Origin of the sequence: Aeromonas sobria, from assembly GCF_000820145.1 — a bacterium.
GTDB classification, from domain to species: Bacteria; Pseudomonadota; Gammaproteobacteria; order Enterobacterales; family Aeromonadaceae; genus Aeromonas; species Aeromonas sobria.
Genome location: NZ_CDBW01000048.1, coordinates 1 through 111547 on the forward strand (window position 1 = coordinate 1; position 111547 = coordinate 111547).

General features: G+C 59.5%; 112 protein-coding genes and 2 riboswitches (1 of these 114 cut by a window edge). Of the genes, 46 read left to right on the forward strand and 66 right to left on the reverse strand.

The window, feature by feature from the left end:
• Nucleotides 1–363: 363 nt before the first annotated feature.
• Nucleotides 364–1812: a catalase gene (locus BN1135_RS20540; RefSeq protein WP_042024475.1), complete on the reverse strand. Its 1449-nt coding sequence runs from the start codon at nucleotides 1810–1812 to the stop codon at nucleotides 364–366.
• Between the two features lie 161 nt (nucleotides 1813–1973).
• Between BN1135_RS20540 and BN1135_RS20545 the strand changes: the two genes are divergently transcribed.
• Nucleotides 1974–2471, forward strand: coding sequence for a GNAT family N-acetyltransferase (locus BN1135_RS20545; RefSeq protein ID WP_042024477.1), 498 nt, complete (start codon nucleotides 1974–1976; stop codon nucleotides 2469–2471).
• Nucleotides 2472–2475: 4 nt separating this feature from the next.
• Complete coding sequence (locus BN1135_RS20550) at nucleotides 2476–3330, forward strand: AraC family transcriptional regulator (RefSeq protein ID WP_042024480.1); 855 nt, start codon at nucleotides 2476–2478, stop codon at nucleotides 3328–3330.
• A 97-nt stretch (nucleotides 3331–3427) separates the two neighbouring features.
• Here the strand turns inward: BN1135_RS20550 and BN1135_RS20555 are convergent, their stop codons facing one another.
• Nucleotides 3428–4015: a superinfection exclusion B family protein gene (locus BN1135_RS20555; protein ID WP_042024483.1), complete on the reverse strand. Its 588-nt coding sequence runs from the start codon at nucleotides 4013–4015 to the stop codon at nucleotides 3428–3430.
• 170 nt (nucleotides 4016–4185) lie between these two features.
• A riboswitch (yybP-ykoY riboswitch) is annotated at nucleotides 4186–4293 on the forward strand.
• Nucleotides 4294–4380: 87 nt separating this feature from the next.
• Here BN1135_RS20555 and BN1135_RS20560 point away from each other — a divergent pair.
• Nucleotides 4381–5367 carry a sodium:calcium antiporter gene (locus BN1135_RS20560; RefSeq protein ID WP_042024484.1) on the forward strand — a complete coding sequence of 329 codons (987 nt, stop codon included), beginning with the start codon at nucleotides 4381–4383 and terminating at the stop codon, nucleotides 5365–5367.
• Between the two features lie 145 nt (nucleotides 5368–5512).
• On the opposite strand, the gene BN1135_RS20565 is transcribed toward BN1135_RS20560, so the two are convergent.
• Nucleotides 5513–6829 carry an MFS transporter gene (locus BN1135_RS20565; RefSeq protein WP_042024487.1) on the reverse strand — a complete coding sequence of 439 codons (1317 nt, stop codon included), beginning with the start codon at nucleotides 6827–6829 and terminating at the stop codon, nucleotides 5513–5515.
• A gap of 166 nt (nucleotides 6830–6995) precedes the next feature.
• Between BN1135_RS20565 and BN1135_RS20570 the strand changes: the two genes are divergently transcribed.
• Nucleotides 6996–7676, forward strand: coding sequence for a Dph6-related ATP pyrophosphatase (locus tag BN1135_RS20570; protein WP_042024488.1), 681 nt, complete (start codon nucleotides 6996–6998; stop codon nucleotides 7674–7676).
• Here BN1135_RS20570 and BN1135_RS20575 read toward each other — a convergent pair.
• Genes BN1135_RS20575 through BN1135_RS20595 form a run of 5 tightly spaced genes read right to left on the reverse strand, consistent with a single transcriptional unit; the run spans nucleotide 7673 to nucleotide 14159 of the window.
• Nucleotides 7673–8875 carry a response regulator gene (locus tag BN1135_RS20575; RefSeq protein WP_139245160.1) on the reverse strand — a complete coding sequence of 401 codons (1203 nt, stop codon included), beginning with the start codon at nucleotides 8873–8875 and terminating at the stop codon, nucleotides 7673–7675. The two genes, BN1135_RS20570 and BN1135_RS20575, sit on opposite strands and share 4 nt — an antisense overlap.
• The gene (locus BN1135_RS20580; RefSeq protein ID WP_042024492.1) at nucleotides 8814–11480 is read right to left on the reverse strand and encodes a response regulator; all 2667 of its coding nucleotides are present in this window, start codon (nucleotides 11478–11480) and stop codon (nucleotides 8814–8816) included. The genes BN1135_RS20575 and BN1135_RS20580 overlap by 62 nt, the downstream gene beginning before the upstream one ends.
• On the reverse strand, nucleotides 11481–12545 hold the full coding sequence (locus BN1135_RS20585; protein ID WP_042024495.1) for an ATP-binding SpoIIE family protein phosphatase: 1065 nt from the start codon (nucleotides 12543–12545) through the stop codon (nucleotides 11481–11483).
• Between the two features lie 6 nt (nucleotides 12546–12551).
• The gene (locus tag BN1135_RS20590) at nucleotides 12552–12923 is read right to left on the reverse strand and encodes an STAS domain-containing protein (RefSeq protein WP_088814402.1); all 372 of its coding nucleotides are present in this window, start codon (nucleotides 12921–12923) and stop codon (nucleotides 12552–12554) included.
• 15 nt (nucleotides 12924–12938) lie between these two features.
• Nucleotides 12939–14159, reverse strand: coding sequence for a PAS domain-containing protein (locus BN1135_RS20595; protein WP_042024498.1), 1221 nt, complete (start codon nucleotides 14157–14159; stop codon nucleotides 12939–12941).
• A 259-nt stretch (nucleotides 14160–14418) separates the two neighbouring features.
• On the opposite strand from BN1135_RS20595, the gene aphA reads away from it, so the two are divergent.
• Complete coding sequence (gene aphA, locus BN1135_RS20600) at nucleotides 14419–15129, forward strand: acid phosphatase AphA (protein ID WP_042024499.1); 711 nt, start codon at nucleotides 14419–14421, stop codon at nucleotides 15127–15129.
• 100 nt (nucleotides 15130–15229) lie between these two features.
• Here aphA and BN1135_RS20605 read toward each other — a convergent pair whose 3' ends face one another.
• From BN1135_RS20605 to BN1135_RS20615, 3 genes are all read right to left on the reverse strand, one after another.
• Nucleotides 15230–15493, reverse strand: coding sequence for a hypothetical protein (locus BN1135_RS20605; protein ID WP_042024501.1), 264 nt, complete (start codon nucleotides 15491–15493; stop codon nucleotides 15230–15232).
• Nucleotides 15494–15589: 96 nt separating this feature from the next.
• On the reverse strand, nucleotides 15590–15988 hold the full coding sequence (locus BN1135_RS20610; protein WP_042024503.1) for an STY0301 family protein: 399 nt from the start codon (nucleotides 15986–15988) through the stop codon (nucleotides 15590–15592).
• A 46-nt stretch (nucleotides 15989–16034) separates the two neighbouring features.
• Complete coding sequence (locus tag BN1135_RS20615) at nucleotides 16035–17561, reverse strand: mechanosensitive ion channel family protein (RefSeq protein ID WP_042024504.1); 1527 nt, start codon at nucleotides 17559–17561, stop codon at nucleotides 16035–16037.
• A 144-nt stretch (nucleotides 17562–17705) separates the two neighbouring features.
• Between BN1135_RS20615 and BN1135_RS20620 the strand changes: the two genes are divergently transcribed.
• A complete protein-coding gene (locus tag BN1135_RS20620; protein ID WP_042024506.1) occupies nucleotides 17706–18089 on the forward strand; it encodes a hypothetical protein in 384 nt (127 codons plus the stop codon).
• A gap of 11 nt (nucleotides 18090–18100) precedes the next feature.
• Here BN1135_RS20620 and BN1135_RS20625 read toward each other — a convergent pair whose 3' ends face one another.
• Nucleotides 18101–18883: a gamma-glutamyl-gamma-aminobutyrate hydrolase family protein gene (locus BN1135_RS20625; protein ID WP_042024507.1), complete on the reverse strand. Its 783-nt coding sequence runs from the start codon at nucleotides 18881–18883 to the stop codon at nucleotides 18101–18103.
• 389 nt (nucleotides 18884–19272) lie between these two features.
• Nucleotides 19273–19797: a ribosome biogenesis factor YjgA gene (gene yjgA, locus BN1135_RS20630; protein ID WP_042024509.1), complete on the reverse strand. Its 525-nt coding sequence runs from the start codon at nucleotides 19795–19797 to the stop codon at nucleotides 19273–19275.
• Between the two features lie 114 nt (nucleotides 19798–19911).
• On the opposite strand from yjgA, the gene pmbA reads away from it, so the two are divergent.
• A complete protein-coding gene (gene pmbA / locus BN1135_RS20635; protein ID WP_042024512.1) occupies nucleotides 19912–21255 on the forward strand; it encodes a metalloprotease PmbA in 1344 nt (447 codons plus the stop codon).
• A gap of 110 nt (nucleotides 21256–21365) precedes the next feature.
• On the opposite strand, the gene murA is transcribed toward pmbA, so the two are convergent.
• From murA to mlaF, 7 genes are read right to left on the reverse strand one after another with little or no spacing between them, the layout of a single operon-like run.
• On the reverse strand, nucleotides 21366–22622 hold the full coding sequence (gene murA / locus BN1135_RS20640; protein WP_042024513.1) for a UDP-N-acetylglucosamine 1-carboxyvinyltransferase: 1257 nt from the start codon (nucleotides 22620–22622) through the stop codon (nucleotides 21366–21368).
• 18 nt (nucleotides 22623–22640) lie between these two features.
• Nucleotides 22641–22898 (reverse strand): BolA family iron metabolism protein IbaG, encoded by a 258-nt coding sequence (ibaG, locus tag BN1135_RS20645; protein WP_005306001.1) that lies wholly within the window; start codon nucleotides 22896–22898, stop codon nucleotides 22641–22643.
• On the reverse strand, nucleotides 22898–23170 hold the full coding sequence (locus tag BN1135_RS20650) for an STAS domain-containing protein (RefSeq protein WP_042024514.1): 273 nt from the start codon (nucleotides 23168–23170) through the stop codon (nucleotides 22898–22900). The genes ibaG and BN1135_RS20650 overlap by 1 nt, the downstream gene beginning before the upstream one ends.
• Nucleotides 23167–23802: a phospholipid-binding protein MlaC gene (mlaC, locus tag BN1135_RS20655; RefSeq protein WP_042024515.1), complete on the reverse strand. Its 636-nt coding sequence runs from the start codon at nucleotides 23800–23802 to the stop codon at nucleotides 23167–23169. Before mlaC ends, BN1135_RS20650 begins: the two co-directional genes overlap by 4 nt.
• Nucleotides 23803–23804: 2 nt before the next feature.
• Nucleotides 23805–24302, reverse strand: a complete 498-nt coding sequence (mlaD, locus tag BN1135_RS20660) for an outer membrane lipid asymmetry maintenance protein MlaD (RefSeq protein WP_042024516.1) — start codon at nucleotides 24300–24302, stop codon at nucleotides 23805–23807.
• Nucleotides 24303–24309: 7 nt separating this feature from the next.
• On the reverse strand, nucleotides 24310–25089 hold the full coding sequence (gene mlaE / locus BN1135_RS20665) for a lipid asymmetry maintenance ABC transporter permease subunit MlaE (protein ID WP_042024517.1): 780 nt from the start codon (nucleotides 25087–25089) through the stop codon (nucleotides 24310–24312).
• Nucleotides 25089–25889 (reverse strand): phospholipid ABC transporter ATP-binding protein MlaF, encoded by an 801-nt coding sequence (gene mlaF / locus BN1135_RS20670; RefSeq protein ID WP_042024519.1) that lies wholly within the window; start codon nucleotides 25887–25889, stop codon nucleotides 25089–25091. Before mlaF ends, mlaE begins: the two co-directional genes overlap by 1 nt.
• Nucleotides 25890–26096: 207 nt before the next feature.
• Between mlaF and BN1135_RS20675 the strand changes: the two genes are divergently transcribed.
• The 10 genes from BN1135_RS20675 (at nucleotide 26097) to npr (ending at nucleotide 32915) form a co-directional block, all read left to right on the forward strand.
• Nucleotides 26097–27092, forward strand: a complete 996-nt coding sequence (locus tag BN1135_RS20675; RefSeq protein WP_042024520.1) for a KpsF/GutQ family sugar-phosphate isomerase — start codon at nucleotides 26097–26099, stop codon at nucleotides 27090–27092.
• Entirely contained in the window at nucleotides 27092–27646 is a 555-nt protein-coding gene (kdsC, locus tag BN1135_RS20680) for a 3-deoxy-manno-octulosonate-8-phosphatase KdsC (protein WP_042024521.1), read from the forward strand. Before BN1135_RS20675 ends, kdsC begins: the two co-directional genes overlap by 1 nt.
• The gene (lptC, locus tag BN1135_RS20685; RefSeq protein WP_042024522.1) at nucleotides 27643–28203 is read left to right on the forward strand and encodes an LPS export ABC transporter periplasmic protein LptC; all 561 of its coding nucleotides are present in this window, start codon (nucleotides 27643–27645) and stop codon (nucleotides 28201–28203) included. Before kdsC ends, lptC begins: the two co-directional genes overlap by 4 nt.
• Complete coding sequence (gene lptA / locus BN1135_RS20690) at nucleotides 28190–28717, forward strand: lipopolysaccharide transport periplasmic protein LptA (RefSeq protein WP_042024523.1); 528 nt, start codon at nucleotides 28190–28192, stop codon at nucleotides 28715–28717. The genes lptC and lptA overlap by 14 nt, the downstream gene beginning before the upstream one ends.
• Before the next feature lie 3 nt (nucleotides 28718–28720).
• Nucleotides 28721–29446: an LPS export ABC transporter ATP-binding protein gene (gene lptB / locus BN1135_RS20695; RefSeq protein ID WP_005336333.1), complete on the forward strand. Its 726-nt coding sequence runs from the start codon at nucleotides 28721–28723 to the stop codon at nucleotides 29444–29446.
• A gap of 65 nt (nucleotides 29447–29511) precedes the next feature.
• Nucleotides 29512–30951: an RNA polymerase factor sigma-54 gene (locus BN1135_RS20700; protein ID WP_042024524.1), complete on the forward strand. Its 1440-nt coding sequence runs from the start codon at nucleotides 29512–29514 to the stop codon at nucleotides 30949–30951.
• A 21-nt stretch (nucleotides 30952–30972) separates the two neighbouring features.
• Nucleotides 30973–31260, forward strand: coding sequence for a ribosome hibernation promoting factor (gene hpf / locus BN1135_RS20705; protein WP_042024526.1), 288 nt, complete (start codon nucleotides 30973–30975; stop codon nucleotides 31258–31260).
• A gap of 2 nt (nucleotides 31261–31262) precedes the next feature.
• Complete coding sequence (gene ptsN, locus BN1135_RS20710; protein ID WP_042024527.1) at nucleotides 31263–31709, forward strand: PTS IIA-like nitrogen regulatory protein PtsN; 447 nt, start codon at nucleotides 31263–31265, stop codon at nucleotides 31707–31709.
• A gap of 46 nt (nucleotides 31710–31755) precedes the next feature.
• Nucleotides 31756–32622, forward strand: a complete 867-nt coding sequence (gene rapZ, locus BN1135_RS20715; RefSeq protein ID WP_042024529.1) for an RNase adapter RapZ — start codon at nucleotides 31756–31758, stop codon at nucleotides 32620–32622.
• Between the two features lie 20 nt (nucleotides 32623–32642).
• Entirely contained in the window at nucleotides 32643–32915 is a 273-nt protein-coding gene (gene npr / locus BN1135_RS20720) for a PTS phosphocarrier protein NPr (protein ID WP_042024530.1), read from the forward strand.
• A gap of 17 nt (nucleotides 32916–32932) precedes the next feature.
• On the opposite strand, the gene BN1135_RS20725 is transcribed toward npr, so the two are convergent.
• The 16 genes from BN1135_RS20725 to BN1135_RS20800 form a co-directional block, all read right to left on the reverse strand.
• Nucleotides 32933–34837 carry a BglG family transcription antiterminator gene (locus BN1135_RS20725; protein ID WP_042024532.1) on the reverse strand — a complete coding sequence of 635 codons (1905 nt, stop codon included), beginning with the start codon at nucleotides 34835–34837 and terminating at the stop codon, nucleotides 32933–32935.
• Between the two features lie 120 nt (nucleotides 34838–34957).
• The gene (gene dagF / locus BN1135_RS20730) at nucleotides 34958–35701 is read right to left on the reverse strand and encodes a 2-dehydro-3-deoxy-phosphogluconate aldolase (protein ID WP_042024534.1); all 744 of its coding nucleotides are present in this window, start codon (nucleotides 35699–35701) and stop codon (nucleotides 34958–34960) included.
• Entirely contained in the window at nucleotides 35701–36816 is a 1116-nt protein-coding gene (locus BN1135_RS20735) for a DgaE family pyridoxal phosphate-dependent ammonia lyase (RefSeq protein ID WP_042024535.1), read from the reverse strand. The genes dagF and BN1135_RS20735 overlap by 1 nt, the downstream gene beginning before the upstream one ends.
• Entirely contained in the window at nucleotides 36800–37939 is a 1140-nt protein-coding gene (locus BN1135_RS20740) for an amidohydrolase/deacetylase family metallohydrolase (protein ID WP_042024537.1), read from the reverse strand. The genes BN1135_RS20735 and BN1135_RS20740 overlap by 17 nt, the downstream gene beginning before the upstream one ends.
• Before the next feature lie 42 nt (nucleotides 37940–37981).
• A complete protein-coding gene (locus tag BN1135_RS20745; protein ID WP_042024540.1) occupies nucleotides 37982–38632 on the reverse strand; it encodes a DUF4310 family protein in 651 nt (216 codons plus the stop codon).
• A gap of 11 nt (nucleotides 38633–38643) precedes the next feature.
• Nucleotides 38644–39420, reverse strand: coding sequence for a DUF4311 domain-containing protein (locus BN1135_RS20750; protein WP_042024543.1), 777 nt, complete (start codon nucleotides 39418–39420; stop codon nucleotides 38644–38646).
• A gap of 39 nt (nucleotides 39421–39459) precedes the next feature.
• Entirely contained in the window at nucleotides 39460–39756 is a 297-nt protein-coding gene (locus BN1135_RS20755) for a DUF4312 family protein (protein ID WP_042024544.1), read from the reverse strand.
• Complete coding sequence (locus BN1135_RS20760) at nucleotides 39756–40121, reverse strand: glycine-rich SFCGS family protein (RefSeq protein ID WP_042024545.1); 366 nt, start codon at nucleotides 40119–40121, stop codon at nucleotides 39756–39758. The genes BN1135_RS20755 and BN1135_RS20760 overlap by 1 nt, the downstream gene beginning before the upstream one ends.
• A gap of 17 nt (nucleotides 40122–40138) precedes the next feature.
• Nucleotides 40139–40498 carry a transcriptional regulator gene (locus tag BN1135_RS20765; protein ID WP_042024546.1) on the reverse strand — a complete coding sequence of 120 codons (360 nt, stop codon included), beginning with the start codon at nucleotides 40496–40498 and terminating at the stop codon, nucleotides 40139–40141.
• A gap of 390 nt (nucleotides 40499–40888) precedes the next feature.
• Nucleotides 40889–42931, reverse strand: a complete 2043-nt coding sequence (locus tag BN1135_RS20770) for a TonB-dependent receptor (RefSeq protein ID WP_042024547.1) — start codon at nucleotides 42929–42931, stop codon at nucleotides 40889–40891.
• A 294-nt stretch (nucleotides 42932–43225) separates the two neighbouring features.
• Nucleotides 43226–44263 carry an acyltransferase gene (locus BN1135_RS20775; protein ID WP_042024548.1) on the reverse strand — a complete coding sequence of 346 codons (1038 nt, stop codon included), beginning with the start codon at nucleotides 44261–44263 and terminating at the stop codon, nucleotides 43226–43228.
• Between the two features lie 245 nt (nucleotides 44264–44508).
• A complete protein-coding gene (pbpG, locus tag BN1135_RS20780; RefSeq protein ID WP_042024550.1) occupies nucleotides 44509–45396 on the reverse strand; it encodes a D-alanyl-D-alanine endopeptidase in 888 nt (295 codons plus the stop codon).
• Nucleotides 45397–45655: 259 nt separating this feature from the next.
• On the reverse strand, nucleotides 45656–47122 hold the full coding sequence (yjeM, locus tag BN1135_RS20785; protein ID WP_042024552.1) for a glutamate/gamma-aminobutyrate family transporter YjeM: 1467 nt from the start codon (nucleotides 47120–47122) through the stop codon (nucleotides 45656–45658).
• Nucleotides 47123–47541: 419 nt separating this feature from the next.
• The gene (locus BN1135_RS20790) at nucleotides 47542–48417 is read right to left on the reverse strand and encodes a DMT family transporter (RefSeq protein ID WP_082186857.1); all 876 of its coding nucleotides are present in this window, start codon (nucleotides 48415–48417) and stop codon (nucleotides 47542–47544) included.
• Nucleotides 48418–48450: 33 nt separating this feature from the next.
• Nucleotides 48451–49335, reverse strand: a complete 885-nt coding sequence (locus BN1135_RS20795; RefSeq protein ID WP_042024556.1) for an ABC transporter substrate-binding protein — start codon at nucleotides 49333–49335, stop codon at nucleotides 48451–48453.
• 120 nt (nucleotides 49336–49455) lie between these two features.
• On the reverse strand, nucleotides 49456–50517 hold the full coding sequence (locus BN1135_RS20800; RefSeq protein ID WP_042024558.1) for a porin: 1062 nt from the start codon (nucleotides 50515–50517) through the stop codon (nucleotides 49456–49458).
• Between the two features lie 218 nt (nucleotides 50518–50735).
• Between BN1135_RS20800 and glpX the strand changes: the two genes are divergently transcribed.
• Both glpX and BN1135_RS20810 read left to right on the forward strand, forming a co-directional pair.
• Complete coding sequence (gene glpX, locus BN1135_RS20805) at nucleotides 50736–51746, forward strand: class II fructose-bisphosphatase (protein WP_042024560.1); 1011 nt, start codon at nucleotides 50736–50738, stop codon at nucleotides 51744–51746.
• A gap of 135 nt (nucleotides 51747–51881) precedes the next feature.
• On the forward strand, nucleotides 51882–52133 hold the full coding sequence (locus BN1135_RS20810) for a YkgJ family cysteine cluster protein (protein ID WP_042024562.1): 252 nt from the start codon (nucleotides 51882–51884) through the stop codon (nucleotides 52131–52133).
• A gap of 88 nt (nucleotides 52134–52221) precedes the next feature.
• Here BN1135_RS20810 and BN1135_RS20815 read toward each other — a convergent pair whose 3' ends face one another.
• Genes BN1135_RS20815 through hemC form a run of 4 tightly spaced genes read right to left on the reverse strand, consistent with a single transcriptional unit; the run spans nucleotide 52222 to nucleotide 56102 of the window.
• The gene (locus tag BN1135_RS20815; RefSeq protein ID WP_042024564.1) at nucleotides 52222–53385 is read right to left on the reverse strand and encodes a heme biosynthesis HemY N-terminal domain-containing protein; all 1164 of its coding nucleotides are present in this window, start codon (nucleotides 53383–53385) and stop codon (nucleotides 52222–52224) included.
• Nucleotides 53386–53395: 10 nt separating this feature from the next.
• Nucleotides 53396–54445: a uroporphyrinogen-III C-methyltransferase gene (locus BN1135_RS20820; protein ID WP_042024566.1), complete on the reverse strand. Its 1050-nt coding sequence runs from the start codon at nucleotides 54443–54445 to the stop codon at nucleotides 53396–53398.
• Nucleotides 54442–55176, reverse strand: a complete 735-nt coding sequence (locus BN1135_RS20825) for a uroporphyrinogen-III synthase (protein ID WP_042024568.1) — start codon at nucleotides 55174–55176, stop codon at nucleotides 54442–54444. Before BN1135_RS20825 ends, BN1135_RS20820 begins: the two co-directional genes overlap by 4 nt.
• Nucleotides 55173–56102 carry a hydroxymethylbilane synthase gene (gene hemC, locus BN1135_RS20830; RefSeq protein ID WP_042024653.1) on the reverse strand — a complete coding sequence of 310 codons (930 nt, stop codon included), beginning with the start codon at nucleotides 56100–56102 and terminating at the stop codon, nucleotides 55173–55175. Before hemC ends, BN1135_RS20825 begins: the two co-directional genes overlap by 4 nt.
• 323 nt (nucleotides 56103–56425) lie before the next feature.
• Between hemC and BN1135_RS20835 the strand changes: the two genes are divergently transcribed.
• Nucleotides 56426–58945, forward strand: a complete 2520-nt coding sequence (locus BN1135_RS20835; RefSeq protein WP_042024570.1) for a class I adenylate cyclase — start codon at nucleotides 56426–56428, stop codon at nucleotides 58943–58945.
• Between the two features lie 64 nt (nucleotides 58946–59009).
• On the opposite strand, the gene BN1135_RS20840 is transcribed toward BN1135_RS20835, so the two are convergent.
• Entirely contained in the window at nucleotides 59010–59663 is a 654-nt protein-coding gene (locus tag BN1135_RS20840) for an alpha/beta hydrolase (protein ID WP_042024572.1), read from the reverse strand.
• Nucleotides 59660–59974: an iron donor protein CyaY gene (gene cyaY, locus BN1135_RS20845; RefSeq protein ID WP_042024573.1), complete on the reverse strand. Its 315-nt coding sequence runs from the start codon at nucleotides 59972–59974 to the stop codon at nucleotides 59660–59662. Before cyaY ends, BN1135_RS20840 begins: the two co-directional genes overlap by 4 nt.
• 73 nt (nucleotides 59975–60047) lie before the next feature.
• Between cyaY and lptM the strand changes: the two genes are divergently transcribed.
• From lptM to BN1135_RS20880, 8 genes are all read left to right on the forward strand, one after another.
• Nucleotides 60048–60224: an LPS translocon maturation chaperone LptM gene (gene lptM, locus BN1135_RS22300; RefSeq protein WP_139245159.1), complete on the forward strand. Its 177-nt coding sequence runs from the start codon at nucleotides 60048–60050 to the stop codon at nucleotides 60222–60224.
• A gap of 32 nt (nucleotides 60225–60256) precedes the next feature.
• Complete coding sequence (gene lysA / locus BN1135_RS20850) at nucleotides 60257–61507, forward strand: diaminopimelate decarboxylase (RefSeq protein ID WP_042024574.1); 1251 nt, start codon at nucleotides 60257–60259, stop codon at nucleotides 61505–61507.
• 173 nt (nucleotides 61508–61680) lie between these two features.
• Nucleotides 61681–62511, forward strand: coding sequence for a diaminopimelate epimerase (gene dapF / locus BN1135_RS20855; protein ID WP_042024577.1), 831 nt, complete (start codon nucleotides 61681–61683; stop codon nucleotides 62509–62511).
• A 76-nt stretch (nucleotides 62512–62587) separates the two neighbouring features.
• Nucleotides 62588–63268 carry a DUF484 family protein gene (locus BN1135_RS20860; RefSeq protein WP_042024580.1) on the forward strand — a complete coding sequence of 227 codons (681 nt, stop codon included), beginning with the start codon at nucleotides 62588–62590 and terminating at the stop codon, nucleotides 63266–63268.
• Nucleotides 63261–64226 carry a tyrosine recombinase XerC gene (gene xerC / locus BN1135_RS20865; RefSeq protein ID WP_042024582.1) on the forward strand — a complete coding sequence of 322 codons (966 nt, stop codon included), beginning with the start codon at nucleotides 63261–63263 and terminating at the stop codon, nucleotides 64224–64226. The genes BN1135_RS20860 and xerC overlap by 8 nt, the downstream gene beginning before the upstream one ends.
• A gap of 33 nt (nucleotides 64227–64259) precedes the next feature.
• Nucleotides 64260–64970, forward strand: coding sequence for an HAD-IA family hydrolase (locus BN1135_RS20870; RefSeq protein ID WP_042024584.1), 711 nt, complete (start codon nucleotides 64260–64262; stop codon nucleotides 64968–64970).
• 109 nt (nucleotides 64971–65079) lie between these two features.
• Nucleotides 65080–65901 (forward strand): HDOD domain-containing protein, encoded by an 822-nt coding sequence (locus tag BN1135_RS20875; RefSeq protein ID WP_042024587.1) that lies wholly within the window; start codon nucleotides 65080–65082, stop codon nucleotides 65899–65901.
• Nucleotides 65902–66029: 128 nt separating this feature from the next.
• Entirely contained in the window at nucleotides 66030–66527 is a 498-nt protein-coding gene (locus BN1135_RS20880) for a GNAT family N-acetyltransferase (protein ID WP_042024588.1), read from the forward strand.
• Nucleotides 66528–66687: 160 nt separating this feature from the next.
• Here the strand turns inward: BN1135_RS20880 and BN1135_RS22305 are convergent, their stop codons facing one another.
• On the reverse strand, nucleotides 66688–66864 hold the full coding sequence (locus BN1135_RS22305) for a hypothetical protein (protein ID WP_098980954.1): 177 nt from the start codon (nucleotides 66862–66864) through the stop codon (nucleotides 66688–66690).
• A gap of 488 nt (nucleotides 66865–67352) precedes the next feature.
• The gene (locus BN1135_RS20885) at nucleotides 67353–68630 is read right to left on the reverse strand and encodes a cation:proton antiporter (RefSeq protein ID WP_042024589.1); all 1278 of its coding nucleotides are present in this window, start codon (nucleotides 68628–68630) and stop codon (nucleotides 67353–67355) included.
• Nucleotides 68631–68812: 182 nt separating this feature from the next.
• Here BN1135_RS20885 and metH point away from each other — a divergent pair, with 182 nt between their 5' ends.
• Together metH and rimK are read left to right on the forward strand one after the other, a co-directional pair.
• Complete coding sequence (gene metH / locus BN1135_RS20890; protein WP_042024590.1) at nucleotides 68813–72529, forward strand: methionine synthase; 3717 nt, start codon at nucleotides 68813–68815, stop codon at nucleotides 72527–72529.
• A gap of 239 nt (nucleotides 72530–72768) precedes the next feature.
• Complete coding sequence (gene rimK, locus BN1135_RS20895) at nucleotides 72769–73665, forward strand: 30S ribosomal protein S6--L-glutamate ligase (RefSeq protein ID WP_042024591.1); 897 nt, start codon at nucleotides 72769–72771, stop codon at nucleotides 73663–73665.
• A 95-nt stretch (nucleotides 73666–73760) separates the two neighbouring features.
• Here rimK and BN1135_RS20900 read toward each other — a convergent pair whose 3' ends face one another.
• Nucleotides 73761–75005, reverse strand: a complete 1245-nt coding sequence (locus BN1135_RS20900) for a sensor histidine kinase (protein ID WP_042024592.1) — start codon at nucleotides 75003–75005, stop codon at nucleotides 73761–73763.
• Nucleotides 75002–75670 (reverse strand): response regulator transcription factor, encoded by a 669-nt coding sequence (locus BN1135_RS20905; protein WP_042024594.1) that lies wholly within the window; start codon nucleotides 75668–75670, stop codon nucleotides 75002–75004. Before BN1135_RS20905 ends, BN1135_RS20900 begins: the two co-directional genes overlap by 4 nt.
• An 88-nt stretch (nucleotides 75671–75758) precedes the next feature.
• Here BN1135_RS20905 and BN1135_RS20910 point away from each other — a divergent pair, with 88 nt between their 5' ends.
• The 3 genes from BN1135_RS20910 (at nucleotide 75759) to aerA (ending at nucleotide 78476) form a co-directional block, all read left to right on the forward strand.
• On the forward strand, nucleotides 75759–76181 hold the full coding sequence (locus tag BN1135_RS20910) for a hypothetical protein (protein ID WP_042024596.1): 423 nt from the start codon (nucleotides 75759–75761) through the stop codon (nucleotides 76179–76181).
• Nucleotides 76182–76268: 87 nt separating this feature from the next.
• Complete coding sequence (locus tag BN1135_RS20915) at nucleotides 76269–76754, forward strand: hypothetical protein (protein ID WP_042024598.1); 486 nt, start codon at nucleotides 76269–76271, stop codon at nucleotides 76752–76754.
• 261 nt (nucleotides 76755–77015) lie between these two features.
• Entirely contained in the window at nucleotides 77016–78476 is a 1461-nt protein-coding gene (gene aerA / locus BN1135_RS20920) for an aerolysin AerA (protein WP_175479106.1), read from the forward strand.
• A 293-nt stretch (nucleotides 78477–78769) separates the two neighbouring features.
• Nucleotides 78770–78883: riboswitch (TPP riboswitch) on the forward strand.
• A gap of 71 nt (nucleotides 78884–78954) precedes the next feature.
• Here aerA and BN1135_RS22310 read toward each other — a convergent pair.
• Nucleotides 78955–79110, reverse strand: a complete 156-nt coding sequence (locus tag BN1135_RS22310; RefSeq protein WP_189987104.1) for a hypothetical protein — start codon at nucleotides 79108–79110, stop codon at nucleotides 78955–78957.
• Between the two features lie 63 nt (nucleotides 79111–79173).
• On the opposite strand from BN1135_RS22310, the gene thiC reads away from it, so the two are divergent.
• The 6 genes from thiC (at nucleotide 79174) to thiH (ending at nucleotide 85895) form a co-directional block, all read left to right on the forward strand.
• Nucleotides 79174–81189, forward strand: a complete 2016-nt coding sequence (gene thiC / locus BN1135_RS20925; protein ID WP_042024602.1) for a phosphomethylpyrimidine synthase ThiC — start codon at nucleotides 79174–79176, stop codon at nucleotides 81187–81189.
• Nucleotides 81186–82793 (forward strand): thiamine phosphate synthase, encoded by a 1608-nt coding sequence (thiE, locus tag BN1135_RS20930; RefSeq protein WP_042024604.1) that lies wholly within the window; start codon nucleotides 81186–81188, stop codon nucleotides 82791–82793. Before thiC ends, thiE begins: the two co-directional genes overlap by 4 nt.
• Nucleotides 82783–83577, forward strand: a complete 795-nt coding sequence (locus BN1135_RS20935) for a HesA/MoeB/ThiF family protein (RefSeq protein WP_042024606.1) — start codon at nucleotides 82783–82785, stop codon at nucleotides 83575–83577. Before thiE ends, BN1135_RS20935 begins: the two co-directional genes overlap by 11 nt.
• Nucleotides 83574–83780, forward strand: coding sequence for a sulfur carrier protein ThiS (gene thiS, locus BN1135_RS20940; RefSeq protein ID WP_042024608.1), 207 nt, complete (start codon nucleotides 83574–83576; stop codon nucleotides 83778–83780). The genes BN1135_RS20935 and thiS overlap by 4 nt, the downstream gene beginning before the upstream one ends.
• Before the next feature lie 85 nt (nucleotides 83781–83865).
• Nucleotides 83866–84633 (forward strand): thiazole synthase, encoded by a 768-nt coding sequence (locus BN1135_RS20945; protein WP_042024610.1) that lies wholly within the window; start codon nucleotides 83866–83868, stop codon nucleotides 84631–84633.
• 32 nt (nucleotides 84634–84665) lie between these two features.
• On the forward strand, nucleotides 84666–85895 hold the full coding sequence (gene thiH / locus BN1135_RS20950) for a 2-iminoacetate synthase ThiH (protein WP_042024612.1): 1230 nt from the start codon (nucleotides 84666–84668) through the stop codon (nucleotides 85893–85895).
• 532 nt (nucleotides 85896–86427) lie between these two features.
• On the opposite strand, the gene BN1135_RS22315 is transcribed toward thiH, so the two are convergent.
• The 4 genes from BN1135_RS22315 to BN1135_RS20965 all read right to left on the reverse strand — a co-directional run bounded on the left by BN1135_RS22315 (nucleotide 86428) and on the right by BN1135_RS20965 (nucleotide 88879).
• A complete protein-coding gene (locus BN1135_RS22315) occupies nucleotides 86428–87159 on the reverse strand; it encodes a DUF5677 domain-containing protein (RefSeq protein WP_175479102.1) in 732 nt (243 codons plus the stop codon).
• A 301-nt stretch (nucleotides 87160–87460) separates the two neighbouring features.
• The gene (locus BN1135_RS20955) at nucleotides 87461–87874 is read right to left on the reverse strand and encodes a GNAT family N-acetyltransferase (RefSeq protein WP_042024615.1); all 414 of its coding nucleotides are present in this window, start codon (nucleotides 87872–87874) and stop codon (nucleotides 87461–87463) included.
• 28 nt (nucleotides 87875–87902) lie between these two features.
• Complete coding sequence (locus BN1135_RS20960) at nucleotides 87903–88538, reverse strand: Vat family streptogramin A O-acetyltransferase (RefSeq protein ID WP_042024618.1); 636 nt, start codon at nucleotides 88536–88538, stop codon at nucleotides 87903–87905.
• A gap of 23 nt (nucleotides 88539–88561) precedes the next feature.
• On the reverse strand, nucleotides 88562–88879 hold the full coding sequence (locus BN1135_RS20965; protein ID WP_042024620.1) for a DUF6968 family protein: 318 nt from the start codon (nucleotides 88877–88879) through the stop codon (nucleotides 88562–88564).
• Nucleotides 88880–89228: 349 nt separating this feature from the next.
• Between BN1135_RS20965 and BN1135_RS20970 the strand changes: the two genes are divergently transcribed.
• The 3 genes from BN1135_RS20970 to BN1135_RS20975 all read left to right on the forward strand — a co-directional run bounded on the left by BN1135_RS20970 (nucleotide 89229) and on the right by BN1135_RS20975 (nucleotide 91865).
• On the forward strand, nucleotides 89229–90119 hold the full coding sequence (locus tag BN1135_RS20970; protein WP_042024621.1) for a sensor domain-containing diguanylate cyclase: 891 nt from the start codon (nucleotides 89229–89231) through the stop codon (nucleotides 90117–90119).
• An 85-nt stretch (nucleotides 90120–90204) separates the two neighbouring features.
• Nucleotides 90205–90594, forward strand: coding sequence for a hypothetical protein (locus tag BN1135_RS22320; RefSeq protein ID WP_139245158.1), 390 nt, complete (start codon nucleotides 90205–90207; stop codon nucleotides 90592–90594).
• Nucleotides 90591–91865 carry an amino acid permease gene (locus BN1135_RS20975; RefSeq protein ID WP_042024625.1) on the forward strand — a complete coding sequence of 425 codons (1275 nt, stop codon included), beginning with the start codon at nucleotides 90591–90593 and terminating at the stop codon, nucleotides 91863–91865. Before BN1135_RS22320 ends, BN1135_RS20975 begins: the two co-directional genes overlap by 4 nt.
• 66 nt (nucleotides 91866–91931) lie before the next feature.
• Here BN1135_RS20975 and BN1135_RS20980 read toward each other — a convergent pair whose 3' ends face one another.
• A complete protein-coding gene (locus BN1135_RS20980) occupies nucleotides 91932–92570 on the reverse strand; it encodes an exopolysaccharide biosynthesis protein (protein WP_042024626.1) in 639 nt (212 codons plus the stop codon).
• 252 nt (nucleotides 92571–92822) lie between these two features.
• Here BN1135_RS20980 and BN1135_RS20985 point away from each other — a divergent pair, with 252 nt between their 5' ends.
• Nucleotides 92823–93446: an outer membrane beta-barrel protein gene (locus tag BN1135_RS20985; RefSeq protein WP_042024654.1), complete on the forward strand. Its 624-nt coding sequence runs from the start codon at nucleotides 92823–92825 to the stop codon at nucleotides 93444–93446.
• A gap of 91 nt (nucleotides 93447–93537) precedes the next feature.
• On the opposite strand, the gene BN1135_RS20990 is transcribed toward BN1135_RS20985, so the two are convergent.
• Nucleotides 93538–94461, reverse strand: coding sequence for a GGDEF domain-containing protein (locus tag BN1135_RS20990; protein ID WP_042024627.1), 924 nt, complete (start codon nucleotides 94459–94461; stop codon nucleotides 93538–93540).
• Between the two features lie 505 nt (nucleotides 94462–94966).
• On the opposite strand from BN1135_RS20990, the gene amt reads away from it, so the two are divergent.
• Complete coding sequence (gene amt, locus BN1135_RS20995) at nucleotides 94967–96394, forward strand: ammonium transporter (RefSeq protein WP_042024628.1); 1428 nt, start codon at nucleotides 94967–94969, stop codon at nucleotides 96392–96394.
• A 70-nt stretch (nucleotides 96395–96464) separates the two neighbouring features.
• Here amt and BN1135_RS21000 read toward each other — a convergent pair whose 3' ends face one another.
• From BN1135_RS21000 to BN1135_RS21040, 9 genes are all read right to left on the reverse strand, one after another.
• Nucleotides 96465–96932 (reverse strand): outer membrane lipoprotein, encoded by a 468-nt coding sequence (locus BN1135_RS21000; RefSeq protein WP_042024629.1) that lies wholly within the window; start codon nucleotides 96930–96932, stop codon nucleotides 96465–96467.
• 110 nt (nucleotides 96933–97042) lie between these two features.
• Entirely contained in the window at nucleotides 97043–97528 is a 486-nt protein-coding gene (locus BN1135_RS21005) for a GNAT family N-acetyltransferase (protein ID WP_042024630.1), read from the reverse strand.
• A 113-nt stretch (nucleotides 97529–97641) separates the two neighbouring features.
• A complete protein-coding gene (locus BN1135_RS21010) occupies nucleotides 97642–98052 on the reverse strand; it encodes a nitrous oxide-stimulated promoter family protein (RefSeq protein ID WP_042024655.1) in 411 nt (136 codons plus the stop codon).
• 87 nt (nucleotides 98053–98139) lie between these two features.
• On the reverse strand, nucleotides 98140–99942 hold the full coding sequence (locus tag BN1135_RS21015) for an aminopeptidase P family protein (protein WP_042024631.1): 1803 nt from the start codon (nucleotides 99940–99942) through the stop codon (nucleotides 98140–98142).
• Between the two features lie 33 nt (nucleotides 99943–99975).
• Nucleotides 99976–100641, reverse strand: a complete 666-nt coding sequence (locus tag BN1135_RS21020) for a GntR family transcriptional regulator (RefSeq protein WP_042024632.1) — start codon at nucleotides 100639–100641, stop codon at nucleotides 99976–99978.
• Nucleotides 100642–100845: 204 nt separating this feature from the next.
• Nucleotides 100846–102471, reverse strand: coding sequence for a phosphoenolpyruvate carboxykinase (ATP) (gene pckA, locus BN1135_RS21025; protein WP_042024633.1), 1626 nt, complete (start codon nucleotides 102469–102471; stop codon nucleotides 100846–100848).
• Nucleotides 102472–102620: 149 nt separating this feature from the next.
• Nucleotides 102621–103505: an Hsp33 family molecular chaperone HslO gene (gene hslO / locus BN1135_RS21030; RefSeq protein ID WP_042024634.1), complete on the reverse strand. Its 885-nt coding sequence runs from the start codon at nucleotides 103503–103505 to the stop codon at nucleotides 102621–102623.
• 91 nt (nucleotides 103506–103596) lie between these two features.
• The gene (gene hslR / locus BN1135_RS21035; RefSeq protein WP_042024636.1) at nucleotides 103597–103995 is read right to left on the reverse strand and encodes a ribosome-associated heat shock protein Hsp15; all 399 of its coding nucleotides are present in this window, start codon (nucleotides 103993–103995) and stop codon (nucleotides 103597–103599) included.
• Between the two features lie 259 nt (nucleotides 103996–104254).
• Complete coding sequence (locus BN1135_RS21040) at nucleotides 104255–104635, reverse strand: hypothetical protein (RefSeq protein ID WP_042024637.1); 381 nt, start codon at nucleotides 104633–104635, stop codon at nucleotides 104255–104257.
• 185 nt (nucleotides 104636–104820) lie between these two features.
• On the opposite strand from BN1135_RS21040, the gene BN1135_RS21045 reads away from it, so the two are divergent.
• Together BN1135_RS21045 and ydiK are read left to right on the forward strand one after the other, a co-directional pair.
• Nucleotides 104821–106245, forward strand: coding sequence for a bifunctional NUDIX hydrolase/phosphatase PAP2 family protein (locus BN1135_RS21045; protein WP_042024639.1), 1425 nt, complete (start codon nucleotides 104821–104823; stop codon nucleotides 106243–106245).
• Complete coding sequence (gene ydiK, locus BN1135_RS21050) at nucleotides 106242–107327, forward strand: AI-2E family transporter YdiK (RefSeq protein ID WP_042024640.1); 1086 nt, start codon at nucleotides 106242–106244, stop codon at nucleotides 107325–107327. Before BN1135_RS21045 ends, ydiK begins: the two co-directional genes overlap by 4 nt.
• Before the next feature lie 357 nt (nucleotides 107328–107684).
• Here ydiK and BN1135_RS21055 read toward each other — a convergent pair whose 3' ends face one another.
• From BN1135_RS21055 to BN1135_RS21065, 4 genes are all read right to left on the reverse strand, one after another.
• The gene (locus tag BN1135_RS21055) at nucleotides 107685–108152 is read right to left on the reverse strand and encodes a GNAT family N-acetyltransferase (protein WP_042024642.1); all 468 of its coding nucleotides are present in this window, start codon (nucleotides 108150–108152) and stop codon (nucleotides 107685–107687) included.
• Nucleotides 108153–108478: 326 nt separating this feature from the next.
• Nucleotides 108479–109342 carry an HNH endonuclease gene (locus BN1135_RS21890; protein ID WP_082186858.1) on the reverse strand — a complete coding sequence of 288 codons (864 nt, stop codon included), beginning with the start codon at nucleotides 109340–109342 and terminating at the stop codon, nucleotides 108479–108481.
• Between the two features lie 410 nt (nucleotides 109343–109752).
• On the reverse strand, nucleotides 109753–110889 hold the full coding sequence (locus BN1135_RS21060; protein ID WP_042024656.1) for an agmatine deiminase family protein: 1137 nt from the start codon (nucleotides 110887–110889) through the stop codon (nucleotides 109753–109755).
• A 17-nt stretch (nucleotides 110890–110906) separates the two neighbouring features.
• Nucleotides 110907–111547: the 3' portion of an extracellular solute-binding protein gene (locus BN1135_RS21065; protein WP_223290174.1), read on the reverse strand. The gene runs 478 nt beyond the window's last position; only the last 641 of its 1119 coding nucleotides appear in the window; the start codon falls outside the window, past its right edge — the gene reads right to left on this strand; the stop codon is at nucleotides 110907–110909.

Genomic DNA, 111547 nt, shown 5'->3' on the forward strand with positions numbered 1-111547 from the left:
TGGCGTAACGGGTGGTACAAACGCTTGTTGGCAAGGGAGCGGGGAAGAGCGCGAATCACGTTCCGTCAGGGATTGATACTGCATTGAAAAACGGAGCCTCGTGCTCCGTTTTTGTATTTATCACCGCAGATGGAACTCGGCGGTGCTCTTCCAATGCACAGCTTGGTTGCCGTAACGGGTGGTACAAACGCTTGTTGGCAAGGGAGCGGGAAGAGCGCGAATCGCGTTCCGTCAGGGATTGATGCTGCATTGAAAAACGGAGCCTCGCGCTCCGTTTTTGCGTTTATTACCCTTAGCTGCATAACAACGGGGGCCGAAAGGCCCCCGTTTTGTTTTGCTGTCTTTTACCTGTCAGATCATGGCCTAGCGTTGCAGCGCGGCCAGTGCCAGTTCGATCCGCTTGGCGTACTCGGGGTCTGCCTGCTCGAAGTGCTTGAGCTGGGCCGCGACAATGGCGTCATCCTCCACATTGATGAGGGATCGCGCCAGGTTGGCGGCGAGCCGTGAACGCTGCCCCTCGTCCATGATGCGGAACAGGTTGCCGGGCTGGCTGTAGTAGTCGCTGTCGTAGTCACGGAAGTCGTAGTGCAGGGCGGCCCCTTCCAGACTCAACGCCGGTTCGTGCTGCTCGCTCGGTTGCTGGGTACCAAAGCGGTTCGGCTGATAGTTGGGGCTGGCGCCGCCATTGCTATCCGCTCGCATGGCACCGTCACGATGGGCGCCGTGATGGAACGGGCAGCGAGGGGCGTTGACCGGCAGCAGGCCGTGGTTGACCCCGAGGCGATAGCGCTGGGTGTCGCCGTAGGAGAAGAGTCTCCCTTGCAGCATGCGATCCGGCGAGAAGCCGATACCGGGCACCACGTTGGCCGGGGTGAAGGCGGCCTGCTCCACATGGGCGAAGTAGTTGTCCGGGTTCTGGTTGAGCTCCAGCACGCCGACCGGGATCAGCGGGTAGTCGCTGTGCGGCCACACCTTGGTGAGGTCGAACGGGTGGATCTGGTAAGTCTGGGCATCGGCCTCCGGCATCACCTGCACATAGACCTTCCAGCGCGGGAAGTCGCCCTGCTCGATGGCATTGAACAGATCGGCCTGGCTGGTCTCCCGATCCTGTCCAACGACATTGGCCGCCTCTTCATCGGTGTAGAAGCTGTGGCCCTGCTCGGTCTTGAAGTGGAACTTGACCCAGAAGCGCTCGTTGGCGTCGTTGATAAAGCTGAAGGTGTGGCTGCCGTAGCCGTTCATCTCCCGCAGGCTCTTGGGAATGCCACGATCGCTGAACAGTATGGTGACCTGATGCAGGGATTCCGGATGGCGGGACCAGAAGTCCCAGGCGGCGGTGGCGCTGCGCAGGTTGGTGCGCGGATCCCGCTTCTGGGTGTGGATGAAGTCGGGGAATTTCAGCGGATCGCGGATGAAGAAGATCGGGGTGTTGTTGCCCACCAGATCCCAGTTGCCCTGCTCGGTATAGAACTTGAGGGCGAAGCCACGCACGTCGCGTTCGGCATCGGCGGCGCCCTTCTCACCGGCCACGGTGGAGAAGCGCAGGAAGACCGGGGTCTGCTTGCCGATGGCGTTGAACAGGTCGGCCTTGCTGAACTGGCTGATGTCGTGGGTCACGGTAAAGGTGCCGTAGGCGCCGGAGCCCTTAGCGTGAACCACCCGCTCGGGAATGCGCTCGCGGTCGAAGTGGGCGAGTTTCTCCATCAACCAGATATCTTGCATCAGGACGGGGCCGCGCGGGCCGGCGGTGAGGCTGTTGTTGTTGTCGACGACGGGGGCGCCGTTGGCGCTGTGCAGGGTCTTGTCAGTCATGGCTTCTCTCCTTGTTGATATGGGGCCAGCCTACGGATCTGCGCAATGATGGGCCAATGGGCCTTTCCTCGCCCTTTGATAGGCAAGACAAATGGGTGCGGGTGGGGGATGTGTAACCGCGCCGGATATTGCATGATGGGGGTTTCGAGAAGGAGCCTCATATGCAGATTACTATCCGTCATGCCGAACCCGCCGATGCTCCCGCCTTGCGGGATCTCTACGCCCTGCCCAATGCCCAGGCGGGCACTCTGCACCTGCCTATGCCTCCCCTTAGCCAGTGGCAGAAGCGGTTGGAGAGCGGTGATGTGGTCGCCTTGGTGGCGGAGGCAGATGGGCTGCTGGTGGGCCAGATCTCATTGCATGTGGAGCCCAATCCGAGACGCAAGCATGTGGCAGGTATTGGCATGGGAGTGCGGGATGACTGGGCTGGCAAGGGGGTGGGCTCTGCCCTGATGGCCGCGGCGCTGGACCTGGCAGATAACTGGCTCAACCTGCACCGGATTGAACTGACGGTTTTCGTCGATAACGAAGCGGCGCAGGCGCTCTATCGCAAGTTCGGCTTTGTGGAAGAGGGGCGGGCCCGTGACTATGCCTTCCGCCAGGGGCGCTATGTGGATGTGTTCTACATGGCCAGAGTCGCGGGGGGCGCCAGTCGCTAACAGCATGGTCGACTATCAGGCCAGATTGCGCCCGGTGATCCGGGCGCTGGAGCAGAACCCTGAGCTCTGCCTCAGTGAGGCGGCCAGTCTCGCGTCGCTCTCCAGCTATCACTTTCATCGGATCTTTACCGCCGTCACCGGCGAAACTCCGGCCGAGATGCAGCGCCGCCTGCGGCTGGAGCGGGCGGCCCGATCCCTCTGTTACAGCCGGGATCCGGTGACCGAGATCGCCTTCTCGGCCGGTTTTTCCAGCTCGCAGGCCTTTGCCAAGGCGTTTCGCAAGCAGTTTGCCATGACGCCGGGGGCGCTGCGCCAGCAACCCTCGCTGCTGCAACTGAGCAAGAATGGACACGCCGCCCCCTGTGAGGCTGGTTATGCTGAAAGCCGTTCCCATGAAAGGAGGCAACCGATGAAAACCGAACAGATGGCCCCGCTCACCCTGGCTTATATCCGGGTGACCGGCCCTTACGGCACTGGCTATGAGCCGGTATGTGACCAGCTCTACCAGTGGTCTGCCGAGCAGGGGCAGACCGAGGGGGAGTGGATCTTCATCTACCACGACAACCCCGAGATCACTGCGCCCCAGCAGTGCCGCACCGATATCTGCGTCACCGTTGCGGCGGGTACCAAAGGCAGCGGTAATGTGGAGATCCAACAGCTGGCGGGCGGCCGTTATGGCCAGTCACGTTTCACCGTGACCGACCCGGCCCAGTATCCTGCGCTCTGGCAACAGCATATCGGTGAGGTGGTGGCGGCCGGTTTCGAATTTGATGATCGACCCTGTTTCGAGCTCTATCACAGCTTCGATCCGGTGACCAAGGTCGCGGATGTGAGCTTCTGCTCCAGCCTCAAGGGCTAGGGCACAACAAGACGGAAGGGGCGTTGCAGAACGCCGTGCAGCAACGAGAGAGCCGGACACTGTCCGGCTCTTGTGTATCTGGCGATTGGGGCGGCGTTTAGCGCTGGAACCCCTTCTGGGCGAACTTGGGGCGCGCGTTCATGATCTGCTCCACCTGCTCGTCGCTCATCTTGCCACGCGACAGCCCCAGCACCTTGTAGGTGAGCAGCGGTCGGGCAGGCAGGGCGATCATCAGGGCACGGATCTGGTTCTCGTCATCCTTCTCTCGCACCGGCTTGCCGTAGGCGTAGGTAAGGACGCCGGCATCCATCAGGTTTTTGACGGCGGGCTCGGTGATCGGCAAGTTTATGACGCTTTTGCGCTGCAGCACGAACTCGCGCAACACAGCCTTCTCATTGAAGTCGAGGAAGCCGATCATCTGGGTCAGCTGGTCCTGCTGACGACGCGCCTGCCACTCCTCACAGGCCCACTCCCAGGCGATCAAAAAGCCCTGACTGCAGAAGTAGGAGATGGCGATCAGCATGCCGACTCCCAGCCAGGCCGCGTGTTCCATCGCCCACAGGCTGACAGCCCCTTTCATCAGCCCAGCCGGAAACAGCAAGATGATGCTGCAGCAGAGCAACAACCAGACCATCAGCCAGTTGAGGCGGTTCAGTTGATAGAAATGTTGGATCCACCGTTTCATCGTTCATCCTTCCCAAACTGTTGTGGATAGTGAACTACCTACAGCAAGCTGTGTGCCAAGAGTGCAATTTTGGGGGGAGTGCGGCGGGTCGGGTTACATTCCCTTACAACTCAGTCAGTGAGTGATGAATTGTTTGTCTTGTGAACGGGCTGCCGCGTTGCTAAAAAGCCCCCTCAGTCATTGGGGAGTAGCAACCCGCCCGCATTCCGGGCCGGGCCCATGTCAACACTCTTGGATCCTCGCATCCATGGCATGGGCGGCGATAGGCACTATCGCTCTGCAAGACCTTTGGCCTCGATATGCACGCCAGCCGGGCGAGCCATGTCGGGTCCATTGGTTATTCTGCTCGCCTGGCGGTATCTATTATGTCGATTACCCTGCTGTTATTTCTCGCCTCTGCGGTCACCATCTACCTTGCCTGCGAATACTTCGTCAACGGCATCGAGTGGACCGGCCACCACTTCAAACTATCCCAAAGTGCCACAGGCTCGCTGTTGGCGGCGCTCGGTACGGCGCTGCCCGAGTGCATCGTCACCCTCACCGCCTTGCTGATGGGCAACACGGCCGCCCAGCAGGAGATCGGCATTGGCGCCGCCCTCGGCGGGCCGCTGGTGCTGGCGACCATCGGCTATGCTGCGGTCGGTCTCACCCTGCTGCTTTGCATGGGGCGTACCGAACGGGCCATCAATAGTGAGGTGCAGCGGGAGATTGGTCGGGATCAGCGCTGGTTTATCGGTATCTTTCTGGTGGCGACCGCGCTGGGTCTGGTCGCCTTTAGCGGCAAGAGCTGGCTGGCCCCGCTCTTTGTGCTGGTCTACCTCGTCTATGTGCGGCGTGAGCTGAAACAGAGCGATAGCCACGAGGTCGAGCTGCCGGAGCCCCTCAAACTGGCACCCGATGCCGGGATTCCGCCCCTTGGCAAGGTGCTGCTGCAGACGCTGGGTGCGCTGGTGGTGGTGGCGCTGGCGGCCCAGCTGTTTGTTCATCAGCTGGAGAGCATGGGCGAGCTGTTTGGCCTCTCGCCGGTGCTGGCGGCCCTGCTGCTGAGTCCGGTGGCGACCGAGATGCCGGAGCTGATGAACGTGCTGATCTGGGTGCGACAGGGCAAGACCAGGCTGGCCTTGGCCAATATCTCCGGGGCCATGATGATCCAGGGCACCATCCCCAAGGCGTTCTGTCTGCTGTTTACCCCCTGGTTGCTGAGTGGTGCCATGCTGGCCTCTGCGATCGTGACAGTATTGGCGATGGTGTTGCTCTGGTGGGGGTTTCGCCGGGGGGCGATGACGGCTGGCCGTCTGGCACTGATTGGTCTGCTCTATCTGTGCTTCTGCGGTTGGCTGTTAGTGATGTGAGCATTCAGGGGGGGGCGGATCGGTCGGGGCATCAAGGCGATCGCTATTGAGCGCCCCTAAAGTAGCAACGACACAGCCCGGCAAGACACTCCTGCCGGGCTGTGTGTGGGTCAGGCGGCCCCGCGCCTTAAGTTCCAAGCCGGTTTCAGGTGGGCTGGGGCAGCTGTTGTTGCGAGGTGCGTTGCTGGAACCAGAGCCAGAGGCCGATGGCAAAACCCAGCACTGAAAGACTGACCACATAGTGGGAGGGGGCCAGCATGTCGTTCTTCATCCACAGGGTCACCGCCATCGGGGTGAGGCCGCCGAAGATGGCGTAGGCCACGTTGTAGGAGAACGACAGACCGGAGAAGCGCACCACCGGCGGGAAGGCGTTGACCATCACGTAAGGCACGGCACCGACAATCCCGACCGCAAAGCCCGCCAGCATGTAGAGCGGCACCAGCTGGCTCGTGCCTGCCGCCAGACCGTGATAGAAGGCGTAGCTGGAGCCTGCCAGCAGCAGGGAACCGAGCATGAAGGTGATACCGCTGCCCAGCAGGTCGATCAGTCGGCCATATACGATGCAGCCGAGGGTCAGGGCCACGATGGCCAGCGAGTTGGCGGTCAGGGCGTCCGCCGGGCTGATGCCATAGACCTTCTGCAGATAGGTCGGGGTCATCAGGATCACCACCACGATACCGGCGGAGAGCAGCCAGGTGAGCAGCATGGAGACCACCACGCTGCTCTTGTGGTTGCGCAGCACCGTCTTGAGGGGCAGCTCGTCGGCCAGGGTCTTGTTGGCTTTCATCTCGGCGAAGACCGGGGTCTCGTGCAACCAGCGACGCAGGTACATGGCGACGATGCCGAAGATACCGCCCAGCAGGAAGGGCACCCGCCAGCCCCACTCGCTCACTTCGGCCGGGGTCAGGCTCTTGTTGACCGCAGTGGCGATGAGGGAGCCGAGCAGGATGCCGGCCGTCAATCCAGCCGTGAGCGTGCCGCAGGCGACCCCGACCCGACGGGCAGGAACGTGCTCGGCGACAAACACCCAGGCGCCCGGCACTTCACCGCCGATGGCAGCGCCTTGCAGGATACGCAGTCCCAGCAGGGCGATGGGGGCACCGATGCCGAGCACCGCATAGGTGGGCAGCAGACCGATCAACAGGGTCGGCAGCGCCATCATGATGATGCTGAGGGTGAACATCCGCTTGCGGCCGATGAGATCGCCAAAGTGGGCCATGATGATGCCGCCGAGCGGGCGGGCCAGATAACCGGCGGCGAAGATGCCGAAGGTCTGGAACTGGCGCAGCCACTCGGGAATGTCGGCCGGGAAGAACAGCTCGCCGATGACCACGGCGAAGAAGACGAAGATGATGAAATCGTAAAACTCCAGCGCCCCGCCGAGGGCGGCCAGACTCAGGGTCTTGTAATCTTGTCGATTGAGGGGGCGGGCGTGATCGTGTTGTTGTGCGGTTGTGCTCATATCCGTATGTTTCCCATCGGTTTTTTTAGTTATTGTCAGCCCGCGCAAGGGGCATATACAGGTGTTCGAGAGTATGCTGCCTGCCTCTTGTGTGTAAATCGCGCAATTCGCAACACTGTCTTGCATCTTTTTGGGGCAATCCGAATGCCCCGCTGGCGGAGGAATGATGGAAAAGAAACGGGTACTGCTCTCCTGGAGCAGCGGCAAGGATTGCGCATGGGCACTGCATCAGTTGCGGCAAGATCCCGCTATCGAGGTGGTGGGGCTGTTTACCACCCTGAATCAGGCGTTCGAGCGGGTGGCGATGCACGGGGTACGCAAGCAGTTGCTGACCGAGCAGGCCGCCTGTGTCGGGCTGCCCCTCATCACCATCGATCTGCCCTGGCCCTGCAGCAACGAGGATTACGCCCGCATCATGACCGGCTTTATCGCCGATGTGGTGGCACAGGGGATCCGCCATATGGCCTTTGGCGACCTGTTCCTTGAGGATGTGCGCGCCTACCGTGAAAAACAGCTGGCAGGCACCGGCATCGAGCCACTGTTCCCGCTGTGGGGCAGCAATACCGGTGAACTGGCGCCGCAGATGATGGCCGCTGGCTTGAAGGCGCGGATCAGTGCCCTCGACCCGAACAAGCTGGATGCCAGCCTGGGTGGTCACGATTTCGATCCTGCCCTGCTGGCGGCCTTGCCGCAGGGGGTGGATCCGTGCGGCGAGAACGGCGAGTTTCACACCCTGGCCTATGATGGTCCCATGTTTCTGCGCCCGTTGGCGATGTACGTGGGAGAGACGGTGGAGCGGGACGGCTTCATCTTCACTGACTTGTTGCCTGCTGACTCCGCCGCCTAGTCGAGGTTGGCCTCCTGTTCGCCCTTGTCATCGTTGTAGCGCAGTGCAATTTCGTGAAACAGCAAGTGGATGCGGGCGAAGGCATCCGTGATGTCGGGATCGAAGTGACTGCTGCGCCCCGCCAATATGATGGGGACCACCTCCGTATGGGACATGGCCGCCTTGTAACACCGCTTGCTGATGAGGGCATCGTACACATCTGCCAGTGCCATCAGTCGGGCCGACAGGGGGATGTCATCCCCCATCAGACCGTAGGGGTAGCCGGTGCCATCCCATTTCTCGTGGTGGTAGCAGGCGATCTCCTTGGCCAGCCGCAGAAACTCGACCTCCACTCCTAACGCTTCCTCGGCGTGGACTATGGCCTCCTTGCCCAGGATGGAGTGGTGTTTCATCTGGGTGAACTCATCCGCATCCAGCTTGCCGGGTTTGAGCAGGATCCGGTCCGGTACGCCGACCTTGCCGATATCGTGCAGGGGGGCAGACTTGAACAGCAGATCTATGGTCTTGGGAGTCAGTTCTGCACGAAAGCGAGGGTGATCGCACAGGGTTTCCGCCAATAGCTTCACATAGTGCTGGGTGCGCAGTATGTGGTTGCCGGTCTCGTTGTCCCGGGTCTCGGCCAGAGAGGCGAGGGAGTGGATGGTGATGTTCTGGATCAGCTCGTTTTCACGGGTGCGCCGTTCCACCTCCTGTTCCAGATAGGCATTTTGGTCATGCAGCAGATCCCGTGCAGCTTTCAGCTCAAGGTGGTTTCTGACGCGGGCCAGTACGATGGCGGGAGAGATAGGCTTGTGGATATAGTCCACGGCGCCGAGTGCCAGTCCGTGCGCTTCTGCGCTCTCCTCTACCTTGGCGGTCAGGAAAATCACCGGAATATGCCGTGCCTGCGGCATCTCCTGCAGTGCCTGCATCACCTGATAGCCATCCATCTGGGGCATCACCACATCGAGCAGGATCAGATCCACCCGGGTGCCTGATGACAGTATCTCCAGCGCCCGCTGGCCACTGATGGCCACCTTGATCCGATAGTGCGGGCCCAGCAGGGCGCTGAGCAGGGAGAGGTTTTCAGGAGTGTCATCGACCACCAGCAGTGTGGGTTTGGTGTCGGGATCCAGCAAGTTGAGCATAGTGGTGCCCTCACTCTTGGTTGAACAGATCGGGCCTGAGGGCCCGGACTTGTTGCAGGTGTGCCAGTGCATCCGTAAAACGGAAGCGGGTCATGGCGTCTGCCATCGTCGATGCTGTTTCTCCCAGCTGTCCAGTCAGCTGTTTCTGATGTTGCTGAAACAGGGTCAGTGCCTCTGCATCATCTTCCACCAGCAGTTGGGTCAGCTGCGCCAGCAGGGGCGCTATGTCTGTTGGCTCTTGCTCCGGCAGGTCGGGGGAGGGCTGGGTGGGCAGCAGGGCCAGCACGCCATCGCTCAGTTGCTGTTGCATCTGCAGCCCCTGTTCGGCCAGCGGTAACAGGCTGGTGGTGTCGTCTCCGTGGGAGAGCGCACTCTCCAGCCTGGCCGAGATATCTCGCAGTGGATCGGCGCCCAGAGTGGCGGCAATCCCTTTGAGGGTATGGGCTTGCCGATGGGCTTCCTCCCTGTCGTCTGTCTGCAGGGCGGTGATCAGGCTCTGCATGGGTTGGGTTCCCTGTTGGGCGAACCGTTGCAGCAGGTCCTGATACCACTCCCAGTTGTGCATCAGCCGTTGCAGAGCTGCCTCGGCATTGAGCCCGAGGGCCCTTAACTGCGGCAGTAAAGGCATGTCCTGTGGTGAGGGTGAAGTCTTGCGTGTTGCATCGGTTTCACGGCTGAAGGCGGGCACCCAGCGCTGCAGGGCGGCATAGAGCTTGTCGGGGTCGATGGGCTTGGCGATATGGTCATCCATACCCGCTGCCAGGCAGCGCTCTCGGTCACCGGCCATGACATTGGCCGTCATGGCAAGGATTGGGATCTGGTGCCCATCGCTCTCTTGCTGGCGCAGTTGACGGGTGGCGGCCAGTCCATCCATCACCGGCATCTGCATGTCCATCAGGATCAGGTCGTATGGCTGTTGCGCTGCCATTTGCAGGGCAATGGCGCCATTGCCGGCGATGCTGACGTCGGCTCCCACCGCTCGCAGCAGCTCCATCGCCACCTGCTGGTTCAGCTCGTTGTCTTCTGCCAGCAGTATGCGGAGCCCGTCGAAGCGATAGTTGTGGCTGGGCTGGGGGGTCTTCAAGGTGATCGCCGTGGTTTGATGGCCAAACAGCCCTATGATGGTATCGAACAGTACTGAGGCACACACCGGCTTGACCAGCACCCGGTCAAAGCCGGCAGCCTGGGCTTCACGAAAGACCTCTTCCCGCCCATAACCCGTCACCATGACCCGATAGAGCCGCTTGCCAAGGCCGCGGGCAATGAGGCGGCGCCCCGTCTCTATGCCATCCAGCCCCGGCATGTGCCAATCCAGCAGCACCACCTCATAGGCGTTACCTTCCTGTTCGGCGCTGGCGATCATCTGCAACGCCTGCTGACCCGATTCGGCGGTGTCCACCACAAAGCTCATGCTGCGCAGCAGGGCAGCCAGTATGGTGCGGGCGCTGGCACTGTCGTCGGCCACCAGCATGCGGCGCCCACGCAGGTCCAGACTCGGCAAATAGCGTGATCTGTATCTGCCACGGCCGAGTCGGGCGGTAAACCAGAAGGTGCTTCCCTTGCCCGGTTCGCTCTGCACGCCAACCTCCCCCCCCATCAATGTCGCCAGTTCGCGGGAGATGGCGAGCCCGAGGCCGGTGCCGCCGTATTTGCGGGTGGTGGAGCTGTCGGCCTGCTGGAAAGACTGGAACAGCCGCTGCTGCTGCTCCTGGCTCATGCCGATCCCCGTGTCCTGCACCGAACAGTGCAACAGCACCTCCTTCGGCAGTTTTTCCAGGCAAGTGACCTTGACCAGTATCTCCCCCTGTTCGGTGAATTTGACCGCATTGTTGGCGTAGTTGATCAGGATCTGGCCGAGCCGGAGGGGATCGCCATAGAGCAGGGTGTCGAGCTGGTGGTCGACTTCGAACAGCAGCTCTATGCCCTTGGCTTCGGCCTTCTCGCCCACCAGGGTCGCCAGATTTTCCAGCACATGGTCGAGATCGAACTCGATCTGCTCCAGATCCAGCTTGCCCGCCTCTATCTTGGAGAAGTCGAGGATATCGTTGATGATGCCGAGCAGGTGCTGGGCCGAGCGCTGGATCTTGCCCACATAGTCGGCTTGCTGCGGATCGAGCCGGGTTTGCAGGGCGAGGTGGGCCATGCCCAGAATGGCGTTCATGGGGGTGCGGATCTCGTGGCTCATGTTGGCGAGAAAATCGCTCTTGGCCCGGGTCGCGCTTTCTGCCAGCTCATAGGCCTGCTCCAGCTCCTGATTCTTGGTCTGCATCACGGCGAACAGCTCATCCCGGGTCGGTTCGGCGAACTGCTGCTGCATCTGCAACAGCAGAGCGTCATCGGGCCAGTGAGGCAGGTGGCACACCAGGGCGATGTCAGTGTCAGAGTGAGGAACCAGCCGGATGTTGCCATGGGCCGCGCCGGACGGGCTGTGCTGCAGTGGCTCGTCTGCCGAGAGGGAGACCCACAGCTCCTGCGTATGGCTTTCCAGCCACAGCTGGAGTTGCAGCGAGTCGATGGTCGCCGTCAGCTGGCGCACCAGCTCCGAGGTGGTACCCGCCAGCGGCGCCACGAAGGTGGGGTTCTTGTCGATGCAGGTGAGCACCTGGATCACCTTGCGTCTGGCGGTGAGGGCTGCCGCCGGGCCAGAGAGCCTGATATCACCGATCCGCTGCCGCATCTAGCGCTCCTTCTCCGGTTGTACCCGCAACACGATACAACTCGCATCATCCGTGCTGCGGCCGCTGTGGTCTATGACTTGACGGGCCAGGATGGCGGGATCCGCCCCCAGATCCAGTGCGCCGTCACGCAGGTTGAGCGACTCGCTGATGCCATCCGAATAGAGCATCAGCACATCCCCCGGCTCCATGGGCTGGCGTTGCAGCAAGGGGGTGGGGAAGCGCTCCCCCAGTACTCCATCGCGGGAGATGCCGCGCCAGAGGTCATGGCCGCGCAGACAGATGCGGGTGTTGCCGATACCGGCGTAGCTCAGTTCCCCCCGTTCACAGTTGACCAGGGCTATGCCAGCTGCCGCTCCCCGGGTACCGATGCAGTGTTGATGCAACAGTTGCAGCAGAGGTGCCGGCTCCTGCTCAGGGGTGTTTTGCAGCTTATCTTCCAGTGTCAGTGCCAGCTTGTTGGCCGAGGTACCGTGGCCGCTGACATCGATCAGCACCAGCAAGACGCCGTCGGAGGTGGGCCGGATAAAGACCAGATCGCCGGAGACCTTTTCCGGATAGCAGGGCCTGTTTTCGCTGGCCCATGCCAGTTTCAAACCAGACTGACCCCATGGCTGGGTTGGCATTGTGAGGCGTATCGTCGAGGGTGCCGCGCCCAGCCACTTGCGAGCCTGCACCAGGGTGCCCCCTTCCGGCGGTGTGCTGATGGTGAGCTCTGACATCATGCGCCGCACGCCGGGCAGCCCCAGCCCCAGAGTGCCAGAGGTGCTGTAGTGATCCTGCAGGGCCTGATGCACATCCGGTATGCCGGGCCCTTTGTCACGGGCGATGATGTCGATGCAGGCTCGTCCCTTGGGGTGATGGAGGGTCAGGGTGATCTCCCCCTGCCCGGCGTATTTCAGGATATTGCTGCCAAGCTCGGAAACCACGGTGGAGAGCATGGCACGATCCACGTCAGACAGGCTGGCGATAAAGGGGAGCCGACGCACCGCCATCACAGTCAGGTGCAGATCGATATCGTGGCGTAGCGGATAGTTGGCCTCCTGAGTCGCATGCTCTTGCATCATGGCGCTTTACTCCTCGCCCTTGAGATGGCGGACGTGGGCGAAGGCGTCGTCCATGTCGATGAAGCAGCGCAGCGGCCCGGGCTGCGCTTCGGCCAGCGCCAGAAACGCGGCGATCCCGGCATTGAGCCCCACCAGCAGGCAGATGGCGCCTAACAGGCGGCATACCTCGGCCAGCTTGCGTACCTGTCTGAATTCATGGTGATCCAGCAGCATGACGCCGGAGAAGTCGAGCAACACGGCATGGTGACGCCCGTGTACCAGTCGCTGGGAGAGGGCCTGCATCAGCATCTGCATGCCATCGTCACCGAGATCGGGACGCATGCTGACCACTATGCAGTCGGCCACATCGGCGATGCCAAGATCGTTGTTGAGCTGCATGGTCATGGCCGCATCCTAGAGGGTGGAACCGACCCGTTTGAGCGCTATTTCGAAGGCATCTCTCAGGGTTGCCGTGGTGCGGACGTCACCGACCGACACCCCCAGCTCCACCATGGTGCGGGCAATGGCGGGAGAGACTCCCGAGATGATGGCCTCACAGCCCATGAACTGGGTCGCCTTGGTGATCTTGATCAGCTGGTTGGCGACGCCGGTATCCACGGTAGCGACACCGGCAATATCCAGCACGAAGACCCGGGCCCGGGTTTCGGCGATCTTGGTGAGCGACTTGTTCATCACGTCGGCGGTGCGCATTGAGTCGATGATCCCCACCAATGGAAGCAGCAGGATCCCGTCCCAGATAGGGGTGACAGGGGTCGACATCTCTTGCAGCGACTTGTGCAGCTCCTCGCGCACTCTGGCGGCCTCTTCCGCTTCCACCATGGCACGCTTGAGCTGACGGTGCTGCTCCACCTGCGCCGTGATGTCGGTGGCAAATTTGACGATTTTGCTGGGCTTGCCGTTCAGATCCAGCACGGGGTTGTAGGATCCCTGGATCCAGACCTCCTGTCCCTGCTTGCCGAGCCGGCAGAATTCGCCTGCGAGAAACTCGCCCCGTCGCAGTGTTTCCCAGAAGGTGCGGTAATCCGCCGACTGGGCGTAGTCCGGGTCAACCAGCAGCCTGTGGTGCTGGCCCTTCAGCTCCTCCAGCCGGTAGCCCACTATGTCGAGAAAGCGTGGATTGGCATCCAGTATGGTGCCGTCCAGCGAGAACTCCACCTTGCCCATGACCCGGCTCAGGGCATTGAGCTGGCCCTCGAAGCTGGCAGTGAGCTGCTTCTGCCCGGTCAGATCCATGGCGTAGACGATGATGCGGGTCAGCTGCCCCTCGGTATCCAGAACCGGGCTGCAGGCACCCCGGATCCAGATATCCCGCCCCTGTTTATCCAGCAGGTGGAACTCGCTTTCCTGTGACGTGCCGCTGCGCAGCGTCTCCCATAAAGTGTCATAAGTGGCAGATTGAGCCTCATCCGGGGAGAGCAGCATGCCGTGGTGCTTGCCCTTTAGCTCATCCAGCGGGTAGCCCATGATGGTGAGAAAATGAGGGTTGGCATCCAGGATTTGCCCCTCTGGCGAGAGTTCGAGCCGAGCCAGCACCTGATCGATGGCGTCCATCCCGGCCTGATGAGGGGAAGGGGCCGAGCCGGTGGTCTTGGAAGAGGAAGTGTGCGCGTCCATGGCATCTCCAGTGAGAGGGAGTCGTTGATTTTGATGTCAATAAAGGGTGCTAAGCAGTTATAGCCCACTCCGGCTCTTCCGGCTGGAATAAAGGGTCAAAAGAGGCTTGTCATCTTCCGGTTGCTGGAAGTTTATTCCGAGGGGACAAAACAGGGCGGGAGCTATCCACCGAGCCCTGTTTTGTGGCGAGTTTCACGGTTTGCATCGGCAGCATGGGGCAGGATTGGCACCCTGTTTCATTCACGTCATGAGTTGTGCCATGCCCGCTTTTTCCCGTCTTACCCTGATAGCATCCCTGTTTGCAGCCACCTTCAGCCTGCCCGCCCTGGCCGATCAGATCGTGACCAGCCCGGCTGGTGTCACGACAGTGACCCTGGCCCAGCAGGCTCCTGTTCACTGGGTCTCGGTAGAGCAGATTGCCAAGAGTCTGGATGGTCTACCCCCGATGGCGGTAGGTTTTGATATCGACGATACCCTGCTCTTCTCCAGCCCGGGTTTCTATCGCGGCAAGCAGGAGTTCTCGCCCAACGACGAGAGCTATCTGAAGAACCCAGCCTTCTGGGAGAAAATGAACAACGGCTGGGATGCGTTCAGCATGCCGAAAGAGGTGGGCAAGGCGCTGATCGCCATGCACCTCAAACGCGGCGATCACATCTATTTCGTCACTGGCCGTTCGGCCACCAAAACGGAAACCGTGAGCCAGACCCTGCAGCAGACCATGGGGATCCCCGCCGATCGACTCAATCCGGTGATCTTCGCCGGCGATCAGCCGGGCCAGAACACCAAGGTGCAGTGGCTCAAGGACAAGCAGATGAAGGTCTTCTACGGCGATGCGGACGGGGATATCAAGGCGGCGCAGGAGGTCGGCATTCGCGGCATTCGGCTGCTGCGGGCGGCAAACTCCAGTTATCGCCCACTGCCGCTGGCAGGGGCGCTGGGGGAAGAGGTGATCATCAACTCCCAGTTCTGATCCGGAGAGGATCCATGCGACAAGGGCGGGGCCATCGGCACCCGCCCTTTTGCTTTTAAGGAGTCATGCAAAGGCGTTGCGCCTTAGTCAGCTCACGGTATCAGTCAGCCCACGGCATCTCGGGCAGGCTGTCGAGGAACTCGCCGTAGCGGGTCAGATTGAAGGGGCCCTGATCGGCCTCCATCGCCATCAGCTCGGCCCCGAGGGCGCAGGCGATATACTGCAGCGCCTCTGCCCGCGGGGTGCCCTTCATCACCAGCCGCATCAGGGTCGCCTTCACATGGGGCGGGTGACCATCGTTGAGCTGGTTCTCCACCATCTCCAGCAGCGTCTCTTCGTCAAAAAATTCCTGAGTGTCGTTCATGGGGTATCCACAACAGTAAATGTGGCGGCCAGTATAGCCCTAACCGCCTCCACTCCCTGCACAATCAGGCAATAAACTGCCCGCTGCTCGTGACGGTTAGGTACGGCAAATCAGCCCGAACAGGGTGTAGCGATCGCGCTGGTTGACGCGGCAGTAACTGATGCCAGCGGGCAGTGCCTGCTGCAGGGTGATGGCGCTGTGCTGATAGTGGCAGACCAGATAGAGGGGGCGTTGGCTACCATCAAGCTGGCTCCAGTAGTGGGTCTCATCGTTGTCGCCGTTATCCGGTTTGAGTTGGGCTAGCTCGGCAGGATCTCCGTCGAACAGGGCCAAATTATCGAGCCGGTGGCTGAGGGTTTCGTCCTGTTTGCCATCGTCATTGCGGGTGAACGCCTGCCAGCCCTGCTGCGGGGTCAGCAGTTGCTGGCTAACCTCGATGGCGGGCGGGCAATCAAATTGCAGGCTGGCGGCAAGGGCCAGGGTGGTCAGTAACATGATCTCGGATCTCTCTTCATTCCATCAATCCCGTCCCCATGCTATGTCATCTGCTACTGAACAGCTTCATCATTTTGTCCAGCAGATCAAGCTGTTGTGGTGGCTGTCTCATGGACTCAGCCTCCCGTTCCAGCAACGCCTGCTGCTCCTGCTGGCGGTCGCTCAGTACCCGATAGAGGGGCTCGACCAGCGACTCGCGCTGCATCACCAGTTCCTGAAACATCCCCTGATTAATGCGATAGGTTTCCACGGTAGCAAGCGCCCGTACCGTGAAGGAACTGGGCTCGCCAGTCAGCAGGCTCAGCTCGCCAAAGAAATCACCAGCCCCCAACGAGCCCAGTTTCAGCTCTCGCCCTTCCACGTTGACCAGCATCTCCGCCTCTCCCTTGACCAGTACGAACAACCAACCGGAGATCTCCCCCTGCTCCAGCATGATGTCGCCGCTGACAAAGGGGGCGAACTTCACCTGATCGGCCAGCTGGAGCAACTCGTTCTCCTGCAACATGGCAAACAGCGGCAGCTTGCGCAGGGTGTCGGTACGCTCGGCGGTGTGGCGTTTGTGGCGGGCATCCAGGTGCTGCTTCTCCTTGGCCATAAAGACGTTGAAGATCGGCGGGGTGAGGCGACGATCGTTGCGGCGCAGGGCGGCATCGATCAGGCTGCGCACCATGGAGTCGGTCGGATCGTCGCGAGCCAGATCGGTCAGCCAGTAGCGCACCGCATAGCGGGCGATGCCCCCTTCGACGTTCATCAGCAGGCAGTCCGGTTGTGGATGCTTGGCGACGCAGGGGAGCTTGGTCTCCCGCAGGGATTTCTCGATCAGCGCGATGATCTGGGTCGGCAGGGTATCCAGGGTCAGATCGAACCAGACCCAGCGCCGCCACTGCAAGGGTTCGCCACGGCGGCGCCCGAGCACGGTGAAGCGCTGTTTGAGCAGGTGGCTGTTGGGGATGACGACTGTCTCCCAGTTGCGGGTCTCGATGGTGGTTGCACGCCAGTTGATCTCCACCACCCGGCCCTGGGTGGTGTCGACTTGCAGCCAGTCACCGATGGCGATGGAGTTGTCGAGCTGAATGGAGACCCCGGCCAGCAGGTTGCCCAGGGTGTCCTGCATGGCGAAGGCGATGACCGCAGTGATCACCGCCGAGGTAGTGACAATCTCCCCGAGCGCCATGCCGGAGGCGTAGAGGCGAAACAGACCCCAGCCGATATAGCCGATGGTGATGACGATATCGGCGATGATCCGCGGGATCCGCACATGGCAGAGGGGGAGCAGGAATTCGAACAGCAGGATCCCCCATATCTTGACCAGTATCAGGCCGGCCAAGAGGGTGGAGATCTCGATCAGCAATTGATGGGGCAGCGGCAGTTTGAACCAGCCCCCTTCCAGCTGGATCAGCAGGATCACCACCGCGCTAATCATCACGAAACTGAGCTCGGAGAGCAGCTCCCGTCGCTGTCCCGGACGACGCCAGAGGTGGATCAGCATCAGTGACAGGGTGAACAGAGTCCAGAATGGGTGTTCCATGATCCAGATGATGGCAGGTAGTACCGTGAGGTTATCGCCAGACATAGCAGCCCCTTCTTGTGGTTTACCACCAGCATAGTTGCTGTAGCGAGGGGAAATGGTGCGTTGGTACAGCAATTTATTTATGCTGTGCAGAACCAGGCAAAGGAGTGCTATCTAGTGTCAATTTCAAAGAAAATCATCTGCTTGATGGCCCTGTTACCACTGGCCGGTTGCGATCTGCTGGTGGATAAATATCGGGTCGAGTTCAGGGATGGATCCTGGCGCGAGATAGCCATCACCCCCTTCTCCAGTGAGGCGCGCTGGCGCGAGGGGTGTGCCACCGGCGAAGTGCTGAGCGATATGAAAGTGCCGATCAAGCGCGGTGACAAGGTCAATGGCCGGGAGCAGTTGCTGATCGGCGGCGAGAAGTTCGAGCTGGATGACAACAACCTCTACCGCAGCAATGGCATGGTGTTTGGCCAGTCCCCGGATCATATCCAGCGCGGGCTCAAGGGAATGGATATATGCCGAACTATGCGCCCCGAGCGGGGTGGCTTGCCCAAGCTCAAGGCGCGCGGTTTCGGCGACTGACCTGCTCCGGCTTAACCTTTGGCTGTCAGCCCACAGCGCTGGCGGCAGGCATCGCCAAAGGCTTGAAAGATCTTGATGGAGTGGGGGTTTTCATTGGCTTTCCACTCCGGATGCCACTGCACTGCCAGCAGAAAGGGGGAGAGTGCGGGAGCATGCAGTGCCTCGATCAGCCCATCTTCGGCGTGAGCCAGCGGCTCCAGTCCGCTCCCCAGTCGATCAATCCCCTGTCCATGGAGGGAGTTCACCGCAATCCGCTCAGCCCCCATCAGCTCGGCAAACCAGCTGTCCGGTAGCAGCTCAATCTGATGGCTCGGCCCATACTGCTCGTCAACCGGATCGTCGGCATCCTCCCGGTGATCGTCATAGCCCGGCTCGTTGTAGACCTTCTGATGAATATCTCCCCCCAGTGCCACGTTGATCTCTTGCATGCCACGACAAATTCCGAGGATCGGCAACCCCTGCGCAATCGCGGCATTGATCAGTGACAAATCAAACAGGTCGCGATCCCGATCCTGCTGTTTTTCCGGGGTGAGGTTCTCTTGCCCATAGAGGATCGGGTCTATGTTGGAACCGGCACCACTCAGATAGACGCCATCGGCCAGATCCAGATATTGCTGCAGATCGGCGGTGCTGCAGCAGGTGGGCACCAGCAACGGGACGCAGTCACTGATCTCCACCAGCGGCATGATGTATTTGTGGGTCATCACCTGATAGGCGTGGCCGTTGCGGGGTTGGGCCCCCATGGTCATCAGCACCACAGGTTTACGGTTGGCGGGGGGGAGGGGATTTGGCATAGGGCACCTTGATTATCCTTGGCGTTGAAGTCTCATCCTGCGCCTTGGGCAGGCCCTTGCATACGCAGTGGGCAAGGGCATGCCTCAAGGCATGGTCATGGGATCCCGGGTCGGGCAGGGTGGCAGAATCGTCGGTCAGCCTGGGCAGTGACAGCCTGGATCCTCTGTTCAGTCTGCCAAGGCCGTTCAATATGTCAAACAAAATGATGCTAAATTGTTAACGGATTTTTTTGGTCTGCTCTGAAACAGCGATTTAACGGGGCGGAGCAGATGGGTATTCATGGCCGGGTCGCCAGAATGGTGGATATATTAAACGCGCAGGGGCTGCGGGGGATGGGGAAGGGCGTCAATAGAAGCACGCCTCCGCAAGGGGAGGCGTGTTTCGGGGATCACAGCAGGTCTTCGATCTCGCCGCGCAGATATTGGTACATCTCGCGATAAGCGATCGGCGGCGTGTTGAGGGTCCGCTCTTTGTTAGCTGTGCGGATCAGTTGGCGCAGCTTCTGGCGATCCAGCTCGTGGAACTGCGACAGCAGTTCGTTGAGGGCGCTGTCACCTTCGGTGATCAGGCGCTCGCGCCACTGCTCCAGACGATGCAGGCGTGCATTCACGGTAGAGTGACGGTTTCTGAAGATCGACAGGGCTTCGACGATCGGCTCGATATCACGGCTGCGCATCAGGCGGCCGATAAACTGCAAGTGACGGCGGAATGACTCGTCTTTGTTCGGCTTGAGCTTGCGGCCCAGCTCGACGGCATCGGCAAGCTCTTCATCCAAAGGAATTTTTTCCAATTCACTGTGGCTTAAGGAGACAATCTCTGCACCCAGTTTTTGCAACGCTTCTGCATCGCGCTTGAGCTGGCTCTTGCTGGGGCCCCAGTCTTCTAACTCGTTGTCGTCTTGATATTGACTCATCGGTCTCTTGATTCCTGTCTTTCACGTTTGGTGGATATGTTACCAGCTTCTCCCGCTGGGCGCAGGGGTCTGATATGCTTAGTCCCCTTTCCTTCCTTCATACAGATGTGAGTTATGGATCAGCAAGACCAAATCCGCCAGGATCAAGCCCATCTCGAGGCCGTGGTTGCCGAAGCCCTGGAGATAGCCAAAGGACTGGGCGCCTCGCTGGCCGAAGTCTCCATCAGCAAGCAGACCGGGTTGTCGGTGAACACCCGGGGTTGTGAACTGGAAAGCATTGAATTCAATAAGGATGGGGCGCTCGGCATCGCGGTTTACCGCAATGGCTGCAAGGGGTCATCATCGACCACCGATCTGGGCAAACCGGCCATCCGCGCCGCTGTCGAAGCCGCTATCGAGATCGCCCGCCACACCTCTGCCGACGATTGCGCCGGGCTGGCACCCGCCGAGCTGCTGGCCTGGGATGCCCCTGACTTGCAACTGTGTCACCAGATTGAACTGGATCCCCAGCGGGGGATCGAGTTGGCTATCGAGTGTGAGCGGCTGGCACTGGGCCGCGATGCCCGCATCAAGCACTCCGACGGTGCCGGTTTCTCCAGCCATCTCGGCATCAAGGTGTATGGCAACAGCCATGGCTTTGTGAAGGGCTATGCCGCCTCGCGCAACTCCCTGAGCTGCGTGCTGATCGGCGAGCAGGATGGCGAGATGCAGCGGGATTACGGTTACTCATCCAGTCGCGATCTGGCTGGGCTCTGGAGCCCGCAGCGCATCGCTGATGAGGCGGTCGAGCGTACCGTCTCGCGCCTCGGTGCCCGCAAGATCTCTACCCGCCATGCGCCGGTGCTGTTTCACCCCGATACCGCGTCTGGCCTGTGGGGTCATTTGGTGATGGCCATCAGTGGGGGTAACCTCTATCGCAAGTCGAGCTTCCTGCTGGACAAGCTGGGCAAGCAGGTCTTGCCCCAGTGGCTCACCATTGAGGAGTTCCCCCATCTACTGGGCGGGTTGGCCAGTAGCCCGTTCGATGGGGAAGGGGTGCGCACCCGCGACATGGATATCATCCGTAACGGCGAGCTGATGAGCTGGCTGCTTACCTCCTACTCTGCCCGCAAGCTGGGGTTGACCACCACAGGTCATGCCGGTGGCATTCACAACTGGCAGGTTTCCAACTCCGGCCAGGACTTTCAGGGCATGCTGAAAGAGATGGGCACCGGCCTGCTGGTGACCGAGCTGATGGGGCAGGGGGTCAATATCGTCAACGGTGACTACTCCCGCGGCGCCGCCGGTTTCTGGGTCGAGAATGGCGAAATAGCCTACCCGGTCGAGGAGATCACCATAGCTGGCAATCTGGCGGAGATGTTCAGCCATATCGTGGCGGTGGGCTGTGACGAGGATGAACGTTCCAGCCTCAAGACCGGTTCGGTACTGGTCGAGAACATGAAGCTGGCGGGTCATTGATCCGGTAGTTATCCTGCCTGACGGGATGAAATGAGAAAGGCCCCCTCGCCAACGCGAGGGGGCCTTTTTATCAGCTGGCGATCAGTGATCTGCTGGCAATCAAAGGGCTATCAGCCCTTGATGCGCTCGATGCGGCCACCCAGACCCTGCAGCTTCTGCTCGATGTCTTCGTAGCCACGGTCGATGTGGTAGATACGGTCGACGATGGTAGTGCCTTCGGCTACAAAACCGGCCAGCACCAGACTGGCGGAGGCGCGCAGATCGGTCGCCATCACCTGAGCACCCTTGAGTTGCTCGGTGTCGCGGCAGATGGCCACATTGCCCTGCAGTTCGATGTCAGCGCCCATCCGTACCAGCTCGGGAACGTGCATGAAGCGGTTCTCGAAGATGTTCTCGGTGACCATGGCGGTGCCCTTGGCGACCGCGTTCAGCACGGTGAACTGTGCTTGCATGTCGGTCGGGAAGGCCGGGTAGGGGGCGGTCTTGATGGTGACCGGTTTGAGGGTGCGGCCAGTCATGTCGAGGGTGATCCAGTCAGCCCCTTTCTCGATCAAGGCACCTGCCTCTTCCAGCTTGACCAGTACCGCTTCCAGCAAGGTCGGGTCGGTGTTGCGGCAGGTGACCTTGCCACCGGTAACCGCTGCACCCACCAGGAAGGTACCGGTTTCGATACGGTCAGGCTGCACGCTGTAGTCGCCACCGTGCAGGCGTTCGACGCCATCGATGGTCAGGGTGTCAGTGCCTGCGCCCTGGATCTTGGCACCCAGGGTGGTGAGGAAGTTGGCCAGATCGACCACTTCCGGCTCACGGGCGGCGTTTTCGATCACGGTGCGGCCTTCTGCCAGGGTGGCGGCCATCATCAGGTTCTCGGTACCGGTGACCGAAACCATGTCCATCAGGATATGGGCGCCTTTGAGGCGACCATCGACACGGGCCTTGATGTAGCCATCTTCGATGGTGATCTTGGCACCCATCAGCTCCAGACCGTGGACGTGCAGGTTGACCGGACGGGCACCGATGGCGCAACCGCCGGGCAGGGAGACGTCAGCAGCCCCGAAACGGGCGGCCAGCGGGCCCAGCGCCAGAATGGAGGCGCGCATGGTCTTCACCAGCTCATAGGGGGCGACGTGGTTGTTGACCGCACCGGTCAGCACGGTGACGTTGCCGTTGACCTTGGTGGTTGCGCCCAGCATCTCCAGCAGCTTGATGGTGGTGCCCACATCTTTCAGACGCGGCACGTTGGAGAGGTGCACCTCTTCATCACACAGCAGGGTGGCGAACAGGATCGGCAGGGCAGCGTTTTTGGCGCCAGAGATGGTCACTTCGCCGTTGAGAGTACAACGACCATCGATTTTGAATTTGTCCATTTTTACTTCGTTACCAAATCAGGAGGGCAATAGGAATTTACGTTCGCGTTTCCACTCGGCGTCGGTGAACGCCTTGATGGAGAGGGCGTGAATGGCGTTACTGGCGATCTTGTCCATCAGCGGGGCATAGATAGCCTGCTGTTTCTTGACCCGGCTCATGCCGTCAAACATGTCACCGACGGCGATCACTTGATAGTGACTACCGTCCCCTTTGACATGGACTTCGGACAATGGCAGAGCCTCGAGGAGTATCGCTTCAATTTCAGAGACTTGCATTATGCGTCCTCAGTTGTGAGCGGGGTTGACTGAAACAGCCCGGCCACCCCGTAGAGGTTGGCCAGGGTATAGAAATCACTGGAGGCGCCCACCAGTTGCGGTGTGGCGCCTCGCGCTAATACGTTTTTGGCCCATTTGACCAGCAGCGCCAGCCCGGCGGAGTCGAGGGTGGTGACGCCGCCGAGTTCGAGCCGGTCATTCTGCCACCACTGGGCGCGGGATTGCCACAGCTCATTGACCTGTGGCGCCTGCAGATCACCGCTCAGGATCATGGCTTGAGCACTAGCGGTTTGGCGTTGTGTTCGCGCAACTGGGCGATCACCGCATCGATGCCGTTCTGGCGAATGAGGCCGCCCAGCTCGCTCTGTTTGGCGGAGAGCAGGCTGATCCCCTCGGCGACCATGTCGAAGGCTTTCCACTCGCCGGTCTTGTTGTTTTTGCGCAGCTTGAACTCGAGGAAGATATCCGGCTTGCCGGGCTCTTTTACGCTGACGCTGACGGCGGTGATGTTGCTATCACCGGCCGCTTTGCCCGGTTCGACCTTGACGGTCTGCTTGTCAAAGTGGGCCAGCGCGTCGGCGTAGGAGCTCACCATGTATTCGGTAAAGACCTCGACAAAGGCATTGCGCTGCGCCTCGGTGGTCTCTTTAATCTGGTTGCCGAGCACCTTGTAGGCGGCAAAGCGGTTATCCACGTAGGGCAACAGCTCTTCACGGATGATTACCCGCAGGTGATCCGGATTGCTTTTTACTTGGGCATGATCGGCTTTCAGGCGGGCAAAGGTCTGCTTGGCCGCTTGATCCACCAGTGCATTGGGGTCGGTTGCATCGACTGCGGCTTGGGTCGACAGGGAAAAGAGCATGCTGGTCATCAGGCCGAGCAGCAGGGCGATTTTCTTGAACATGGTTACTCCTTCTTGCTGTCAGGTTTGCTGTCGGAGGATTGGCTGTAGAGGAATTTGCCAATCAAATCTTCCAGCACGATGGCGGATTTGGTGTCTTCAATCAGATCACCATTTTTGAGCATACCGGTTCCCATCTCCTCATCGCTGAAGCCGGGGGCCAGACCAATGTACTGCTCGCCCAGCAGACCCGAGGTCAGGATGGAGAGCGAGCTGGTATCGGAAAACTCGCCAGCACTCTTTTGCATCAGCAAGGTGACTTCGGGCACCTGGGTTTTTGGGTCCAGCGCAATATCGCTGACCCGACCCACCACCACACCGCCGACCTTGATCGGCGAGCGGACTTTCAGGCCGCCGATATTATCGAAATGCGCGCGCAGGGTATAGGTTTCTCCTTCCGGTTTGAAGCTCAAACCGGCCACTTGCAGTGCCAACGCCAGAATGGCGCCGAGGCCAGCCAGCATGAAGGTGCCAACCAGGAATTCTACTTTGCTGAACTTCATCGTTACCTTATCCAAACATGACTGCGGTGAGTATAAAATCCAGGCCGAGTACGGCGAGGGAGGAGTGGACCACGGTACGGGTCGTGGCCTGACTGATCCCGGCCGAGGTCGGCTTGGCATCATAGCCGTTAAAGAGCGCAATCCAGGTGATCACCAGGGCGAAGATCAGGCTCTTGATGGCCCCCTGCATGATGTCATCCTGCCAGTCGACGGAGGCCTGCATGGCTGACCAGAAGCTCCCTTCATCAACCCCCAGCAAATCCACTCCAACCAGTTTGCCGCCAAAGATACCGATCAGGCTAAACATAAAGGCCAATAGTGGCATGCTGATGACCCCGGCCCAGAAGCGCGGCGCGACGACGCGGCGCAGCGGATCGACCGCCATCATCTCGAGGCTGGAGAGTTGTTCGGTGGCCTTCATCAGGCCGATCTCGGCGGTCAGGGCAGACCCGGCGCGACCGGCAAATAACAGGCCGGTCACCACAGGCCCCAGTTCCCGCAGCAGGGAGAGAGAGACCAACGGCCCGAGGCTCTGCTCGGCGCCGAAATCCTTCAATACGTTGTAACCCTGCAGCGAGAGCACCATGCCGATAAACAGGCCGGAGACCAGAATGATGGCCACCGACTGCACGCCCACTACGTAGAGCTGTTGCACCAGCAAGGGAAAGTGCTTGCGTGGTTCGGGTTTGCCCGCCAGTGCATGAAACAGCATGATGGAGGCGCGGCCGACGGAGCTGATAACACGCACCCCGATCCGACCCAGCTTGCTTATTTGACTTATCAACATCAGAGATCCTGTAGCAGATCGCCTGCCGGAAAATGAAACGGAACAGGACCGTCGGGCAACCCTTTGAGGAACTGCTCGACTTCGGGATTGTGCTCCTCGCGCAATTGAGCCGGGGTGCCGTGTGCCACCACCTTGCGATTGGCGATGATGTAGGCGTAATCGGCGATGCTGAGCACCTCTTTCACATCGTGGGTAACGATGACGGAGGTGATGCCAAGGGCATCGTTCAGCTCCTTGATTAGTTTGACCAGCACCGCCATGGTGATGGGGTCCTGCCCGACGAAGGGCTCGTCATACATGATGAGATCGGGGTCAAGGGCGATGGCTCGGGCCAGTGCCGCCCGGCGCGCCATGCCGCCGGAGAGCTCGGACGGCATCAATTGTGCCGCGCCGCGCAAGCCCACCGCTTGCAGCTTCATCATGACGATGGTGTGGATCAGCTCCTCCGGCAGGCCGGAGTGCTCCCGCAGCGGGAAGGCCACATTGTCGTAGACCGTCATGCCGGTAAACAGGGCGCCACTCTGGAACAGCATGCTCATCCGTTTGCGCACCTCGTAGAGACGGCTGCGGGAGAGGGTGGGGATATCTTCCCCGTCGAACAGGATGTGACCGGACTCAGGTTTGATTTGGCCACCGATTAAGCGCAGCAGGGTGGTTTTGCCGATACCGCTCGGGCCCATAACGGCGGTGACCTTGCCACGGGGAATGGTCAGGCTGATCCCGTCATACAGCAGCCTATTGCCGTGGCTGAAACTCAGGTCGGAGATGGTGATCAGATCATTGTTCAAACAATTGTCCATCCGGTGTAAATGAGGTGCGAATTTTATGGGGTAGTCTAGGTGTAAGCAACAGCAAGGAACAACTATTGAACAGGTTGCCAGCCTATTTGCACGACAGTTTTCTGTAACAAAGAGCGTCATTCATCGTGGGGTTCACCATCCGATTCGCTTATCCGGGCAGACTTTTTTATAATCCCGCAGCTAATTTCGGCCCGGAGCTGTGTCTTTATGTCTGTAAAGCCTGAGAAAGTGTCTGAACTGTTCGATTTTCGTCGCAGTGCCCGCGCGGTGCTGGACATTGAAAAACAAGCGATAGATGGACTCTATCAGTACCTGAACGATACCTTCGACAGGGCCTGCGAGATGGTGTTGCGCTGCGGCGGCAAGATAGTGGTCACCGGCATGGGCAAGTCGGGCCATATTGGCAGCAAGATTGCTGCGACCCTCGCCAGCACCGGCACGCCAGCCTTTTTCCTCCATCCGGGGGAAGCGAGTCACGGTGACCTGGGGATGGTATCCAGTGGCGATCTCATCATCGCCATCTCCAACTCCGGCGAGAGCGACGAGATCCTGGCCCTGCTGCCGGTGCTCAAACGCCGCGGCATTCCGCTGATCTGCATGACCGGCAATCCGGCCTCCACCATGGCCAAAGAGGCTAACGTGCACCTGTGCATCAAGGTGGATAAAGAGGCCTGCCCATTGGGGCTGGCGCCCACCTCCAGTACCACGGCGACGCTTGTGATGGGCGATGCACTGGCGGTGGCCCTGCTGGAAGCGCGCGGCTTTACTGCCGATGATTTTGCCCTTTCTCACCCGGGTGGGTCGCTCGGCAAGCGCTTGCTGCTGCGGGTCGGTGACTTGATGCATCGTGGTGAGCTGTTGCCCCGGGTTGGCATCGATGCCACCATCAGCGAGGCACTGCTGGAAGTGAGCCGCAAAGGTCTGGGGATGACGGCGATCATCAATGTCGATGGCGTGTTGGCGGGGTTGTTTACCGATGGTGACCTGCGCCGCATTCTCGACCAGCAGATCGATATCCATCACACCCCCATCAGCCGTGTGATGACCACCAACTGTGTTACCGTAGGGCCAGAGATGATGGCGGCTGAAGCCGTCAAACTGATGGAAACCCGCAAGATTAACGGATTGCTGGTGGTGGATGAAGAGAAGCGCCCGCTCGGTGCCTTCAACATGCACGACCTGCTGAAAGCCGGAGTAATTTGATGCAAAACGTACCGACCCTCTATGGTCCGGTGACGCGCAGCCAGTACGACAAGGCGGCGCAAATCCGCCTGCTGGTGTGCGATGTGGATGGGGTGCTCTCCAACGGCCTCATCTACATGGGAAACAACGGCGAAGAGCTGAAAACCTTCTGCACCCGCGATGGTGCGGGCATGCGGGCGTTGCTCAATGCCGGGATCGAGATCGCCATCATTACCGGGCGCAACTCTCGTATTGTCAGCGATCGGATGAAAAGCCTGGGTGTGGCTCACGTGGTGCAGGGAGCTGATAAAAAGCTGCCTCACTTCGAAGCGCTGCTGGCCAAGCTGGGGCTTAGCCCGGAACAGGCTGCCTATATGGGAGATGACACCATAGATCTGCCGGTGATGGCCGCCTGTGGCCTTGGCATCGCGGTGGCGGATGCTCATCCGCTGGTGCTGAGCCGTGCTGATATGGTGACTCGCCTTGGCGGTGGCATGGGCGCGGTGCGCGAGGTGTGCGACCTGATCCTGCAAGCGCAGGGGTTGGCCGATGACCTGCCCGAGGCGTCGGTATGAGCAGACAGACCTTGTTGTTTGCCTTATTGCTGCTGGTGGCGCTGGTCGCCTGGCAGTTGGGCAAGGTGGAGCTGGTGCCGGAGAGCGCCGTCAAAATCGAAAATTATCAGCCGGATTTTGTCGCTAAAGATCTGGTGACCACCCGTTTTGACGTGAATGGTAAACGTACCGAGCGATTGGAGTCTGACTACGCCGAGTATTACCAGCTGCTCGAGCAGGCGACCTTCGACCAGCCGGTAGTCTATATGTATGACGAGCAGGGGAGTGCCGAGTGGAAGATCACTGCCGAAACCGGCGTGCTCAACACCGGTGACAACGTGATCCTGCGGGATAAGGTGCATCTGGATGGGCTACTGCCAACTAGCTTCATCTCCACGCTCGATACGCCCTATCTGGAGCTGGATCTGGTGACGCAGGATGTGCGCAGCAACCGGGAAGTAAATATTCTGGGTCGGGATTTCCAGACCCAAGGGGTTGGCCTCAAGGGCCATCTGGACCGCAAATATTTTGAGTTACTGGATCAAGGTCATGCCATCTATTTCAATGAAAAACGCTAATCTGGCTCTCGCAGCCCTGTTGTTGTGTGGTGCTGTGACTGCCAAAGAGTCCGACTTTGCCGAGAAGGTCTATGTCGATGCCGTCAAACAGGTGGCCGAGATGCAGGATAATCGCATCACCTTTGAACAGAATGTCATCATCACTCAGGGCACCATCAAGATCCATGCCGACAAGGTGGTGGTGACCCGTTCCGGTGAGAAAGGGGCCGAGGTGATGACTGCCTACGGCAAGCCAGCGACCTTCTTCCAGATCATGGATAATGGCAAGCCGGTCAATGCTCATGGCAATAGCATTCGTTACGAGCTGAAAAACCGGCTGGTCACCATTACCGGCAACGGTCAGCTCAAGCAGGAAGATAGTCTGGTCACTGGCGACCTGATCCGTTATGACATCGACAAACAAAAAATGACTGCCGAGAGCAAGAACCCGACCCAGCGGGTCAGGACCGAGTTCCTGCCGGATCAAGTAGAGAACTTCGACAAACCCGCCGACCAGAAGAAGCAGGGAAAATAAGCCATGGCAGTGTTAAAAGCAGTTGGGCTGCAAAAAAGCTACAAACGTCGCATGGTGGTCAGCGACGTTAGTCTGGAAGTGGGCACCGGCCAGATTGTCGGCCTGCTGGGCCCCAATGGGGCGGGCAAGACCACCTCCTTCTACATGATCGTGGGACTGGTGCAGCGGGATGCCGGTCTTATTACTATCGACGATCAGGATATCAGCCTGCAGCCGATGCATGTGCGGGCTCGCAATGGCATCGGCTATCTGCCGCAGGAGGCCTCTATTTTCCGCCGCCTGTCGGTGTTCGACAACCTGATGGGGGTGATGCAGACCCGCAAGGGGTTGAGCCGCGAGGAGCGGGAAGACAAGGTTCAGCAACTGCTGGAAGAGTTCAACATCACCCACATTCGCGACAACCTGGGTCAGAGCCTCTCCGGCGGTGAGCGCCGTCGGGTCGAGATCGCCCGCGCGCTGGCGGCCGAGCCGCGTTTTATTCTGCTGGATGAACCCTTTGCCGGGGTTGACCCGATTTCTGTGATAGACATCAAGAAGATCATTCAGCATCTGAAAGATAGAGGCCTTGGCGTCTTGATTACCGACCACAACGTCAGAGAGACTCTGGACGTATGTGAGAAGGCCTATATCGTCAGCCACGGCAAGATGATTGCCGAAGGTGCACCGGCGGACATCCTCGCCGATGAACAGGTCAAGCGCGTCTATTTGGGCGATCAATTCAGTCTATAGTAAGGGGGCATGCCTTCATTCTCTTTGACGAATGCCTCGCTGAACATAAGGATATCCCGACGTAGATGAAGCCGACATTACAGTTGCGTCTCGGTCAATCCCTGACCATGACGCCGCAATTACAACAAGCTATTCGTCTGCTCCAGCTCTCCACTTTGGAACTTCAGCAGGAAATTCAGCAAGCGCTCGAGAATAACCCCCTGCTGGAGCAGGAAGAGAGTGAAGTACAAGAGACCAGTCCGGAAGAGCCTGTTGACGCTAGCCAGCTGGATTCCAGCGATGCCATGGCGCAGGAGCAGATGCCGGACGAGCTGCCGGTAGATACCACTTGGGATGAAGTCTACTCTGCCGGGACCGCCCAGAGCGCTGGACCTATTCACGATGGGGAAGATAGCGTTTATCAGGGCGAGACCACCGAAAACCTGCAGGATTATCTGTTGTGGCAAATGCGGCTGACCCCGTTCAGCGATGTGGATGCCGCCATCGCCCTCGCTATCATTGATGCTATCGACGAGTCCGGCTATTTAACCGTTGAGCTGGAGGATATCCTGCAAGCGGTCAGTAGCGATGCGCTGGAGGTCGAGCTTGATGAGGTCGAAGCTGTGCTCAAGCGGGTGCAGCATTTCGATCCGGTCGGCATCGCTGCCCGTTCGGTGCAGGAGTGTTTGTTGATCCAGCTGGGGCAGTATGACCCGCAGACTCCCTGGCTCAATGAGGCCAAGGAGGTGATCCTCGAACATATGGACCTGCTCGGTAATCGTGACTACCGAACTCTGGCGCGCAAGACCAAACTCAAAGAGAGCGACCTCAAGTCGGTGCTGGATCTGATCCAGCTGCTGGAGCCGCGCCCCGGCAATGGCATCATCCAGAGTGACTCCCAGTATGTGATCCCCGATGTCTCTGTGGTCAAGAAGGGTAGCAAGTGGGTCGTTGAGCTTAATCCTGATTCTTCCCCGCGCATCCGGGTCAACGAGACCTATGCTGCCATGGCCCGCAATGCGCGCAGTGGCACGGATACCCAATTTATTCGCTCCCATCTGCAAGAAGCCAAATGGTTCATCAAGAGCCTCGAGAGTCGCAATGATACCCTGCTGAAAGTAGCCTGTTGTATTGTCGAGCAACAACAGGGCTTTTTCGAGTATGGTGAAGAGGCGATGAAGCCGATGGTGCTCAACGACATCGCCGAAGCGGTGGAGATGCATGAATCGACCATTTCCCGGGTGACAACCCAGAAATACATGCATACCCCAAGGGGCATATTTGAACTGAAGTTTTTTTTCTCCAGCCATGTGAACACCGAAGGAGGAGGAGAGTGCTCATCGACCGCAATTCGCGCGCTCATCAAGAAGCTGGTCACGGCAGAGAATCCTGCCAAGCCGTTAAGTGATAGCAAGATCGCGGATTTGCTGGCCGAACAGGGTATTATGGTGGCGAGACGCACGATCGCTAAGTATCGCGAATCCTTGTTTATCGCACCTTCCAATCAGCGTAAACGCCTGGTTTAGGCAAAACAAAAGGATGATGTTATGCAAATTAACCTGACCGGACACCATGTCGAGATCACCGAAGCTCTGCGTGAATACGTGAGTAACAAATTTGCCAAACTCGAGCGTCACTTTGACCACATTAATAACGTGCATGTGGTGCTTAGTGTGGAAAAACTGAACCAGATAGCGGAAGCTAAATTGCATGTCAGTGGCGGCGAAGTGTTTGCTACCTCTGAGCATGCTGATATGTATGCTGCGATAGACACCTTGCTCGACAAGCTGGACAGGCAGATCATCAAGCACAAAGATAAGTTAAATAAAAAATAACTATGCAACTTGAACATATATTGAGTCGGGACTGCACCAAAAGTGCAGTCCCTTGTACCAGCAAGAAACGCGCCCTCGAAATCATCAGCGAGTTGGCCGCCGAACGCCTTGGCACCTCCCGTCAGGCGCTGTTCGAATGCTTGTTGGCCCGCGAAAAAATGGGCAGTACCGGGATCGGTGCCGGTATTGCGATTCCCCACGGTCGTATTGATGATGCATTCCCGCCAACCGCGATTCTGATGACCTTTGCGGACCCCATCCCTTTTGATGCCATCGACAACCAACCGGTAGATCTGTTGTTTGCGTTGCTGGTACCGGAAAGCGAGTGCAAGCAGCATCTCAAGACCCTTTCCCTGATGGCCTCCAAGCTTGGTGACAAGGCGGTCTGTCGCCAATTGCGTCAGGCAACCAGCGATGAAGAGCTCTATCAGATCATGACCTCGGCCTGATACCCAGGCTTGGAATGACCCACCTGTTTTGGCGTGAGGGAACAAGATGCAGTTAATCGTGGTAAGTGGACGTTCGGGCTCCGGTAAAACGGTAGCCCTGCGTGTGCTGGAAGATCTGGGTTACTACTGTGTGGATAACCTGCCGGTTAACTTGCTGCCACAGCTGATTGTCTCGGTCGAAAGCCAGTATGACAAGCTGGCGGTCAGCATCGATGTGCGCAATCTGCCGAGCGATCCGGATAAGCTGGAAAACCTGTTGGCGCAGGTGCGCAATGAAGGGCGAGTCACGTTCTCCAGCTTCTTCTTTGATGCCGACAACGGTACCTTGCTCAAGCGTTATGGCGAGAGCCGCCGCTTGCACCCCTTGTCGCGTAACAAGCTGTCGCTGGATGAGGCGATCCGTGAAGAGACCAATTTGCTGGCGCCCATCTCCTCGACAGCGGATCTGCGCATCGATACCACCACCCTCAGCATTCATGACCTGAGCGAGCTCATCAAGACCCGGGTGCTCGGCAAGAAAGAGAACGAGCTGGTGCTGGTGTTCGAGTCGTTCGGTTTCAAGTACGGCATTCCCAAGGACGCTGATTTCGTGTTCGATGCCCGTTTTTTGCCCAATCCGCACTGGGTCCCCGAGCTCAAGCCGTTTACCGGCAAGGATGAGCCGGTCGCCAACTACCTCTCGGCGCAGGCCGACGTGATGCTGTTCACCCAGCAGATCGAGCATATGCTGGTGACCTGGTTGCCCCATCTGGAGCGTAACAATCGCAGCTACCTCACAGTTGGTATCGGCTGTACCGGTGGTCAGCACCGTTCAGTCTTTATCGCAGAACGGCTGGCCAGCGCCTTCCGTTTGCTCGGCAAAAACGTGCAGATCCGGCACCGTACTCTCGACAAGAGTGCGCCCCAATCCTGATGGACCTATAGGACGACCCGATGACTGTTTCCGCCTCGGTTGAAGTGAAAAACAAGCTGGGCATTCATGCCAGACCAGCCATGATGCTGTTCGAGCTGGTGCAGGGTTTCGATGCCCACGTGCTGCTGCGCAATGAAGATGGTGTCGAAGCCGATGCTGACAGCATCATCGGTCTGCTGATGCTGGATTCTGCCCAGGGGCGACAGGTGGAAGTACAGGTTGAGGGCCCCGAAGAGGAGGAAGCCCTGGCAGCGGTGGTGGAGTTGTTTACCTCCGGCTTTAACGAGGAGTAATCACCTCCCGTTCCATATTATGAGCCAGTACGAGCCAGCGCTTTGAAGCTGGCAAAGTCCCGACAAGCCAGCAGATTTTTGCTGGCTTTTTCGTTCATGAAGGCCAGAAACAGGTCGTAGAGACCCATAGCTTCTTCGTAGTCGGCCTTGCTGATGGCCAGCACGAAAATAAGCGTCGCGATTTCACCATTGCTCCAGTCGATACCCTGCGGCGCCAGCACGGTGTAAACCAGAGTACGGCGTGCCAGCAGACCGAGGGAGTGGGGCAGTGCGATACCCTCTCCCAGCATGGTGGAGACGATACTCTCCCGCTCCTGTAGCGAAGCGCGGAAATCTTGCTCGACCAGCCCTTCATGTTCCAGCTGATCGCAAATCCGGGCAAAAAGCTGGCGTTGGCTGAGTGGTTCATTCACCACCATGAAGTGGTCGGCATCAAAATATTTGTCGAGCATGTAGGGGCGGGTGCGGTCGATCAGCACCAGTTTGCCGAGTTGCTCCAGTTGGTATTGGGTCGGGAAGGGATCGACCTGTACCACGGGTGCACTCTTCTCATTTACCTTGATGGTGCTGATGACAAAGTCTTGCTCTATCTGCGCCAACCCTTCGTAATCCCGTACCGACTCCAGCATGGTCAGTTGCAGCTGGGGATACTCTCGCCTGATGCGTGCCTCCAGTACCCGGAACGTAGCATTGCCGGCATCGCACAGCAAAAGAGCCTGTGGACGGCGGGTATAACCGATGTCGTAGTGGCGCTCCAGACCGACCCCGATGTGGATCACCAGATAGCCGATCTCGTGGTGGGTCAGCCGGTAAGGGGTCTGCTTTATCCACGCCGAAATGGCGGCCAGCGTGATGTCATAGGCTAGGGGATAGTACTGCTTGATGTGATCAGCCAGCGGGTTGTGGTTGCCAATCTGGTATTTGACCCGCAGCAGCATGGCGCTGATATGGCTCTGCAAATCGGCCCGCAGTTGCTGGTCGCCGCGCAGGTCATACGGGTAGTGCTGATGGATGTAGCAGAGCAGATGCTCGACCAGTTGTTCGCTCTCCGCCGCCATGGCCGGGCTCAGACTCGGACTGTCGGTAATCAGACGTGCCTGGATCTGGATGGCGAGGCCAGCGATCTCGTCATCTGCTGGCGGCGTCAGGGTTGGCAGTTCCGCATAAATATCGCGGGCTACCGCCAGCAGCGGTGTGGTCAGATCTTCGCTGGCGAAGTGGTGCAGCTCGTGACCCGAAGCTTGCCGCAGCAGGGCGACGGCACAGTAGATGGCGAGCTGCTGCAGGCTCTCATCGGCGAGGCGTAACTGATGGCGAGCGAGCTGGGCGTGGATGTGATTGCCCACCACCTCCATCGTCTTGCTGGGGCAGAGGTTGGGCAGCAGGCTCTGCAATTGGGTGTTGTGCAGCAACTCCTGATAGAGCAGCTGGGTCAGACAGGCACGGATCGCGGTCTCGTCTCCCTGAATGCGCATCCCTAGCCGGGGTTTGCTCTCGACCCCGAGTCTGAAGTGGCCGAGTTGCTCGCGCACCTCCGCCATGTCCCCTTGCAGCGCCGTCCGGCTCAGATACCAGGTATCGGCCAAATCATCGAGTTTGATCCCCTGCTCCGCCGTCAGCAACAGGATCTGCAGATGCAGCACCCGCTCGCGACTGGTGCGGGGCAGCGCGCTCTCCTGCTCCTGTGCGGCCAGCAACCCATCAAACAGTTCCTGATTGTAGATCTTCAACTGGTAACCGCTGCCGCGCTGATGGATCAGGTGGGCACCGTGGGTGGCAATCAGCTCGTTGAGGGTCGCCACATCGGTGCGCACCGTGCGGGTGGAGACATTGAGCCGACGTGCCAGCTCCTCCTGGGGCAGTGGTTCGGCATGGAGTTGGGTCAGCAGTTGATGGAGTCTGGGGTGGGGCAGCTTGATCATCGGCGGGGCAAGACTCCTGTCGGGAAATTAGGGTTCAATGTTAACTACTTGATTATTAACAAACCAGGCACTGACAGATCGACCAGTCAGTGCCTGCTTGCGTAATAAGCCTTTACCTACTTAGTCGGCTAACAGTTGCTTCACTATAGCCAAAAGGGTTCGAACATCCTCTGGCCGAGTCTGGCCGTTGGTACTATCGATGATGGAGCTGTAGACGTGGGGGATCACCTTCTCAACCCCGGCGTCCAGTGCGATCCGCACTATCTCCTCGAAGTTCTCCAGATCGATACCGCCAGTGGGCTCCAGCCAGAAGCCGTGGCGGGCGCAGGCTTCGGCCACCGCCTGATACTCGTCGCGGCAGGCCAGCCCGCCCATGGGGAAGAACTTGACCGAGCTGCCGCCCATGTCCTTGAGCAGGGCGATGGCGGTATCGATGGGGACAATGCCATCCGGCTGCCGGGCACTGAGGGGGCCGGTGGAGATCTTCACCATACCCGGCGTGCCGGTGGGGGAGATCAGCCCATTCACCAACGTGTGTGACTGGCCGAGCAGCGCCCGGCTGGCGCCGACCCCGGTGAACACCTGGTTGACGTGCTGAGGCTGCAGCTGGCGAGCCAGCTCGGCCACCATGGCGGACTGGCGCGGATCGCCGGCTCCCAGCCCGATGGAGAGGGCGTTGTCGATAAGGGCCGCATACTCCTTCATATCGGTGACCGCAGAGGGGATGTCCGGATAGTTTTTGGAGAGCACGCCGACCAGCACATGACCTTCAGCTGCGTCGTACACAGCAACGGCATTCTCTTTGGAACCTGCCAGTACGTTGAGGCAGACGCGATCACGGTAGTAGTTGGGAATAAGGGACATCAGCGATTCTCCTGTACGAGGTTGGCAATGGCGGCATGGATCTGGCCGAGCTGGGGGATGGTGACGCTGCGCACATCGATCTCGATGTGCCCCTCGTTGGCCTTGTAGCCACGGCAGTAGATGGCAGGGTTGCCCTGCTGCAGGCGGCTGACGAGCTGCACCGTGGTCATGCCGATCTGCTGGTGGTCAAATGCGATATCGGTGCGGGCAATATCACGCCCTGCACAGTCCCACACTACCTTGGCGGTGACGCCGGGCAGCTGGTTGAGGCGCTCGATAAAGGGGCTCATCTTGGCAACCATGGCGGCACCGCTCTCCTTCTCTTTGGCCAGATAGCGCTCGATGGCGTGAGTCAGGCCGAGGATCCCCTCTTTACCCACCTTCATGGCGCGGCCGATGCCGTTGGCCTGCTGTTTGACCCACTCCACATACTGGCGCTTACCGAGCACCAGCCCGCTGGTGGGCCCTTCAATGGCCTTGGCGCCGCTGTAGATGACCAGATCCGCCCCCTGGTTGTAATAGAGCCGCAGATCCTCTTCGGCGGCCGCATCAACGATCAGCGGCAACTGATGAGCCTTAGCCACCTCGGCGGCCTCGGCCACCGACAGAATGCTCTTCTGCACGCAGTGGTGGGACTTGATGTAGAGGATGGCCGCAGTATTGGTATTGATGGCGGCGGCCAGTTGGGCGGGGGAGCACTCGTTGGCATAACCCGCTTCCACCACCTTGCCGCCACCCAGATTGACCATGGTGCCGACGGGGGCGCCAAAGTTGACGTTGTGCCCCTTGGGCAGCACGATTTCGCTCGGCACGTCATGGGGGTGGCCATGCAGTTGCTCCAGCCGGTAGGGGTCGCCACGCACTATCATGGCGGCGACTGACTGGGCGATGCCGGCGCTGGCGCAGGAGACCACCACAGCATCTTCCACATCCAGCAAGCCAGCCAGATAGGCGCCGGTCTTGTTGACCAGATCCTTGACCTCAAAGTAGTGGCCGAGGCCGAAGTTGACCGCATCGACCACCTCCTGCTCGGGGGTGGAGACGCCGAGAATGGTCATGCGCCCGGAGGCGTTGATCACCGGTTTGAGCTGATATTTCTCATAAACAGAAGGCATGGTGTGATTTCCCATTGTGAGTCAGAACCAGTTCGCCCCCCACCAGGGCGGCGAGAGGCAGCAGTTGTTGGTCACCGCTGCGGGACTGGGCTTCGGTGTCCATAAACAGGGTCGGGCCGCTGGCGACCTCGAACAGGGTCAGATCGGCATCGGCGCCCACCTCGAGTCGCCCCTTGCCAGTCAGCCGCATGGCATCGGCCGCATGACAGGTGACACAGGCCAGTACCTGTTCCAGCGTCATGCCGATGGCGAGAAACTTCGACATCACGTGGGCCAGACTGTAGACCGGCCCCTTGATGCGGTTCTTGCAGTAGATGTCGGAGCTGATGGTGTGGGGCAGGATCCCCTGAGCAATGGCCAGCTCCGCCACTTCAAAGCTGAAGCTGGCGCCGCCGTGGCCAATGTCGAGCAACAGGCCCCGCTGCATCGCCTCGCGCACCGCGACCCGCAGCTCGCCAGCCGGAGTCAGGATGCGGTTCGGTTTGCCGTTGAAGCAGTGGGTCAGCAGGTCGCCATCCCCCAGCAGGGTCACAATCTCGTCCAGCTCCGGCGGTGTGTTGCCCACGTGTACCATCAGCGGCAGCTGGCCGTGGGTCTGTTGCAGCACTTTGGCCATGCGCAGCGGTTGCAGGCCGTTTTCCCCCACCACGCTACCGCTCATACGTGCCTTGATGCCGACGATAAACTCGGGATGGCGACGAATGGCTGCCGAGGCAAGATCCATATCCAGATCCCGGCTATCAGCCAGTTCGTTCTGGCGCAGCAGGCCGATACGGGAGAGATTGAGCAGGGCGTGCACCCGGGTCTTGCAGCCAGCGGCAATCCGCTGGAAGTCGTCCACGTCGTCGGCCCCTGTGCTGCCCGCGTCGATGACGGTGGTGACGCCAGACTCCACGCCGACCTTGTCCGGTTCATCGTGATAGATGGGGGAAGCGGGGTAGCAGTGGGTGTGGCCGTCAATCCAGCCGGCGCTCACATGAATACGACCGGCTAGCTCGAGGGTCTCTCTGGCAACCGCACTTTTCGGCAGTTGGCCAATGGCGGCCAGCTTGCCCTCCTTGATGGCGATATCGACGAGCTGGCCATCTCCCTGGCGCCCGGCTCTGATGATCATGTCGTACATGGTGATGGCCTCTAGAGTGCTGCCCCGCAGGGCAGCAGGTGCTTACACAAGGGCGACCGGGAAGAAGGTGCCGAGCAGCATGGCCCCCAGAATGGCACCGCCGGTGATGGGCTTGCCCCACACGTAGAACAGCAGTGCACCGAGCAGGGAACCCAAGCCGATAGGGATGGAGGCGCCCATGGCGGAGAGGATGATCAGGGGGCCAAGGAAGCGGCCTGAGCTGTTGCCAGCCCCCATCATCACATCAGCGCCGTAGGTGGAGTTGCTCTGGTTGATGGTGAACTTGCGCGCCAGAATGATCACGTAGCCGATAGCCAGACCAATCACCATGCCGGTCACCAGCGAGGCGCCGAAGTTCTCTACCGGATAGACGATTCCGGCACCCAACAACAGGGCGGGCACGCCTAGGCCGACCCCGGTCTGGATGGCGCCGCCGATATCGAGGATCCCCACCAGCGAGCCCTCGATGATGCGGGCGAACAGGAAGCTGGCACCAAAGGCCGCCACCGCACCGTAGGCGCCGGTGTCCATTCCCGCTTTCAGCATGGCGACGAAGGCTACTTCGTTGAAGGCGCCGACTCCGTACAGATAGAACATGTGGGTACCGGCAAACACCCCGGCTGACAGCAGGCCGACAAAGATGGGGAATGACCAGTCGGCGTACCAGAAGTTGTTTCTCAGTTTCTCATCCATGGTGTGATCCCTTATTTGCTGCCAAGCAGGTGATGGACGTTCTCCAGCCACAGGGGAATGCCCATATGGAAGGATTCAATCAGTTTCATATCGAAGCCGCGGAAGAAGCCGCTCAGCACGAACAGCAGCACGATGGCGGCCATCATCACCTTGGTGACATGGTTCCAGCCGCTCTCTTCAACCCCTTTGCCGATCAGGATGCCAAGCACCAGACCCGGTACCGCGTTGCCCATGATGAGCTGTGCCAGACCGCCGAAAATGGTGGCCCAGAAACCGGATTTTTTGCCCGCTTCGATGGCGGCGAGCCAGAAGATCACCGGCATGACGGTGTTGACCAGCAGGTTGGCTGCCGGCACCAGCACCTTGACGGCGGTGACTTGCAGGGCTTCCGGTACTGCGGCGGCGGTGCTGTTGAGGAAAGCAACCACGATGGCGCCTATGATGCCGCTGGCGATCGCCATCTTTTTCGGGTCATGCAGGGTGGTGGCGAGATCCCGGTTCTTGACCAGCAGGGTAGCCGTGGCCCAGTGCGGGATGATGCGGTGATCCACATCCTGGGTGAAGGCACCCGCTGCCACGGTCGAGGCCCAGGCGTTGAAGAAGAAGCCAAGGCCGAACGAGAAGTGGGAGGCGGGATCCCCTTCACAGGAGTTAAGTTCGCCCAGAGTACGGAAGGCGCCCATGCCCTGGACGGTCGGGGCGTGGAACATCCGCGCCGCGCCGGCCCCCACCCCGACGCCAACCAGGCCGCCAATGATGAGAGACTTGATAAAAATGATTAGAAACATCCAACGTATCCTTCTTGTGGGGTTGTGCCTGCGCAGGCATCACACCTGAGTGAACGTCACCTTGGCGACATCCAGACTGGTGACCTGAACCTTGATCTCCAGCTCAACGCGGTATTCGCGGCGCTGGCGCGGCAGGAAGAAGAACAGAAACTTCTCCACCCGGACCGACTCTTCTGCCTTGAGCACCTGCACCTCGAGCGGCTCAATCCGCAGCATCACTAGCGGGTTGTCCTTGAGCAGGCTCGACTGTACCTGGCTGAGCGCGGCGGCAAACGCCTGTTGGCGGGTCGCCCCCTTGCCGTTGACGATGACCTGGGTGGTGAAGTTCTCTTTCATCAGGCGCGTCCGTGCTTCTTGGCGAAGGCTTCGACCAGCTTCTGGCCCAGCTCTTCCTTGTCCATGAAACCGAAGCCCAGCACCACGCACCCTTCGTTGATGGCGGTGACGCCCTCTTCAACGGAGCGCATGCCGTAGCGGCACTTGTAGCCGTATTTGGTCTGGGCTGTGATGGCGCCGGCGCCGCCGCTGCCACAGAAGGAGATGCCAAGATCCGCCTGCTCCTTGTTCATCACGTCACCGAGCTTCATGTCGGCGGCCATGCCGGGAATGACGGTTACTGTGGCGCCAGCGGTTTCTGCGCCAGTCCCGACTTTTTGACCCTTGCCGAGACGATCTCCAATCACGAGTTTGATGGCTGTCATATTGATTTCTCCTGTTGTTACGGGTGCAGCACTGAGCTGAGTTCGTTTTCTTTGGCAACTTCGAAATGGACGGACAAGAGGTGCGCCTCTTCGTAGGCGAGTCTTTCCAGCCAGCTGACCACCTGTTCGGCAAGACGCAGCGAGAGGGGGGAGATCTCGTCAAACAGGCTGAGGTCGACCTCCGGCAGGGGCTCGCCACTGTAGGAGCGCCACACCATGGCCTTGACGTGGGAGGCCAGCATCTGCCGTTGCACCTCGTTGGGGATGATGCACTGTTCGGCCAGCAGGGGATGGATGCGTGCCAGCATATGGTCGGTCTGGCGCAACAACTCCGGGCTGTTCGGGGTCAGGGTCTGGTCGTGAGTCTCTGTTTGCAATGTCTGCTCTCCAAGGCTGGCAGAAGGTATGGGCTTACCCTAAGCCCACGCGGCGATGCAGAGGAGGCAGCGTTTTTCCGATTCAAAGCGGAAATTCCTGAATAAATTGCCGAAAACGGGCCTTTTGGCAGAGGGAAAGGCAATAAGAGGATGTATTGAAACCCATTTAATGTGACCGATGGCTCACTTCGCCGGGGGCCACTGCGGGGACAGCATTGTGCGAAATTGTGATATTTATCGCAGAATTTAACGAAATGAAGTGACCACGGGCGCTGGTGGCCAAGGTGCGACAACATGGCGTGGAGGTGACGGTTCCCCTTGGTATGAAGAGGGGGCTTCATAAAAAACTGGCCAGCAAGGGCTGGCCAGTCGGGGTGGTTGTCACTGGGATCAGAAGCGGTAGGTGCCAGTCAGACTCAGCTGACGGGGTGTGCCCGGCATGATCTGGGTGGCACTGGTGGCGCTGACGAAGTACTCGTGATCGGTCAGGTTCTCGGCGCTCAACTGGGCTTCCCACTGCTGCCAGCGATAACCGGCGCGCGCATCGAAGCGGGCGTAACCGGGCAGTGTGGTGGTGTTGGCGTTGTCGGCGAAGCGATCGCCCACCGCCGTCACGCCGGTTTCACCGAACCAGCCCTGCTCGCCACTCTTGTAGCCGAGATAGAGCTGGCCATTCTGGCGGGAGACGTTCATCGGGCGCTTGCCCTGCAGATCCGCATCCGCCTTGACCTGTTCCGCATCCTGAATGGCGAAGCCGCCACGCAGGTAGAGCTCGTCGGTCAGCTCGGCGCGGGCGCTCAGCTCGACACCTTCGGTGCGCTGCAGGCCGGTGAGGATCACCTTGGTGGGATCCAGCGGATCCTTGGTGCGCTTGTTGTACATCTCCAGTCGATAGAGGGAGAGGGTGGTCGCCAGCTTGCCGTTCAGCCAGTCACTCTTCACGCCACCTTCGTAGAGGCGGGTGTGCTGGGGTTCCAGCCCGTTGTTCTTGTCACCCGGGGTGATGCCGATCAGCTCGCCGCCCACCGGGGTGAAGGTCTTGCTGTAGGAGGTGTAGAAGGCGTGATCCTCGAGGGGATTCCACACCAGACCGAGGCGCGGGCTCAGGCTGTTGACCGAGACGCTCTCCTCCTTGTTGAGGTCGTAGCGGCGACTGGTGACGGTGAAGTCGTCACGGCGCAGCCCGCCCACCAGATGCCAGTCACCCAGACTGAGCTGATCCTGCAGATAGAGGCCATTGCCGCGCACCTTGTGTTTGGCGTCGCTGGAGAGCTTCATGGCGCCATTGTAGGTGGGCAGTGAGCCCGGGTCGTAGAGGTTGCCAGACGGGATGGCGGTGGCGTTCTGGTAGAGCTTGGGTGTGCGCTCCTGCCAGTTCTGCTCGAAGCCGACCAGCAGGCGATGTTCCACCGGGCCGGTCTGGAACAGACCTTCGGCCTCGGTGTTGCTGATCAGGTTCTTCGCTTTCAGATCCTGCTGCCAGCGGGAGCGGGTCACCTGATCCCCCTTGACGCTGGTGACATAGGTGTTGTCGAACTGGCTGTCGAGGGTGGAGTAACCGAGCTGCTGGCGCAGTTGCCACTGGTCGTTGATGTCCCAGGAGAGGCGGGAGCGGGTGGATTGCGCCACGTCATCGATGAAGTCGCGGCTGGTATCGCTGTAGACATACTCTCGCGGCACATCGGCCGGACGGCTATTGACACCTGGAATGCCGCGATCCGGGGTGCGGTCATGTTCGTTGCGCTCGTACTGCACCAGCCAGTTGAGGTTGTCGCTGATCTCCCAGTTGGCGGAGGGGGCCAGCAGGGTGCGCTTGCTCTTCACGCCGTTGCGGAAGCTATCTTTGTCCTCTTGTGCCATGTTGAGGCGCAGTTGCACCTGCTCACTCGCCTCGCCATTGAGGTCGGCGGCCAGCCGCTGGCTGTCAAAGCTGCCGACTCGGGCGGTGACGCTGGACTCCTGTCCTTTTTGCGGCTTCTTGCTGACCCGGTTGACTATGCCCCCTGTGCTGCCACGTCCGTAGAGCACGGCAGCCGGGCCCTTGAGCACTTCCATCCGCTCGATGTTGCCGAGATCCCGGGTGTACTGCATGTCGTCGCGGAATCCGTCGAGATAGAAGTCATTGCTGGCGCTGAAGCCGCGGATATTGACCCCGTCGAAGCGGGTATCACCGCTGGCGTTGACCCCGGGAATGCCGCTCAGGGCTTCACTCAGCGTCGGTTGGCCGAAGGCGGTCAGCTCGCTGACCTTGACGCTGTCGATGGTCTGGGGAACCAGCTTGGCTGGCGTATTGGTACGGGTTGCGGTGGCAACTTCCTGATGCTGGGATCGTTTGCCAACCACAGTCATGGTTTCATCGGCGGCCTGGGCAGTGAAGCCGGTGCCCAGCAGTGCCAGCGAGACCAGCGTTCTGCGAAAGTGAGGGTGCTGCATATTCAATATTGACTCTTTAGATGTCGACCTGACGGCTCGAACATATTGATTTAATTATAATTAGCCTGACCCGCCAAAGCGGGATGCCAATGATATTGATTTTCATTTGTGTAGCAAGGTGAAAATGGAGGTATCTGTGGGGGTGGTTTGTTGCGGTTGGGGGAGCGCTGCTGAAATGAAGCTCCCCTGCCATAAACAGCAAGAATAAAGCGAGAGGAAAAAGGGCGAAGCGGAAGAGAAAGGGACGAAAGGTGAAGAGATATCCGGCCCGATGTGTCGGGCCGGATGCAGGGCTCAGTGGGTGCGCAGCAGTCGGCGGGTGAGGGAGATGGCCGTCAGCAGGCGATAGGCCAGCAGAGAAGATCCCAGCAGCAGCGGCACCTTGGTGATCTCCCACAGGATGGATGCGCCCTGCGGGCCGAACACGAAGAGCCAGACCACCAGCATCATGTGCAGGCAGTAGAGCCCGAGCACTTTGGGGGCTTGGCGCTCCAGCCAGCTGCCCTTGCCCCACTCGGGGTTGGCCAGCAGCAGGCCAAACAGACCGAGGGCCCAGGGAACGGAGCCGAGCAGGAAGTCGTGGCGGGTGAGAGGTACCCCGGCGAAGTGCTGCAGCGCCCAGGCTTCACAGCCATAGAGCGCCACGCCCGCCAGCAGCAGTTGCCCGCCGGTGCGGGCATCCGGCTGCCACTGACGCTGGCGCAGCAGGGCTCCGAGCGCCACAAACAGCAGGGAGAAGAAGGGGCCGTTACGGGTGAGTAGTGGCCACTCGGCGCCCAGCAGCGGCTTGGCATAGGAGCCCCCCAGCAGCGCCAGCATGTAAAGGCCAAGACCCAGCCAGAGGGCGAGCGCTGGTCTGCCAAGCCGGTAGCAGAGTGCCAGCAGGGTCACCGCCATGATCAGGGCAGGCAGGAACCAGAGGTGGATCATGCCGCCCACCAGCCAGCCGTTGAGGGGGTCAGCGAGCTGGAATTGCCACTGTCCGCGCAAGGAGGCCAGATAGCCTTGCTGCACGGCATCCAGCGGATTGAACGGCACCAGCAGGTAGACCAGGCTCCACACCAGCCAGAGCAGCAGCAAGGGGCGGCAGTAGCGCCAGGCAACGGTCAGCGGCGCCTCGCGACTCAGCCTTGGCTGCAGAAAGTAACCGGCACAGAGGAAAAACAGCGGCACGGCAAAGCGGCATAGCTGGTTGATAGTGCCGCTTAGCCAGAGCCAGGATTCGCCTCCCCACAGGGCGGGGTTGAACGGGTTGGCGAAGGGGGAGACGTGAATGGTCATCACGGCCAGAATGGCCAGTACCCGCCCGCACTCGATACTGGAAATACGCATGGTGGCTCGTCGTTACAGGGGTTGTTACGGCACGCTAAAACCCTTGCTGACAACTTACAACCAATTGATTTTATTAGTGTGAATCACACTGTTGAGTAGTTACGTTTTGTAACGGGATGGCGGGAGGTGTTACCTGTAACGGGAGCTGGCTCCCGTTTTTTTTTGGCGCGGTCACGGAAATAAAAAAGCGAGGCGGGCGCCTCGCTGCTTTTTGGTGGGGGATATGGCGGAGTCAGTATGAGCGGTTAGTTTGCTGCCAGGGTGGTGCTGCCCGAGCTCTCCAGCCAGGTTTTGATCCGCTTGGCATCGGCGACCCGATCGTTGGTGGTCTCGGCATTGAGCAGCACCATGATCACCGGCTCGCGATTGACCTTGGTGCCCAGCACCAGACAGCGGCCCGCTTCGCGGATATAGCCGGTCTTGGAGAGGGTGAACTCCCATTGCCCTTCGCGGATCAGCCGGTTGGAGTTGAGGTAGTGCAACTGGCGCTTGTTGGTGCGCACATAGCTCTGTTCGTCGGTGGAGTACTGGCGGATTAGCGGATAGGAGGCAGCTGCGGCGGCGAGCTTGGCCAGATCCTGAGCGGTGGAGACATTGCGCGGGTTGAGTCCGGTACTGTCGGCGTAGCGGGTATTCCACATCCCCAGCATGCGGGCTTTGGCGTTCATCGCCTCGACGAAGGCACGCTGGCCGCCGGGATAGTGGCGGGCCAGCGCCGAGGCGGCACGGTTTTCAGAGGACATCAGGGCGATATGGAGCATTTCGGCGCGGCTGAGCCTGGAGCCGATAGCCAGGCGCGAGCCGGTTCCCTTGATGCGGTCGATGTCGGCATTGGTCACGGTGAGCATTTCGTTGAGGCGCAGGTTGGCATCCAGCACCACCAGCGCCGTCATCAGCTTGGTGAGTGAGGCGATGGGCATCACCCGGTTGCCGTTGCGCTCGGAGATCACCTCGCCGGTTCTGTGGTTGGCCACCACGAAAGCGGCCGAGCTCAGGTTGGGCACATCCCGTCGCTCGAGAAAGCCGCTGCTGCTCTTGCTGCTGGCGGAAAAGGGGTTGGCATAGGCACTTTCTATCGTGGCTGGCAGCATCACTGCACCAAGCAACAGGGGAAGGAAGAAACGCATCATGATGATCTGCTCTATCGGGCGAAATACAGGGATATCTGGCTAAGTTATATGTCGTGAACTGGCGCTTCACAATCATTCTCACCTTGATATTGATAATTTACGGTGTTCAGCGCCTTTTGGTGGCCCAGAATCGGTAAGAAAGGTCTCTTTAGGGTCTTCTTCATGACTGGCAGGGCGGCTAGATGGTGGTGATGCACGCGATGGCCGGCTAAAAAAATCGGGACCTGAAAGGTCCCGATTTACATGACAAAAACAACACCGTTTAGTGGATATCGTCCTGCTTGATCTTGAAGCGCATGGCGATCACCACGAACAGCAGCGGGCCTATGATGGTCCAGATACCGGTGGAGATATCCCCGGAGATAAAGGGGGCGACCACGGTGAAGACGTTACCGAAGGCGACCAGAACCAGGCTGATGATGGTTGCCAGCAGCACCGAGCCCGCGCTCTTGAAGAAGATCAGATCCTTGCCCAGTGCCGGGTTGTTGCGATAGCGGTACCAGGCGTAGATGAGGAACATATAGGGCAGGGTCATACTGACGTTGGTCATGGTGATGATCAGTTCATAGAGGGCTGCGGCCCCTTCCGGATTGATCAGGGTGAAGATGGATTTGGCAGCGATAAAAGCACAGACCACCCAGGCTTGCACCTTGAGCGCCTCAATCCTTACCCCATTCTTGTTTTCGCTCTGGAAACGCTCCGGCCAGAAGTAGCTAGGGGTGCCGGTGATGAACTGACGCAGCGGCGCATAAGATAGCGCGATAAAGGCACCCAGATAGCTCAGGAACATGCCAAGACCGGCAAAGCGCATGAAAATCTGGCCCAGCCACTCACCACCGAGATGGCGACCCAGCTCCAGCATGATGATGAAGAGGGCGGAAAGGGAGGTGATCCCTTCGGCCGGGAAGTCGCTCCAGCGCATGATGGAGCCGACCGCCAGAAAGCCGATGATGTAGCAGATCACGATGAAGCCACCAGAGAGGAAGATGCCACGCTTGAGGTCGCGCTCCGGATCTTCCAGCTCGTCCGCTACGCCGGCCATTGCCTCAACCCCGCCGTAGGCGAAGATAGCGAACACCATGAAGCCGAGGAAAGGAATGATGTCGTTGAAGGCGGCGTTCGGTGACGCGGTCAATGATGCTCCAGTAAGGGGCTCCTGCAGGGTCATACCGCTTACCGCGAAGGTGAAGACGCCACCCACCAGCAGCAGCACGTTGAGGGCCACAACGGAGAGGCCGCCGATGGCAGCTACCTTGGCGAAGCGGGCGCTGCCGAAGGTGATGAGTTTGGTGACAGTCGCGACCAGTGCGATGGCGACCACTCCCAGCATGAAGGGGCCGAAGTCGATGCTGGTGCCGAACGTGACCGGGATGACGGTGATGTCGCGGCCAAATAGCATGAAGGAGAGGGGCACCCACATGGAGAGCGCCTTGCCAAACATCCAGATGACGTACGAGGCAAACCACATGGTCAGGCCGATAAAGGCAAAGCGGGTTGATACTGAATGGCGCATCCAGGTAAAGATGCCGCCCGCCTCTTTGCGAAAGCCAGTGCCAAATTCAATCATCATCAAAATAAAAGGGATGAAGAAAAAAAGACCACCGACCACAAACATCGGAATAGCGGCATACCCCATGCGGTAAAAACCGATCCCGATATTAGTGACGCCAAATACCGATGTTAATATCATCAATATAAAGGCACCCAACTTCAGCTTTTTTGCTGACATAATTGACACTCCCTTATTGTGCTGGATTTAAAACAACCAAAAATTAAACAAAAAATCTTGATTTGATTAATAACTCTGGGGCGGCGACCTCATCCATCGCTGGTAGAGCAGGGTCTGGCAGAGGGTGAGAGGATCGGTAAATCCGCCCAGTGATTAATCAATATTTGGACGGCATTGATTATGGCGATGACTGCGAGCGATATTAGGTAAGATGCACCAGTAACCAGATGTGAATAATTTTATCACTAGTTGTGCTGACTTGGTAAGTTCACTCGTGTGAGGCCGCTCAAGAAAAAAAGCAATGCCAGTAATTTGATACGTTACGGATGTAAATATTTACGGTGTTGATGGCATTATCCTCACCATGAGAGCGCAGCGCCTCGCGGCTGGATAAATAAACGGCAAGAGTACCACTTTGATTATCCCAGGCGGGTTAACAAAACCCCGACCGTAATAATGGCCGCCGCGGTGAGCCGTACTCGCCCAAGTGGCTCTTTCAGTAGCAAAACCGAGAGCAGCATGGCGAACAGCACACTGCTTTCACGCAGGGCCGCCACTACCCCGATGGGCGCCTTGGTCATGGCCCAGATGACGATGCCATAGGCAAGCAGCGACATGGCCCCTCCCATGATACCGATCAGCGCGTATTGGCGGATCTGATACCAGGCGTTGCGCCGCTGATGGATCAGCAGCACCCCCAGCATCACCAGCCCGTTGCAGGCAAACAGCCAGAGGGTGTAGCGGATCGGCTCACCACCAACCCGAGCCCCGGCACCGTCCGAGAGGGTGTAGCCAGCGGTAAACATGGCAGTGATCAGTGCCGCCTTGATCGCTTTGCTGCCAAGTCGTTCTCGTCCACCCCTCCAGGCCATCAACAAGACCCCCAGGATCAATACAACCGCCCCCAGTACGCCGTGAATACCCGGATAGTCAGCCAGAATTGCGGCACCCAGGATCATTGCCAACAAGGGTGCGCAGCCACGGGCCAGCGGATAGATCTGGCCAAACTCTCCGTGGTTGTAAGCGCGGCTGAGAAACAGGCAGTAACCGGTATGGAGCAGGATCGAGAGGCCGAGCCAGGGTAATTCGGCAGCAGAGGGGAGCCCCATTGGCAACAGTGCCACGGCAGCGATAAGCCCGGAGAAGAGCGCTACCAGCGACACGCCAACCAGCCGCTCCTCGCCAATTTTGACCAGCGCATTCCAGCTGGCGTGAAGCAGGGCAGCCAGCAGAACGGCAAAAAAGACGGTGGTAGTCATTGGAAGGGGCTCTCGGGCGACAGGGGCCAATAGCATACTCGCCCTAACGGGTGTGGGTTGGGATCTCCATCAAGGCTTCAGCTGCCCCAGCACTAGCTTGGGATGGGGATCGGTCTGCAGCGGAATATCTTGCAGCTGTGTGCCCTGCTGGTGGAGATGGATGATCCCGGCGGCCATCTTGCCCAGCCCCTCGTAGCTGCTGATGGTGCCGATGGTGCAGCCGTGTTCAACGAACAGTTCGGCGCTGCAGATGGTGGGGATGGACGCCTCGTTGAGTGCATTGAGCAGACGGGGGGCGATGGAGAGCAGATAGCTGTCGGCGGCCAGAAAGACGATGTCGTTTTTGGCATCCTGTTGCAGCCGCTTCAGTTCGTTGTCCAGCCGCCGCGGGTCAGGGGCCATTCGCCAGGTGACCATCTGCCACTGATAGCTCTTCGCCTCGTTGAGCAGCATATCGGCCACCAGCAGGGTGTTCTGCTCCCGTGGGTTGAAGGGCAGCAACAGCCGTTTTCCGGTGGGGAGATGTTTACTGGCGTTGGCCAGTTGCAGCTCCATCGGCACCATGTTGCTCACCCCGGCGACCATGCTGTTCTGGTCTTTGTCTTCCGAGAGAAAACCTGCCCCGACCGGATCGGAGACCACATTGAAGATAAGGGGCTTGCGGTTAGCCACCAGACTCTTGGTCATGGCGGTGGCCGTGGTGCCGAAGGTGTAGATGTAGTCGTACTCCGCCAGTTTCGGCAGCATCTGCTGGCGCAACATGGTCGCCAGCGCCGTGCGATCCTGATCGGCATTGTAGGTGGTGATGGTGGCCTGATAGCCAAGGCGGGTCAGCTCTGCCCGAAAGCCCGCTTCGGCTGCGGTTTCGCCGCGCCACAGCACCATGGCAATAGAGAGAGCGTGAGCTGGTAGGGAGATCAACAACAGCAGTGTGACAAGCAGTTGAACCCTCATTTCTCTTCTCCCGCGTAGACCCTTGTCTGATGAGCTTAGGCTACTTCCTCCGGTGGTAAACGACGCCCAGCAAAAAGCGCGATGGCAAGCCATCGCGCTTTGGGGTCTGCAGGCGTTTGCTTAGAAGTCGTAGCGGGCGGCCAGCTGGAAGTCATCCTCGTTGGCGGTCGCTTTACCGGCAACGCTGTCCAGATTGTTGATGCGATACTCGCCGATGACCCGCAAGTTTTTGTTGAATTTGTACTGGGCACCCAGGGTGTAGTAATCCACGTTGTCTTTCTTGGTGCCCGCTTTGTCCTGCTCCTGTTTGTTCCACAGGGCCATCAGGCCAAAGCCGTTCTCGAAGTTGTAACCCAGCGCCGCTTCCCAACCGGTGTGATCGGTGCCAGTTGCCAGGAAGTCACTGCCATCGGCATAACTCAGGGCCGCGTAGGCCGCCTTGTTGTCGAACTTGGCGGAGATTAGCCACAGCTTGGCATCTTCTTCACCGCTCTTGTCGCGCAGGCCGACGTTATAGGCGGTACCCAATGACAGGTTGAACGGGAAGGTGTAGGCCACGGCAGCACCGTAGGCGGCATCGCTGTCTTTGCTGGTGGTCTCTTCAGTGTCACCGCCATCGAACTTGTAGCTGGTGTCGAGCTGGAAGCCATTAAACAGGCCGGAGTATTTCAGCACGGAACCGGCACGGTTGGTGGCGAAGGTGTCAGTCTTGGCACCGAGAGCCTCATTGCCGTAGCCGTCGGAGAGGGAGACATCAGTCCAGTCGGCCAGGAAACCCGGGGCCCCTTTCTGGCGACCGAAGGTCACGGTGCCCCAGTCAGCGCCCACGCCAGCAAAGGCCAGACGGGTACGCAGGTTGTCGGAGCTCTCGCTGATGGTCTTCTCGCTGTCGTTGATATACATCTGCACTTCGTACTGGGCCAGCGCCTTCAGACCGCTCTGGATCTGGGTTTCGGCCTTGGCGCCGAAGCGGACAAACTGGTTGGCTCCCTGCTTGGCGCTGTAATCCTTGGTGCCATTCGGGTTGGCGGTATCGACGTTTTCTTTCTTGTCGCCGAAGAATTGACCGGCGTAGATACGGCCATACAGATCCAGCATGGCGGTGTCATTTTTATAAACTTCAACGGCTTGAGCCTGGAATGCGGCGGTCAGAGCCAGTGCCACTACAGTCAGCTTTTTCATCTTAATCCCTTGTGTTGCAAGCTTTTGTTTTGAAGACGGGGCCATGCTAGGCAGTGGGGATGACAGCGGGGTGACAGCGGGATGAAGAGTTAGTTGCAGTTAGGTTGCAATTAGATGAATTGGCTACAATCTTGTCCGCAACGGCTACTTTTGTGCGCAAAGGTTTGCCCTTGTGGTAGAATGCCGCCCGTTTTCGGGCCCCATAGGTTGGATATGCGATGAGACGTGAACTGGCAATCGAGTTTTCCCGAGTGACGGAAGCGGCTGCACTGGCTGGCTACAAGTGGCTCGGGCGTGGAGACAAGAATATCGCTGATGGGGCGGCCGTAGCGGCCATGCGCCACATTCTCAACCAGATCGACATCGATGGTGAGATTGTGATCGGCGAAGGTGAAATTGATGAAGCACCGATGCTCTATATCGGTGAAAAAGTGGGTACCGGACACGGTGATTCGGTCGATATCGCCGTTGATCCGATAGAAGGCACCCGCATGACCGCCATGGGTCAGTCTAATGCGCTGGCGGTGCTGGCGGTGGGCGACAAGGGCTCGTTCCTGAAAGCGCCTGACATGTACATGGAGAAGATCATTGTCGGTCCCAAGGCCAAAGGGTCGATCGACCTGAATCAGGCCCTCGAGCTGAACCTCAAGTCGGTGGCCAAAGCGCTGGGCAAACCGCTCTCCCGCCTGACCGTCATTACCTTGGCCAAGCCGCGTCATGACAAGGCGATCAAGGAGATGCAGGGGCTGGGCGTGCGGGTGTTTGCCATCCCTGATGGTGATGTTGCCGCCTCCATTCTTACCTGTCTGCCGGACAGCGAAGTCGACATGCTTTACGGCATCGGCGGCGCACCGGAAGGGGTGATTTCGGCCGCGGTGATCCGCGCGCTGGATGGCGACATGCAGGCTCGTCTGGTGCCGCGTCACCGGGTCAAGGGCGACAGCCCGGAAGTGCGTGCACTGGGCGAACAGGAAATTGCCCGCTGCGAAGCACTCGGTATCGATATCAGCAAGGTGCTCAAGCTGGAAGATATGGCGAAGAATGACAATGTCATCTTCTCCGCCACCGGCATCACCAAGGGGGATCTGCTGGACGGCATCACCAGCGATGGCGTGATGGCGACCACCGAGACTCTATTGATCCGTGGTAAGTCGCGCACCATCCGCCGCATCAAGTCGATCCACTACCTTGAGCGCAAAGACAGCGTGGTACGCGATATCATCATGTGATGATGTTTCGCTGAACCGGCTGTTTTGCCTCAAAGCCCGATCGCCTGTGCGGTCGGGCTTTTTATTACGCGCCAGCTACGTTTGTGTCACCGCTTCGGCTATGGTGGCTCAGATCGTCCCAAAGGAGTGGAGTGTATGGAGTGTCGTAGCGGCTGCGCTGCCTGTTGCATCGCCCCCAGTATCAGCAGTGCCATTCCCGGTATGCCAGATGGCAAGCCGGCGGGTATCCCCTGTGTCCAGCTTGATGGCGTGCTTGGCTGCAAGATCTTCGGTTTGCCTGAGCGGCCTGCGGTATGTGGTGGCTTTCGCCCCATGATGGATGTGTGTGGCAGCCACCGTGCCGAGGCCATTTGGCTGATCGGCGAGCTGGAGCGGCTGACCGGTTGACCGGTTGACGCGACCTGAAAAGATCACTGGATCGAGCATAAAAAAAGAGGCCGCATCATGCGGCCTCTCGCGTCTCTGTGCGTCGGGATCAAATCCCTGCCAGCTCCAGTGCCTGACGATAGTACTCGTTGGCCTTGTTGGTGAGGCGACGTTTGTCCATCAGCTGGCCAAGGGCATGGTAGGCGGCGGCGCTGGGGGCGCTGACGACTTCCTGCTCCAGCAGCTTCTGGGCATCGTCCAGCTGGCCAGCCAGTAGATAGAGTTGGGCCAGCGCCGTATCGACATTCGGTTGCCCCTGCTGCTTTTGCAGCAGTGCCAGTAGCGGCTGGTAGTTGTCGAGTTTCAGCTTGGGCAGGCGCGCCAGCAGCTGTGGCACCGGCTGCTTGCGCAGCGCCTCTTGCCACAAGGTGGCGGCCTCGTTGTCGGCACCCAGCTGGCGCAGCAAGTCGCCATAGCAGGCCAGCAGATCCGGCTCGAGGCGCAGCTTGCGCGGCAGATCCTGCCACACTGCCTTGAGGGTTTCGAGGCTGCTTGCTGCCTGTTGCAGACGACCACTCCATGCCTGTTGCAGCAGATCTTCTTCCTGTTTCGGGGTCAGCTTGCCCACCTTGTGCAGCGCAGGGATCAGGTCGCACAGGGCGCTCCAGTCCTGACGGGCCAGATGTACCTGACGCAGCTGATCCAGCACCATGGGGTGGCGCGGGTTGAGGGCGTAGACCGACTCCAGCATCGCCAGCGCGATGTCGTACTGGCCCTGCTCGATCTGCAGCTGGGTCTGGGTGAGGGTGAGCGCCAGCTCGGCCTTGGGGTTCTCCTCCTGCGCTTTTTGCAGGTATTGATCCCGGCGGGCGTCGTCACCACGGGCCTGAGCCGCCTTGGCGGCGCTCAGGTAGTTGAGCAGCGGGGTGTCGCTGTTGCTGGCCCCCTTGATCATCAGCTTTTCAGCCTGACTGTAGTGCCCTTCAGCCATCGCCAGAGTGGCGGCAACGGTCTGCTGATTGGCCTTGCGGCGGCGGCGTGAGCCATACCAGCCTTGTGTCTTGCGACGCAGGCCGAATACCCGGCCTAGCAGCCACTCGATGAGCAGCAGGGCACCGTAGAACAGCACGGCCAGGATCACCGCGCTGGTGACGGAGGATTCGATGGTGTAATTGCCAAGGGCAATCAGTACATAGCCCTTGTTACCGGACGCTTGTGGGCCAAAGATCAGCCCTGCGACCATCACGGCAACCAGAATGATTATACGGATCATGGTGCCCTCCTCAGTTGCTGGCCAGAATGCGTTGCAGGCGTTCGGTCAGTACCTGTTCCAGCATGGCTTGAGTCTTGAACTGTTCCGGATAATCGATCTGGATCTGCTCGCCCTTGAGCTTGTCGATCTCCCCCTGCATATAGCGGGTAGCACTGTTTTCGGTGTCGAAGTATTGGGTCAGCCAGCGCTGGGCCTTGTCCAGGCTGTCTTCATAGAGCGTTTGCTGCTCGCGGTAAACCGAGATTTGTGCCTGCAGCAACTTGGTCTTGAGGTTTTCACGCAGGAAGATCTCTTGTTGCGGCGAGAGCAGGGCCTCTACAGCGCCATCGCGGCGACGGATAGTGACGAAGTTTTCGGTGAACTTGACCCAGTTCTTCTTCAGGTTGCTCTCCCACTCGTCGGGATTGGCGGTGACCGCCTGATCCGCCTCAAGCTTGGCTTCCGGCATGCTGACGGTAGAGAGGGGCAGCAGCTCGATCTGATCTTCGAGGGCGGCCAGTTTGAGGGTCAGCCCCTCACGGTCAATACGCGGCATCCCCTTGAGCTTGGTGATGTCTTCCGCCAATGCCTTGCGGATTGGCATCAGGCTGGGGTCGTTCAGGGCTCGGATCCGCTCGTCGGCATTACCCAGCAGGGTGATGGCGGAAATCAGATCATGCTCCAGCCACAGCTTGCGGCCTGCCATCCGCACCAGATACTCGGATTCGGCCAGCATCCAGTCGTTGGGGCGTTTGTCGTTCAGATCCAGTACCCGGTTTTGTAGCCCCTGAATCTCGCCCTGCAGTCGTTGCTGGGTCTGATCCAGTGTGGCCAACTGCTCGGCATCCTTGCTGCTGGTCTGGTCGATCTTGCTCAGGGCGCTCGCCAGCTGTTGCTTGAGCTGGGCCAGTTCGGCCTGCTGGGCAACGGCATTCTGGTGACCGTGCAGATAGAGACCACCGGTCAGGCCAAGGGCCAGCAGAATGGCGACGCCACCCAGTACGGTACCGGAGCGGCTCTTGCTGTTATTGACCACAGCGGTGGGCTGGGGTTTGACCTGGGATTCTTGTTGTTCTGTCATTCCATCTTCCTCAGTTCCAGTGCGGCCATCAGGGCCTGGTTGGATGCACCTTGGGCAATCGTGATATGGATAAAGCCCGCTGCGCTGGCCATCTCGGCCACGCGGGGGCTGGGGACCACCAGCAGGCGGTCAAAAAGCCAGGGCCGCTGGTGGTCGGGCACCAGTGCCAGCAGCTGTTGCAGCAGTTCACCACTGGTAATGAGCAGGCTATCCAGCCCGGCTGCTTGCCAGTGGTGGGTTAATTGTTCCCCGTCGAACTCGGGGTAGTGGCGCTCATAGGCCGCACAATAGTGCACCAGAGCACCGCGTGAGGCCAGCGTGTCGGCGATCAGCTCCCGTCCGCCATTACCACGGAGGATCAGTACCCGTTTGCCAACCAGCTGTTGCAGGGCGGGCAGTGCCAACAGCCCCTCACTGCGCGGGTCATCCGGGCAGATTGCCGCAATACCGATGGCGGCAAACCCATCTGCGCTGGCTTGACCTACGGCAAAGTACTCAATATGTGGCCAGGTCTGACCAGTTTGCAACAGAAAATCGTGTGCAAAATGAATGGCATGGATGCTGACGGCGATAACCATGTCGGCACTGTGCAGCAGGTCAGGCAGGTAAGGGAGTTCACTGCCCGCCACGGTTTCCAGCAGCGGGCAGCAGAGTGGTGCATGACCGTGCTGGCGCAGCAACTGCACCAGCTCGGCGGCCTGAGCGGCCGGACGCACCACCAGCGGGATCATCCGCGGTAGACCTCGGCCAGAATCACGTCGGCACCAGCGGCCAGCAGGCGCTGGGCCAGTTGCTCGCCGAGGGCCTCACCATCGGCCAGCGGTCCGCGGATCTCGTCACGGATCACTTGAGTGCCATCCGGGCTGCCCACCAGACCGCGCAGCCAGATCTGGTCGCCCTCGACCAGTGCGTAGGCACCGATAGGGACCTGACATCCCCCTTGCAGGGCGCGGTTCATGGCCCGCTCGGTCAGCACCCGGGTGCGGGTCTCGGCGTGTTCCAGCGGCGCCAGCAGGGCGTGCAGCTCAACATCGTCGAGGCGACACTCGATGCCGACGGCCCCCTGGCCGTTGGCGGGCAGGCTCTGTTCCGGTTCGATAAAGGCCGCAATGCGGTGTGCCATCTCCAGTCGTTTCAGACCGGCGGCGGCGAGAATGATGGCATCGTACTCACCGCCATCCAGCTTGGCCAGGCGGGTGTTGACGTTACCGCGCAGGTCGCGGATCACCAGATCCGGGCGGGTGGCGCGCAGCTGGCACTGGCGACGCAGGCTGGAGGTGCCGACCACGGCCCCTTGCGGCAGTTCGGCAATGGCCTTGAAACGGTTAGAAACGAAGGCATCGCGGGGATCTTCCCGCTCGCAGATAGTGTGCAGGCCGAGCCCCTCGGGGAACTCCACCGGCACATCTTTCATGGAGTGAACGGCGATATCGGCTCGCCCTTCCAGCATGGCGGTCTCCAGCTCCTTGACGAACAACCCCTTGCCACCGACCTTGGCCAGCGGGGTATCGAGGATCTTGTCACCCTGAGTGCTCATGGGCACCAGTTCGACCTGCAGCTGCGGGTGCAGGGCTTCGAGCCGGTCTTTGACAAAGTTGGCCTGCCACAGGGCCAGCGGGCTCTTGCGAGTGGCAATTTTCAGGGTTCGGGCTGCCATATCAATCAGTTGTTTCATTTTTAGGAGGAAATCGATATTACCACCCTTTGCCCGGGCTTTCATGGCGCAGCCGGCAAAAGCGCGGACAGGCTCAAAAATGCAGGTTGAAAATGATTTTCATTAAGAGTTTATGGAAGGCTAAGATATTGAAAATATTTAAATTTAAAGATATCCCTTGATACTTAATGTGGTCATACCAGAAATAATGAGGTGATTCGCGGTGGGCTTGTTTACCACTGCTGCTGGCATTGTTAACATGATCACACTTTTTTGACGTATCCCCCTTTTGGTGCGTCATTTTTACCTTGGTGATAGGCAGGGCATTGCAGGAACACATAGATACGCTGGTTGCGCGTTATGACGACATTACCCGTCTCAAGACGCAACGGGCGTTAGGCCTCATGAGTCGCTACGGACAGCAGGTATTTCAACTGCTGCCTGTCATGCTGCACTTCAATCACCCCCTGCTACCAGGCTATGTTTCTGGCGATGTCCCTCATGGTATCTGGAGCTTCAGCGCCACTGCCGAACAGCAAGCCTTTATCGATGACCTCTGTCGCAACGCCAACTGCCTGAATGGTCTGGCAACCCAGGATCGCGCGATTCAGGGGCTCTACTCCATGGGCAGTACCTCCTCCATCGGCCAATGCTGTCACTCCGATCTCGATATCTGGGTCTGCCACGTGGCCGGTTTGTCGCAGGAGCGGCTTGAACTGCTGGATCAGAAGTGTCAGCAACTCTCCAAGTGGGCCGAGCAGCGCGGGGTCGATCTCAACTTTTTCCTGATCCCGGAAGACAAGTTCCGCCAGACCAACGATGCCCAGATGCAGGGGGAGAGCTGCGGCAGTGCCCAGCACCTGTTGTTGCTCGACGAGTTCTATCGTAGTGCCATGCATATCGCGGGCAAACGCTTGATCTGGTATCTGGTGCCCATCGCGTGTGATGACCACTACGACGCCTATGTGAACGAACTGTTCGAGAGCGGCAAGCTCAAGCAGGACGACTGGCTCGATCTCGGCAGTTTTGACCGCATTCCGGCCGAAGAGTATTTCGGTTCCGCCTTGTGGCAGCTCTACAAGGGGATCGACTCCCCTTACAAGGCGGTGCTCAAGTCGGTGCTGATGGAGGCCTACTCCCACGAGTACCCCGATACCCGTCTGCTGTCGATGATTGGTCGCGACTGGTTCCAGCATAACGAGGGGATGCACTACCGGCTCGACAACTACTCTCTGATGCTGGACAAGGTGACCAACTACCTCAAGTCCATCGGCGATATGGCGCGGCTCGATCTGGTGCGCCGTTGCTTCTACCTCAAGGTGTGTGACGGCCTCAGCCATCCCAAGGATGATCACTCCCCCGAGTGGCGCCGTGGGCAAATGAGCCAGCTGGTCTCCTACTGGGGGTGGAGTCAGCAGAAGCTGTATCAGCTCGATCACCGCCACGAGTGGAAGATCGAAGAGGTGAAGATCGCCCACGCCGAGTTGCTGGAGGCCCTGATGCAGAGCTACCGCAATCTGATCCAGTTCGCCCGCCGCAACAACATCAGTGAGTCGATCAACCCGGAAGATATCGGCATTCTGTCGCGCAAACTCTATGCAGCCTTCGAAAGCTTGCCGGGCAAGGTACAGCGCATCAACCTCAAGATCGCGCCGGATCTTAGCGAGCCGGATCTCAGCTTGGTACAGGTGCCCCACGGTCGCCTCAACCGCGCCGGCTGGTATCTCTACAAGCATTCACTGGAGCCGGTGGACATCATTGGCCGCGCGCCGCTCGAGTTCAACGGCTACATCAGCAAGCTGGTCTCCTGGGCCTATTTCAACGATCTGCTGACCCCCCAGTCGCGGGTACACCTGTTCAATCAGGGCTCGGATCTGCACATCGACAATCTGCACCAGTTCTGCCGCGATCTCTCCGGTTGTTTCCCCGAGAAGTACCCGCTGGCCACCAACCTGGCCCTCAGCCGCCCGTGCGAGATCCGTCAGCTCTCCATCTTCCTCAATCTGGAGATGGACCCGACCAGCCACTGGGTCGGTCAGGTAATCGAATTTGATGCCAACACCGTGGATGTCTTCTCGTTTGGCCGCAATCAGGAGTGTCTGGTGGGCTCGGTAGATCTGGTCTATCGCAACTCCTGGAGCGAGATCCGAACCCTGCACTTCCAGGGGGATGAAGCTGTGGTCGATGCCCTCACCACTATCCTCGGCAAGATGCATCAGGATGCTGCCGCCCCCGAGATGATCGAGGTGTTTTGTTACAGCCAGCACTTCCGCTCATTGCTGCGCTCCCGCTTCGAAACCCTGGTGGCTGAGTGTATCGATCTGCGCCTCGCCCGCGACAAGCAGCAGTTGGTCAAGACCATGGCGCTCGGCAAGGAGAAGTACGGCATCTTCTTTGAGCGGCGCGGGGTGTCGGTCAAGAAGCTGGAAAACGCCATCGATTTTTACCGCCACATCTCCCACAACAAGCTGGATCACCTGCCGCTGCGGCTCGACAAGACCCACAGCCAGCATCTGCCGAGCATCGTCGATGCCTACGCCAGTGAAGGTTTGGTGCAGTTCTTCTTCGATACCCGGGATGCAGGGACCAACATCTACATCCTCGATGAGGCGAACCGGGTGGAGATTTACCAGCATTTTGCCGGCAACAAGGATGAGCTGGTGGCGGGGGTCAACCGCTTCTACACCTCCAGTCACGAGCGCTTCAGCGATGACGGTCAGTTCATCAACTTCAACTTGCCCCAGTATTACGAGATAGTGCAGCAGGGTGGTGAGCTGGCGGTGATCTCCTACCGCAGTCAGGGCATGTTGCGGGAGCAGGCACCGCCGACCCGGGAAGTGGGCTGACCCACCAGTTGGAATCGCCATAAAAAACGGCCTGCAGATGCAGGCCGTTTGCTTTTGAGGCAGATCAGGCGCCGAGGCGGGCCAGCAGCCAGCGGCGAATATCATCGAGCTGCGGACGGCAGATCTCGTGACGCATCGGGTACTCGTGCCACTCGGGGGTGAGCCCGGCACTTTCCAGCCGGTTCTTGGCATCCCAACCCAGCGACAGGCTCACCACATCGTCATAGATGCCGTGCATGTAGCAGATGGGCAGGGTGCGAGCCGCTTCGCTCATCTCGTCTACCAGCTTGTCCGGGGCGGCCAGATAGGTAGACATGCAGAGCAGGCCCGCCAGCTGGACGCGGTAGCGCAGCGCGGTGAAGGAGGCAATTACCCCGCCCTGAGAGAAGCCCACCAGCACGATGCGCTCGGGGGCAAACCCCTCGGTCACCAGTTGATCCAGCAATGCGGCAATCTGGTCAGCTGATTCACGGACGTGGGACTCCACGGCTCGCTCGGCGGGATCCTCGAAGCTCTTGATGTCGTACCAGCCGCGCATCTTGTAGCCCATGTTAATGGTGATCGGCCGCTCGGGGGCGTCCGGCAGCAGGTGACGCACCGGCAGCTCGGTGGGCAGGTCCAGCGCCTCTACCAGCGGGGCGAGACCGGCGCCGGAATCCCCCAGCCCGTGCAGCCAGATCACCGCATGGCGGGCATCCTGCGGGTGCAGGTCGATCATGGGAACACCACAGTTTCACCCGCCTGCGTGGTACAGGAGCGGCTCAGCAGGGCTTTCAGCTCGTGACCGAAGCGGTTGTCGATCCAGGTTTCACCCTGCAGTTCGAAGTGGAAGCCGTTTTCGCGGGTAGCGACCCAGATCTGGTGCAGCGGCTCCTGCTTGTTGATGATGACCTTGGTCTTGTTCTCGAAAGAGAGGGTCAATACGCCGCCGTTGCGTTCGCAATCGATATCGGGATACCCCTCGTCGATAATGTCTTCCACATACTGGAAAAAGGTGTCGGTCAGGGCGTGATACTGGTGATCCTTCATCGGTTTATCCTGTTGCTTTTAACAATGTGAGTGCGATTATAGAGGGCCAAAAATTTTTTCGCAGCGAACCATTATGATCACCCAGTTCACCAAGTGTCTGCTTGCCACTCTTCTGTCCCTCGGGTTGGCCGCATGCGGTCTGACGGGGCCGCTGTACATGCCGCCCCCCGAGCAGCCACAGAGCCAGAGTACACCGCAATCGGCACCGCCTGCGACCTCCGAGGCAGCCACCGAGGCCGCGCCGCACTAATGCCGCACCCATTCTAGGAAGGAACCGCCCCCTTGGATCACTTTAACTACGACGCCGACGGCCAGCTTCAGGCCGAGCAAATCTCGCTGCAGCAGCTTGCCGAGCAGTACGGTACCCCGCTTTACGTCTACTCCCGTGCGACTCTTGAGCGCCACTGGCACGCCTTCGACACGGCTGCTGGCAATATTCCCCATCTGATCTGCTATGCGGTGAAGGCCAACTCCAACCTGGCGCTGCTCAACCTGCTGGCCCGTCTGGGTTCCGGGTTTGACATCGTCTCCGGTGGCGAGCTGTCGCGGGTGCTGGCGGCGGGCGGTGATCCGGCCAAAGTGGTCTTCTCCGGGGTGGCCAAGAGCGAAGCCGAGATGCGCCTCGCGCTGGATAAAGAGATCCTCTGTTTCAATCTGGAGTCGGAAGCCGAGCTGGAGCGCCTCAATCGGGTGGCGGGCAGCATGGGCAAGAAGGCCCGTGTCTCGGTGCGGGTCAATCCGGACATCGATGCCGGTACTCACCCCTATATCTCCACCGGCCTCAAGCAGAACAAGTTCGGCATCCCCATCGAGCTGGCGCCAGCGATCTACCGCAAGGCGGCGGCGATGGCGAACATCGAGATCGTCGGGGTGGATTGCCATATCGGCTCACAGCTCACTGAGCTCAACCCCTTCATGGAAGCGGCTGACAAGCTGCTGCGGCTGATCGACGAGCTGGCGGCGGAGGGGATCCGTATTCACCATCTGGACGTGGGCGGCGGCCTAGGGGTTAACTACGGCGCCGAGCAGCCACCCCATCCCACCGAATATGCCGAAGCGCTCAAGCAGAAGCTGGCGGGTCGGGATCTGACCCTGCTGTTCGAGCCGGGCCGCGCCATCGTCGCCAATGCCGGTGTGCTGCTGACCCGGGTCGAGTACCTGAAACCGGGCGAGACCCGCAACTTTGCGCTGATCGATGCCGGCATGAACGACATGCTGCGCCCCTCGCTCTACGGCGCCTGGATGAACATCATCGAGGTGGATAGCTGTGCCGGTCATGCTCCTGCGCTCTATGACGTGGTGGGCCCGGTGTGCGAGACCGGCGACTTCCTCGGCAAGGAGCGCACCCTGGCCATTACCGAGGGTTCCCTGCTGGCGGTGCGTTCGGCCGGTGCCTACGGTTTTACCATGTCATCCAACTACAACACCCGCCCCCGTGCCGCCGAAGTATTGGTAGATGGTGCCGAGTCGCACCTGATCCGTGAGCGGGAGCAGTTGGCCGATCTCTGGCGCGGCGAGCATCTGCTGCCCTGATGACGCAGCGTTGGACAACGACTTCATAGTGGTTGATGGTGAATTTTTACAGCCCTAACAGCACAGGAATGCACGATGTGGATGGATTCTTCCGGGATGCATGGGGCTATGGACAACGACTTCATAGTGGTTGATGGTGAATTTTTACAGCCCTAACAGCACAGGAATGCACGATGTTGATAGATTTTTCCAAGATGCATGGCTTGGGCAACGACTTTATGGTGGTGGATGGCGTCACCCAGAAGGTCTTTTTCAGCAATGATGTCATCAAGAAGCTGGCAGATCGCCACTTCGGGATCGGCTTTGACCAGCTGTTGCTGGTCGAGCCCCCCTATGATCCGGAACTCGACTTCCACTATCGCATTTTCAATGCCGATGGCAGCGAGGTGGAGCAGTGCGGCAACGGCGCCCGCTGTTTTGCCCGCTTCGTGCGCCTCAAGGGGCTGATCAACCGGGATCGCATCGCCGTTAGCACCTCTCGTGGCCGCATTATGCTGCAGCTCGAAGGTGAGAATCAGGTCACGGTCAATATGGGGGTCCCCCAGTTTGAGCCGAGCAAGATCCCGTTTCGGGCTCAAAAAGCAGAAAAAACCTACCTGTTGCGGGTGCAGGAGCATACCGTGATGTGTGGCGCTGTCTCCATGGGCAACCCTCACTGCGTCATTGATGTACCGTCGGTTGCCGATGCACCGGTCGCCGTGTTGGGGGCCATCATGGAGCGCAACGAGCGTTTTCCCGAGCGGGTCAACGTCGGCTTCTCAGAGGTGGTCAACGCCAGCGAGATCAAGCTGCGGGTATTCGAGCGCGGGGTCGGTGAGACCCTGGCCTGTGGTACCGGCGCGTGCGCCGCTGTGGTGGTCGGCATCAGTCAGGGCAAGCTCAAGGAGCGCGTCACTGTCACCCTGCCGGGCGGCAAGCTGACCATCGCCTGGAAGGGGCCTGGGCAACCGGTCTATATGACCGGGCCCGCCGAGCATGTGTTTGACGGCCAGATAGAGGTGTAGGTAGAGGGGGCGAATGCCCCCTTTGCCCATGTTATCGGGGCAGTAAGCCCTGTTTTTCTAATGGATCACCCAATTTATGAGCGAGCTCAAACGGCAGGAGCAAGCGGTGGACGAAGCCGCTGTGCTGGAGTACCTGTCCCGTTACCCCGAATTTTTCCAGCGCCATGTCACCGTGCTGGACCGGATCCGTATTCCCCATGAACGTAAGGGCTCCGTCTCGCTGGTAGAGCGCCAGCTGGATCGTCAGCGCGAGCGGATTGAGCAGTTGGAGCTGGAGCTCACCGAGCTGATGGGCATTGCCAGCGAGAACGAGCGGATCTTCCGGGTTTATGCCGATCTCTATGGCGAGCTATACGGTTGCCAGACCCTGTTTGAGGTGAGTGCCGTGATGGGCAAGGCCTTTGTCCAGCGGTTGCGGTTGACCGGCCTGCGGCTCTGGCTCAATCCCAAGCTCTTTGCCCTGAGCGGTCCCGAACAGCGCTTTCTGGCGCAGGGCAAGCAGCTCGAATCCCTGCTGGGTCAGCGTCTTCCTGGGCAGGATTACTACTTTGGCCGCCTGAGCCAGAGCGAGAAGCAGGCGCTGTTTGGCCACGATGTACTGGTCAACTCGGTCGCCCTGATGCGGCTCGGCGATCTTGGGGTGCTGGCCTTCGCTAGCTCGGATCCTAGCCACTTCAGCCCGCACAACGACACCCTGCTGCTGGGCCAGTTGGGTCGCTTGCTGCAGTTGCGTCTGCCCGAGTTGACCCGTGGCTAGGGAATCGGCCAATACACCGCCAGCCTCTGAGCCGCTGCCGTCAGCACTGGCGGATGAGCTGGCGGCCTTTATCGAATACCTGAGGGTCGAGCGCCAGCTAAGCCCCCACACCCGTACCAACTATCAGGGGCATCTCGACGCCATGACCGCCGAGCTGGTGCGACTGGGTCTTTGCGACTGGGGCCAGCTCGATGCGAGTCAGGTGCGCACTCTGGTGACCCGGATGCACAAAGGGGGGTTGGCGCCCCGATCGCTGGCCACCAAGGTCTCTGCGCTGCGCAGCTTTTGCGACTGGCAGGTGCGGCAGGGGCGGCTGACTGCCAATCCGGCTCGTGGCATCGTCACCCCCAAGCAGGGGCGGCCGCTGCCGAAAAACCTCGATGTGGATGAGATGTACCAGCTGCTCAACATCACCGATGAGCAGGATCCACTGGCGGTGCGGGATCGCGCCATCATGGAGCTGATGTACTCGTCAGGGCTACGTCTCGCCGAGCTGGTGGGGGTCAATCTGGTGGATCTGAAGCTCGACGACCGTCAGCTCAAGGTGACCGGCAAAGGCTCGCGGGAGCGGGTGCTGCCCATCGGCCGGATGGCGGTCGAGTGGTTGCAGAAGTGGCTCAAGGTGCGCCCGCTGCTGGCCGGGGATGAGAGCGAAGCGCTGTTTCTCTCCAGTCGCAAGCAGCGGCTGTCGGCCCGTTCTGTGCAGGCCCGCCTCGATGGCTGGGGCAACAAGCAGGCACTGAACGCCCACGTCCATCCCCACAAGCTGCGTCACAGCTTTGCCACCCATATGCTGGAGTCCTCCGGCGATCTGCGGGCGGTGCAGGAGCTGCTGGGACACGCGGATCTTTCTACCACTCAGATCTATACCCATCTCGACTTCCAGCATCTGGCCAAGGTCTATGACAGCGCCCACCCAAGGGCCAAGCGTGACCCGGATGCGCAGGAAGATGAATAACGGGCTCTGAGCCCCCGTTGCAGAGGAGATCCCATGCACTTCTATCGCCGCTGGCAGCCGGTTGCTGCCATCTCGTTTGATCTCGATGACACCCTCTATGACAACGGCCCCGCCATCGTGCATGCCGAGCAGTGGATGCTGAGCCATCTGCGCAGCGAATACCTGGCCACCGCCATGCTCGACAAACCGCGCTGGCTGGCGCTCAAGCGTAGCGTGTTGAAAGATATGCCCGAGCTGCACCACGATGTCAGTCTGGCGCGCCAGCAGACCATCCGCGCCGCCATGGTCGCGGGGGGCATGGCTGACCAGCAGGCCAGCCGCGAGGCGGAGCAGGTATTTGCCGCGTTTCTGGCAGAGCGCTCGAAGATCGAGGTGAGTGAGTCAACCCATCAGCTGCTGGCCAACCTGGCCGAACGCTACCCGCTGGTGGTGATCACCAACGGCAATCTGGATCTGGCGCAGGCAGGGCTGGATCGCTACTTCACGCTGATCTGCAAGGCGGGCGCTGGCACCAGAATGAAACCGGCGGCGGATATGTTTGAGCAGACCCGAAGCGCCCTCAAACTGCCACCTGAGCAGATCCTCCATGTGGGGGACCATCCCGAGACCGATGTGCTGGGGGCCCGCTTGCATGGCTTTCGTGCCGCCTGGCTCAATGAGCGGCAGCAGCCGTGGCATTCATTGCAACTGCTGCCAGATGTCGAGATCAATGGGCTGGAGGAGTTGGCCGGGCTGCTGCTTTGAGGGTGGTTACGAGCTTGGCAGCTTGCTGTATTGATCTGGTGACCCATAATTATGAGCAGTTTGCTCCGGCAAACAGATTGGAATACTCATAACATGGATGGACATGACTATGCCTACGATCGACTCCTTGCTGGCGGAACCCAAGCTGCTGCCCCAGATCCCGGAAGTGATGCGCGACTTGATTCAGACTTTCAACGAAAAAGACCCTGATCTGCTTAAGGTCAGTAAATTGATTAACAAGGATCCGGTCATCTCTGCCAAGTTGTTGCGCTTGGCCAACTCGGCCAAATTTGGCAGCAGTCGTCAGGTCGCTACCGTCAATGAGGCGGCGGTGCGGCTGGGGTTGGCGATGGTGCGTAACATGGTGCTGGCTTGCGGGCTCACCGAATCAGTCAAAGCGGTGCCCGGCATCAATCTCCAGCACTTCTGGGGTTGTGTTTTCAACGTAGCGGAGCTGGCCCGTCGTCTGGCGGTCAAGAAAGGGATGAAGGGGGAGGAGGTCTTTACCTGCGCATTGCTGCACGATCTTGGTCGTCTCATCATGCATGTGGGACTGCCAGAAAATACGGTGAATCACATTCACGATCTGGAGCAGCATAAAGGGCGAGCCAAGGCGGAGGAGCTGGTGATTGGCTTCAATTATGCTCAGGTCGGGGCGGCGATGGCCAGATACTGGAAGTTTCCAGACACCATCAGCAATGCGGTGGAGTATCACTACAACCCCATGAAGGCCAAAGAGTTTTCCTCTGAGGCGGGGCTTATCCATCTGGCCATCGTGTTGGCAGCCCAGTCCGATGTGGGGGAAGAGGCTCCCCCCGAGTGGCCTCAGAGCGTGGCGGAACAACTGGGGCTGACATGGGCCGATTGTGCTGCCCAGTTCAGCGCGCTGCGGGAGCAGGGCAACGGCTATGCGGGGTTATTGGCAGCCTGAGGCGATTCATTTGATGTTACCAGGGGCCTATATGGCCCCTTTTTCATGACGGAAGAATCTGCAGGCTTGCCAGCCCGGGAGTGACGGGGCACTCTTTGCCCTTCACTTTCCGTTTGAGAGCCCTTGCCATGATTGCCTCCTCCCGCCTGATCCTGCGCGAAATGATCGCCACCGATGCCCCTTTCATTCTTGAACTGCTCAATGACGGTGACTTTTATCGCTACATCGGCGATCGGGGTATTCGCACGCTGGAGCAGGCGCAGGAGTATATCCAGCAGGGGCCGGCGGTGAGCTATGCCCGCTACGGCCATGGCCTCTATCTGGTGGAACGGAAGGAGGATGGTGCCAGCCTCGGCATTTGCGGTCTGATCAAGCGCGACACCTTGGAGCAGGTCGATATCGGTTACGCCTTCCTGCCGCAATATCGTGGTCAGGGTTATGCCATTGAAGCGGCGCAGGCTGCCCTTGCCGATGGCAAAAGCCGGTTGGGGATTGAGCAAGTAGTCGCCATCGTCACCCCGGGCAACGAACGATCCATCGGCCTGTTGGCCAAGCTGGGGCTGGTGCGCAGCCGTCTGGTCAAGTTGAGCGAAGATGCTGATGGATGCCTGCTGCTGGAGCAGTGATCGGCAAGTCAGAGAATGGGAAAACGACTAGTGAAGTGCTGCTCAGGTTGAACGAGAAGCAAGAGAGTGGGTCTGGATAAAGGGCGAGAGAGGGAGAAGCAAAGAGGCCGCCGTGAGTTGCGGCCTGTCTGCATCGGGCGCTGCCGGAGGGCAGGCAGGATCAGTTGAGGTCTTCGATGGAGAACTCGCCAGCGATACCATCACAGGAGATGGCGAAACCGCCGCTGAAGCGGGTGCTGAACTGGATCAGGAACGCATCGGAATCCTGCTCTTGCGGGGGCAGGTTGATGGGTTTGCTACGACGCAGGGGCTTGTGTGTATGTATGGCTTTCATCATGGTATTTCTCTATATAAATTAAGTGTTTGCTCCTTGTATTGGCAAATGTCAGGTTAATGGACGCGGTTGACTTGGGGATCAACAAGCGCGCAGGAATACCCAGCCCGGTCAGGGGCGTCTGCACTTTCAAGGAATGCGCCAAAGAGTATGCGGATGCATAGTTCAATGTAGTGGGCAGATCGGGTCTGCACCGTGAGAGCCGGGCAACGCAGGCAGACAGCCTGACGGTTCTCAAGGCGAGTAAATCAGAGGGAGGTTATGTGTGTACTGGCAGGATTCATCTAACGTTGAAGCATTGCGAACATAATCAGGGCTGATTAACTAGCCGGGGCGCATTCTCTCCTCGAAATGAATAAAAAGCAAACAATAATTTGGCAATACTCGCTAAAAGTCATTTTTTCTGTGTGTTAAACCACCAGCTGACAGTAACAAAGAGGGCTCCCGATGGGAGCCCTCTTTAGTATTCTGCAAGCAAGTTCCGGGGTGATTCAGTAGTCGCCACAGGCCTTCTTGGCGGCAGTGATCATAGGTGTAATGGTCATGCCCTGCACCACGATGGAGAACATCACCACCGAGTAGGTCATTACCAGGATCACCTGACGCAGGTCGACGCCATGCTCCGGGATCATCATGACGCCGGAAGGCAGCGCCAAAGCCATCGCCATGGCCAGACCGCCACGCAGGCCACCCCAGGTGAGGATCCGTACCGAGAAGGTGTTGTAGCTGCGGAATCTGCGGAAGGCCATATAAGGCAGCGACACGCTGATGAAGCGGGCTGCCAGGCAGAGCGGCACCGCGATGACCAGCAGTACCCAGTCATGCCAGGAGAGCTCCAGCAGTACCAGCGCCAGACCGATCAGCAGGAACAGCAGGGCGTTGAGGAACTGATCCATCAACTCCCAGAAGTGGTCCAGGTGATGACGGCTCTGTTCGGAGAAGCCGGAGTGGCGGGTCCAGTTGCCGATCATGATGCCGGTGACCACCATGGCCAGCGCGCCGGAGACGCCGATCATGTTGGCGAAGGCAAAACCGGCGGTCGGGATGCAGAGGGTCAGCAGCAGCTCCAGGGAACCATCGTCGGTGGCGCTGATCATCACGTGGGCGATCAGGCCCAGCACGGCGCCAAACAGAATGCCGCCGAGGGCTTCATGCAGGAACAGACCGGCCACGCTGCCGAAGGTGGGCTCGACACCGCCAAAGGCCACGGCAAACACGGTGGCGAAGATGACGAGGCCGACACCGTCGTTGAACAGGGATTCCCCTTCGATCTGGATGGCGATCTGGGGTGGTGCTTGCATCTTCTTGACGATGGCCAGCACCGCAATCGGGTCAGTGGGGGAGATGAGTGCCCCGAACAGCATGCAGTAGACCAGCGGCAGCTCCCAACCCAGCAGCTTGGCGATAAACCAGAAGCCGTAGCCAATCATGAAGGTGGAGAGCAGGGTCGCCACGATGGAGAGAATGGTGATCTCCCACTTCTGGCTACGCAGCGCCTTGAGGTTGATGCCAAGGCCACCGGCAAACAGCAGGAAGCCCAGAATCCCTTTAAGCAGGAAGTTCTGGAAGTCGATGCTCTGCATGGTTTTGACAGCAAGAGGTTCCAGATTGAACCAGCCCAGTTTACCAAACAGCACCAGCAACGCGGAGATCACCATGGAACCGGCGGTGATGGCGATGGTGGTCTGGATCTTCACAACATACTGGTTGGCAAAGGCGATAAAAATCGCCAACGCTGCCAGAAAACAGAGTGTGTAGTAGACGCTCATAGTTATTTTTTTCTCATTAGTAGACAGCAAGCACGTATCCCCATGCGGGACGGGCATAGGGTACTCTCGGGCCCTATGTTACTCATTACCTATAAATGAGTATATCTTGGTGTGTTTGGACTGATAGACGGCTAGATTTCCATTTTTTTTGTTTGCTGTTAGGATGCTTGTTACGCAGTTGCATGGATGTAGAGGAGCGAGTCGTGGCGAACAGGAAGCCGAGCATAAAATCGGACATCACAAAGAAACTGGAATTCTGTCTCAAGGAACGGATCCTGATCATCGACGGTGCCATGGGCACCATGATCCAGGGCTACAAGCTGGGGGAGGCGGATTATCGCGGTGAGCGGTTTGCCGACTGGCATACCGACATCAAGGGCAACAACGATCTGCTGGTGCTGACCCGCCCTGCGGTGATCCGCGAGATCCACGATCAGTATTGCGCCGCCGGGGCCGATATCCTCGAGACCAACACCTTCAACGCCACTCGCATCGCCATGGCCGATTACGAGATGGAGGAGTTTTCGGCCGAGATCAACCGTGAAGCCGCCCGGCTGGCCCGCGCAGTGGCAGATGAGTGGACGGCAAAAGATCCCGCCAGGCCGCGTTTCGTCGCCGGGGTGTTGGGCCCCACCAACCGCACCTGCTCCATCTCGCCGGACGTCAACGATCCCGGCAAACGCAACGTCACCTATGACCAGCTGGTAGCGGCCTACACCGAATCGACCCACGCCCTGATCGAGGGCGGCGCCGACATCATTCTGATCGAGACCATTTTCGATACCCTCAACGCCAAGGCGGCCGCCTTCGCGGTGGAAGGGGTGTTCGAGGAGCTGGGCTACAGCCTGCCGGTGATGATCTCCGGCACCATTACCGACGCCTCCGGTCGCACCCTCTCCGGCCAGACCACCGAAGCCTTTTATCATTCTCTGCGCCACGTCAAACCAGTCTCGTTTGGCCTCAACTGCGCGCTCGGTCCTGACGAGCTGCGTCAGTATGTGGAGGAGCTGTCGCGGATCAGCGAAAGCCATGTCAGCGCCCACCCCAACGCCGGTCTGCCCAACGCCTTTGGCGAGTACGACCTCGATGCCGTCGAGATGGCGGCCCATATCCGCGAGTGGGCCCAAAGCGGCTTTCTCAACATGGTGGGCGGTTGCTGCGGCACCACCCCGACCCATATTCGCGCCATGGCCGATGCCGTGGCGGGTATCAAGCCGCGCGTTCTGCCCGAGCTGCCGGTGGCCTGCCGGTTGTCGGGCTTGGAGCCGCTGATCATTACCCCCGAATCCATGTTCGTGAACGTCGGGGAGCGTACCAACGTTACCGGTTCGGCCAAGTTCAAGCGGCTGATCAAGGAGGGGCTCTACGACGAGGCGCTGGATGTTGCCAAGCAGCAGGTTGAGAGCGGCGCCCAGATCATCGACATCAACATGGATGAGGGGATGCTGGACGCCGAAGCAGCCATGGTGCGCTTCTTGAACCTCATCGCCGGTGAGCCGGATATCGCCCGGGTGCCGGTGATGATCGACTCCTCCAAATGGGAGGTGCTGGAAGCGGGCCTCAAGTGCGTGCAGGGCAAGCCGGTGGTCAACTCCATCTCCATGAAGGAGGGGGAGGAGAAGTTCATCCAGCAGGCCAAACTGCTGCGCCGCTATGGCGCTGCCGTGATCGTGATGGCGTTTGATGAGGTAGGGCAGGCGGATACCCGCGCCCGCAAGTTCGAGATCTGCCAGCGCGCCTACCGCATTCTGGTGGATCAGGTCGGTTTCCCGCCGGAAGATATCATCTTCGATCCCAACATCTTCGCGGTCGCCACTGGCATCGATGAGCACAACAACTACGCGGTGGATTTCATCGAGGCGGTGAAGGACATCAAGACCCATCTGCCTCACGCCATGATCTCCGGCGGCGTCTCCAACGTCTCCTTCTCGTTTCGTGGCAACGAGCCAGTGCGCGAAGCGATCCACGCGGTGTTCCTCTATCACGCCATCCAGAACGGCATGGACATGGGGATCGTCAACGCCGGTCAGCTCGCCATCTATGAAGACATTCCGAAGGATCTGAAGGCGAAGGTCGAGGCGGTGGTACTCAACCTGAGTGACAGCGCCACCGAGGATCTGCTGGCCATCGCCGAGACCTATCGTGGTGCTGGCGCTCAGGCGGAGGATCCGCGGGATCAGGAGTGGCGCAGCTGGCCGGTGGGCAAACGGCTGGAGCATGCGCTGGTCAAGGGGATCACTGACTTCATCGAAGAGGATACCGAACAGGCGCGGGCCGAGGCTGACAAGCCACTGCACGTCATCGAAGGGCCGCTGATGGATGGCATGAACGTGGTCGGTGATCTGTTTGGCGCGGGCAAGATGTTCCTGCCGCAGGTGGTCAAATCGGCGCGGGTAATGAAGCGGGCAGTCGCTTATCTGCAGCCCTATATCGAAGCTGAAAAACAGGGCAGTTACAGCAACGGCAAGATAGTGCTCGCCACCGTCAAAGGGGATGTGCACGACATCGGCAAGAACATCGTCGGGGTGGTGCTGCAGTGCAACAACTACGAAATCGTCGATTTGGGCGTCATGGTCTCCTGCGAGACCATCCTCAAGACGGCGCGGGAAGTGGGGGCGGATATCATAGGTCTGTCGGGCCTGATCACCCCGTCGCTGGATGAGATGGTGCACGTGGCCAAGGAGATGGAGCGTCAGGGCTTCAAGCTGCCGCTGTTGATCGGCGGTGCTACCACCTCCAAGGCCCACACAGCGGTCAAGATCGAGCAAAACTACAGCGAACCCGTGGTCTATGTCTCCAACGCCTCTCGTGCGGTGGGGGTGGCCCAAAGCCTGCTCAACCCCGAGCTCAAGCCCGCCTTTGTCGCCCGTATCGACAAGGAGTACGAGATTGCCCGCGAGCAACATGCCCGCAAGCAACCCAGAGCCAGGCCAGTCAGCCTGGCTCATGCCCGTGCCAACCGGCAGCAGCTGGACTGGGTCGGTTACCAGCCGCCCAAGCCTCGCGAGCCTGGGGTGCAAAAGTTCGAGAACGTGCCCATTTCGGTGCTGCGCCCCTACATCGACTGGACCCCGTTCTTCCTGAGCTGGGAGCTGGCGGGCAAGTATCCGCGCATCCTCGAGGACGAGATTATCGGCGAGGAGGCAACCAAGCTGTTTGCCGATGCCAACGCCATGCTCGACCAGCTGGAGCAGGATGGGAGCGTGCGCTGCGCCGGTATTATCGGTCTGTTCCCGGCCAACACAGTGGGGGACAGCATAGAGGTCTACAGCGACGAGTCGCGCAGTGAAGTGAAGAAAGTGCTGCACCACCTGCGCCAGCAGAGCGAGAAGCAGGGCTTCCCCAACTACTGTCTGGCGGACTATGTGGCGCCGAAAGAGAGCGGCAAGCCGGACTGGATCGGTGCCTTCGCGGTGACCGGCGGTATCGGTGAAGAGGCCATCGCCAATGCCTACAAGGCGGATCACGATGACTACAACGCCATCCTGATCCAGGCGGTGTGTGATCGCTTGGCAGAGGCCTTTGCCGAGTACCTGCACCAGCAGGTGCGCAAAGTGCATTGGGGTTATGTCCCCGATGAAGCGCTCTCTAACGAAGAGCTGATCCGCGAGAACTATCAGGGCATTCGTCCGGCCCCCGGTTATCCGGCCTGCCCGGAGCACACCGAGAAGGGCAGCATCTGGGAGTTGCTGGAGGTGGAGCAGGCCATTGGCATGACACTCACCGAGTCCTACGCCATGTGGCCGGGGGCGGCGGTGTCGGGCTGGTACTTCTCTCATCCCGAGAGCAAATACTTCGCGGTGGCGCAGATCCAGCAGGATCAGGTTGAGGATTACGCTGCCCGCAAGGGGATGACACTCGCAGAAGCAGAACGCTGGTTGGGGCCTAATCTGAGCTGAATCGCGATTCTCGACGTGTCACAGGTTGATCTTTGACAACAAACGGCGGCATCCTTGCACTGGTTTGATGAGCCGCATGGAGCCGCCGTTTGCCGTGTTGGTAACTCTCATTTGGCAGCGCGCTGTTTCGTGTGGTTTGTCTTGTTGTCAGGAGAAACAATTGGCGTTGTCTTGGCGCTGTGGCACCTTATACTCTCCCGCCCCAACCTGCCCAGGCGTTGCCTTCTAGCGGAATTTTCATGAAGATTGCCATTTTATCCCGTGAGCCGAAAAACTATTCCACCCGCCGTCTGGTCGAGGTGGCGCAGGCGCGTGGCCATCAGGTCGAGGTGCTCGACACCCTGCGCTGCTATATGAATATTGCTTCCCACAACCCTTCGATCCATTACGAGGGCGGGGAGCTGGAAAGTTATGATGCGGTGATCCCCCGTATCGGGGCCAGCATCACTTTTTATGGCACCGCCGTACTGCGCCAGTTCGAGATGATGAACACCATGGCCCTCAACAGCTCGGTGGCCATCAGTCGCTCCCGCGACAAGCTGCGTGCCATGCAGCTGCTCTCCCGCCATGGTATCGGCCTGCCCATCACCGGCTATGCCCACAGCACCCACGATGTGCCCGACCTCATCACCATGGTGGGCGGGGCGCCGCTGGTGGTGAAGCTGCTGGAGGGAACCCAGGGGATCGGTGTGGTGCTCTGCGAGACCCAGAAGGCCGCCGAGAGCGTGATCGAGGCCTTTATCCAGACCAATAACAACATTCTGGTGCAGGAGTATATTCGCGAGGCCAATGGCGCCGACATCCGCTGTCTGGTGGTCAACGGCAAGGTGGTTGCTGCCATGCGCCGTCAGGCCCAGCCGGGGGAGTTTCGCTCCAACCTGCACCGTGGCGGCACCGCCGAGGCGATCAAGATCACCCCGGAAGAGCGCGCCACCGCCGTGCAGGCCGCCAAGATCATGGGGCTGGATGTGGCAGGGGTGGATATTCTGCGCAGTGCCCGCGGCCCGTTGGTACTGGAGGTGAACTCCTCCCCCGGCCTGCAAGGGGTGGAAGCTGCCTCCGGCAAGGATGTGGCTGGCAAGATCATCGAGTTCCTCGAACTCAAGGCGAGCCGCAAGAACAAACCGGCGGAGTGAGCCTCGGGCTTGCATCCGTCAGATAAAAACAGGGCGCCCTCGGGCGCCTTGTTGCTATCTGGCTGGTTGGCTCGCGGTAACACAGCGCCCTCACCCTAACCCTCTCCCAAAGGGAGAGGGAACTGTTCGGCGGTGATCATCGCCAGCCGGGCGCTGAAAATTCCGTCCTCCAGCCGTGTCTCTATCTGCCAGCCCAGCTTCTCGCAGATGCGCTGGATGATGGTAAGGCCGCAGCCGTAGCCGAGGATCTGATCCGGCGCCGCCGCCGTCGGGTTGCTGATGGTGAGCACCGGGCCACACAGCTCGATCTCGATATGTCCGTCGGCATAGCTCAAGGCATTTTTCAGCAGGTTGCCGAGCGCGATGGCGAGCAGCGAGAGGGGGGCGTTTACTTCGCTGCTCTCGTCCAGGGTGAGACGGATATCGAGCGCCTCCCGCTGCAGCAGCGGGGCGAGGCGGGCCAGCTCCTGACGGATCAGCGGGGTGACCTGTTGCAGCGGTCGCTCCACCGCCTCCTTGCGGCCCAGCAGCAGGAAGGTCTCGGTGAGCAGCGCCATCTCGTCGGCGGCGACACGGATGCGGTTGGTGGCGCGGGCGGCTGGCGCGGGCAGATCCGTCACCTTGCCGAGCAGGGCGGCCGAGCCCTGGATCACCATGTTGGGGGTGCGCAGCTCGTGGCTGGCGAAGCGGCTGAACTCCTGTTCGCGGGCGAACACCGCGCTCACCTCCTGCTTGCCGGCCAGCAGCGCCAGCTCGATATCCCGCAGCTCCTGCCAGGGGGCGTCGGGCTCGAAGTCCGCCTGATCCGGGGTGAGGTGGGCGACCCTGTGTTGCAGCCGTTGCAGCGGCCCGGTGATATGGCGCACCAGCCAGATGCCGAAGCCCAGCGAACTGAGCAGCAGCGCCAGCCCGATCAGCCGGGTCGCCAGATGCAGCTTGTCTTCATAAGGGTCGAGGTAGTCATCGGCGTCATCGTTGAACACCAGATAGAGCAGTCCCTCGCCGGAAGGGTGACGGGCCACCAGAAAGTGTTTGTCCTCCTTGCCCAGCTGATGCTCGAAAAAGCCCGGGATCTGGTACGGTTTCAGCCACTTCGGCAGGCGACCCGCCTCGGTCCAGTAGCTGGAGAACTGTCTGGGGCTCGGGGCCGCCGCCGCCGGGCCGAGCCGCAGCCAGTCATCGCTGTAGCGGGTCACTTCCGCCTCCAGCCAGTGGCGCAGGCTCAGCTCCTCCATCTTGTCTTCGGCCACCAGCATCAGGCCGGAGAGCAGGATCAGCAGCACCACCCCGGCGCCGCCGAGCGCCATGATCAGGCGGCGACGCAGGCTCGGCAGACTCATGCGCTCACCAGTCGGTAGCCCTGACCGTGCAGGGTCTCGAGCATGGGAGTGGGGAAGGGCTTGTCCAGCGCGTTGCGCAGGGCGTAGATGTGGCTGCGCAGGGCATCGGAGTCGGGCTCCTCATCCCCCCAGACGGTGTCGAGTACCTCCTGACGGCTGACGATGGCGGGAGCGCGGCGGGCCAGCAGCGCGAGGATCTGGAACGGGATCTTGCCGAGCTTGAGGGGCTCACCGGCGCGGGTGGCGCGACCGCTGGCGACATCGACCGTCAGATCGCCAACGCTGATGGCCCCCACATCGCCGCGCGGGCCGCGCAGACTGAGGGCTTGCAGCCGCACCTCCAGCTCCTCCATAGCGAACGGCTTGACCAGATAGTCATCCCCTCCCGCCTTGAAGCCTGCCAGCTTGTCTTCCAGGCTGTCGCGGGCGGTGAGAAACAGTACTGGGGTCGGGATCCCCTGCTCCCGCAGGCGGGCCACAGTGCTGAGGCCATCGAGGCGCGGCATCATGACGTCCATGATGATGACGTCGAAACGCTGTTCCTCCAGCAGTTGCAGCGCCGCCTGACCGTGATAGGCACAATCGAGGCGGTGACCGGCCAGCTCCAGATAATCCATGATGGTTTCCGCCACCTGAGGATTGTCTTCCACTACCAAAATCTTCATGCTTTGCTCTCCTGGTTGGCGAGCGCTTCACGCTCTTTTCACACCGGATACGGCATCCTGTTTGCCAGTGTAACCCCGAGGATCCCTGATGAAGAAGTCTCTCTGCGCTCTCCTGTTGCTGATTTTGTTGCCACTTGGCACCGCACAGGCGACCGAATTCAAGCTGACCGGCCGCACCACCTGGCAGCTTGGCCAGCTGATGGTCAACGGCATGCCGTTCGTGATCGACGACCAGACCCGCTTCAAGGATTGGCTCAACGAGGATGATCTCGGTGGCACCTGGGTCGAGATGAAGGGGGTGGTGGAAAATGGCGTGCGCTATGTGCGCAAGGTCGAGGCGCTCGACGAAGATGACAAGGGCGAGATGGATCTGGAAGGGCCGGTCGAACGTGGGCGGATCTGGGGCTACACCACCTCGGACAATAGTCTGGCCCCGTTTGAAGGGCGCTGGCTCGAGCTGGAGTGCAAGTTTGACGGCATGCGCCTGAGCCGCTGCCGCGAGGATGACTGATCCGATCTGCCCTGACGAATTCGCAATGACACCGAATGAAGCCCATGCTTGTCCAGCATGGGCTTTTTTGTTCAGGGACGAACCAGGATGGAACAAGCGAGAAAATGGTGTGCATGGATGCTGGGAGTGCCGCTCTGGGCGGCGCAGGCGGGAGCCGACGAATTGTGGCTGGTGGAGCTGGAGCACAGCGATGGCATCCGCCTGCAATTTCAGGGGGCCGAGGTGGAGCAGGGCAGTGCTGCCGTCTGGCGGCAGGGAGTGGTTTGGGATCAGCCGCTTAAACCGGGCGACCGCCTCGCCCTGCTGGTGGCCGACGGGGTTGCTACTAGGATCGAGCTGCTGGCTGCCAGATCGCCACTGGCCAATCAGCCCTGGCAGCGGGCGCAAGATCGCCTGCAATCCTTCGATGATCGGCAACTCACGCTGGCAACCTTGGGCACAGTGCCACTCAATGCTGAGGTGCGCTGGGTTAACGGTTCGGCCGCCGATCTGCATGTCGGGAGCGAGCTGGTGTTGATCCGTTCTGCGGATGGAATATTGCAGGGAATTGAAGTTATCAATCCGGAAGAGTAATTCAGTATCTCCTTATTTAATAAAGGCTCACCATGTTATTGCAGGCATTAAATAATTTCTGCAATAACATTTATAATCTATTCATCAGTAAAGTCATCACTCTAATTATTTTCCTCGCTCACCATTATTTTGTTTGTCATTGATGAGTTTTGGTGTTTTATTTTATTTTGTGTCAGGTTTTTTCGGAGTTCATCCCTGTCAAATGAAAAAGGATATTTCTACACAATAACAATTATCGTATGTCTGAAAGAGGGATAAATGATGAATAGAATAATTACCGCTAATCTGGCGTTTTTGGCATCTTCATTGATGCTCGCTCAGGTGCAGGCGGCTGAACCCGTCTACCCTGATCAGGTCAAGTGGGCCGGTCTGGGGACGGGGGTATGTGCCAGTGGTTACCGCCCCCTGACCCGCGATGAAGCCATGAGTATCAAGGGTAATCTGGTCAGCCGCATGGGGCAGTGGCAGATCACCGGGTTGGCCAATCGCTGGGTGATCATGGGGCCGGGATATAATGGCGAGATCAAGCAGGGCACCGCCGGAGAAACCTGGTGCTACCCCAATTCACCGGTTGCCGGAGAAATACCAACACTCTCTGACTGGAATATTCCGGCGGGGGATGAAGTCGATGTGCAATGGCGGCTGGTTCATGATAATGATTATTTCATCAAGCCGGTCAGTTATCTCGCTAATTATTTGGGCTACGCCTGGGTGGGGGGGAATCATAGTTCCTATGTTGGGGAAGATATGGATGTCACCCGGCTCGGTGATGGTTGGCTGATAAAAGGAAATAATGACGGCGGCTGTTCGGGATATCGTTGTGGGGAAAAGAGCTCCATCAAGGTAAGCAACTTCTCATATACCCTGGAGTCCGACAGCTTTAGCCACGGCCAGGTGACAGAGAGTGACAAGCAGCTGATCAAGACCATTAACGCTAATGCGACCAACTACACCGACCTGCCCCAGCAGGTGGTGGTGACCCTGAAGTACGACAAGGCCACCAACTGGTCGAAGACCGACACCTACAGCCTGAGCGAGAAGGTGACTACCAAGAACAAGTTTCAGTGGCCGCTGGTGGGTGAAACCGAACTCGCCATCGAGATCGCTGCGAGCCAGAGCTGGGCCTCCCAGAAAGGGGGATCAACCACCGAGACCGTCTCGGTTGAAGCGCGCCCCACTGTGCCGCCTCACTCCAGCCTGCCGGTACGGGTTGCGCTCTACAAGTCCAACATCTCCTACCCCTACGAGTTCAAGGCCGAGGTTAATTATGACCTGACCATGAAGGGCTTCCTGCGCTGGGGCGGCAATGCCTGGTATACCCATCCGGAGAATCGCCCCACCTGGGAGCACACCTTTGCAGTAGGGCCCTTCCGCGACAAGGCGAGCAGCATCCGCTACCAGTGGGACAAGCGTTATATCCCGGGTGAAGTGAAGTGGTGGGACTGGAACTGGGCCATCAGCCAATACGGCCTGTCGACCATGCAAAACAACCTGGGACGAGTGCTGCGTCCGACCCGCTCCAGCGTTACCGGCGACTTCTACGCCGAGAGCCAGTTTGCTGGCGATATCGAAATCGGTCAGCCACAGACCCGCTCCGCGAAGGCTTTGCTGAGTAGCGATTCTGCCGACGAGGTGGCGCTCACCGGTGTGGAGCTGGACAAAGAGACCCTTGCCAATGAAGGCTTTGGCGACGTCAGTCTGACCATAGCTCCGGTGCGATAGTCTCCTTCGCAGGCCCCTTTCATGGGGGCCTGTTTCTGTTCTGCGCAAGAGGTTGCTCTTGCCCTGTACCCCCCGATTTCTTCTCTCTTTGTCCTCTTATCCCTGAATGATCACAGCGTGAACCTATGGCTTGCCAAGGTGCCGCTAACGCAGGTTTGACCTCTACCCGAGGTAGTCCCGTGAGCGAGGCATTGTTCACTCATCTGTTGAAAATGGTTCACTCATTCGTTGAAAGAGGGGTGTTGGCCAGATTGTTAACGGCTTGTGCTTTACATTTTCCCCCTTATACTGGCGCCATCTTGTCGGAGTGCTGACCGTCGAACGACGCAAAGCTGAGACCGTTAATTCGGGATCCGTGGAACCTGATCAGGTTAAAACCTGCGAAGGGAAACAAGGGTAACTTGCGGGTTACCGCGCCGGGGGCGTCACGCTACAGAGAGCAGAGCCCCCGCTCATCGAAGGGATCACCCGAGATGGGTCAGGGCGCACAGGAGGGAGTCTGTCCCATCCGGTTGTCCAGCACGTGGGGCGCCTTGCCCACCGCGCGCAGAGAGCGGGAAGTGGCAGCACAGCAGAGCGGAGTTCCATCCCGCGCGCACTCCCTCCTGAGATAAACACCCTGCCGCAAGTTCATCTTCTCCTCGAACTCCAGACAAGCAAACACCCATAACTTCAACCAGTTAATGTGAGTTTTGCTATGTCTACTTCTGTATCTGATACCACCAAATCCAGCCGCCGCGAGCAGCGCTCCAGCGCCCAGGCCTTTATCGACAGCCTCAAGGGGATGGCTCACCCCAACTCCCGCCGCATCTTTATCGAAGGCTCCCGCCCCGATATTCGTGTCCCGCTGCGGGAGATCCAGCTGGCCGACACCTTCGTCGGCGGCCCTGTCAGTGGCGATAAGGACGCTCCCCAGTTCGAGCCCAACGAACCGATCCCGGTCTATGACACTTCTGGCCGTTACGGGGAGGAGGGGGTCGCCATCGATGTGCGCCGCGGCCTGCCACGCTTGCGGGAGAACTGGGTGCTGGAGCGGGATGATACTGACGCCCTGCCGGGTCTCAGCTCCACCTTCACTCAGGAGCGTCTGGCCGACGAGGGGCTGGATCACCTGCGCTTCGATCACTTGAACTCTTTGCAACATAAGCCGCGCCGCGCCAAGCCGGGTCGCCGGGTCACCCAGCTGCACTACGCTCGTGCCGGGATCGTCACTCCCGAGATGGAATTTATCGCCATTCGCGAGAACATGGGGCGCGAGCGGGTGCGCTCCGAGCTCTTGCGCACCCAGCATCCGGGCCGCGATTTCGGTGCCCGCCTGCCCCAGAACATCACCCCCGAATTTGTGCGCGATGAGGTGGCCGCCGGTCGCGCCATCATCCCCAGCAACATCAACCACCCGGAAGCGGAGCCGATGATCATCGGCCGCAACTTCCTGGTGAAGATCAACGCCAACATCGGCAACTCGGCGGTCACCTCCAGCATCGAGGAGGAGGTGGAGAAGCTGGTCTGGTCCACCCGCTGGGGCGCCGACACCGTGATGGATCTCTCCACCGGCCGCTACATCCACGAGACCCGCGAATGGATCCTGCGCAACAGCCCGGTGCCCATCGGTACAGTGCCCATCTATCAGGCGCTGGAGAAGACCAACGGCATTGCCGAAGACCTCACCTGGGCGCTGTTCCGCGACACTCTGCTCGAACAAGCCGAGCAGGGGGTGGACTACTTCACCATCCACGCCGGCGTCCTGCTTCGCTTCGTACCGATGACCGCCAAGCGCCTCACCGGCATCGTGTCGCGCGGCGGCAGCATCATGGCCAAGTGGTGCCTCTCCCACCACAAGGAGAACTTCCTCTACCAGCACTTCCGCGACATCTGCGAGATCTGCGCCGCCTATGACGTGGCCCTGTCGCTGGGCGACGGTCTGCGTCCTGGCTCCGTCTATGACGCCAACGACGAGGCCCAGTTCGCCGAGCTGCGCACCCTGGGCGAGCTGACCAAAATCGCCTGGGAGTACGACGTGCAGGTGATGATCGAGGGGCCGGGTCACGTGCCTATGCACATGATCGAGCGCAACATGACCGAGCAGCTGGAGCACTGCCACGAGGCGCCTTTCTATACGCTGGGCCCGCTCACCACCGATATCGCGCCGGGTTACGATCACTTCACCTCTGGCATCGGCGCCGCGCTGATCGGCTGGTATGGCTGCGCCATGCTCTGCTACGTCACCCCCAAGGAGCATCTGGGCCTGCCCAACAAAGAGGATGTGAAGCAGGGGCTGATTACCTACAAGATCGCCGCTCACGCCGCCGATCTGGCCAAGGGTCACCCGGGCGCCCAGATCCGCGACAACGCCATGTCCAAGGCGCGCTTCGAGTTTCGCTGGGAGGATCAGTTCAATCTGGCCCTCGACCCCGACACCGCTCGCGCCTACCACGACGAGACCCTGCCGCAGGAGTCCGGCAAGGTGGCTCACTTCTGCTCCATGTGCGGGCCCAAGTTCTGCTCCATGAAGATCACCCAGGACGTGCGCGATTACGCGGCGAAGCTTGAGGCAGTCGAAATCAAGCTGGTCGGCATGGATGGCCAACAGGAGCAGGTAGTGGCTCAGGTAGAGAGCGGCATGGCCCGGATGGCCGAGACCTTCAAGGAGACCGGCGGCGAGATCTACCATCAGGCGGCGGCGCTGAAACAGGCCGCAGGGGAGGAGGCGTGAGCAGCGCAAGCGGGGCTGTCAGCCCCGCCGATCTGTCGCCCGTGACCGACTCGCTACCTGTGGTCTGGACCATCGCCGGTTCCGACTCCGGCGGCGGCGCCGGTATTCAGGCCGACTTGCACACCCTGCACGACCTTGGCGTGCACGGTTGCTCGGTCATCACCGCCATCACCGCCCAGAACTCGGTGGCGGTGAAGATGGTCGACCCTGTACTGATGCAGACCTTCACCGCCCAGATCGACGCCCTCGGCGTCGATCTGCCGCCCGCTGCCATCAAGATCGGCCTGCTGCCGACCCGGCTCCATGTGGAGGTGCTGGCCCGCCGATTGGCGAACATCGATGCTCCCTTCGTGGTCTACGACCCAGTGGCCATCGCCAGCACCGGCACCCCGATGGCGGAGCCCAATATGCTGGAGGCGGTGCGTGAACAGCTGTTGCCGCGCCTCTCCTTGATCACCCCCAACGGCCCCGAGCTGGAGGCCCTGACCGGCTTGCCGGTCAGCAGCCCAGAGCTGGTGCGCCTTGCCGCCCGCCGCCTGCGCGAACTCGGCGCTCGCGCCGTGCTGGTCAAGGGGGGGCATCTGGAGTGGAGCGGCGAGCTCTGCCTCGACTACTACCAGGACGAGACCCGCGAATTTTGGCTGGCGGCGCCGCGCCTCGATACCCGCCACGGCCACGGCACCGGTTGCTGCTACGCCAGCGCCATCGCCGCCGTGGTGGCGCAGGATTATCCGGTGGAGGATGCCATCACCCTCGCTCGCGCCTACCTGCAACAGGGGCTAGCGGCGGCGCAGGGGGTGGGCGCAGGCCCGGGCCCCATCGCCCATCTTGGCTGGCCGAGCAGTCTTGCCCATTTCCCCCGCGCTGTGCTGGCGGGATCAAAGCTCGATCGTCGCTTCGGACTTTATGAAGCGAGTGCCGCCCGCCTGCCGGATGGCCCTTTTGCCACGACCGAGCACAACCTCGGCCTCTATCCGGTGGTGGATTCGGTCAAGTGGCTGCGCCGCCTGCTGGGGCAGGGGGTCAAGACTATTCAACTGCGGATCAAGAATCTGCCTGCCGCAGAGGTGGCACCGGCCATCCGTGATGCGGTTGAACTCGGTCGCCGTCATGGGGCGCGGCTCTTTATCAACGACTACTGGCAGCAGGCCATCGAGGCGGGCGCTTGGGGCGTGCATCTGGGGCAGGAGGATATGGAGACAGCCGATCTCGCCGCCATTCAGGGGGCCGGGCTGCGCCTTGGCATCTCCACCCACGGCTACTTCGAGCTGATGCGGGCCCGCGAGCTGGCCCCCTCCTATATCGCACTCGGCCATATCTTCCCGACCAACACCAAGGCGATGCCTTCGCGCCCGCAGGGGCTGGTGCGGCTGCATCGCTACCGCGCCCTGATGGCGGAGTGGCCCACTGTGGCCATCGGCGGCATCAGCGAGGAGCGGGTGGCGGCGGTCAAGGCAAGCGGGGTCGGCAGTATCGCGCTGGTGTCAGCCATTACCGCCAGCGACGACTGGCAGGGGGCGACCGAGCGGCTGCTCGCTGCCGTGGGGGCGGGGGATGAGCCGCGCTCGGCCACCGTTATACGGGAGGCAGAACATGCGCTCTGATGAGGCGTCTCTTAGTGACAAAGAGTATCTGCGATACGGCCGCCAGCTGATGCTGGCGGAAGTGGGGGAGGCTGGTCAGGCGCGGCTCAAGGATAAATCGGTGCTGATCGTCGGCCTCGGCGGGCTTGGCTCGCCGCTCGCCCTTTATCTGGCCGGGGCTGGGGTGGGCACCTTGTGGCTGGCCGATGGCGATACGGTCGATTCCAGCAACTTGCCGCGCCAGATCCTGTTCGATAGCGAGGCAGTCAACCACTCCAAGGCGGAGCTGGCCCGCGAGCGCTTGGCCGCCCACAACCCGTTGGTGGAGCTGATTGCCATCAACCAGCGGCTCGATGCCGCCAGCCTGCCGGAGTTTGTGGCCGAGGTAGATCTGGTGATCGACTGCTGCGACAACCTCGCCACCCGGCAGGCCATCAACGCCGCCTGCGTGGCGCAGGGCATGCCCTGGATCTCCGCCGCCGCAGTGGGTTGGCAGGGGCAGCTGATGGCGCGCACCAGCTCGGGGCACGCCTGCTACGCCTGCCTCTATCCGCTGGATACCAAGGTGAGCCAGAGCTGCGAAACCAGCGGCGTAACCGGCCCATTGGTCGGAGTGATGGGCTCTTTGCAGGCGCTGGAGGCATTGAAACTGCTGCTCGGGATGCCGAGCCCGGTCGCCGGCACATTGCGCCGCTTCGATGCCCTGGCTCATCAATGGCAGACCCTCACTCTGGCCCCCGACCCCGATTGCCCGGTCTGCGGGCAGCGCCGATGCCCGACACACGATAAGGAGATCACCCCATGACCTTGACCATTCGACTCAACGATAAAGCCCAGCCGCTGGCGGCAGGGCAGAGCGTGGCCGACCTGCTGGCGGCGCAAGAAGTTAATCCACAGGGAGTGGCTATAGCCCTTAACGGCGCCGTGCTGCCCCGAGGCCGCTGGGCCGAGACTCGTCTCAATGACGGGGATGAACTTCACCTCTTCACCGCTATTGCCGGAGGCTAACCCATGAAACTCGCAGTCTCATCTTCGAGCGTGCTGCCTTGCGGCGGGGCCTCACCTCTTCTTACCGCAGTGGCCGGAGGCTGACATGCTGACAATTGCCGATCACACCTTCTCCTCACGCCTCTTTACCGGCACCGGTAAGTTTGCCCGCCCGGATCTGATGGCCGCTGCCATCGAGGCGAGCGGCTCCCAGCTGGTAACCATGGCCATCAAGCGGCTTGAACCGGGCAAGGCCTACGACGATATCCTCAGCCCCTTGCTGAAACTCGGGGTCAAGCTGCTGCCCAACACCTCCGGCGCCAAGACCGCCGCCGAGGCGGTATTTGCCGCCCACCTCGCCCGCGAGGCGCTGGGAACAAACTGGCTGAAGCTGGAGATCCACCCCGATCCCCGTTATCTGCTGCCCGATCCCATCGAGACGCTGAAAGCCGCCGAGCAGCTGGTGAAAGAGGGCTTTGTGGTACTGCCCTACTGCGGCGCCGACCCCGTGCTTTGCAAGCGGCTGGAAGAGGTGGGCTGCGCCGCCGTGATGCCGCTCGGTGCGCCGATTGGTTCGAATCAGGGGCTGGTGACCCGGGAGTTTCTCGCCATCATCATCGAGCAGGCCAATGTGCCTGTGGTGGTGGATGCGGGGATCGGTGCGCCGAGCCACGCCGCCGCCGCCTTTGAGCTGGGAGCCGACGCCGTGCTGGTCAATACCGCCATTGCAGTCAGCGGCGACCCGATCGCCATGGGCCGCGCCTTTGCGCTGGCCTGCACTGCCGGTCGCAGTGCCTATGAGGCAGGTCTCGGCACCCGCGCCCTACAGGCGCAAGCCTCCAGCCCGCTGACCGATTTTCTGGGGGCGTTATGAGCCAGGATTTAGAGGAGATAGATGCCTCGGCTATGGGCTCTGTGCCACACGATCAGCCAAGTGTTCGCCCCCCTCTCCCTTTGGGAGAGGGGCTGGGGGTGAGGGCTCCGGGGGTTAGGGAGTTTGAATCGAAGGATGCGGAACCCTCCTTTCTCGACCGCTGGCAGGAGCTTGAGTGGGACGATATCGGCATGCAGATCCGCACCAAAACCGCCGCCGATGTGGCACGCGCCCTGAGTGCCCCCCGCCGCACCCTGGCCGACTTTATGGCGTTGATCTCGCCAGCCGCCGAGGCGTATCTGCCGCAAATGGCGGCCGAGGCCGAGCGGCTGACCCGCCAGCGTTTTGGCAACACCATCGGCTTCTATGTGCCGCTCTATCTGTCGAACCTGTGCGCCAACGACTGCACCTACTGCGGCTTCTCCATGAGCAACCGCCTCAAGCGCAAGACCTTGAATAACGAAGAGATAGAGCGCGAGTGTCTGGCCATCAAGGCGCGGGGTTTCGACAGCGTGCTGCTGGTGACCGGCGAGCACGAGCACAAGGTGGGGCTCGCCTATTTTCGCGAGGTGATGCCCATCATCCGCCGCCATTTCAGCACGGTAGCGATGGAGGTGCAGCCCCTCTCGCAAGCCGACTATGCCGAGCTGAAGACTCTCGGCCTCGACACCGTCATGGTCTATCAGGAGACCTACCACGCCCCCACCTATGCCCGCCACCATCTGCGCGGCAACAAGCGTGACATAGGGTGGCGCCTCGCCACGCCGGATCGGCTGGGCCGCGCCGGTATCGACAAAATCGGCTTGGGGGCGCTGATCGGCCTCTCCTCGGACTGGCGCGCCGACAGCTACTTTGTCGCCGAGCATCTGAGCTGGCTTGAGCGCCACCACTGGCAGAGCCGCTATTCGCTCTCCTTCCCGCGCCTGCGCCCCTGCACCGGCGGGCTGGAGCCTGCCGTGGTCATGTCGGATCGCCAGTTGGCCCAGCTTATCTGTGCCTGGCGCCTCTTCTCGCCAACGCTGGATTTGTCCCTCTCCACCCGCGAGTCGGCCACCTTTCGCAACGGTGCGGTGCGCCTTGGCATCACCCAGATGTCGGCCGAGTCGCGCACCCAGCCGGGTGGCTATGCCGAGGGGGATGCAGAGGAGCTGGAGCAGTTCGCCATCCACGACGACCGCCCTGTGGGGGAGGTGGCCGCCGCCGTGCGGCAGGCCGGGTTGCAGCCGGTGTTTAAGGATTGGGAGCCCTTCTTGGGCCGATAGGGGCGGCCACGCCCCTCTTGCCGGTGGCATCCCGGCGTCCAGCCAGACTCTGTGCCTGTGGCAAGCAGGCACGGCCGCGTCGTGCAATCGTAGGGTCGATTAGCCGGTAGGCGTAATCGTCCGTTCCGAGGTATGGCGTTGGCGGCAGGGGCCGTTGTGTGGTGGCACGGCTTTGCCGTGCAGGACGCGAGGCCGCTGGCCTCGAAGGGGTTTCGCCCGCCCTTCGGGCTTGGGCGAGTAACTTTTCTTTGCGTGGCCAAAGAAAAGTCACCAAAAGAAAGGCCACCCCCGCCAATCCGACCGCTACGCGGTTTCCCTCGGGTCAGGTGCCAGGTCGGACGGATCGCCGCAGACGGCACATCCCTGTGCCGGCTGCGTCTGCGCCATCATCCCTGATGGCGCTCCTGCCCTTGCCCCTTCCCCTCGGCGGATTGGAGGGGGAGCCAAAACCGTGCCCGCCATAACTTCAGAGGAATCATAGGACGCAATTCACTTCGTTAATTGAATCCAACGGTAGCTATAAGTTACGGTGCTATTTTTCTTGTGACATATCATTAATATATTGTTCGTATATAGATTGAAGCGACTTTTCCAATCCTAAATAAAAATGTTGAGAGCAAATAAAAAGTGCTTGATACACGCATTGAAAAGCAATACTGAAACTAGACGTTAAAATGTGATTGGGTGCGTTGTTTTGTATGTTCAATGTCATCTCTGAAGTAAACGTCACCATATGTGAAAATGAGCTAGGGCCACCATGAACCCAATCAGATAGATTGGAGTATAATATTGAGTGCAATTCATCGGCTTTTACAGTACTCGCCATATCGCGAATTGTCACTCCACATTTCCAGTTATTATGTGTTTTGTCACCTTTGCCTGTTAGGTATCTGTCTTTGATGGCTGCATATCCGCTATTAATAGAGTGCTGTTCCTCCACTGAAATATCTTTTCCTTTAAGTATAAGGTCTTTCAATTTCATCCAGTCTTCTACAAATATATATTGCCGCCACTTTGAAGCTCGTTGAACAGGGCTATGTGCTACCCACAACATTTGTATTAGTGTTTCAATCATGGAGCGAGCGATCAGCTGTACGTCTGGTGAGGGAGATAGTTTACGTATAGAATTCATGTGCAAATCTAGTTTATACATGTAGCAAATGAGGAAAAAACCAAAATCATCATTTCGTTCCAACATGAATGAATTTGAATTATAAATTTCTTGTAGCTTGAAGCAATAATCATCAATGGTTGAATTTTTCACTTGGCTGACCTCTGTAATATATAAAATGATGCAATTTTAGAGTTGTTTTTTTCGGTGGTTGCATAGTGTTTAACTTGAAAGTATATCTATCTTTAATTTTATATCATGTTGCACGTTGTTAAGTTTAATGAATTTTCCTTCACTGTTAAGTTTTAAGTCTTGGCTGACTTATTTCGCCTACAAAGGGGCAGTTTCCGGCTGTAGCCCCAAATATTATGATGGTGCAATAGCCTACATTAGCATTTCTCGCTTATCTATTTCTCAGCAGCGAAGCACGTGTTCTGATGATTTTGGCAACTCATCACATCATCTTCCGCAGGAAATAACTGATATGTCCCGGCGGCATATCGGGCAGCTGGCCAAAGACCTCGTAACCCTGCTTCTGATAGAAGGGGAGGGCCTGAAAACTGGTGGTTTCCAGATGGTAGTTGGTGATGCCCTTGCTTCGGGCGTACTGCTCCATGGTGCCCAGCAGGCGGCCGCCCCAGCCATCGCGGCGGATGCTTTCGTCGATCCAGAGCCAGTCGACATGCAGCCAGCCCCACTTGATGTCGGCGATGATGCCGCCGTGTACCTTGCCCTCTTTATCCTTGATAAAGCTGGCGATCCGCTCGCGCAGATGGGTGCCGGCGTGATCCTTGTTGTAGCCCGAGAGACCAATGCGCAGCGCGTCGATCTCATCATCCTGAGGCGGTTGGGGTGGGGTGAGTTGCATAGTGCTTCCTGCTTGATGGTGGTTGTCTCTAGCGGGCAGCCGCTTCCAGCGCGGCTATCTCGCCGCCGCTTATAAGCGGCAGGTTGCGGCTGATCTGCTCTACCGGCCAGTCCCACCAGGCGATGGCGTTGAGACGGGCGATGGTGTCGTCGGCAAAGCGGTAGCGGATCACTTTGGCGGGGTTGCCGCCGACCACGGCATAGGCGGGCACGTCGCCGGTGACCACGGAGCGGGCGGCGATAATGGCGCCGTTACCGACTTTTACCCCCGGCATGATCAGGGCCTCATAGCCAATCCAGACATCGTTGCCGATCACGGTATCCCCCTTGTAGGGCAGGCTGCCCGGGGCTGGTGCGGCGCTCTCCCAGCCGTTGCCGAAGATAAAGAAGGGGTAGGTGGAGAAGCCGGAGGTCTGGTGGTTGGCGCCATTCATGATGAACTTCACCCCGCGGGCGATGGCGCAGAACTTGCCGATGATCAGCTTGTCGCCGATGAAGGGGAAGTGGTAGAGGACGTTGCGCTCAAAGCCCGCCGAATCCTCCGGGTCGTCGTAATAGGTGTAGTCACCCACCTCGATATTGGGCCCCTTGATGGTGTTCTTGATAAAGCACACCTGGGGGAAGCCGTTCATGGGGTGGGGATTGGCGGGATCGGGTCCGTGCATCCGGGCTCCTTGGATTGGTCGGGCTAGAGCGTCGGGAAGTAGCAGGCGCTCATGTCGATGGGGTGGTCGGGGCAGCCGGGCAGATAGAATTGCCAGCCCGCATCGGAGAAGGCGCGCAGTTCGGTTTCGACAAATTTGATGGCGAGGCTCAGGGCCTGCAGGCTGTCGACGCCGTAGATAAAGGTCTTGTCGCTGAGCCCCGCCAGCTTCACCTTGCAGCGCCAGTCACCGCTGGCGGACTTGGGGTCCGGCTCGGGGGCCTTGATGGCGATCTTGAGGATGAGCTGTTCCCCTTCGGTGCTGATGGCGTCGAAGCGGGCGGTGACGATGGCGTTTTTCATCTGGCGATTCCTTTCCGTGGTACAGCCCCTGCGGTTGCGGGTGGCTGGCGTCCCTGATGGCTGATGAGGTGAAAATTTAGGCTCAGGAGGGCCAGCGTAAATGAACTTATGAGTTGAAACAATGAGATATCCGCGACCGGGTGAGGGCGCTTGCGCAGCAGAGTGCGAGCGTGGGGTCGGGAGGCGGGGCGTGCTGGCAAACCTTGTTGGCCGGGACGCTCGCGGGCTGCTAGATGTAAAGGATTGTTGGCTGTGGCGGTAAATTAACCATCTGTGTCGATGAGGGCAGTTGAGTCCTCTTGAGGCAGAATGTCTCCCCCCTGTTTGACGCTGAAGTACAGGAGTCTCCGTGGCGCTTTCGATAACCCAGCTTTATGAAGTGATGGCCCAGCTGCCAGATCCCATCTTTATCCTCAGTGAAGATGGCTATTACATGGAATATATCGGCGGTATGGAGCAGCAATCCTACCACGACGGCAATCCGCTGGCGGGCAAGCAGCTGGCCGATGTGCTGCCGCCCGAGATGGCCATGTGGGTCAAGGCGCAAGTGGCCGAGTCGCTGGCCAGCGGTCAGGTGCAGGTGGTGGAGTATGAGCTGGCCGCAACCGAGGTGGGGGGGATCAATGCCGCCGTCGGGCCGCAAGGGGTGCAGCGTTTCGAGGGCAAGATTGCGCCGCTGCCCTCCCTCTACGACGGCAAGCGGGTGGTAGCCTGGGTGACCCGCAATATCACCCGTCAGTTCGAGTTGCAGCAGCGGTTGCAGCGCCAGAGCGAAACCGACCAGCTGACCGGCCTCTACAACCGTCGTTTTTTCTTCGAGCACTGCCAGCAGTTGCGGGCAGGGGAAGCGCCCTGCGGCCTTATCATGCTCGACATCGATCACTTCAAGCAGATCAACGATCGTTACGGTCATCAGCAGGGAGATCTGGCCTTGCAGCGCTTCAGTGGCTGTATCGATACCCTGTTGCGGGCGGACGACCTCTTGGTGCGCAGCGGCGGCGAGGAGTTTCTGATCCTGCTGCCACGGACTGATGAAGCCGGTTTGCTGCAGATGGCGGAGAAGATCCGCGCGGCCGTCGAGGCGCTGCCTGCCGATCCGGTCGCCATGACGGTCAGTCTGGGCACTACCCTGGTGCCGCCGGAGGAGGAGATCAATCAGGCGCTGGCTCGGGCCGACGAGTGGCTCTACCGGGCCAAACGGGCAGGGCGCAACCGGGTGGCACACGGCCCGGCACGCTGAGCCTCTCGGCCCTGTTATTGGCAAAAATGACCTGTCTTTTTGCCATCAATAATTTGGCTGATATCACTGTCAATGAGTGGAAAAGTTGGCCGTATTATTTCACTCATATTCCACTGGCTATGGTGTTAATATTATTGGCCTGATCGCTGGTCTTATTTGTGTTGTTGGGCAACAGGATGAGGTTTTATCGGTATGTTATCAAACAGGCTTGAATCGGGTTTTGGATGACGAATGTGATACATCTCGTTGTCTTTTGAAACAATCCGATTCAAACAGTCATGAATTATTAACCTTGACCCGGATAGCGATTTCAACGATGGTAGCGTGGCAGCTCCGTTTCCCTCCGGTGGCCCTGTTGGCCGCTGGCGGCGTTGTTTTTCCATGTGCAGGGCGATATGCAACGACATATCTCCAGCCTGTTATTCGGGCCAATAAAAATAATGATGACAGACTAATAAGGTATATATTGCAATGAGTGTTTCTATTGCTGAAAAGAGTACCCCTGTTTCAAAATTGAAATGGGAGAAAAGCGATTCGGTATGGACCATGGGCTTATATGCCACTGCTGTCGGTGCTGGTACGTTATTTCTCCCTATTACTGTTGGCAGTAATTCCCCAGTTATTTTGCTGTTTATTTTATTGCTGGCTTTTCCGCTCTCTTATTATTCCCATCGGGCATTGAGCCGCTTTGTGCTCTCCAGTTCCCATCGGGAAGGGGACATCACCCATGTGGTGGAGGAGCACTTCGGTGCCAAAGCAGGCAAGCTGCTGATGCTGGTCTATCTGATGGCCTTCTACCCCATCATTCTGGTCTACAGCATCTCCATCACCAATGCGATCCAGAGCTTCGTGGTCCACCAGCTGGGCAACGCCGAACTGCCGCGCGGCTTGCTGGTTGTGGGGGTGATGCTGGGCCTGCATCTGATCCTGTTGGCCGGTAAGCAGATCGTGGTGTCTGCCATCAGCGTGCTGGCGTTGCCGATGGTCGCCTTCCTGATTGGCCTCTCTATCTACCTGCTGCCCCAGTGGAGCCTCTCCTACTTCAGCGAGAGTCAGGCGGTGGAGTGGCGTGATCCGGCGTTCTGGAAATCCCTCTGGCTGATCGTGCCGGTGATGGTGTTCTCCTTCAGCCATGCGCCCATTATTTCCTCCTTCAGCGCGGCGCAGAAAAAGCGCTGTCAGGAGAGTGCCGACCTGCGCGCCAAGCGGATCATCAAATACAGCAGCCTGCTGATTTGCGGCAGCGTGCTCTTTTTCGTGGTGAGCTGCGTGATGAGCCTGAGTCAGGCGGAGATGGCGCTGGCCCGCACCGACAATATCTCTGTGCTGTCGGCGCTGGCGAACAAGTTCTCCAACCCGCTGATCGCCTATGTGGGGCCGCTCATCGCCATTCTGGCTATGTCCAAATCTTTCCTCGGCACTTCCATGGGGGTGAGCGAGGGGACAGTGAGCATGGTGAGCGGTGCCTGTCAGGGGCTGGGGCTCTCCCTCAGGGAGTCGACCATAGCCCGGGTGTCGTCGGTGATCCTGTTTATGGTGACCGCCGTCATCACCTATCTGAACCCCAATGTGCTCGACATCATCGAGCGCGTCAGTGGCCCGCTGATCGCGGTGATCCTGTTTCTGCTGCCAGCCTGCTCCATCTATCGCTTGCCCGCACTCAAGCGCTATCGCGGGCCGAGCACCCTTTTTGTGTTGGTGATGGGGCTGCTTGCCATCTCGGCCCTTATCTACGATCTGCTTTGACCGGGCGGTATCCCGCACAAATCAAAAAGGGCGACCATCTGGTCGCCCTTTTTCTGTGCGTCGGGGTTAGCCGAGCAGGCCGCTGGCGCTCTGGCCCGCCATTAACAAGCCGAATGCCAGCACGCTGAACCAGACCAGCGTGGCCCCCACCAGCAGGTAGCCGCTGGCGACGAACAGGCCATCTCGCTGCAACATGCCGGTGCAGAGCAGCAGAATGGCCCAGGCGGGCATGGCATTGGTGAAGGGGATGGCGCCAAGGGGCAGCATCAGCAACAGGGCGGCCAGCATGATCAGCAGGCCGTTGCAGCGGTTAACCGCGCTGCTGCCGGTCAGCAACAGCAGACGCGGGCGGATAAAGCGATCGACCCGGGCCAGCAGATCCGCCCCCTTGTGCAGGGTCGGTTTGAGCTGGTCGGCAGCGAAGCGGCGCTCCATCAGTATGGCGGGCAACCAGGGCACCCGGTTGAGGGTGATGCCGATGCCGATAAAGAGGATCAGCAGGCCGAACGGGGTGCTGACCCCGGGGATGGAGACCGGCAGCAGGAAAGGCACTGTGAGCAGCACGCAGAACAGCAGCATTCCCTGCTCGCCCACCAGTTCCAGCATCTGGCGCAGGCTGACGTGGCTCTCGTCGATGGCGTGCGCGGTGGCCCGCAGGGTATCCGCGAGGGTGGTTTGGGGGTCGTGAAGTTGCGCGGCAACCATTCCCTGATGTCCTTCTGAGTGGTGATGGCGGGCCCCGATGACCCGATTTTTCGCCAGCATACGTGGCAGAGGTTAACCGCCGATGAATGGTGGCGGCTGGCGCATAACGGCGGTTGTTGCACGGGTCTGGTGCCGCAACAGCGGTGGGGCAGTCGTGCCATGAATGTGATCCGGTACAGCCGCCGTTTAGGAGTGGCGCAGAATGAAGCTGGTATGCTTTCTGAACAATCACACAGGGAGCAGGGGATGATGATGAAGAGAGCCGGGATAGCGATAGTGGGGCTGTTGCTGCCACTGGGGCAGGCCTGGAGTAGCGAGGCCGCGACCACATCAGGTTGGCAGCTGACGCCGTTTTTTGGCTACAGCTCAGCCATCGATTTCGAGAAGAGCGACGATGTGGTGGAGCCGGTATCGCGCTCGACCTCGCTCGATTCACTGCAAGGGCAGCGCTCCGGCAGCTGGGGCCTCTTTATCAGCAAGGAGGTGGATGATCCCGGCATGATTGAGCTGCTCTACAGCCACCAGTCCACCACCCTCTCTCCCGATCAGCCGGATCGCCTGACGGTGGATACCCTGCACTTTGCCGGTGCGCTGACCCTCTCTGACAACCTGATGGCGCCCTATATCGGTGCCGGGATCGGGGTGACTCGTTTTGCCGCTTACGACAGCGAGGTGATGCCCTCCATGTCACTGGCGCTCGGGGTACAACCCCGGCTGACCGAGCATCTGGCGCTGCGAGCCGAGGTGCGCGGCTATGGCTCGCTGGTCAACGACAGCAACCAGTTTCTCTGCAACCCGGAGCAGTGCGTGTTCAAGGTGCGCGGGGAGCTGGTGACCCAGTGGCAGGCCAATATCGGTCTCACCTTCCGCTTTTAAACGGGTCGTATTACACCCATGAGTAAGGGGCCGTTAGGCCCCTTTTTCATCCGCTATGTGACGCTGTGACCGGCAATCAACCGCCAGCTCTTCACTCTCCATGCGTAGTCGGAGTAGCCCACACTGCGCAGTTTCTGCCAGCCTCTTTGGCGCCATAGAGCGCCTGATCCACCCGCTTGAACAGCGAGACCGCCGGCTCCTTGGGTTCACGGATCCCCACCCCCAGACTGACCGTCAGGGGTCTGGCCGGATCGGGGGCTATGGTGCGGGTCGCCGCCAGCAGTGTGCTGGCCAGTTGCTGCAATTGTGCTTCGTTGGCGACGGGCAGCAGCAGGACGAACTCCTCACCACCAATGCGGGCCGCCAGCGCCCCGGGCGGGCAGTGTTGCTGCAACAGCTCGCCAAACTGCTGCAGCACCCAATCCCCGATATCGTGGCCGTAGTTGTCATTGATCCCCTTGAAGTGATCCAGATCCAGCAGGATGAGGGCATGGTAAACCCCCCGCTCCAGAAACAACTGCTGATGAAAGTAGCGCCGGTTTGGCAGGCGGGTCAGATCGTCAAACAGCGCCTGTTGTCTGAGCTGGGCATTGATATGAAAGAGGTGGTGCATGGTGCTCAGGATGCCGATGCTGCTGAGCAGAATGCCGCTGGATCGCAGCAGATCCTCGGCGTAGATGGCGAGCCAGAGCGGTTGCTGCACGATTTCATCCATGATGTCGGCGGTGGCCCCCATGATCCACAACATCAGGCCGCAGGATAGCAGGCGGTAGGTCTTGGCGGGCAGATGGGCGCACTGTACCACCCAGAACAGGAACAGCATGGTGAACCAGTTGATCACCTCGAAGCCAAAGCTGACGGCGTAAAAGCGCTCGTAGGGGAAGTGGGGCAGCAGCAACAGATGCAGGGCCATGATGGCCAGCATCGCTATCCCCAGCAGCGCGATGTGGGCGCGATGCTCCCGGTCGAGATGACGGTAGTGGGAGAGGCTGATGTCGAGACGATCGAACTGCATGGGGTTCCTCGGATGTGGGCTTGCCATCACCTTGCAACCAAGGGCTCGCGTAATGGTGTGCCTTGGGCAGATAACAGCAAGTGACGGGCCTGACAGTGTAAACGAGCTGACCCGGGCAGTGCGATGGTAATGGCATCAGCTTGTGGGCTGGCTCCGGGTTTGCGCACTTCTGGTGCGCACGTTATTGCCTGCCCTGTGACAGGGCGGCCTTGGGCAGGTTGGCGCAGTCAGCGCGCCATGTTGGTGCAAGCGGGGTTTCGTCGATAGTTAATTTTATGATTTTAAAGGATTTAAATTTATGGCCCGCTTTATGCTTTTTACATATCAGACGGTCTCTTGCGGTCATCAGCGGCAGACGCAGTGATGTGAAGTGGCAAGAGACATCCCCGTGCCGGGCACGGGTGTGATTCAGGCGGGTCGCAGCAACACCTTGCGGCTTGCCACAGATTCAATCAGGGAAACGGAGCCGGTCTTGTACCGGTACGACAGGGAAGGAGAGTGCTCTATGGTCAAAAAATGGATGATGGCGGGTCTGCCGATATTGATGACGTTACTGGCGACCCCAAGTTGGGCCGAAGAGGTCGCTCAGGTACAGACTGCGGTGGCACCGGTTGCCGCCATGACAATCAACAAGGGTGACAATACCTGGATGCTGCTGTCGGCGGCGCTGGTGATCCTGATGTCGATCCCCGGTCTGGCACTCTTCTACGGTGGCCTGGTGCGGGCCAAAAACATGCTGAGCGTGCTGATGCAGGTGTTTACCCTGTTCTGCCTCATCTGCGTGCTGTGGGTGATCTACGGCTATTCGCTGGCTTTTACCGAGGGCAACAGCATCTACGGTTCCTTCAGCAAGGTGCTGCTCAAGGGGGTCACGCCTGACTCCATCGCAGCCACTTTCAGTAAGGGCGTTGGCATCAGCGAGCTGATCTATGTGGTGTTTCAGGGGGCCTTTGCTGCTATCACCTGTGGCCTCATCGTGGGGGCCTTTGCCGAGCGCATCAAGTTCGCCGCCGTGCTGCTCTTCTCAGTGATCTGGTTCACCTTTGCCTACATCCCGCTGGCTCACATGGTGTGGTACTGGGCAGGCCCAGATGCCTATACCAGCGCCGAGGCTGCCGCGACGGCGACCGCAACGGCCGGTTATCTGTTCCAGCATGGTGCGCTCGATTTTGCCGGCGGCACCGTGGTGCATATCAACGCCGCCGTGGCGGGTCTGGTAGGGGCCTATCTGGTGGGCAAGCGTCTGGGCTACGGTCGTGATCCCATGACCCCCCACAGCCTGACCATGACCATGATCGGCGCCTCCCTGCTCTGGTTTGGCTGGTTTGGTTTCAACGCTGGCTCCGCGCTGGAAGCCAACGGAATCGCCGCACTCGCCTTTATCAACACCTGGGTAGCGCCGGCTGCGGCGGCGCTCTCCTGGACTCTGGCCGAGTGGGTGATGAAAGGCCGTCCCTCCCTGCTGGGTGCGGCCTCTGGCGCGGTGTCCGGTCTGGTGATGATTACCCCGGCGGCCGGTTTCGTCGGGGTCGGCGGTGCTTTGGTGATGGGTCTTATCAGTGGCGTGGCGGGTCTGTGGGGCGTGCACGGTCTCAAGCGTTTGCTGGGGGCCGATGACAGTCTCGATGTGTTTGGTTTGCACGGAGTGTGCGGCATTCTCGGTGCCCTGCTGACCGGTGTATTTGCCAGCCCGGATCTGGGCGGCACCGGGGTATGGGACTATGTCACCAATCAGGTTGCCGAGGGTTACTCCATCCTGACTCAGGTGAAGATCCAGGCCATCGGGGTGGGTGTCACCATCCTCTGGTCCGGTGCGGTGGCGGCGATTGCCTTCAAGGCGGTCGACATGCTGGTCGGGTTGCGGGTGAACGGCGATGCCGAGCGGGAAGGGCTGGATGTGACCTCCCACGGCGAGAAGGCTTACAGCATGTAACCCCGAGCGCCAGACAACAAAAAACCGCCGATTCCGGCGGTTTTTTTATGGCTCGCGAGCGGTGGCGCGTTTAGTTCACGACGGCCACGTTGATGCTGCCATTGCCCTGGGTCATGCGAACGCGCGCGCCCGGGGTGAAGGTGGGGCTGGCTTTCTGCACTACCACTATGGCTTCACCATTCTCTTTCTTGATCTCCAGTTCGACGCCGTCGACCTGATTCATCTTGTTGCCGACGGCGTTGCCTGCCGCCGCACCGGCGATGGCGCCGCCTGCGGCTGCGATATCGCGTCCGGTACCGCCACCTATGGTGCTACCCAGCAGGCCGCCGACCACGGCGCCGCCGATGGTGCCCATCAGGGAGTTCTCATCGGCCTGGATCTTCACCGGGCGGGTAGAGATGATGGTGCCGTAACTGACGGTCTGCACCTGTTTGGCACGGTCTTTGGTGTAGACATCGCCGGAGTAAACGTCGCTATTGGCACAACCCGTGATGGTGGTTGCGGCCAGCAGGGCAATAAGGGTCATACGCTTCAACATGGTGAGCCTCCTGGGCTGCATGGAATTTGAACAATCCGGTTGATGAGCTGAACTCTACTCCAACCTTGTCACACATGAAATCGGCAAAATGTAACCAATTATGCGTTCTGTTACCGGTTTTGTCCTTGAATCGCAGCTGTACCGGAGAGGGTTTTGACCAGCAGCAGGCGGTCTTCTCCGGGGCCAAAATAGTCGGCTACCTCCTCCTGCAATGTGTAACCGAGCCGGTAGTAGAGGCGCTGGGCCGGATTGGCGGGATCAACGGTGAGTCGCAACGTGCTGATCTGTAACGCCTGCTGGTTTACCTCCATCTGGCGCATCATCCGCTCCGCGAGGCCGAAACCGCGCGCTTCTGGCAGCACCGCCAGCGACAGCACCCAGCCTTGCGACCGCTCCTGACCAAAGCCACCCAGCACATAACCCACCAGCTCTCCCTCGTATTCGGCGACCAGCAGCAGCTCGGGCCACAAGTCCATCGCCTGACGGAAGAAGAAGGCGGGATAGACGTCGTCGCCAAAGACCTTGGCATCGATCTGCCAGATGGCGTGCATGTCATTGTGGGTGGCGGTACGTAGCAGGGGCGGGTTGTGGTGCATCAGGACTCCATCGGCAGCAAGAGGGGCGGTTAGGGCCGCTGACTCCAAGGTCAACGGCGCAAAAGAAGTCACAGGGTAGTGGTCATCCCCTGCCGGATGCAAGGGGCTGGCGCTCAGGGGGGAAGGGGTCGGCTATGGGGCAGTTTTGGGGCCTTGCGCCAGCCATCGAGCAGGTGGCGGATAGCGAGCCAGGGGTGGCGCAGCAACATGCGCGGGCCGCTCCACTTCATCACCTGCTGGATCTGTTTGCGCATCGCCGGGGCGTAGCAGTGGATATTGCAGTTGGCGCAGGTGGGTTTATGGCCGTGGCCGTGGCCGTAACGACAACGATTGAGCCGCTGATGGGCGAACTCCCGCAACTGACGACAATGGCGGCAGTGGGGATCCTGATGATGGTGCTGGCAGTAAAGGCGGATCATGGCGCTGACGGTCTTTTTCTCGCGCATGAGTCTGGGGTGGTCACTCGCCTTTTTGCTGATTGCGGCGTGTGGGCCCCTTGCTGGGCTGACATGATGACTTTTCATGGCTGCCATTGTCCTGACCTGTTTCGTGAGGGTGTTGATACAGGTCAAAAGGGGGGACAAAAAACAGGGCCCGCAGGCCCTGTGTTATCAGATGAGACTGGTCGCTTGTTCCAGCCAGGCGAGATCCTCGCCCTCGAGCAGCGGGCTCAGGCGGCGGAACACCTCGATATGGTAATCGTTGATCCAGCGAAACTCTGCCTGACTCAGCAAGCTGCGGTCGATCAGGCGAGTATCGAACGGCACGTAGGTCAGCCGCTCGAAGCCCAGCATCGGCAGTTCGCCAACCTGTTCCAGCTCGGTCACTATTACCAGGTTTTCACAGCGGATGCCAAAACCATCTTCCCGGTAGTAGCCCGGCTCGTTGGAGAGCACCATGCCCGGTTGCAGGGCGACCATGCTCCCTTTCGGTGCAATGCGTTGCGGCCCTTCGTGGACGCTCAGGAAGTGGCCGACGCCATGACCTGTGCCGTGGTCGTAGTTGTAACCGGCTTGCCACAGCGGCATGCGGGCTAGCACGTCGAGCTGGATACCTGCGGTGCCGCGGGGGAAGCGGGCCTGATCCAGTGCGATATGACCCTGCAGTACCCGGGTAAACATCGCTTTCTGCTCGTCGCTCACCTCACCCACCTTGATGGTGCGGGTGATGTCGGTGGTGCCATCCATATATTGCGCACCGGAGTCCAGCAGGTAGAGGCTGTCCTGACCAAACGCACGGGGGGTGCCATTGGTATGGTGGTAGTGGCACATGGCGGCGTTGGGGCCGAGCGCTGAGATGGTATCGAAGCTTGGCTCGACGTAGTGCTCCTGCTCGCGGCGGAACGCTTCCACCTGATCGGCCAGGGTGCCTTCATCCACCCCCTCGAACTCGCCGGAGGCGATCAGTCGATCCAGCCAGGCGAGGAAGCGGGTCATGGCCACGCCATCGCGCAGGTGAGCGGCGCGCATGCCGGTCAGCTCTACCGCGTTTTTGCAGGCTTTCGGCAGCATGGTCGGGTCTTGGCCTGCCACCAGAATGGCGCCCGCCTCTTCCATGATGAGCTGGGTCCAGGCGTTGGCGCTGTCGGGATCGGCCAGCACCTTCTGCTGATCTTCACCGATGCGCCGCAGCACGTCTCCCAGCTTGTCGATGGGGTAAACAGAGACATCCTGCCCCACGTGCTGGCTGAAGGCGAAGCAGTCGATCTTGTCGGCATCGACGAAAAAATCCATGGTGGTGTTGGCGTAGAGCACCGCAAAGCCCAGCACCACCGGCAGCCGTTCGATGTCACGGCCACGCAGATTGAGCAGCCAGTTGATCGGCTCGGCCTGGGTCAATAGCACCGCATCCAGCCCGCGCTTGCGCAGATCGGCGGCCAGCAATTCCCGTTTGGCCTGGCTCGATTGCCCTGCCAGCTCCTCGCTGTAGAGGATGACCGGAGTTTTGGTCGGCTCGGGGCGATCGCACCAGTGCTGATCGATGGGGTTCTGCTCGATACGGATCAGCTCGATACCGCGATCGGCCAGCACGGCTTTGGCGTTGTTGTACCAGGTCAGGCTGTGCAGGCGGGCATCGAAGCCAACCCGGGAGCCCGACGGCAGTTGCTCGGCCAGCCATTGCACATGGGGATCGTTGTTCAGGTGGAGAAATTCGAACAGCTCGGCGGGGGTTTGCATCCGCGCCTGTACCGTATAGCGACCATCGACAAAGAGGGCTGCCCGCTGCGCCATGATGATGGCCACCCCGGCAGAGCCGTTGAAACCGGTGATCCAGTCAAGTCGCTCGGCATAGGCGGGGATGTACTCGCCGAGGTGTTCATCATCGTGGGGGACAATAAATGCGTCCAACTCCTGCATGGCCAGCTCGGCCCTGACTTGGGCGACGCGGGTTTCAATTATCTCGAAATTAATCATGTCGTTAGTGCCAGATGGTTGCTATATGAGTGTTCAGTTTTGATGGCCGCTATCCAGGATCCGTTTGATCGACTGGCCTGCGGCTTCGATATGTTGTTTGAGCAGTACCACCGCCTCGTGCTTGCGCCGGGCGCGGCACAACTCCAGCAGTTGGGCGTGTTCACGCTCCGCCTTGTCCACTCCGCCTTGGGCAAACAGCAGCTCGAAGCGGACATAGCGGTCACAGCTCAGATTGATCTGGGCGATCAGTTCAAGTGCCTGAGGGCGACCGGCTGCCTGATAGAGGGTGGCGTGAAAGCTGTGGTTCAACTCGGCCCAATGTTCGATCTGGGTGCCTGACTCCAGGGCGTGATCAAACTGGGTGAGGATCGTCTCCGCTTGGGCGAAGGTGGCTTCTGTCATCTTGTCGACGGCGTGAAACAGGGTATCGGCTTCCAGCAGTGCTCGCAAATAAAAGAGCTCGTCGATGGCCGAGGCGTCCAGCATGGTGACCACGGCGCCGCGATGGGCCTCGAATTTTACCAGCCCCTGCGCCTCCAGCTGCATCAGGGCTTCACGCACCGGAATGCGGCTCACCGCCAGCTCTTTGGCAATGGCATCTTGTCGCAGCGGGGCGCCGGCGGGGAACTCCCCACGGAGGATCCTGCCGCGGAGGTTTTCCATCACCATCTGGGTGCGAGTCTGATAGGGGGGAGTCATGGTCGGGTCACGATTGGGCGTTGCAACATGGTCGATAGGAGCGAGTTTGGCTGAATCTACCCCGCCCGGTGTGGCAAGGCAAGGTTGGTGGCGCGCCCGGTCGGGGCTTGGTCACGAAAATAGCGGGGCACCATAACAAAAATGCCGGTCAGCAAGGCTGACCGGCATCATCTCTCTTACGCGAACTTGCGCGAAGCGAGTCCGTTACAACTGCGGACCGGCGGCGATCAGACGCTTGCCTTCGTCGTTATCGGTGAAACGCTCGAAGTTTTTGATGAAGCGCTGGGCCAGATCCTGAGCCTTGGCATCCCACTCGGCCTTGTTGGCGTAAGTGTCGCGAGGGTCGAGGATGGCCGGATTCACATCGTGCAGTGCGGTCGGCACTTCCAGATTGAAGATTGGCAGCACCTTGGTCTCGGCCTTCTCGATGGAGCCATCCAGGATGGCGTCGATGATGGCGCGGGTATCCTTGATGGAGATGCGCTTGCCGGTGCCGTTCCAGCCGGTGTTGACCAGATAGGCATCTGCCCCTGCGGCTTCCATCCGCTTCACCAGCTCCTGACCGTACTTGGTCGGGTGCAGGGAGAGGAAGGCTGCGCCGAAGCAGGAGGAGAAGGTCGGAGTCGGCTCGGTGATGCCGCGCTCGGTACCGGCCAGTTTGGCGGTGAAGCCAGACAGGAAGTGGTACTTGGTCTGCTCCTTGGTCAGCTTGGAGACCGGGGGCAGCACGCCGAAGGCGTCGGCAGTCAGGAAGATCACCTTGTTGGCATGACCCGCCTTGGAGACCGGCTTGACGATGTTCTCGATGTGATAGATGGGGTAGGAGACGCGAGTGTTCTCGGTCTTGGAGCCATCATCAAAGTCGATGGTGCCATCGGCAGCAACGGTCACGTTCTCCAGCAGCGCATCACGACGGATGGCGTGGTAGATGTCCGGCTCTGCCTCTTCAGACAGCTTGATGGTCTTGGCGTAGCAGCCACCCTCGAAGTTGAACACGCCGTGGTCATCCCAGCCGTGCTCGTCATCACCGATAAGCGCGCGCTTGGGATCGGTAGACAGGGTGGTTTTGCCGGTGCCGGAGAGGCCGAAGAAGATGGCAACATCGCCGTCCTGACCCACGTTGGCAGAGCAGTGCATGGAGGCAATGCCGCGCAGGGGCAGGAAGTAGTTCATCATCGAGAACATGCCCTTCTTCATCTCGCCACCGTACCAGGTGCCACCGATGAGCTGCATCTTCTCGGTCATGTTGAAGGCAACAAAGTTCTCGGAGTTGAGACCCTGCTCCTTCCAGTTCGGGTTGGTGCACTTGGCACCGTTCATTACCACGAAGTCGGGCTTGAAGGTTTTCAGCTCGTCATCGCTCGGGCGAATGAACATGTTTTTCACGAAGTGTGCCTGCCAGGCCACCTCGGTGATGATACGCACCGCCAGCCGGGTATCCGGGTTGGCGCCGCAGAAACCGTCGATCACAAACAGCCGCTTGCCGGAGAGCTGCTGGGTCACCAGAGCTTTCAGATCTGACCACACAGCCGGGCTAATGGCTTTGTTATCATTCTTACCCTGGTCAGACCACCACACAGTATCCTGGGTAGTGGCATCTTTGACGATATATTTATCTTTTGGTGAGCGACCGGTGAAGATCCCGGTGTTCACGTTGACTGCGCCCATCTCGGTGACGACACCGCGCTCGAACCCTTCCAGGTCAGAACGTGTCTCTTCGGCGAAAAGCTGGTCGTAAGAGGGGTTGCGAACGATCTCTTGGCTGTTTTTGATGCCGTACTGGTCCAGTCCTAATTGTTGGGCCAGGGTGGGTTCTGCCACGATTGTCATTTTATTCTCCTGGGTTCAGAGGTGTGTAGGGTTCTATCTGAGAGCCATCCTATCACTTAGGTGGTAGAGTTTAGCGATCACCATCAAAGTTTATAAAATATGGCGTATTTTTGTTATTAAAGTTAAAGGCGGGTTTTGCCCGCCTTTAATTAGTGTAACTTGTTTGCATCATTACCAGGAGTGCTACTGAACAGGGTTTCGACATCGATCCCATTAAATTGGTACTGGGCACCGCAGTAGTCACAGTGCATATCGATTTTGCCGAGTTCCTGCACCATCGCCATCGCCTCTTCCTTTTCGATCTGCAGCAGAGCCCCTTCACAGCGCTCGCGGGAGCAAGTGCAACGGAACTCGACCGCCTGCGGGTCGAATACCCGCACCTTGTCCTGGTGGTAGAGACGGTAGAGGATCTCTTCTGCCTGCAGGCCGAACAGCTCTTCATCCTTGATGGTGCTGGTGAGCTGGGTCAGGTGCTCGAAATCATGGCTGTGGTCTTCGTTCTGGGCAGGCAAGGCTTGCAGCAGGATACCGGCTGCGCGGGGTTCACCCTCATGGTAGCCAGTGCGGATCCACAACTTGGTGGCCAGCTGTTCGGATTGCTCGAAGTAGCGCTCCAGGCAGCCTGCCAGGGTGTCGGCGTCCAGCGCTATGATGCCCTGATAGCGTTCGCCCTGCTCCGGGGTGATGGTGATGACCAGTTGGCCGTTGCCGATCAGGCTCTGTAGCTTGCCATCGCTCGGCAACTCGCCCTCAAAACGGGCCACGCCACGCAATTGCAGGTTGTTATCACCGTTGATAACGGCCAGACGCACCGGGCCGTCGCCCTGCAGTTGCACCGTGATGGAGCCTTCAAACTTGAGGGTGGCGGTCAGCAGGCTGGTGGCTACCAGCAGCTCACCCAGCAGTTTTTGTACCTGTACCGGGTAGCTCTGGGCTTCCACTACATGGCGGTAGGTGTGATCCAGCTGGACCAGCTCGCCACGCACTTCGTACTCTTCAAACAGATAGCGATACAGCAGATCTTGGTTACTCATCATTGATTCCTGGATTGTTCGGTGAGGTAAATCGGTTCGGCTGGCGAGTGACCGCAGGGTGCCTCATCAGCCTTGTGTTAACGGGGTCAGGTCAGTACTGCTTGACCTTGATCAGCTGGCGTCGCTCCTGCTTGTCGGGGCGACGCTCGGGGCTGGGGGCAAACTGGCTGTTGAAACGGCGGGCTTCACTGTTCTCTGCCCGCTTTTTCAGGCTCTCGGCGGTCTCTTCATAGAGTAACTGGGCAAGCGGGGCCGATTTGCGTTGCTCGCTAATGGCCAGCACCCGCACTGTCCGTTCATCCTGACCCTGCCAGAGGCGGATCAGTGCCCCCACTTCCACCTGTTTGCCCGGTTTGCTGCGCTGACCATTGTAGTGCACCTTGCCCCCGTCAATCTGATCCCGCGCCACGGAGCGGGTCTTGTAGAAACGGGCTGCCCACAGCCACTTGTCGAGACGAACCTCAAGGGTACTTTCTGCATGATTGGGCATGAACAGGCTCCATAACGGGGAAAAGTGGGTATCGATTATATCAGAGGCCGGGGCCGGGATAGCAACCGGGTGGCAGCCGCGCGGGTGGGCAACCTATGCCCATGTGCTGCTACATATGGGCAGTATATTGATTCACAAGGGAAAGTAGGTGACTGGGGGCGTCTGCACCGGGTTGCCGGTGGGGCTGCTTATATAGTGTATAAAAGATGCCGCCCCTGTTTGGTGCGGCATCTCTCACATCAATCGACCACGGATGGGATTAGAAGTGATCCTGCTGATCCGGCTTCTTCTGGTCGTGCGGGCCTTCGCTGTGGGCGATGGCGGTGCGGATCAGGTCAACCCCGGCGCGGATAATCAGCACCCCCATGTTGACCAGCTTGACGCAGACCCACATGAAGGTAATGAGCAGGATCAGCTTGAGCACGGTCTGGAAGGCTTCCAGGAAGTTCTGCTCCAGCTGGGCGGTCAGGCCGTTGGCGCTGCTCATCAGCCAGGTGTAAACCTCGCGCACAAACGGGATGCGGCTTGGCATCTCCAGTACATCCAGGGCGGCAGGGAGCGCCTGGAAGATGACGATGCTGCCGAACAGTATCAAAATGACACCGATGGCGATGCCGAGGAAAAAGCCGAACTGTCTCATGGAGGGCTCCAGCGTTTGCTGCATGAAATTGAAGATAGCCGCCAATAGTAGGGAGTGCTCTGCTTCATCGCAATCTTCCGTGCACCGTCATCGCGGTGGAAACGGCGGCGATCCGGCCGCTACCATTGCCCAACTATCTGATTTCTGGGAGGCTTGTCGCCATTACGCATAGGGAAAGCAAATTGATGTCGAGAACCCTCTTTTTACTGTTGCTGACGCTGTTTACCGTTGCGCCAGCCTTGAGTGCCGAGCCTGCGCCACCTACGGCGGCTGCCTGTGCCATCCGTCATCAGGATCAGTTGTTGCTGGTGCAGGATCGTATCTCCTCCCGCTATAGCCTGAGTGGTGGCTATATCGATGGCGGCGAGAGCCCGCAACAGGCGGCGCTGCGCGAACTCCATGAGGAGACCGGCTTGCAGGGGGAGGTGGTGCAGGAGCTGGGCCGCTGGCAGCGAGCGGTTATCTTCGCCTGCCGCACCCTTGAGCCCATCATCGCGCAGCGAAATACAGCCGCGCAGCGAAATACAGCCGTCCAGCAGGGTTCCGGTTTTGTCTCCATCCTGAAGGCCCCCAATCTGGGGGGCGAGATCCTCAATGCCCGGCTGATCGCCATCGACCAGCTCCCCCGCGAGCAGCGCCGCTTCCCGGATCAGCTCGACTGGTTGCAATCCCGGCTGGATAAGGTGCCCGAGAGTAAGGTGCGCTGGCAGGCCGATTTTGTGGCGCAGGGCAGCGTGCTGCATCAAACCGAGATCCCGCTGATCATGCGCGTGCAGCAGTGGTTGGGGCCCGATGTCTGGTGGCTGTCGGTCAGCAATCTGTTTGGTTCAGGCGGCTTTCAGCTTGCCCTGATACCTTTGCTGCTCCCGTTGCTGGGGTGGCCGCGGTTACGCCAGCTGCTGTTTGCCATGCTGTGGCTTGGGCTGCTGGTGCAAGCAGGCAAGGAGGGGATTGGCTGGCCGCGCCCCTTCCATCTGCAACCGCTGCTGGCAACCCAGAGCGCGCAAGGTTTTGGCATGCCGAGCGGCCATACCGCCTCGGCGCTGCTGTTTTGGGGCGCGCTGCTTGGCTGGCTTTGGCCGACCCACCGCTGGCGAGCGATCTCGCTGGCTCTGCTGTTGGCGCTGGTCACCGGTCTGGCGCGGGTCTGGCTCGGGGTGCACTTTATCTCTGATGTGGCGGCGGGGCTGCTGATAGGCGGCTTGTTGCTGGCCGCTCGCCCCTGCTGGCGACTGGATGGGCGAGTGGCAGGCTGGCTGCTACTGATTGCAACCAGCCTGCTGATTGCGGGCTGGGCACAGTCGGCTCATCTGGCCGGGATTGGGCTGGCTGCATTGGGCCTCTGGCTCGGTGGTCTGGCTCCCTTGCCCCGTGATGGTTATTCGCCGCTGTTGACCGGTGGTGTGACGTTGGCGGGGGGCGCCGTGATCGGTGCCATGCTGTGGGGGTTGCCGCTGCTGACCAGCAGTTCGCTCACTATCCTGCTCGGCCAGTTATCGCTCTTTTTCGGGCTGGGGCTCTGGTTGAGCGCTGGCCTCTGGTGGATACTCTCTTTCTTGAAAAACGACTCACGACCCAAGGGCAAATGCCCGAACAAGGGAATTTTATGAATGTGAAAAAAGTGGATTTGGCCAAGATAACCCTGGGGGTGCTGTTTATCAGCATCCTCATTATCTCTTGCTTCATGGTGTTGCAACCTTTCCTGCCTGCGCTGGTGTGGGCCACCATGATCACCATCGCCACCTGGCCATTGATGTTGATGATGCAGCGGCTGCTGTGGGGCAAGCGTTCGCTGGCCGCGCTGTTTATGACGCTGGTGCTGCTGCTGATATTTGTTATCCCGCTCTTTATGACTCTGGCCAATGTGGCGGAGAAGGCGCCGATGCTGATCGAGCTGGGCACCAATATCAGCCAGTCACCGCCGCCGGAGCTGCTCTGGTTGCAGCAGATCCCGCTGGTGGGTGGCAAGCTCTATGACTTCTGGCAGCAGATCCTGGCGAGCGGTGGTCAGGTGCTGTTTGCCAAGCTGACCCCCTACTTTGGTCAGACCGCCCGCTGGCTGGCCTCTCAGGCCGGTAATCTGGGGCTGCTGTTCGTTCACTTCCTGCTGACGGTCGGTATCTGCGGCGTGCTCTATCACTCAGGTGAAGTGGTGGCGACCGGTATTCGCCGCTTTGCCCACCGACTGGCGGGCGAGCGTGGTGACAATGCTACAGTGCTCGCTTCACAGGCGATCCGTGCCGTGGCGATGGGGGTGGTGGTAACTGCGCTGGTGCAATCCTCGGTAGCCGGTGTCGGTCTGCTGATTGCAGGCATTCCTTACGCCATGGTGCTGGTGGTGGTGATGTTCCTGCTGATCGTCGCCCAGATCGGCCCCTTCCCGGTGCTGATGGCCAGCGTTGGCTATCTCTACTGGAGCGGCGACACCACCTGGGGCACCTTCTTGCTGGTGTGGTCACTGATTGCCGGCACCATGGACAACTTCCTGCGCCCCTTCCTGATCAAGCGTGGCGCCGACCTGCCGCTCATCCTCATTCTGGTGGGTGTTATCGGCGGCTTGTTGACCATGGGGATCATCGGCCTGTTTATCGGCCCAGTAGTGCTGGCGGTGGGTTACACCCTGCTGGATGCCTGGATCAAGGAAGATGACCAACCGGCAGCCGCTGTTGTTGAATCGCCCAAGGCCGAGTGACGATTCAGTAACAAGACGATTCAGCCATCAATCGCTGATACAAAGAGCCGCCCATAAGGGCGGCTCTTTGGTTTTTGACGATCGTGATTTATGGCGATGGCGTCAGGTTGGCTGATCCGCGCCAACCGGCATTCACCACATAGTACCGTCCCATGTAGGTTCGATTAGCGAAGCGTAATCGGACGAACGAGATACCGCCGTCTCGGAATTTCCGTGAATCAGCGGCCTCTGGCAGATGGGAAATCGGAGTAGCCGTTATAGCGGGGAGATTGATTTACGCGAACGTCCGATTACGCCTTGCGGCTAATCGAACCTACGGGCTGGCTATACGGCGGTTTGCTCAGGAAGGCGGATTTTCTAATTTAAGCCTATCTTTTTTGACATATTGTAGCCAGAAATGGAAAAGCCAACATCTTGATACAGTTTTAACGCTCTTTGATTTTGGTACGCTACTCGTAATTTAATTTGTTCAATACCAATCGATGTTAATTTTGATTCAAACGCAGAAATTGCCAATTTCCCATAACCATTATTGCGACGATTTGAAAAAATGAAGAAGTCATAAATAAACGTGGATTTATCATCGGCGTTAATCGAATGCCACAAATAACCAACTAATTCTGAATCTGATTCGATGCACAATAATTGATGCTTATCACTTTTCAAGCCATTAGGAAAGCTACGAAGAAGCTCCTGATTGGCTAATTCGATCGCTCTATCTATTGAGTGGCCATAATTTTGAGCTATTTCAAGGCTGTAATCATCAATAAAATAATCGCAATAAGCTGGATATTCACTTGCGGTCATCGGTCTGAGCTTAATCATGTCTAATCCTTTAAAGCGAGATAACGTCATATTAATGGGTGAGCTACGCTGCCACCTAACCTAATCCATTGTACCCTAAACACAAAACCCAACCTTACACTGAAAATACCAAGCGTTGCGAGTCATTCTTAAATGCTTTGTTATGTGAGCGTGAATTTTTCGAAACATACTATCGATAAAAAGGACATCCATCCTGGCCGTGCTGGTGATACAGCGGCTTTCTCAGGATGGTGGGAGTCCTAATTTCACGCTCTAGGCATATAACGCCTCAATAACCGGCACGCTTTAGCGCGTCCGGCGCCGAAGGCGCGAAGTTGATTGATTTGTTAGCGATCTGGTTCACGCACCAACCTATAGATTTTGTTGACCGCTTCCCCCCTGAGCTCCAGTTTGTTTTGGCTGTGATGCATGCGTCTGTGGCAATTTGGACACAATGCAACAGCGTTCGAGATCCTGTCACTGCCCCCCTCTGACAAGGGTGTAACATGGTGTACTTCCAAATAAGGTTGACCATCTTCTTTTAAGAACGGGGCTGGGTATTCACAAAACTCACAACGACCATCAGCCTGCTGAATAACCCAAGCTTTAACCGATGGATCTCGTATATATGCTGCACTCGAAATTGTTGTACTGGTTGGCTTTGAACTACCTGCTGGCGCCTCTATTTTTTTCGCCACCAAGGCAGCTGCACGTTGTTCTAGTTCTGCATGTTCAGCAGTTGGATCCAGTGGCCGCCGCATCAGTTGACCTGAACTAACCCTGCCCGTTGCGATTTTAACCCAATCCTCCGATGCAATTGAGGGGCTGTACACCAATATACGTTTTGTTCGATTGCCACCCTTGGATTTTGGGTTCACCTTAAGTAGCGCTTGCTGTGCTCCAATTACAGTTCGAAGTTTTTCTGCTCCACCGGCTACAAGTGACAAGTTCACTTGACCATTAATTTTTATTACTCGATCAGAAAACTCTGGAAAAGCCTTGACTAGATCACGAGAAATGACGTTGACGGAAATGAAAGGACATCCTGCGACTTGTAGGCGCTCCAAAATGAGATCAAACGCTTTGTTGTAATCTGCGTTCCTGGTCGAGGGCCCCCAAGACTCCAAAATTAACCCTGAAACTGATTGAAACTCGCCTACTGAGTATGTGGCATTGAGCTGACGTCCATCGCTTGCAACTACGTTAGTCATTAGAAACTCTATAGGTAGCTAAGAGTGATTAGATGGAAGGCGGTACTAATCCGTTAATAGAGCCTTCCATATAACTCCGGTTTGCCCTGATCACCGCCACGAAAATTCATTTTAAATCACAACATTGCCGATCAATCTCTGGTGCTGGACGCATTCACTAAGCGTCTTCCTTTGGCTCTATTTTTGGCCGTCTGGCAAAAATACACTTCCGGAACGGTAATGGAAAGCGCCACCCAGCCCCAGCTTTCTGAATAACTCGGGAGTGTGATCGCGGTGACACCCCATATGGCGTAGTGGGCCAATATGCGGAACGGCGGCGGGTCAGGGGCTCGTGGTTAACAACAATGGGCATGGCGATATAACCCGGGGCGTGGCAACGCCCCGGGTTGTTATCGGTCGGTAGGGTAGGGTCAGGCAGGCTGGTGCAGGGTGATGCAGTGAATACCGCCGCCACCGGCGGCGACCGGGTCAATATTGATCTGCACCACCTTACGGCCGGGGTAGAGCTTGGCCAGCAGATCGTGGCAGTAGCTATCGGCGGCCTTGTCGCCAAACTCGGGGGCGATCACCGCGCCATTGATCGGCAGATAGTTGATATAACCGGCGGCAAAGTCGCGGCTGCGGCTAAAGCGGTTGTCCCGCACATCCAGCGGTGGCGGCAGCACATGCAGCTCCAGCTTGTTGCCGTCGGCATCGGTGGCCTGCTTGAGGATGGCCAGATGCTGGCGGGTCACCTGGTAGTCGTGGGATGCCGGGTCGTTGTCCATATTGACCACCACTACCCCAGGGCGGACAAAGCGGGCGTAGAAATCGACGTGGGCATCGGTGATGTCCTTGCCCTTGATGCCCGGTAGCCAGATGATTTTGCGCAGTCCCAGATTGGCTTTCAGCTCCGCCTCCAGTTGCGCCTTGCTCACTCCCGGGTTGCGGTTGCTGTTGAGCCAGCAGCTCTCGGTCATGATGCCGGTGCCGTTGCCATCCACCTCGATGCCGCCCCCCTCGCCAGTGAGCTTGCTCTGCAGATAGTGGGCATCCGCCTGCTTGCTGACCAGTTCGGCTACCCCCGCATCCTGTTCGTGCTCCTGCTTGTCGCCCCAGCCGTTGAAGTTGAAATCCACCAGCCCCAGCTCCCCTTCGCCGTTCTGGACGAAGACGCCGCCGGTATCCCGCAGCCAGATATCGTCCAGCTCGGCGACGATAAAGCGGGTATTCTGCTCGCCACAAAGCTTGCGGGCCAGCGCCTCCTCCTCTTCGCGGCAGAGCACACTCACCTTGGTGTAAGGGGTCATGGCTTTAACCAGCCGCCCTATGGTGGCCTGCACCTCTTTGTAGTCGCGGCCCCAGATATCGGCGCTGGCAGCAAAGGCGACCCAGACCTGCGCCTGAGGGGCGGCTTCATCGGGCATATGGAACGGCTCGCCGCTGGCGCTGGCAGCATCCTCCTCTGCATTGCTGCTGGCCGCGTGGGCCTTGCCCGGCAGATTGCCGAGCCCGGCCAGTACGCCGATGGCCGCCAGCTGTTTCAATACGTTGCGTCGGGATGGCATGAAAAACTCCTTATGATTCATAGGCTGCTCTTGAAGCGAGTCCAGGCTCGCATGCGGGCACGCATCTCTGGTTGCGATATATCCTGGCCCGGGATGAGCCGCTGATAGGTGGCGTCATCCAGATAGATATCCGGGTTGCCGGTCATGGTGGCATCGACCAGCGACCTTGCTTTGGCACTGGCGGTGGGATAGCCGGTGCTATTGGTGATGGCTGCCATGTTGGCCGGGCGCATCACGAAATTGATAAAGGCATAGGCGTATTCAGGATGGGCGGCATCGGTCGGGATCGCCATGGTATCCATCCAGATAGTGCTCCCTTCTTTGGGTAAACGGTACTCGAACTGCGCTGTTTTTCCTGCCTCGGCAGCGCTGCGGCTGGCTTGCGTCATGTCACCGCTATAACCGAGTGAGAGGCAGAGATCGCCGTTGACCAGCTGGGTCACCGGCTGGGACTGGAATTTGCGGATATGGGGCTTGAGCCCCTTGAGTAGCGCCAGTGCGGCATTTAGATCCTCGGCTTTGCCACTGCGGGGTTCACGCCCCAGATAGTTCAGCACCACCGCCAGCACCTCGTCGGGGGAGTCGATGATGGAGATGCCGCAGTCGGCAAACTTTGCCGCCAGCTCGGGCTTGAACAACAGGTCGAGACTGTTGACCG

Excerpts from the sequence above, each read along its gene's own strand:
- BN1135_RS20540 (WP_042024475.1), bottom strand. The coding sequence starts at position 1,812 with ATGACTGACAAGACCCTGCACAGCGCCAACGGCGCCCCCGTCGTCGAC.
- BN1135_RS20545 (WP_042024477.1), top strand. The coding sequence starts at position 1,974 with ATGCAGATTACTATCCGTCATGCCGAACCCGCCGATGCTCCCGCCTTG.
- BN1135_RS20550 (WP_042024480.1), top strand. The coding sequence starts at position 2,476 with ATGGTCGACTATCAGGCCAGATTGCGCCCGGTGATCCGGGCGCTGGAG.
- BN1135_RS20555 (WP_042024483.1), bottom strand. The coding sequence starts at position 4,015 with ATGAAACGGTGGATCCAACATTTCTATCAACTGAACCGCCTCAACTGG.
- BN1135_RS20560 (WP_042024484.1), top strand. The coding sequence starts at position 4,381 with ATGTCGATTACCCTGCTGTTATTTCTCGCCTCTGCGGTCACCATCTAC.
- BN1135_RS20565 (WP_042024487.1), bottom strand. The coding sequence starts at position 6,829 with ATGAGCACAACCGCACAACAACACGATCACGCCCGCCCCCTCAATCGA.
- BN1135_RS20570 (WP_042024488.1), top strand. The coding sequence starts at position 6,996 with ATGGAAAAGAAACGGGTACTGCTCTCCTGGAGCAGCGGCAAGGATTGC.
- BN1135_RS20575 (WP_139245160.1), bottom strand. The coding sequence starts at position 8,875 with ATGCACTGGCACACCTGCAACAAGTCCGGGCCCTCAGGCCCGATCTGT.
- BN1135_RS20580 (WP_042024492.1), bottom strand. The coding sequence starts at position 11,480 with ATGCGGCAGCGGATCGGTGATATCAGGCTCTCTGGCCCGGCGGCAGCC.
- BN1135_RS20585 (WP_042024495.1), bottom strand. The coding sequence starts at position 12,545 with ATGATGCAAGAGCATGCGACTCAGGAGGCCAACTATCCGCTACGCCAC.
- BN1135_RS20590 (WP_088814402.1), bottom strand. The coding sequence starts at position 12,923 with ATGCAGCTCAACAACGATCTTGGCATCGCCGATGTGGCCGACTGCATA.
- BN1135_RS20595 (WP_042024498.1), bottom strand. The coding sequence starts at position 14,159 with ATGGACGCGCACACTTCCTCTTCCAAGACCACCGGCTCGGCCCCTTCC.
- aphA (WP_042024499.1), top strand. The coding sequence starts at position 14,419 with ATGCCCGCTTTTTCCCGTCTTACCCTGATAGCATCCCTGTTTGCAGCC.
- BN1135_RS20605 (WP_042024501.1), bottom strand. The coding sequence starts at position 15,493 with ATGAACGACACTCAGGAATTTTTTGACGAAGAGACGCTGCTGGAGATG.
- BN1135_RS20610 (WP_042024503.1), bottom strand. The coding sequence starts at position 15,988 with ATGTTACTGACCACCCTGGCCCTTGCCGCCAGCCTGCAATTTGATTGC.
- BN1135_RS20615 (WP_042024504.1), bottom strand. The coding sequence starts at position 17,561 with ATGTCTGGCGATAACCTCACGGTACTACCTGCCATCATCTGGATCATG.
- BN1135_RS20620 (WP_042024506.1), top strand. The coding sequence starts at position 17,706 with ATGGCCCTGTTACCACTGGCCGGTTGCGATCTGCTGGTGGATAAATAT.
- BN1135_RS20625 (WP_042024507.1), bottom strand. The coding sequence starts at position 18,883 with ATGCCAAATCCCCTCCCCCCCGCCAACCGTAAACCTGTGGTGCTGATG.
- yjgA (WP_042024509.1), bottom strand. The coding sequence starts at position 19,797 with ATGAGTCAATATCAAGACGACAACGAGTTAGAAGACTGGGGCCCCAGC.
- pmbA (WP_042024512.1), top strand. The coding sequence starts at position 19,912 with ATGGATCAGCAAGACCAAATCCGCCAGGATCAAGCCCATCTCGAGGCC.
- murA (WP_042024513.1), bottom strand. The coding sequence starts at position 22,622 with ATGGACAAATTCAAAATCGATGGTCGTTGTACTCTCAACGGCGAAGTG.
- ibaG (WP_005306001.1), bottom strand. The coding sequence starts at position 22,898 with ATGCAAGTCTCTGAAATTGAAGCGATACTCCTCGAGGCTCTGCCATTG.
- BN1135_RS20650 (WP_042024514.1), bottom strand. The coding sequence starts at position 23,170 with ATGATCCTGAGCGGTGATCTGCAGGCGCCACAGGTCAATGAGCTGTGG.
- mlaC (WP_042024515.1), bottom strand. The coding sequence starts at position 23,802 with ATGTTCAAGAAAATCGCCCTGCTGCTCGGCCTGATGACCAGCATGCTC.
- mlaD (WP_042024516.1), bottom strand. The coding sequence starts at position 24,302 with ATGAAGTTCAGCAAAGTAGAATTCCTGGTTGGCACCTTCATGCTGGCT.
- mlaE (WP_042024517.1), bottom strand. The coding sequence starts at position 25,089 with ATGTTGATAAGTCAAATAAGCAAGCTGGGTCGGATCGGGGTGCGTGTT.
- mlaF (WP_042024519.1), bottom strand. The coding sequence starts at position 25,889 with ATGGACAATTGTTTGAACAATGATCTGATCACCATCTCCGACCTGAGT.
- BN1135_RS20675 (WP_042024520.1), top strand. The coding sequence starts at position 26,097 with ATGTCTGTAAAGCCTGAGAAAGTGTCTGAACTGTTCGATTTTCGTCGC.
- kdsC (WP_042024521.1), top strand. The coding sequence starts at position 27,092 with ATGCAAAACGTACCGACCCTCTATGGTCCGGTGACGCGCAGCCAGTAC.
- lptC (WP_042024522.1), top strand. The coding sequence starts at position 27,643 with ATGAGCAGACAGACCTTGTTGTTTGCCTTATTGCTGCTGGTGGCGCTG.
- lptA (WP_042024523.1), top strand. The coding sequence starts at position 28,190 with ATGAAAAACGCTAATCTGGCTCTCGCAGCCCTGTTGTTGTGTGGTGCT.
- lptB (WP_005336333.1), top strand. The coding sequence starts at position 28,721 with ATGGCAGTGTTAAAAGCAGTTGGGCTGCAAAAAAGCTACAAACGTCGC.
- BN1135_RS20700 (WP_042024524.1), top strand. The coding sequence starts at position 29,512 with ATGAAGCCGACATTACAGTTGCGTCTCGGTCAATCCCTGACCATGACG.
- hpf (WP_042024526.1), top strand. The coding sequence starts at position 30,973 with ATGCAAATTAACCTGACCGGACACCATGTCGAGATCACCGAAGCTCTG.
- ptsN (WP_042024527.1), top strand. The coding sequence starts at position 31,263 with ATGCAACTTGAACATATATTGAGTCGGGACTGCACCAAAAGTGCAGTC.
- rapZ (WP_042024529.1), top strand. The coding sequence starts at position 31,756 with ATGCAGTTAATCGTGGTAAGTGGACGTTCGGGCTCCGGTAAAACGGTA.
- npr (WP_042024530.1), top strand. The coding sequence starts at position 32,643 with ATGACTGTTTCCGCCTCGGTTGAAGTGAAAAACAAGCTGGGCATTCAT.
- BN1135_RS20725 (WP_042024532.1), bottom strand. The coding sequence starts at position 34,837 with ATGATCAAGCTGCCCCACCCCAGACTCCATCAACTGCTGACCCAACTC.
- dagF (WP_042024534.1), bottom strand. The coding sequence starts at position 35,701 with ATGTCCCTTATTCCCAACTACTACCGTGATCGCGTCTGCCTCAACGTA.
- BN1135_RS20735 (WP_042024535.1), bottom strand. The coding sequence starts at position 36,816 with ATGCCTTCTGTTTATGAGAAATATCAGCTCAAACCGGTGATCAACGCC.
- BN1135_RS20740 (WP_042024537.1), bottom strand. The coding sequence starts at position 37,939 with ATGTACGACATGATCATCAGAGCCGGGCGCCAGGGAGATGGCCAGCTC.
- BN1135_RS20745 (WP_042024540.1), bottom strand. The coding sequence starts at position 38,632 with ATGGATGAGAAACTGAGAAACAACTTCTGGTACGCCGACTGGTCATTC.
- BN1135_RS20750 (WP_042024543.1), bottom strand. The coding sequence starts at position 39,420 with ATGTTTCTAATCATTTTTATCAAGTCTCTCATCATTGGCGGCCTGGTT.
- BN1135_RS20755 (WP_042024544.1), bottom strand. The coding sequence starts at position 39,756 with ATGAAAGAGAACTTCACCACCCAGGTCATCGTCAACGGCAAGGGGGCG.
- BN1135_RS20760 (WP_042024545.1), bottom strand. The coding sequence starts at position 40,121 with ATGACAGCCATCAAACTCGTGATTGGAGATCGTCTCGGCAAGGGTCAA.
- BN1135_RS20770 (WP_042024547.1), bottom strand. The coding sequence starts at position 42,931 with ATGCAGCACCCTCACTTTCGCAGAACGCTGGTCTCGCTGGCACTGCTG.
- BN1135_RS20775 (WP_042024548.1), bottom strand. The coding sequence starts at position 44,263 with ATGCGTATTTCCAGTATCGAGTGCGGGCGGGTACTGGCCATTCTGGCC.
- yjeM (WP_042024552.1), bottom strand. The coding sequence starts at position 47,122 with ATGTCAGCAAAAAAGCTGAAGTTGGGTGCCTTTATATTGATGATATTA.
- BN1135_RS20790 (WP_082186857.1), bottom strand. The coding sequence starts at position 48,417 with ATGCTATTGGCCCCTGTCGCCCGAGAGCCCCTTCCAATGACTACCACC.
- BN1135_RS20795 (WP_042024556.1), bottom strand. The coding sequence starts at position 49,335 with ATGAGGGTTCAACTGCTTGTCACACTGCTGTTGTTGATCTCCCTACCA.
- BN1135_RS20800 (WP_042024558.1), bottom strand. The coding sequence starts at position 50,517 with ATGAAAAAGCTGACTGTAGTGGCACTGGCTCTGACCGCCGCATTCCAG.
- glpX (WP_042024560.1), top strand. The coding sequence starts at position 50,736 with ATGAGACGTGAACTGGCAATCGAGTTTTCCCGAGTGACGGAAGCGGCT.
- BN1135_RS20810 (WP_042024562.1), top strand. The coding sequence starts at position 51,882 with ATGGAGTGTCGTAGCGGCTGCGCTGCCTGTTGCATCGCCCCCAGTATC.
- BN1135_RS20815 (WP_042024564.1), bottom strand. The coding sequence starts at position 53,385 with ATGATCCGTATAATCATTCTGGTTGCCGTGATGGTCGCAGGGCTGATC.
- BN1135_RS20820 (WP_042024566.1), bottom strand. The coding sequence starts at position 54,445 with ATGACAGAACAACAAGAATCCCAGGTCAAACCCCAGCCCACCGCTGTG.
- BN1135_RS20825 (WP_042024568.1), bottom strand. The coding sequence starts at position 55,176 with ATGATCCCGCTGGTGGTGCGTCCGGCCGCTCAGGCCGCCGAGCTGGTG.
- hemC (WP_042024653.1), bottom strand. The coding sequence starts at position 56,102 with ATGGCAGCCCGAACCCTGAAAATTGCCACTCGCAAGAGCCCGCTGGCC.
- BN1135_RS20840 (WP_042024572.1), bottom strand. The coding sequence starts at position 59,663 with ATGATCGACCTGCACCCGCAGGATGCCCGCCATGCGGTGATCTGGCTG.
- cyaY (WP_042024573.1), bottom strand. The coding sequence starts at position 59,974 with ATGAAGGATCACCAGTATCACGCCCTGACCGACACCTTTTTCCAGTAT.
- lptM (WP_139245159.1), top strand. The coding sequence starts at position 60,048 with ATGATCACCCAGTTCACCAAGTGTCTGCTTGCCACTCTTCTGTCCCTC.
- dapF (WP_042024577.1), top strand. The coding sequence starts at position 61,681 with ATGTTGATAGATTTTTCCAAGATGCATGGCTTGGGCAACGACTTTATG.
- BN1135_RS20860 (WP_042024580.1), top strand. The coding sequence starts at position 62,588 with ATGAGCGAGCTCAAACGGCAGGAGCAAGCGGTGGACGAAGCCGCTGTG.
- BN1135_RS20870 (WP_042024584.1), top strand. The coding sequence starts at position 64,260 with ATGCACTTCTATCGCCGCTGGCAGCCGGTTGCTGCCATCTCGTTTGAT.
- BN1135_RS20875 (WP_042024587.1), top strand. The coding sequence starts at position 65,080 with ATGCCTACGATCGACTCCTTGCTGGCGGAACCCAAGCTGCTGCCCCAG.
- BN1135_RS20880 (WP_042024588.1), top strand. The coding sequence starts at position 66,030 with ATGATTGCCTCCTCCCGCCTGATCCTGCGCGAAATGATCGCCACCGAT.
- BN1135_RS22305 (WP_098980954.1), bottom strand. The coding sequence starts at position 66,864 with ATGATGAAAGCCATACATACACACAAGCCCCTGCGTCGTAGCAAACCC.
- BN1135_RS20885 (WP_042024589.1), bottom strand. The coding sequence starts at position 68,630 with ATGAGCGTCTACTACACACTCTGTTTTCTGGCAGCGTTGGCGATTTTT.
- metH (WP_042024590.1), top strand. The coding sequence starts at position 68,813 with ATGGATGTAGAGGAGCGAGTCGTGGCGAACAGGAAGCCGAGCATAAAA.
- rimK (WP_042024591.1), top strand. The coding sequence starts at position 72,769 with ATGAAGATTGCCATTTTATCCCGTGAGCCGAAAAACTATTCCACCCGC.
- BN1135_RS20900 (WP_042024592.1), bottom strand. The coding sequence starts at position 75,005 with ATGAGTCTGCCGAGCCTGCGTCGCCGCCTGATCATGGCGCTCGGCGGC.
- BN1135_RS20905 (WP_042024594.1), bottom strand. The coding sequence starts at position 75,670 with ATGAAGATTTTGGTAGTGGAAGACAATCCTCAGGTGGCGGAAACCATC.
- BN1135_RS20910 (WP_042024596.1), top strand. The coding sequence starts at position 75,759 with ATGAAGAAGTCTCTCTGCGCTCTCCTGTTGCTGATTTTGTTGCCACTT.
- BN1135_RS20915 (WP_042024598.1), top strand. The coding sequence starts at position 76,269 with ATGGAACAAGCGAGAAAATGGTGTGCATGGATGCTGGGAGTGCCGCTC.
- aerA (WP_175479106.1), top strand. The coding sequence starts at position 77,016 with ATGAATAGAATAATTACCGCTAATCTGGCGTTTTTGGCATCTTCATTG.
- BN1135_RS22310 (WP_189987104.1), bottom strand. The coding sequence starts at position 79,110 with ATGAACTTGCGGCAGGGTGTTTATCTCAGGAGGGAGTGCGCGCGGGAT.
- thiC (WP_042024602.1), top strand. The coding sequence starts at position 79,174 with ATGTCTACTTCTGTATCTGATACCACCAAATCCAGCCGCCGCGAGCAG.
- BN1135_RS20935 (WP_042024606.1), top strand. The coding sequence starts at position 82,783 with ATGCGCTCTGATGAGGCGTCTCTTAGTGACAAAGAGTATCTGCGATAC.
- thiS (WP_042024608.1), top strand. The coding sequence starts at position 83,574 with ATGACCTTGACCATTCGACTCAACGATAAAGCCCAGCCGCTGGCGGCA.
- BN1135_RS20945 (WP_042024610.1), top strand. The coding sequence starts at position 83,866 with ATGCTGACAATTGCCGATCACACCTTCTCCTCACGCCTCTTTACCGGC.
- thiH (WP_042024612.1), top strand. The coding sequence starts at position 84,666 with ATGGGCTCTGTGCCACACGATCAGCCAAGTGTTCGCCCCCCTCTCCCT.
- BN1135_RS20955 (WP_042024615.1), bottom strand. The coding sequence starts at position 87,874 with ATGCAACTCACCCCACCCCAACCGCCTCAGGATGATGAGATCGACGCG.
- BN1135_RS20960 (WP_042024618.1), bottom strand. The coding sequence starts at position 88,538 with ATGCACGGACCCGATCCCGCCAATCCCCACCCCATGAACGGCTTCCCC.
- BN1135_RS20965 (WP_042024620.1), bottom strand. The coding sequence starts at position 88,879 with ATGAAAAACGCCATCGTCACCGCCCGCTTCGACGCCATCAGCACCGAA.
- BN1135_RS20975 (WP_042024625.1), top strand. The coding sequence starts at position 90,591 with ATGAGTGTTTCTATTGCTGAAAAGAGTACCCCTGTTTCAAAATTGAAA.
- BN1135_RS20980 (WP_042024626.1), bottom strand. The coding sequence starts at position 92,570 with ATGGTTGCCGCGCAACTTCACGACCCCCAAACCACCCTCGCGGATACC.
- BN1135_RS20985 (WP_042024654.1), top strand. The coding sequence starts at position 92,823 with ATGAAGAGAGCCGGGATAGCGATAGTGGGGCTGTTGCTGCCACTGGGG.
- BN1135_RS20990 (WP_042024627.1), bottom strand. The coding sequence starts at position 94,461 with ATGCAGTTCGATCGTCTCGACATCAGCCTCTCCCACTACCGTCATCTC.
- amt (WP_042024628.1), top strand. The coding sequence starts at position 94,967 with ATGGTCAAAAAATGGATGATGGCGGGTCTGCCGATATTGATGACGTTA.
- BN1135_RS21000 (WP_042024629.1), bottom strand. The coding sequence starts at position 96,932 with ATGTTGAAGCGTATGACCCTTATTGCCCTGCTGGCCGCAACCACCATC.
- BN1135_RS21005 (WP_042024630.1), bottom strand. The coding sequence starts at position 97,528 with ATGCACCACAACCCGCCCCTGCTACGTACCGCCACCCACAATGACATG.
- BN1135_RS21010 (WP_042024655.1), bottom strand. The coding sequence starts at position 98,052 with ATGAAAAGTCATCATGTCAGCCCAGCAAGGGGCCCACACGCCGCAATC.
- BN1135_RS21015 (WP_042024631.1), bottom strand. The coding sequence starts at position 99,942 with ATGATTAATTTCGAGATAATTGAAACCCGCGTCGCCCAAGTCAGGGCC.
- BN1135_RS21020 (WP_042024632.1), bottom strand. The coding sequence starts at position 100,641 with ATGACTCCCCCCTATCAGACTCGCACCCAGATGGTGATGGAAAACCTC.
- pckA (WP_042024633.1), bottom strand. The coding sequence starts at position 102,471 with ATGACAATCGTGGCAGAACCCACCCTGGCCCAACAATTAGGACTGGAC.
- hslO (WP_042024634.1), bottom strand. The coding sequence starts at position 103,505 with ATGAGTAACCAAGATCTGCTGTATCGCTATCTGTTTGAAGAGTACGAA.
- hslR (WP_042024636.1), bottom strand. The coding sequence starts at position 103,995 with ATGCCCAATCATGCAGAAAGTACCCTTGAGGTTCGTCTCGACAAGTGG.
- BN1135_RS21040 (WP_042024637.1), bottom strand. The coding sequence starts at position 104,635 with ATGAGACAGTTCGGCTTTTTCCTCGGCATCGCCATCGGTGTCATTTTG.
- BN1135_RS21045 (WP_042024639.1), top strand. The coding sequence starts at position 104,821 with ATGTCGAGAACCCTCTTTTTACTGTTGCTGACGCTGTTTACCGTTGCG.
- ydiK (WP_042024640.1), top strand. The coding sequence starts at position 106,242 with ATGAATGTGAAAAAAGTGGATTTGGCCAAGATAACCCTGGGGGTGCTG.
- BN1135_RS21055 (WP_042024642.1), bottom strand. The coding sequence starts at position 108,152 with ATGATTAAGCTCAGACCGATGACCGCAAGTGAATATCCAGCTTATTGC.
- BN1135_RS21890 (WP_082186858.1), bottom strand. The coding sequence starts at position 109,342 with ATGACTAACGTAGTTGCAAGCGATGGACGTCAGCTCAATGCCACATAC.
- BN1135_RS21060 (WP_042024656.1), bottom strand. The coding sequence starts at position 110,889 with ATGCCATCCCGACGCAACGTATTGAAACAGCTGGCGGCCATCGGCGTA.